The sequence below is a fragment of the Polynucleobacter sp. es-GGE-1 genome, assembly GCF_018882005.1.
In the GTDB taxonomy this organism is placed as follows: Bacteria; Pseudomonadota; Gammaproteobacteria; order Burkholderiales; family Burkholderiaceae; genus Polynucleobacter.
This window is the reverse complement of record NZ_JACVPE010000006.1, coordinates 171432-282447: the sequence shown is the minus strand read 5'-3', so window position 1 is coordinate 282447 and position 111016 is coordinate 171432. Positions and strand designations below refer to the sequence as shown.

Here is a 111016-nt window from a genome sequence, read left to right as displayed (position 1 = left end):
GACAAAGCAGTAAAGCCAATATCTGCCGCACCACTCACTACGTATGTTGTAGCCACGCCAATGTTATCGGCATAGACCAGTTTATTTTTCGCCAGATCCCATAAGCCCTCTGCATTGAGATATTCCATCGCCGCTTTTCCATAAGGCGCTAACTCAGGTTTTGCGATAGCAATCTTGTTTGCCTTCATGATGGCTCTACTGACCTCCGCCTTACTGTTAACCAGCTGAATGCCAGCAGAGGTTTTGGCGATCAAGGCAAGCTTGCCAATGGCGTAGACAACTCCTTCATTGATCGTCTTGCCATTTTTATAAAGCTCAAGAGGAAAATACTCATCAGCGGCGATCAAGAGATTGAATGGCGCACCATTCATAATTTGAGCTGTGAAATTACCAGAGGAGCCATACACTATTCTCAACTCTGATTTACCAGTAGCCTTGAACGCACCGGCAATCTCACTAAAGGCATCTTTCATATTGGCAGCAACAGCAACCGTTGCACCCTGAGCAAAAGCAAAGTTTGCAAACAGCAGGAGTGATGCGAATAAGAAGAGGGTGCGAAGGTGCATGATTAAGCCCATTCTAGCGGATGCGAAGCGATGCTTGTTCAAAATCGTATTACTAATTTATGCGATAGTATTAGCTCAAACAACAAAAAGTTATCCGATGAAAAAATTATTCTCACACATACTTTGCACTGCACTACTAGCAATATTGGGCTATAGCCCTCTGGCAAATTCCCAAGAAAAAAGTATTGTGGTTTCTTCCACTACTTCCACTGAACAATCTGGACTGTTTGGCTTCATCCTACCTATCTTCAAGATGAAAACAGGTATTGATGTCAAAGTGGTTGCGGTAGGTACTGGCCAAGCCTTGGATATCGGGCGTCGTGGCGATGCAGATGTTGTCTTCGTTCATGACAAACCAGCAGAAGAGCTATTTGTCCAAGAAGGCTATTCCACCAAACGCAATGAAGTGATGTACAACGACTTTGTATTGATTGGGCCAAAATCTGATCCCGCAAAAGTTGGCGGTGGCAAAGATATCCAAGCGGCATTCCAAAAAATTGCATCTGCCCAAGCACTCTTTGTTTCTCGTGGTGATAAGAGTGGCACACATGCTGCAGAGCTTCGCTACTGGAAAGGTGCTGGCATTCCCGTTTCACCAAGTCAGAGTTGGTATAAAGAAACTGGCTCCGGTATGGGCCCTGCCCTCAATACCGCCTCAGCAATGAATGGCTATATCTTGGCAGACCGCGCAACCTGGTTAAGCTTTAAGAATCGTGGTGACCTCACTATATTGGCTCAAGGCGACCCCAAGCTCTTTAATCAATATGGCGTGATGCTAGTCAATCCAGCCAAGTACCCGTCAGTGAAAAAGGCTGAGGGCCAAGCATTTATCGACTGGCTCATTTCCAAGAATGGTCAAGACGTGATTGCTAGCTATCAAATTGGTGGCGAACAACTCTTCTTTCCTAATGCTAAGAAATAGACTTATTGGGAAAAAATCTTAATGCCTCTATGCGCGCTTTGCCAACCATGTCTATCTGCATACTTCGGTTGAGAATGTATTCATTCAGCTACTTTTACAAGTTTTTGTAACACCTCGCGAACATCCTGTGGAATTGGTGTTGGTTTATTAGTCTTCCGATCAACATAAACATGGACAAAATATCCCATCGCTGAGGCAAGGTCATCCTCATTCTTAAAAATGGCGACTTCATATTTGACGCTACTATTTCCTAAATGTGCCACTTTCAATCCAACATGAATCATGTCGGGATAGGCAATTGGTGAAAAATATTGGCATTGGGTCTCAATCACCAAGCCGATAGCGCTGCTTTCAAGTACATCCAAAACATTTTGCTCAATGAGATAACGATTTACCGCTGTATCAAAAAAAGAGTAGTACACCACGTTATTAATGTGCCCATAAACATCATTATCCATCCATCTAGAATGAACCTCTTCAAATGCTACAAAATCAGCGCGAACTGGTGGACTAGCTTTTTTATCGCTCATAAAGCCTCTCTATATAGCACTGCAGCGTCATTCAAAGTAATTTCACGAGGACTATTTTGTAATAAGCGTGTTTGCAGCATTGCATCTGCAGCCAACTGATCAATATCCTCTGCGGTGATACCAACCTCAATTAATTGTTTTGGCAACCCCAACTCACCAGCAAGACCGCCAAGATAGTTGGCCAGTTGAGTAGCCTGTTCAATGGATGAGCCTTGTAAGCCAGGCTTGATAATTTGACCCAACTCGGCATACATACTGTGCGCAGCTTCTAAATTAAAGCGCATCACAGGCCCCAGCATTAATGCATTTGATAGACCATGCGGCACATGAAATCTTGCACCAATTGGATAAGCTAATGCGTGTACACCCGCTACAGGGGCATTCGTAAATGCCATTCCCGCGAGACAAGCACCTAACAACATGTTTTCACGTGCATCAATATCGCTACCGGTCCTAACCGCTTTATGAAGATTGTCAGCCAATAAACGCAAAGCCTCTTTGGCTAAACAATCAGAAACAGGATTTTTTAAGCGTTTGGTTGTAAAGGCTTCAATAGCATGAACTATGGCATCAATACCAGTTGCAGCGGTGACATGGGCTGGAAGTCCCAGCGTTAACTCGGCATCAAGCAATGCAAGGTCTGGAAGTAATTGAGGAGAAACGACACCCTTCTTTTCACTCTCGCTAACAGTAATAATAGAAATGGTGGTTACCTCAGAACCAGTTCCTGCTGTTGTAGGAACCAAGATCAGGGGTAAGCGCGGCCCTTTCGCCATGCCTACACCATAGACATCTGCTAACTTTTCTTTACCGGGGGTTAATAGGGCAACTAATTTGGCTACGTCCATTGAGCTTCCACCACCAAAACCAACGATGTAATCCGCTTTGGCATCTTGAACTGCTTTTACAGCAGCATCAATCACTGATACAGGCGGATCAGCCTGCACATCAGAAAATATTTGCACTGGCAAACCAATTTCTTTGAACTGAGGTAAGGCTTTCTCAAGCAAGCCAGCGGATAGAACTCCTGGATCAGTAATGATTAGTACAGATTTTCCACCCCGCTCGGCAATTCTCTTGGCAAGATGAATAGTGCCGCCTCTTTCTACCAGGATGGAGCGGGTTGAGTGAAAGTCAAATTGCATATTTGCCTCTTACTAATTTTCTAAATTACTTCTTTTAATTTAAAACGCTTTATTTTTCAGAGTCTGTTCTTGACATCTCTTTCGCCAAATGAACATCTGCATGAAGAAAGATAAGGATGGGCCCCAGGTCTTGAACCTGGGGCCAAAGGATTACTTCTTAGGCGTTACGAAACCAATCGCTGTATCGTCAATAAACTCAACGATCACATCATCACCAGCTTTAAATTTCTCAAGACCTAACACTGCTGGATCTACTTTCACTTTTTGCTTCTCGCCGCTAGGCATTGTGAAAGTGACGATACGGGTCTTTTGATCGATCGTTGAAATCTTCACAGTTGCATAAATAGTGTCTGTTGTTTCTTCGAATGGCTTAGCAGAACCTTTGCCAGCGATCGTTACAGAACGCACACCAGAAACGCCTGGCTTAGCATCTTTAGCAGCAGCAGTTAATCCAACCGCAACCGCTTGTGCATGCTCAACCAAGAATACGTCACCTTTTTTGACTTTATCCAAGTCATTGATTGCTTTAGATACATTCATCTGTGCCAAGTTACCATTTGCATCTTTCAAGATAACAATACGTTTTTTAACATCTACAGAATCCACGGTTGCGCTAAGCACAATCACTTCAGCAGCTAAGGGCAACATTTTTGCAGGCGTTTGCGCAAAAACAGAAGTTGCACAAGTAATACCAACGGTAGCGAATAAACCAGCAAGTAAAGATTTCTTCAAGATAACTCCTAATTGAGGGGGTTCGATGGAACTAGATTGGGCTTGATACGCCACTAGTGCATTGTAACCATGGCATGTTTAATTAAAGTTTCTTATTTGGTAAATTAAACCTATCTACACATTGCATTTCATACTGCCAAACCATTGAAAACTATAGAAATCTTCCTTTTGCCCTGGGAGCGCGCCTCAGAAGCCGCTTACGCCATCCGCAAGCAGGTGTTTATTGAAGAGCAAGGGGTTCCAGAAGAGCTTGAGCTTGATGAGTACGATCCCTCAGCAATGCATGCTCTGGCTCATCAAGACGGCCAATGTGTTGGCACCGCAAGACTAGTCGATTTGGGTAATGGGCAAGCCCAGATTGGGCGTATGGCTGTCTTGGCAAACTTTCGAGGCCAAAACATCGGCAGGCAAATACTAGAAAAGCTATTGCTGACCGCTAAATCAAAAGATTTCTCTTCTCTGATCTTGCACTCTCAATTAACAGCAATACCTTTCTATGAAAAACTGGGTTTTGTAGCTACCGGTCAAACCTACGATGAGGCGGGCATTCCCCATCGTAATATGATGCTTATATTATCTAAATAAATTAAAAACTAATCGCTAATAATGAGTTTGCCAAGCACTTTTATCTACACTCATCGGGTCTGCTATGCCGATACTGATGCTGCAGGATTTATCTATCATGCGCGCTACCTTGATATCTTCGAACGTAGTCGGGCTGAATGGTTAGCTCAAAAAAATCTCAGCCCGAGCAAGCTGATTACTGAATTCAAAATTTTGATGCCCGTTCGTGAGCTTCAGATGGAATTTCATAAACCAGGTCGCCTCGATGATATGTTGCATATCGATCAAGTCATTGAACGCCGAAGTAGAGCTCAGGTTAGCGTTCGACAAACCGCAAAACGAGCTACTTTAAAGACTGCTATGGAACTGGAATTCATTGCCAGCGCTTTAATTAATATCGTCTGCCTGGATGTTGATACCTTGAAACCAAAAGCCTTTCCTGATTTTCTATTTGCTGCTGAATAAAAGGTATCCCATGTCTGATGGAAAATTACTCACCTTCGTTAAAGAACTCAGCCTATTGCTTGAGCAAAAACCAAGTGAAGAAGTGATTTTCACTAAAGGCAAAAAGCTCTTAGAGAATCTCATTGCTGTCGACGATTGGCTACCAGCCGAATTTACTAAACCACATCCTCAGTATTACCAACAATATCTTCTCTATGCAGATCCATTGGATCGCTTTTCGGTTGTGAGTTTTGTCTGGGGCCCAGGTCAAAAAACACCCTTACATAACCATACCGTCTGGGGCATGGTCGGCCAATTACGCGGAGAAGAAAAAGGGACTCCTTACCATCGTCAAGCAGAGGGTGGCTTTAGAGCTGGCGAAGCTTGTATTTGCCCTCCGGGTTACGTGGATACCGTCTCACCGAATACGCATGACATCCATGTTGTTGAAAACAATCATCTCCATCAAACGTCCATCAGCATTCATGTGTACGGTGGCAATATCGGCAGAATTCAGCGCTCGGTATTTGACCCAGTGACTGGTGCAGAAAAATCGTTTGTCTCTGGTTATGCCAATACCGTTGTTCCTAACCTCTGGAATCCGGCTTAATTCAATAAAGTGAGTTCTTTGAGGTCAATGACTTAAAATAGAAGCTCTTACTGCAAACGCGCTTGCGTGGCAGCTCACCCCATTGACCGGGATAGTCGATTTTTAAATACGTTGAATACGGGTCAATACTTTATTGGCCCCTATGTTATTTACAGATCTTGGTTTATCAGAACCCATTCTTCGCGCTATTGCAGAAGAGGGCTATACCAGCCCTACCCCTATTCAAGCGAAATCCATCCCCGCAGTTCTGAAGGGTGGAGATCTTTTAGCAGCAGCGCAAACTGGCACTGGCAAAACTGCTGGCTTCACACTGCCTATCTTGCAACGCCTCAGCAGTACTCCCAAAGCGAGTGGTAAAAGGCTATTACGAGTATTGATCCTGACTCCCACTCGCGAATTAGCCGCGCAAGTTCAAGAGTCTGTTGTTACTTACGGCAAGTACACAGGCCTAAAGTCAACTGTCATCTTTGGCGGTGTTGGCGCCAATCCCCAAATTAAAGCGATTGCTGGTGGCCTTGATATTTTAGTTGCTACACCAGGTCGCTTGTTGGATTTGATGTCGCAAAAATGTGTCTCACTCAACGATATTGAAATTCTGGTGTTGGATGAAGCTGATCGCATGCTCGACATGGGCTTCTTACGCGATATCAAAAAGATCTTGGCTGCCTTACCCAAGAAACGCCAGAACCTACTCTTCTCGGCAACCTTCTCAACCGAGATTAAACAATTAGCCGATGGCTTACTCAACTCACCAGAGTTGATTGAAGTCGCCCGCAGCAATAGTGCGAATGAAGCGATTGCGCAGTTAATCCATCCCGTTGATAGAACCAAGAAGCATCCGCTCTTAGCGCACCTCATTAAGAGCAATGACTGGAAACAGGTTCTAGTATTTACACGTACCAAGCATGGCGCCAATAAGCTCGTTACCCAATTAGAAAAAGATGGCATCACCAGCATGGCCATTCATGGGAATAAGAGTCAAACTGCGCGTACCAAAGCGCTGGCTGATTTTAAGGCAGGTAAATTAACAGCATTAGTAGCCACTGATATTGCTGCGCGGGGTATTGATATTGATCAGTTACCGCATGTGGTGAACTATGATTTGCCAAACGTATCCGAAGATTACGTCCATCGTATTGGCCGTACTGGTCGTGCTGGCTCTAATGGGGTTGCCGTTTCTTTAGTTTGCGTTGATGAGCACCAGATGCTGCGGGATATTGAAAAACTCATCAAACAAAAACTTCCTCAAGAAGTGATTGCGGGATTTGAGCCAGATCCAAACGCAGTAGCCCAACCCATACAACTGCGTAGCCAACAACACCAACAATTCAGAAAGCCCCGTGGTGGTGGCTCAGGAAGCGCTCCAGCTCGTCAGGCGCCAGCTAAGCGTAGCAGCCCACCGAAAAGAAGCTTCAATCGCTAACATTCTTACGGATTAAAATGTTTGGATGACACAAACAACCATTGCCGAAACACTTGAACCACGCTTAACCTCCCTCTCTCATGGTGGTGGCTGTGGCTGCAAGATTGCACCGGGGGTGCTAGCAGAGATTTTGAAGAATGTTCCTCAGTTGCCCTTCCCTAAGGAATTACTGATCGGCATTGAAACCTCGGATGATGCTGCGGTTTATCAAATTAATGAGTCGCAAGCCATTGTTGCAACGACTGACTTCTTCATGCCCATCGTGGATGATCCATTTGATTTTGGCAAGATTGCAGCAACCAATGCAATTAGCGATATCTATGCAATGGGTGGCACTCCATTATTTGCACTTGCTTTAGTTGGCATGCCGATCAAAGTCTTATCCAATAAAACCATTGCGCGCATTTTGGAGGGTGGCGCTGAAGCGTGTCGTAGTGCCGGTATTCCGGTTGCTGGTGGCCATACGATTGATTCAGTGGAGCCAATTTATGGCTTGGTTGCAATTGGCATTGTTGATCCTCAGCGCGTAAAGAGTAATGCGAGCGCTAAGCCCGGTGATGTATTGATTTTAGGAAAACCCCTTGGCGTCGGTATTTTGTCGGCAGCCTTGAAAAAGGATTTGCTTGGCCCAGACGGCTATCGAGAAATGATTTCGAACACAACCAAACTCAATGCTGCAGGTCCTGATTTAGCAAAGCTTGCTGGGGTACATGCCCTGACCGATGTTACAGGCTTTGGCTTAGCAGGCCATATGCTGGAGTTAGCACGGGGCTCTGGTTGCACCGCTCATATTGACTGGAGTCAAGTGCCACTCCTCTCAAACGTACAACATCTTGCCGATGAGGGAATTATCACAGGCGCATCGGATCGCAATTGGCAAAGCTATGGTGACGAAGTGGGTATTCCAGCAGATTTCACCTTAGCACAGCGTGCCTTGTTAACCGATCCGCAAACTAGCGGTGGCTTACTCGTCTCTTGCAGCCCAGATTGCGTTAAAGCAGTATTGGATATCTTTAACCAACATCAATTCTTAGGCGCTAGAGTGATTGGCCAAATGAGCAAACGCCAAGGCAAGCCCTTAGTTGTTTCTTAGTTGACAGTTTGGCGAGACGCTAAATACTTTACGCCTTGTGGCCCATAGCGCTCTGCATGTTCTTGTTCAAAGGCTAGCTGAAAGACATCGCCTACTTCGTATTTTTTTGTCTCACCTGCGATATCAATCTCGATATACCCATCCAAGATTAATGCTTGCACCGCAAATGGATGGGTGTGATTGCCTAATTGACCATTGGGAGGTTGTTGCACTTCCACTGGCGTGGGATACCCCGCTTTTTTGAGTTGCTGTAAAAATTGGTCTTGGTTCATGCTTTTACTATAGCGTGGATATACACTGCTGACATCAGTCATTTAAAGCGAGAAAACGAGGGTATATGGCAGTCAAAGTCATCGGATTAATGGAGCTCAGTGATCAAACTGCCTTTGAGCAATACCGCAGTCAGGTAGGTAAAACCGTGGAGCAGTACAAAGGCAGTATTGAGCACCGTGGCGAGATCACTGAAGTGTTTTGGAATGAATTATCCATTCAAGCCTTTAGCGCATTTGTAGAGTTGCATTTCCCCAGCAAGGAAGATGCGCATACTTGGGCTAATAGCCCTGAATACCAATCTCTTGTCGCTATTCGCAAGCAAGCAATGCGACTCACCCTCTTTGGTGTGGGGATCTAAAAGAAAAAGCCTAGTGGATTAGACTAGGCTTTTAGATCAATTGGGGGTAAGAATTACTTCTTAGCTTCCATTGCTTCTTTTGTAGCGGTAATTTCTTTACGACGCTCCTTACAAGCACCAGCGATTTCTTGCAAGGCTTTACGAGCGCGAGCTGCAGATGCCTTAATACCTTTTTCAATAAATTTTTCGTTCTCAGCTTTGTATGTTTCGAAAGCAGCTAACAATGTATCGTGTTGTGACATCTTGTCTCCCATTCATCAAATAAATATTCATACCAACAACGATGTCAGTATATCCCCATAAAAAGCACTAAAAATGGCGATTTTTATCAGGGATAACTCTTAGAAGCAGTCATTCAGCCAAAATGCTTTAATCAGACAAAATATCCTGGAGACATCAAAATGCTCAGAAAAATCCTAGTTTTAGCAACTGCCAGCCTGCTCTCCCTTGTCACCTTGATGGCAAGTGCTCAAAACACCACCTGGCCCGCCCCGAACAAGCCCATCACCTTTATTAACCCCTTCCCCCCAGGCGGCGCTGTAGATGCCTTTGGGCGCCCTTTGGCCAAACAGCTTTCTACCCAGCTCAATGATTCCATCGTGGTAGATAACCGCGGCGGGGCAGGCGGCACCCTGGGTGCTGGCGTTGCAGCAAAAATGGCTCCTGATGGATATACCTGGCTTCTTGGTGCAGTGCATCACTCGATTGCACCCAGCATGTACCCCAACCTGCCTTATGACATTACCAAAGACTTTGAGCCCATTGCCATCATCGGCAGCGTTCCCCATGTGGTCGTCGTCAACCCTAGTAAGTTTCCAAAAAATGATTTGAAATCCATCATTGAAGAAATTCGTAAGCATCCTGGCAAATACAACTATGCATCGACAGGCAACGGCACATCACAACACTTAGCTGGTGAGCTGTTTAAGATGCAAAACAAATTATTCATCACCCACATTCCCTATCGTGGCACTGGTCCAGCATTACAAGATTTAGTTGCCGGTCAAGTCGATATGATGTTTGACACCCTAGCTGGTGCAGCACCGTTTATTAAAAGCGGTCAACTTATTGCTGTCGCGGTTGCAAGTAATCAACGCAACCCTGCTTTTCCAAATGTACCTACCGCACAAGAATTGGGTATCAGCAATTTTGTAGTCTCGAGCTGGTATGCCATGTGGGCAATTAAAGGTACGCCCAAAGAGATTGTCGATAAGATGAGCACAGAAGTACAAAGCGCGCTTGCCTCACCTGAGATTAAAGAACGCTGGGCTGGCATGGGCGCTACCGTACCAAAAATGAGCCGCCCTGAATTAGCCAATTACATCAACCAAGAGATTGTGCGTTGGAGCGAAGTAGTTAAAAAATCCGGCGCTAAATTAGATTAATCAAAACAGTAGAGACAATATGAGCATTCCAGTAAAACATTATTCCTTTGTACGCAATAAGCTTTTAAACAAAGAAGAAATTGCTTTTTTAGATGTCCGTGAAGAAGACCCACATGCACGCGAGCATCCTTTATTCGCTGCCAACTTACCACTCTCTCGTATTGAGATAGATGCTTACGGAAAACTACCAAACACACATATTCCGATTGTGACGCTCGATGATGGCGAGGGCTATGCAGAGTTGGCTGCACAACGCTTACTGTCTTTAGGTTTTAGCGATGTATCTATATTTGAGGGTGGTGTGCAAGCTTGGAAAGCTGCAGGTGGCCAAGTCTTTAAGGATGTAAACGTACCCAGTAAATCTTTTGGTGAGTTAGTGGAATCAAAGCGCCATACCCCATCCCTCTCTGCCCAAGAAGTAAAACAGCTAATCGACAATCAAGCAGATGTCGTCGTAGTAGACGTGCGTCGCTTTGATGAATACAACACCATGAGTATCCCTACTGGCATCAGCGTACCAGGCGCTGAGTTGGTTCTTCGTTTACCAGAGTTAGCACCCAATCCCAAAACCAAGATCATCGTCAACTGCGCCGGCAGAACTCGCAGCATCATCGGCACACAATCACTCATCAATGCGGGCATCCCCAATGAAGTCAATGCACTACGCAATGGTACGATTGGCTGGACTCTAGCGGGACAAGAACTGGACAAGGGTCAAACTCGCAAATTTAAAGATGTGAGCCAAGGCACTACCAGCGAAGCAGCGCAGCGGGCACGCAGGGTGGCTGATAGTGCTGGTGTGAAACGCGCCACTCTAGCTGATGTAGATCAGTGGAAATCTCAGAGTGAGCGGACAACTTATTTCTTTGATACTCGCACCCCAGAAGAATATGAATCCGGCCACCTTCCAGGATTTCGTTCGGTACCTGGTGGGCAACTTGTTCAAGAAACAGAAATGGTTGCTCCAGTGCGCGGCGCACGCATTGTCTTAGTGGATCCTAGCGGTGGCAGCGTTCGAGCCAATATGCCTGCTTCCTGGTTAGCACAAATGGCTTGGGAGGTTTATGTTCTCGATGATGTCAGCACTGCCGCCCTCACTGAGAAAGGTCCATGGCAGCCACCTTTACCAAACCTTCCTCAAGTGAAGATGGTTGATGCAATCACTTTAGCGAACTGGCTAAAAGCAGATAGCACTGCGATTGCGGTAGATTTCAGTACACACGCTAATTATGTCAAGGGTCACATCCCTGGTAGCTGGTATGCCCTGCGCTCTCAATTGGCGGATGCGATGCAAAAGATTCCCAAAGCCAATCGTTATGTTCTTACCAGCGTACCTGCAGAGTTAAGTCTATTTGTTGCACAAGAATTTCAGGTGCCAACTAACGCAGAAGTATTCGCTCTAGAAGGTGGCAATGCCGCATGGATTAGCGCTGGCTTAGAGCTAGAGAAAGGCCCCAGCCATCTGGCTTCCCCACCACTAGATCGCTACAAACGTCCGTATGAAGGAACGAGCGTAGATCCTGCAGCAATGCAGGCCTACCTCGATTGGGAGTTTGGTTTAGTGGAACAACTGGGCAAAGATGGAACCCATCACTTCTGGGTTCTTTAGCAATGGATCAAACTACCTTGATCACCAAATCGGGTAGTCGATCAATCGTGCAGCGGATCACATCCCCTTTGACTACTGGACCTACATTTTCTGGGGTTCCTGAATAAATAATATCCCCAGGAAAGATCTCATTCGCTTCAGATAACTTGGCGATCTGCTCTGCTACTGACCAAATCATTTGATTGAGGTCAGCACTTTGCTTGGTTACGCCGTTCACCGATAGGGTAATTTTTCCACTCTGAAAATGCCCCACTTGCGCCACAGGAAAGATCGGGCCAATAGGAGCAGAGTAATCAAAAGATTTACCAATTTCCCAAGGCTTTTTTTGATCTCCCATAAAACGCTGCAGATCCCTTCGAGTCATATCCAGACCCAAGGCATATCCATATACATGCTCTAGCGCTTTTTCTACTGGAATATTCTTGCCACCCTTGCTGATTGCAGCGACTAACTCAACTTCATAGTGATAGTTTTTAGTCAAGCTTGGGTAGGGATGATCGACGATTTTATTGGGAGCCACAAATTGAATGGCATCAGTTGGTTTTTGAAAAAAGAATGGTGGCTCTCGAGTCGGATCAGAACCCATTTCTCTAGCATGCGCGGCATAATTTCGACCAATGCAATAAATGCGTCTAACTGGAAACTCTTCTGCACTGCCAGCAATGGGAATATAAGTTTGCCCAACGATAAATGGAGTTTTGATCGAAGCCGCCTGGGTCTGACCTGAGACTGCCGCCGTTGTGAAGGCTGCAGCACCAAGGCTTATTTTGAGGGCACTCCGACGACTCATATTTTTATTGATACTCATGTTGTCTCCACTATCAAATAGATTGCACAATCTTAATACTAATTTAAAGAGTGAATGAAGTCATAAATCAGGGTAAGCTAGCGCCATGAAATTTGCTAAAAAAATACTCCATGCCCAGCTGCTCATTGTGATATTGGCTTTACTTAGTGGGTGCGATAGAGAAACCTATACGACTTGGACTTGTCATTTCGCCAGCGAAACCAAAATCCCCATGGTGCTTCGCAAAGCACAAATGGAGTTTAAAGGGGGTAAGCTCGATTACTGCGGTAGTCTAGGTAATCTCAGCTATTTTGCTCAACAATGTCCCGCTCAAATTGAGCAATCGGGAACATTATTTACACCCTCCACTGGCCTACTTATTATGAATGGGCAAGAGTATCAATGCTCAGCTCTCTAGGTAGCATTTCAGATGAATAAACTGAGTCCCAAGAAACTGCTACTCACTAAGTGGACTGCAGTAAAGCCGATTGCCAAACAAAAGCATTTTCTAGTGAGCAAGGTCATTCTTCCCGAGCCGCCTAACGAAAAAATAGAGTTCGTCGAGATTGAGGCCGTCTATAGCAAGAAGACGACACAGATTGCTTGGCGTGACCTCACTAATAGTGAGCTATGGGTACAAGGCTGGAAATAAAAAACCGCCTCAACAATTGAGGCGGCTCTTTGGCTAATACACGGAGAATTAGTCAGACTTTTTTTTCGATGATGGTGTTTTCTTAACCAATTCATCAATATTTTTTTCTGCAGCATCCGCAACTTCATTCACAATACGGCGCCCTTCTTTAAACATATTCTGACCAGTAGTAGACATTTCGTGAACCACTTTAGATAACTTGTCAGCATGTGCTGGCATTTTATTTTCAGCATCTTCAAGCCAAGTTACCAGAGATGCACGTACTTTTTCAAGATGCTTCTCTGTTTCATCAGCAGCACCCTCACTCAAGTCTTTCAAGACAGCTTTCACTTTCTTTTGGTAAGCGTTAGCCCGTTTAGCAGCTTCTTTTGTTGCTTCATCTTGCAAATCCTTCAACTTCGCCAAATCATTTTTAGCGGCAGATTTTGCACTATCTAAAGCATTCTTCATGCCCCACTCAATCTCAGCTAAGTGATGTTCACTCAATTTTTTTGCAGCCTCTAGCAAAGTATGTGAATAATCAAATAATTCTTTGGCTTTTTCACGTTGCCATTTTTGCAGTTCTTGTGCATCCATTTTTTAACTCCTATCAATATGGGGTTTATCAAATCTCTCATATCCACTCTATACCGAAATTGGCAGACTGCCAATTCCTTCTAATTTATGGCATTAAAATGACAATACCATGGAAAAACACAGTATTTATGAGGCCATTGGGGGCATCGATAAGGTAGATGAATTGGTCGATCGTTTCTATGATCTCATGGCACTAGAACCCCAGTTTGCCGAGCTTCAGGCTATCCACCCCCCAGACTCAACCAGCTCTCGAGAAAAGCTTAAGTTCTTCCTCACAGGCTGGATGGGCGGACCTGACATTTATTCACCCAAATATGGGCACCCTATGCTGCGTGCTCGTCATCTGCATTTTAAGATTGGCATCCTAGATCGCAACCAATGGCTAGCATGCATGTATCGTGCACTTGAAGAATGTGGCATTGACGGCAATATTGCTAAACAACTAGAAGAATCCCTCTTCAATACTGCCGATTGGATGAGAAATCAGCCCAACTAAATTTTGTAGTTTTATCCTGATGATTATTAGGGGTTTAGTTTAAGCAAGCACTTTTTTTTGACTTCGATACACTTTAGCTTGAATTCAATTTAGAGAAATAAGCAATGATCGAAAGCGCCCTGCAATTATTAAGTGACCCCAATGCTTGGATCGCTTTTTTAACACTCTCTGCCCTGGAAATTGTTCTGGGGATAGACAACATTATTTTTATTAGCGTCATTGCCAATAGACTGCCAGTAGAAATTCGGGAAAAAGTACGGCGCTTTGGCCTGTTCTTTGCTTTAGCCACCCGCATCTTGTTATTACTCAGCCTGACGTGGGTAATGAGTCTTACCACCCCACTCTTCACATTGTTAGATCATTCTATTAGCGGTCGTGATCTCATCCTATTGCTGGGTGGATTCTTTTTAATCTGGAAAGCATCGAAAGAAATCTACGTTGAAGTAGAAGTGGGCGAACACGATGTACAAATTGAAAATGTCGATAGCGATAGGGTCAAAAAGTCGATTCCCGCTCTATTTCTTAGCTCTGTATTACAAATCAGCTTACTCGATATTATCTTCTCGCTCGACAGCGTGATTACGGCAGTAGGTATGGTCGATGAAATCAGCGTCATGATTGCGGCTGTGATTGCTTCGATTCTCATTATGCTGATTGCTGCCAAGCCGATTGGCGACTTTGTGCAACGTCACCCTTCTATCAAGGTCTTAGCCCTCTCCTTCTTAACAGTAGTTGGCGTGGTACTGATTGCAGAAGGTATGGGTATGCATATTCCTAAGGGCTACGTATATGTTGCGATGGGATTCTCACTCACCGTAGAGTTACTGAATATTCGCTCGCGTGAGAAGAAAAAACTCAAGAAAAGTCATTAGTACTGGGGCTACCTAAAGAGCTTGAGCACAAGCATGGCCACTTGCCCAGGCCCACTGGAAATTGTGACCCCCTAAGTGCCCGGTGACATCAACACATTCGCCAATGAAATATAAACCTGGATGTTGGCGCGACATCATCGTTTGCCCATCTAAGTCTTTTGTATCTACACCGCCTAACATGACCTCAGCCTTTTTCCAACCCAAAGTTCCGGCCGGCTTCACAGCCCAATTGGTGATGAGCTCTTTGAGGGCCTGACGATCTTTCTTGGATACCTCGGCCCACTGACGCCCCAGCAGATTTCTTTGTTCTGCAAAAGCTTTAGCAAGCCTTTGGGGTAAAACTGAAGCCAATATGGTTTCTGTCAGCTTAAGACGATTGTCTTCATTGTTAAATAAGGTATCGCAGCTAAAGCCACCTGGTCGCTCAATGGCACCTAACCAATCAATATGGATAGGCTCACCCTCAAGCCAATAACTACTGGCTTGTAGTACCGCAGGTCCAGATAAACCTTTGTGGGTCAGCAACACATCTTCATTAAAGCGACACGCACCATAACGATAACCTTTAGAGCCAGATGCGATCCGGACTGGAACGCTCAGACCAGCAAGCTCATTCAGATTACCAAAGGTCTCTGCAGTAAATGAGAGCGGCACTAATGCCGGCCTAGGATCAACCACCTCAAGACCAAACTGTTTTGCAATATCAAGAGAGTAAGCAGTTGCGCCAATTGCGGGAACAGGCAAGCCGCCCGTCGCCATGACTACAGAATGGGTTTTCTCTACACCCTCGCTGGTATGAATGAGCCAATGCTCACCCTCTTTTGTAACAGCTGCTACTACTACGGGATTACGGATTACGACTTTTCCTGTGGCACATTCAGCGAACAACATCTCGATAATCTGCTTGGCAGAATCGTCGCAAAATAATTGCCCTTGATGTTTCTCATGGTAGTGAATGCCGTGAGCAGTCACAAGTTTGATGAATTCTTTTGAGGGATATTTTGCTAAGGCACTCTTCACAAAATGAGGATTGAGCGAGAGAAAATTAGCAGGGCTGCTATGGACATTAGTAAAGTTGCAACGCCCTCCACCGCTAATACGGATCTTTTCACCTAAAACTGTTGCATGATCTAAAACGAGCACTTTTTTGCCAAGCTGACCAGCTACACCAGCACAAAACAGACCAGCTGCACCGCCACCGATAACGATGGCATCCCAAGCCTTCGTCATGATTTATTCAAAGCGATCAATGATCTCAGAAGAGATATTGAGTTTTTTCATGTGTAGCTTGGTATAGGCCTGACGAAAATTCTTGGTCATTGAAATCATGACAGAGGCAGTCCATGCAAAAGAAAACATCCCCGAGAAGGCAATGATGACTGCCAGCATTTTCCAGCCATCTGGCAGAATATCTTCCATGAAACCCATCGCGGTATAGGTGCTGCCACTAAACAAAATGCTTTGCCCTAAAGTAGGCACTAATTTAAATACAAACAGTGCGATACCCCAAATGAAAATTTCTGTAATGTGGGTGAGGAATAAACAAAATACACTAATGTAAAAGCAGGCAGCAACCGTAGAATATTTTTTCTCAGCTAAATACAGAAAAGTTTTGACTTCATAGCGCTTAGCAATCTGTAGTAACAAAACACCATGAAATACCATCACCACCAATAGCATGAATCCACCTAAGAGGTAGCCAGGTAGGTCTAAATTGCTAGCAATGCTAGTTTGTGCAGGGTTCATAAATGAATTCAATTGTCTTTAAGCTATTTTACTTTGGCCGACAATGGCTTTAGGCCAATTGATACCAGTCTTGAATGATCTTCCAAGCTTCTTGGGCAGTCTCGACAAAATGAATTGCCTTCATATCCTCTTGATCAATCACCCCAAACTGTACCATTCCCTTAAAGTTCACCATCTCATTCCAAAAAGCTTTGCCGACTAATATGACTGGGATGCTAACTACCTTTTTAGTTTGTATCAAAGTTAACACCTCAAATAGCTCATCAAAAGACCCAAAGCCACCAGGATAAGCAACGATGGCCCTAGCTCGCAACATGAAGTGCATCTTACGTAATGCAAAGTAATGAAAACGGAAACTTAAGCCTGGACTGATATAAGGATTCGGGTGCTGCTCTCTTGGCAAACTAATATTAAAACCAATCGTTTGATCACCCGCTTCAAATGCACCACGATTAGCCGCCTCCATAATTCCCGGGCCGCCGCCAGTACAAATATGTAGCTTGTTAGAACTCTGTTGTTGAGTCGCGTTGTAATGCGCTACTAAAGCCCCGAAGTCTCTAGCAGACTCGTAATACTGACTATGGAGCAATGCTTTCTTGGCAGACTCCAACTCTGTAGGCGTCTTGGCATCCTTGATGAATACTTCTGCATGCTCTCGACTGACAAAACGGGTAGAACCAAATACTGTAATCGTATGGTCTATGCCATGTTCTTTTAGCAGCATCTCAGGCTTGAGTAATTCCAATTCAAAGCGAATACCGATCGTTTCCCTGCGAGACAAAAATGCTTCATCGTCAAAAGCAAACTTATAAGAATCAACGGAATCTTCTTCAGACGTCTGACTCTTGTGAAGATTTAAAAACTCAGTAATGGTTTGAGTATTATTAATGGGAAGCTTTGGACTCATATTGCTACCTTAAAACATCTATGTGAAATCATCTTATCCTTTGTGCTGCCCCACTCAATATTCTCAGTATTAATACCTAGTTTAACCAGGAGAATCAGCCACCAGGGCTTGCGAGGATTTACTGAGGCTCTAAGTAGAGTTAATATTGACAGAATTTAAACCAAACCGAGGGAAAATCCATGAGCAACCGTTCAATCATCATTATGGTACTTGTATTAGTTGGTGCCACAGCCTACTTACTCCTCAAGGGCGATGGCAATATTGATATGGGCGGCGAAAAGCATGGTGCTGAAGCAGTTCATATTGAAGATGCTAAAAAAGATGCTCCTGCAGCAGCTCCGGCTGCACCAGCAGCAGCCCCTGCAGCTGACGCGAAGAAGTAATTCTTCAATAGCAAATGAAACCGCGGTTCGCCGCGGTTTTTTTATACTTACTGAATGAACAAAGTTCTTTTCTTCCTCGCAATACTGTGGATTTCACAATCTAGCCATAGCCAACCCTCTGGCCAGTCCTATCGCCCCATGAAAACTATTGATCCCTCCATGATTTCCTCGTTTGCGCCTACAGGCACTCTACGTGTTGGCATTAACTTAGGTAACCCTATTTTGGCCAATGAAAATCCTGTGACCCATCAAGCCCAGGGAGTGACGGTTGATATCGCCCAAGAAATCGGGAAGCGTATTGGCCTACCAGTCAAACTCATTCCATTCAAAACAGCAGGCAATACAGTGGATGCCGTGAAGACTGGGGAGATTGATTTAGTGTTCGTAGCAATTGATCCCGTCAGAGGCGCTGATATTAGCTATACGCCAGCCTATATCCAGATAGAAGGTGCTTACATGGTCAAAGCTAATTCATCCATTAAGACAAATGAACAAGTTGACGTAGCTGGTAATGAAATCGTAGTTGGCAAAGGGAGCGCCTATGACCTCTACCTCACACGAGAAATCAAACATGCCACTCTTCTACGAGCTCCAAGCTCACAAGCAGTCGTGGATGACTTTATGTCAGGCAAAGGTAATGTGGCAGCAGGCGTAAAACAGCAGCTAGAGAGTGATGCCAAGCGCTATGAGGGATTGCGGATGTTGCCAGGTCGCTTTATGGCAATCAATCAAGCCATTGGTATTCCGAAGGCAAGATCCCAATACGAACTGACCACTGCATATTTAAGCGATGTGATTACTCAGCTCAAACAATCCGGCTTTGTGGCACAAGCATTGCAACGTCATCAGATTGAAGGCGCTAAGGTAGCGGACTAAGCTTACCCAATAAAGTAGCTCTATTAGCTAAATTCCAATCATTCAGAGCGATACTATTGGTATGACCTTAGCACCTAGCAAGCTCGATATCCTCCAAGCGCTGAGCCCACTCGGCCCACTCATGTGTCTCAAGCGTGAGCCTGCTGAGCACAAGGGTCATGCTGGTAAAGCCGTCTTGATCGGCGGTGCACCTGGAATGGCAGGCGCCCTCCTCCTTGCCGGAAATGCTTGCCTTCATCTTGGTGCTGGCTGGACCATATTAGAAATGCTTGATCCTGCGTCTGCACGCGCTGATAGCAATCAACCTGAACTCATGATTCGCCTGGCTAACAATGAACCTAGCGAGGTATTAAATCAAAACCAACCTGATGTCATTGCGATCGGACCTGGGCTTGGTAATTCTGCATTAGCGATTAAATGGCTCAAGGCTTGCCTGGCTTATCCCAAGGTTCCGTTGATTATTGATGCAGATGCACTCAATCTGATTGCAGACTCAACTGAGTTACTCAGTGCACTTCAACTACGCAATCAACAATTTCCAGGTCAAAGTATTCTGACTCCTCATCCAGGTGAAGCGGCCCAGTTATTAAAATCTTCATCCGCAGAAATTCAAGGCGATCGCTTCAGCTCGCTTCATCAATTAGTTCAGTTAACTCAGTCTATGGTTGTTCTCAAAGGTCAACACACCTTAATTGCGGGACCCCAACACTCTGCAGTTCAATGTGAAGCCGGTAATCCCGGTATGGGCACCGGTGGCATGGGTGATGTATTGACCGGCAGCATTACAGCAATCGCTGCTCAAGGGGTGCATCACCATCTGAATCTTTGGGACTCTAGCTGTATCGCTGTTCAGCTCCATGCTTGCGCTGCCGATAGCCTTGTACAAAAAGGGGTTGGCCCAATAGGATTAACTCCTTCTGAAGTAATTATAGAGATGAGAAGTCTCCTGAATAAACTGTTATAAAACCGTATGCAATCCACTAGCGCAGAACATCACCACCGACGTTACCTCTATGGCATTTTGATGGCCGGAGTGGGCTCCATGCTCTTTTCCGGTAAAGCTGTATTGGTAAAGCTGGCTTTTGGTTATGGGGCCAATGCAGAAACTTTATTAGCATTACGTATGCTGATGGCACTTCCAATGTTTTGGAGCGTCTACTGGTGGGAGTCTCGCAGAAAACCAATGAGCCCGATTACTTGGCAAGACCGTGGCAAATTATTTTTCCTCGGTTTCTTAGGATACTTTTTATCTAGCTATATTGATTTCTTGGGACTGCAATATATCTCCGTTGGATTAGAGCGCATTGTTCTCTACCTGACACCAACGATTGTTTTACTCATTTCCTACTTTGCTTTAAATAAGCACATTTCAAGAATGCAGTGGTATGCCCTTGTGGTGGGATACCTTGGGGTATTTGTCGTCTTTATTCAAGATGCGAGCTCGACAGGCATTCATGCATGGCTCGGAATGATATTGGTCTTTGGCAGCGCATGCAGTTATGCCATCTATATGATTGGCTCTGGCGAAATGGTCAAGCGCATTGGTAGTGTGCGCCTAGTAGTCTACGCAAGCACGGCGTCTGCAGTATTTAGCGTGATTCAATCCTCACTGTATAACCCTAGCGCTGTGTTTGAACAGGCTGCACAGATTTACTGGCTCAGCCTTCTCAATGCAGGATTATGTACAGTAATTCCCATGTTCCTCGTGATGATTGCGATCAATCGCATAGGCTCACCACTCGTTGCACAGGCCGGCATCCTCGGTCCTGTCTCCACTATTTTCTTGGGTTACTTTATTTTGTCTGAGCCAATTACTTTGATGCAGATTGGCGGAATGGTGCTGGTGATTGCTGCTATGTGGTTATTAGTACGTAACGATGCCCCAAGAAAAAAGTCATCTGACTCTAAAACATCCGATGACTTTAATGAAGTGGAGCCCCTCAACTAAGAGCTTAGAAACTACTAAGCTGCTGGTTCTGTAGCTTTAGCTCTTTTCTTAGACTTCTTCTTGGTTTTTTTCTCGGCTTTCTTTTCTTTTTTAGTCTTCTTTGCGACCGCTTTATCCGTTGGTGCTACATCTGGAGCAGCAGTAGGCGCTGAAGTAGGAGCAGCAGCCGTGGAAGAATCGGCAGCCATCGCGGAGATGGAAGATAACCCAATCGCTGCTGAAACAAGGGTGGCCAAACTAAAGCGAGCAATACGAGAAATCATGCGATTCTCCAAGAAGGTTATCAATCATTTAAAAAGGCCATCATCAGACGGCCTTTTTGTTTTACTAAATCGCCTTATGCAGGCTGCGCTTCTGCCTCAGTAATTTTTTCTAGGGCGGCAGCTAAGTGACCAACAGTACGGTCAACATGAGCCAGCTTTTCTAAACCAAATAAACCTAGACGGAATGTACGGAAATCTGATCTTTCATCACACTGAAGTGGCACACCTGCAGCAGTTTGCATGCCTAGCGCAATAAATTTCTTGCCAGACTGAATATCTGGATCCTTGGTGTAGCTCACGACTACGCAAGGGGCTTGGAAGCCTTTCGCAGAAACTGAGTGATAGCCTTTGGATACTAGCAATTCACGAACTTTGGTACCAAGCTCTACTTGTTTTGTTTTTAAAGCAGCAAAGCCAAGAGATTGTGTTTCTTTCATGACACCGCGCAAGATCTTGAGTGCATCGGTAGGCATAGTGGTGTGATACACATGGCCGCCCTTTTCATAGGCTTCCATGATTTGTAACCACTTTTTCAAGTCCATTGAAAAACTACTGCTTTGAGTAGTATCAATACGCTCACGAGCTCTTTCGCCTAAAGCGATTAAGGCGCAGCATGGCGAGCTGCTCCAACCTTTTTGTGGCGCTGTAATCAAGACGTCCACATTACAAGCTTTCATATCAACCCACATTGCACCAGAGGCAATGCAATCTAATACAAATAAACCATTTACAGAGCGCACTGCTTCACCAACTGCTTTGAGGTAATCATCTGGCAAGATGATGCCGGCAGAAGTTTCAACGTGAGGAGCAAAAACTACGGCTGGCTTTTCTTTCTTAATAAAAGCCACTACTTCCTCAATCGGTGCAGGGGCAAATACACCCTGTGCAGAATCTTCTAATTGACGACCTTTGATAACAGATACATTGTCAGCGATATGGTCCAAGTCAAAAATTTGGGTCCAACGATAGCTAAACCAGCCATTGCGCAACACTAAACACTTCTGTTTATTGGCAAATTGACGAGCAACTGCTTCCATGCCGAAAGTACCGCTACCAGGAACGATCACTGCGGAGCTGGCGTTATAAGCATCCTTGAGGACACTAGAAATATCGACCATTACACGTTTAAATTCTTCAGACATATGATTTAAAGAGCGATCGGTGTAAACAACCGAAAACTCTAACAATCCATCTGGATCAACATTGGGAAGTAAGCCTGGCATAGTAATTTCCTAGGGATTTCTGTGATTAGCCCTAAATGATACCGATTTAAGCATTTATTGCACTGCAATCTTGTTTTCTTTGATCAATTTGGCCCATTTTGACTGGTCTAGACGTAAAAACGCAGCAAATTCCTCGGCACTACCACTGGCAGGGTCACTTCCCCGCTCCAACATAGCCTTCCGAATTCTCTCCTGAGCTAAAACAAACATCACGGTTTGGTTGATCTTTTGCACCACCGATTTTGGTGTATTGGCAGGCGCGAACAATCCAAACCAACCTACTGCGCTATAGCCTGGTAGACCAGATTCGGCAACAGTAGGAATATTCGGCAAGGCTTCCGATCGCTTTGCACCCGTTTGCGCTAAAGCTAGTAACTTTCCAGATTCAATTTGTGGCATCACAGTTTGTGCAGGCGCAAACATTAAATCAATATGCCCTGCTAATAAATCCGTTAAAGCCTGCCCAGTTCCTTTGTATGGAACATGTAGTAATGTCACGCCAGCCATTGAAGCAAATAACTCACCTGCTAGGTGCGATGCCGAACCTGGTCCTGAAGAGCCATAACGAACTTTTCCAGGATTGGATTTTGCATATGCAATTAAAGCCTTGATTGAAGTCACATTCAATCCAGGGTTAGTAGTAACAACATAGGGCGAAGCCGATACAAGCGCTACTGGAGAAAACTGTGCAATATTTTTTTCTGTGACGGCAGCAGTTGAGCCCATCAATAAGGTGTAGCCATCTGCTGGAGACTGGGCAACCAGGTCAGCACCAATGAAGCCGCTTGCACCTGGACGATTTTCAATCACGATAGATTGCTTCCATAATTCTCCGACTGTGGGAGCAATCAAACGAATTAATGTATCTGCGCCGCCGCCAGGTGGAAACGGCACGATGACTTTAATTGACTTCGAGGGATAAACATCGGCTGCGCTAACAAATGATGACACAAGAGTAGTACAACACAAAAGTACCAACATCAGAGGCAATGCTCGCTTCATAATGCTCTATTCAATAATCGTTGTGCGTAACGTAGAAATACCATCGATGGCGCACTCTACTACGTCACCGGGCTTTAAATAGAGATCTTCTGCATTTTCTTTGCCAACAGCAACACCGCCAGGTGCGCCCGTAGAAAACATGTCCCCTGCTTCAATGGGAATAAAGCGCGAGAAGTGCTCCAAAATATCTGAGATCTTCCAAATCTGATCCACTGTATTGACGCGCATCCGCTCTTGTCCATTAACCGAACAGGTCATCCACAAGTTATAAACATCGGGAATCTCATCGATCGTGACAATTTCTGGCCCAAGAGGACCAAAGCCTGGAATATTCTTACCTGTCCAAAAACGCGAACCAGATGCTACTTCACGTAATTGCAAATCGCGGCAAGTCAAATCATTCAAGATGGTGACACCCGCTACGTAATCCATAGCCTCAGCTTTTTTTGCCCCTAGGGCTCTTTTGCCAATCACAAAGACTAACTCAGGCTCGTAATCCAAGCGAGTAATTCCCTTTGGGCGCACTACTTTGGCTTCGTGACCAGATAAACAGGAATTAAGCTTAATAAATGAAGTGGGCTCTTGAGGAATTTCTTTAATCAAGTTAGTGCGCTTGAGCTCTTCTAAGTGTGTGCGATAGTTTTTACCAACACAGAGAAACTTTTCTGCATCGGTAATCGGGGGTAGGTAAGTAATTGTTTTTGGATTAATGAATAGGGATGAGGAATCACTTGCAGCAACTACCCAAGACTTAGCCTGCTCCATCACCTTGCTACCAGCCTGCAAGAAGGCCTTCATATCGCCTGGGAAATCCGCAATTCCTAACTTTTTAGCAACATCGACAAATGGCAGAATTTGATCTCCAGAGGGATTTGGCAAGCGAGCACCGATTTCAGGATGATTTGAACCAGCGCGAGTAAAGGTAATGAGTCTCATGTTGTCTTTAAATGAAATTATTTAGATGGAGTATTAATGGTTAAAGTTGATACCATACTATAAAAATCATCGGAGACAAGCATGAAGATTCAGCAGTGTTTTTGTGGCGTCATTGCCTTTCTAGCGTTGCACTGTTCAATAGGTATGGCACAAGAATACCCAAATAAACCAATCAAGGTTGTGATTCCTTATGCTCCAGGCGGCCCGTCTGATATTTTCGGTAGGCTGCTCTTCCAAAAAATTACTGAAAATACTGGTTACACATTCTTTATCGAAAATAAGCCTGGAGCAAGTGCCAACATTGGCATTCAATATGTTGCCAAGTCCAATCCTGATGGCTACACACTTCTTCTTAGTAGTAGTGCATTTGTGATTAATCCTTCTCTTATTGCAAATTCTGGATATGATGCAAGTCGTGACTTTGCGGCAATTTCATTGCCAGCAAGCTCACCTAATATCATCGTTGTTAATCCCACATTCCCCGCCAAAAATTTCAAGGAATTTTTGGCCTTAATCAAACAAAACCCAGGCAAGTATGACTATTCATCGCCTGGAGCTGGCACAAGTCCACAACTGACAGCCGAGTTGCTAAAGCTAAAGGCCAATTTAGACATTAAACACATTGCTTATAACGGTGGTGGGCCAGCACTTCAAGCAGTCTTGAGTAATGATGCACCCATTGGTTTTGCAGTGTTACCGCCAACTGTCCAGCAAATTTCAGGAGGCAAGGTGCTTGGCTTAGCAGTAACCAGTTCAGCAAGATATCCTTCCCTACCAGATATCCCTACAGTTGCAGAATCTGGACTACCCGAATTTGAAGGGGAAACCATTCAGTTTTTGATGGCGCCTGCAGGAACCCCAAAATCAATCATTCAAAAACTTCATCAGGAAATTACCAAGGTCCTCGGTAATCAAGAGATGCGCAATAAACTATCCGGCATGGGCTTTATTGTCAGCCTCAGAACTCCAGAGCAATCAGAACAAAAGATTAAGCTCGAAGTTGAAAAATGGGCTCAGGTCATTAAGGCAAATAAAATTCAAGCAGACTAATGAAAGCATGATTAATTGGCTGTAATTCCTGCAGCCTTCACTACTAACTCATTCTTTTTTAACTCACTAGCCATAAAGTTTTTAAATTGCTCGGGGGTGCCCCCTATGATCACCGTACCCTCAGCGGAGAATATTTCGACAACTTCTTTATTGGCTAATCCGACATTCACCGCTTGATTTAATTGCTGAATAATTTTTTGCCCAGTACCAGCAGGGGCGAGGATTCCATACCAAGTACCAGCATCTACTCCACTTACCCCAGCCTGCACGAGGGTTGGAACTTCTGGCAATAGCGCAGATCTATTTTTAGAGCTTACCGCTAGTGCTCTTAGCTTGCCAGACTTAATAAATGGTGCAGATGTGCTCACCGTATCAAACAAGACATCAATCTCCCCGCCAAGCAAGGCAGTTAATGCAGGATTGGTTCCCTTAAATGGGATATGGGTCATATCTATTTTCGTCGCCATCTTAAAGGACTCGCCGGCAAGATGCGCTGCGCTGCCATTCCCAAAGGATCCATAATTCATTCTGCCCTTGGCATCCGATCCGGCTCTCAATAAATCAGCAACAGAATATATTTTTGAATCTGCATTAACTACCAACACTAAGGGTTGAGCAGATATCAGTATCACTGGCTCAAAACCTTTTACTGGGTCATACGGCAAATTAGGATAAGTAAATGGGCTAACCGTTAAGGGCCCAGCTGCACTAAACAATAAGGTGTAGCCATCTGGCGAAGCTTTGGAGACAAAGTCCTGACCAATCGTGCCACCAGCACCCGCTTTATTCTCAACAAGAACAGGTTGATTCAGGCTTGAGGAAAGTATCTTGGCAATCAGCCTCGCCGTAATATCAGTGCCACCGCCAGGCGCGTACGGAACCACTAGCTTAATTGGTCTATTTGGGTAGGGTTGAGCCCATGTTGAGACAATCCCAAGAACCATTAAGGTCAGTAGAAAAACAGAATGCAGGAATTTTTTCTTCATCACAGTTCTCGCCTTCTTTGTGGAGTTAGAAATGCATACTAGTCAGAGCCTAACTTCAATGTACTTGGCTGACGTTTCTCAACTGCATTTTTTAATAAGGCTGCCATACGATAAATGCCGTGTGCAAATTTTCCATAGGGCATAGTTAAAAATAAGCCCATCACAAATCCCAAATGAATGATCAGCAAATAAGACATCAAGGCACTTTCTCGGAGCACTAGTAAGAGTAGGCCAGATAAGCTAATCAAAAACAGCAGTAAAATAAAAGCTCTGTCCATCGGCTTTTGGCGTGCATCACCATGAAGGGGATTGCGACGTAGATTTAAAAAGAGTAGTCCAATTGGGCCAATCAAAAGACCCAGTCCGCCAACCGTACCAAGAATCACTGGCAGACTATTAAACGCATAAGGAGCGTCTAGTTTCAGAACATAGTGGTATAGCGTTGCAACACTAGTAGATGCAAAACAGAGCATGAAGCCATAAAAGGTAAAGTGGTGATAACGCTTTCGCCAAAGCGTGAAACCATCATCCTCATTATTACAACCCTCCCCGTGTCCGCCATCTAGGTATTTCATTATCAAGGCGTCATGAGCTGATTCACCAATAGCAGCAATTGAAGCACCAGTCTTAGAAATATTGCGCCAGAAGTTATAAAAACCAATCCCTAGCGCAAGTATAGAAAAGGAAAATACGGCACCAAAGATTAAAACCAATACATTGTGAGGAAAGACGGCATAAAAGTTTCCATCTAAGGTTACGTTTGAATTTTCTCTGAGCGCTGTTGATAGCCACAAAAAGAAAGCCAAAGCCAAGGAGCAGGCAAGCGCAACAATGACACCATTATTTTTATAAAGCCTACCGAATGATTTGGGCCAAGCATATTCAACATAGGTTTCTTGGCGAACAGCTGCCATAGCCTGCGGGACATTTACGGCAAATTCATTCGGAGGAGCATATTGGCATGAATGCAGGCAAGCACCACAGTTATGACAAAGATTTGCCAAATAATTAATATCTGCCTTATTAAATTGCAAACGCCTTGTCATAGCGGGAAACACTGCACAGAAACCCTCGCAATACCTACAAGCATTACAGATTGTCATGATGCGATCAACTTCACCCTCCTGATCGCTCATGCCAGTTCGCCTGGCCTCCTGAATTAAGTCATTTAACTGTTGCATCTTGATTCATTCCCTGCTGCAGAGGCGGCATTTCTACCAGCTATTCGACCAAAAGCAGTCCCTATGGCCATCCCAATACCAGCCGTGTAACCTTTGCCTAAAATATTTCCTGCCATCATTTCTCCAGCCACAAATAAATTGTTGCTGCGAGTGCCATTCAAAAATATCGCGGATGTCTCATCGGTTTTGAGACCAAGATAGGTAAACGTAACACCGGGTCGCAAAGGGTAACCATAAAATGGGGGCACTTCAATCGTGGTAGCCCAATGTGTTTTTTCAGGGGCTATACCTTCGGTATGGCAATTATCCAAAGTCGTATGGTCAAACTCGCCGGGTTTACAAGCCGCGTTAAATTCTTGTACCGTATTTTTTAACACCTCAGCGTCCAAACCAAGCTTAGAAGCTAACTCATCCAGACTATGAGATTCATTGCCGGAAAATACTGGGGGCATAAAGCGACCAATCGATTTCGAGTCAATAATCGAATAAGCAATTTGATCAGGCTGTTGGGCTACTAACCTACCCCAAATTGCATAACGCTTAGGCCAAAAATCTTCACCCTCGTCATAAAAACGCTTGGCATGCTTGTTTACAACGATACCGAGAGAAACACAATCAATGCGGGTGCAAATACCGCCATCATAAAGTGGCGACCGCGCATCAATTGCTGCCATATGTGCCTGAGTGGGATCTCCAACCTGATCCGCGCCAGCGGCAATCATGTGTTTTAGAAGAACCCCTTTATTGAAGGTGGTTCCGCGGATTAAAAAATTATCCGCCGGACTTGCGCCATGCTCGTCAATGCCCCATGCTTCTCGCTGCCATTCAATATTAGATTCAAAACCACCTGCAGCAAGTACGCAACTTTTTGCTGCAATTCTTCGACCGTCCTTAAGATGGGCTGCAACAAATTGTTTATCTGAAAGCTCAATTGAAGTAACCTCAGAGTCATATTGAATATCAATACCAGCCTTTTCAGCGCTTCGGTAGTAGGCGTTTACCAATGCCTTGCCACCACCCATAAAAAATGCGTTAGTTCTAGATAAGTGCAAAGTACCAGAAAGAGGAGCCTGAAAATGCACTCCATATTTTTGCATCCAAGTACGACAAGTTGCAGATTCACGAATGGCAATCCTCGCTAGAGGCTCATTGGTTAAGCCACCAGTTACTTTGAGCAAATCCTGCCAATATTCATCTTCAGGATAGGATTCCAATAAAACATCTTGAGGCTCTTCATGCATACAACGGATGTTTCGAGTGTGTGAAGAGTTGCCACCACGCCATTCCTTGGGGGCAGACTCAAGCAATGTCACAGACGCCCCAGACTCTCTTGCCATTAACGCTGCACATAAGGCAGCATTACCTCCGCCAATTACTAGTACGTCGGTCAAAATAAACCTTTTTATTTACTGTTGATGTACGAAAAGTAACTTTACTATAGAATTTGCTACAACATCATCGAGCCCTAAAAGCACTCTCCCATTTAAAACCTAAAGGTCTGCAATGCCTGAAAATCAAAAATCCCTTGTGCTTCGCGGCCTTTACCCTGCAACGATTACACCCTTCAAAGCCGACCTGAGCGTAGACTATGAAGCCTTAGCCCGCCACCTTAAAGAGACCGCTCATACACCTGGGGTCAAGGGGCTTGCAGTAAATGCTGGGCTCGCAGAAATCCTACAACTTTCAGATGATGAGAAAAGGAAAGTACTGCATTTAGCTCGAGAAATTTTGCTCCCCGGACAAATATTGATTAGCGGAATTGAAGGAAGAGGACCTGCAGCCGTTAAAGATGGTCTTCTAGCAAAAGAAGCTGGGGCAGATGCACTATTAGTACTCAATCCATTTGATGCGCGCCCATATCGTAGACTGGCTCAAAACCCTGCATCAGCTTATCAATTCTTCAAAATGTTGGATGAGCAGGTTGATTTGCCAATGATTGTTTTTCAATACCCCGATCCATCTGGCTGCGCTTACTCACTAGAATCTTTGGTCAAAATTTCTACCATTCGAAATGTGGTTGCTGTGAAAGCCGCCTGCGGAACAGTGACTCGTTATGTGCAAATTTGGGAAGCATTGCACGACAAACTCACTGTCTTAGCCGCACTTGATTCACCTCCACTGCTAGGAATGCTGCTGCATGGCGTTCATGGAGCGTTAATTGGTATCAGCGTTATAGACACGCCAAAGTGGGTTGAGTTAATTGATGCCGCAATGAATGGCGACGCCGTTAAAGCACAAAAAATTCACCGTGATTTTTGTATTCCAATCATGGATGGAGTCTTTGAAAACCAAGAGCCAAGCTCTCCCACCAGTGAAGTGGCTTGCGTTAAAGAAGCTTTAGTACAGCTTGGGCAAATTCCTAACTCTCTCGTGAGACCGCCAGCAGTAGATGTCACTGAGAGTCACCGCGCGCATGTTAAGCGCGGTTTAATTGCTTCCGGCTTATTAAAAGGCTAAGCAGCATTTCCTTTTGGGCTGGTGGTTTTAGAGGAAACCCAAATCCCAGCCACAATCAAGGCAAACGCCAAGCCATGAAATAACTGTGGGGGCTCACCTAACATGGCTGCAGATAAGATGGCAGTAAACAGCGGAATAAAGTTTGCAAAGAAAGCGGCTACGGTAGGACCCGCTCCACTGACACCCATACCCCAGCAACGGTAAGCAATGAGCGAGGGTCCAACAGCGACAAACAGAATCAAAGAGCCAGTCCATAGATTGAGATCAAGATAAGCATGCCCAGTGGCAATCTCAAAGCCATCAAACAGTCCGGTCCATAACAGGCCTACCAAAACTTGCGCCATCAAGAAATCTGCCCAAGGCCATTGACGTTCCGAGCTTGAACCAGGCTTACTAAGCATCCAGCTATAAGTAGCCCATAAGAAGGTAGCTAGCATAATGAAGAGATCGCCGATAACCAATTGCATCTCCAGCAAGGTGGATGGCTCACCCCTCGTTAATACAATCGCTACCCCAAGCAAAGAAACGATGGCACCAATCAATTGCAGTAGATTTGGCTTCACTTGGTAAAACACAGCACCAATAAACAGCATCCAAATTGGCATACTGGCACCAATTAAGGTGACATTGATTGCGGTAGAAGTTTGTAACGCTAGATATAAAAGAACGTTATAGCTACCTACCCCAAAGAGACCTAAGAGCACAAAACGCTTCTTGTTCTGCCATAAATCACTTCCCGGTTTAAAGACACGCCAACCCAAAGGTAGTAAGAGTAAAGCGGCTAGACCCCAACGCACCGTACTCAAGGTAATCGGCGAAACACTGCCCACCAATAAGCGCCCAGCTATCGCATTTCCAGCCCATAAGGCTGTCGCGATCAACAGATAAGTAGCAGTAGCAAAGGTCAGTTTAGGCATGCAATCGTGAGGGATGGATAGCCATTAAAGGCGCTCTGAATAGTTATACCCTAGCATTGTAGAAACAAATCCTCGGTATTGCTAAGATAGAGCTTAATTAGATAAATGCTAATCCAAAAGAGCAATCAATAAGGGTTCACAGTGCCAATCATTACCAATATCGAAGACTTACGGGTTCTTCACCAAAAACGTACCCCCAAGATGTTTTATGACTATGCAGATTCAGGGTCTTGGACAGAGTCTACCTATCGTGCGAACGAATCTGATTTTCAGAAAATCAGATTACGTCAACGTGTCGCAGTCAATATGACCAATCGCACCACCAAAACAACGATGGTGGGTGAAGAGGTAGCAATGCCAGTAGCACTGGCACCCACTGGTTTAACTGGTATGCAACATGCAGATGGCGAAATTCTGGCAGCAAGAGCTGCTGAAAAGTTTGGTGTGCCCTTCTGCTTGTCAACGATGAGTATCTGCTCGATCGAAGATGTGGCAGAACGTACTACCAAACCTTTTTGGTTTCAGCTTTACGTCATGAAAGATCGCGGCTTTATTGAGCGCCTCATTGAGCGTGCAAAAGCAGCGAAGTGCTCCGCCCTAGTCTTAACACTCGATTTGCAAATCTTAGGTCAACGTCATAAAGATTTAAAGAACGGTTTATCTGCTCCACCAAAGCTAACGATCGCCAATATGATGAATATGGCCACGAAGCCACGCTGGTGCTTAGGAATGGCGATGACTCCGCGCAGAACATTCCGCAACATCGTCGGTCACGCTACTGGTGTAGGCAATATGTCTTCACTCTCCTCTTGGACTGCGGAGCAATTCGATCCAGGTTTGAACTGGGGCGATGTTGAATGGATCAAAAAACTCTGGGGTGGCAAGCTCATCATCAAAGGCATCTTGGATGAAGAAGATGCGCGCCTCGCAGCAAACTCAGGCGCTGATGCATTAATCGTCTCAAACCATGGCGGTCGCCAACTCGATGGTGCGATTTCGAGTATCCAAGCGCTACCCGGGATTGTGAATGCCGTAGGCAAAGATATTGAAGTCTGGATGGATGGTGGCATTCGCTCTGGCCAAGATGTTTTAAAAGCATGGGCATTGGGTGCGCGCGGTACGATGATTGGGCGCCCCTTTCTCTATGGCCTAGGCGCCATGGGTGAGGCTGGCGTGACTAAATGCCTTGAACTCATCCACAATGAGTTAGATATCACTATGGCATTTACAGGTCATCGTGATATTCAGGATGTGACTAAAGACATTTTGTATCCAGGAACTTTCTAAATTTCTTATCTCCTTAACCACCCCGCTTTAGTCTTTGGGATTGCATTTCTGTGCTTCGCTTTATCTGTTCTTTTTGGTAACGCAGTACTGAGTCGCTTTCGCACGAAAGACACCGAAACCTCAGAAGACCTCGGCGTCATTCAAACGGCAACCCTGACCTTACTGGCACTCATTATTGGCTTTACTTTCTCAATGGCGATTGACCGGCATGACAATCGAGAGACTCTCGAAGAAGGTGAAGCCAATGCTATTGGTACTGAATATCTCAGGGCGGGTCTTCTACCGAGCAAGGCTTCCGCTAGAACCAAGGACCTCCTCAATCAATACCTTGATCAGCGCATTCTCTTCTACTCAAGACAAAGTAAAGATAAAGTTCAGGAGATACAGCAAAAGACCGATGCACTTCAGAATGCCCTCTGGGTTGAAGTGCTAGAGGTCGCTCGTTCACAGCCAAGCCCCACTATAGCCCTGGTCATTTCAGGCATGAATGATGTTTTAAATTCTCAAGGATATGTACAAGCTGCCTCGTGGAATCGAATCCCCTATCCTGCCTGGGCCCTCATGTCAGCAATTGCCATATGTGCAAACATGTTGGTTGGCTTTGGCGCCCGCAATTTTAGAAAAAATGTAGGGCTTTTCATGATCTTCCCTTTTGTGACATCGATATCTTTCTTTTTAATAGCAGATATTGATAGTCCGAGAGGTGGCGTGATCCGCATTGAACCACGCAATCTCATGACTCTGAAACAAAACTTAAATCCCAAGATGGTCATCACTAATCCATCTTCAACCAATCATTAAGCTACACCCTAAATAGGCGGTAATCATGAAACGTGTTGTTGATGTGTATAAGAACCGCGGCCGCGAGTTGGTATGGACTTACGTTATTCACCTGCAAAATGATGATGAGTTTCATCCTGGCCAACTCGATTTTGAGGTCGAAGCGCTACGCCTATCTCTGCTGGATAAAAGAGGTCTGCTGAGCGAGCTTAGCGCCAAAGTAAGGCTAAATTAACCCTGGGATACCCAGAAATAGGGGAAATTACCCATAGTCTTGTTATTGCTAATGAGAGTCATTATCATTTATGATGAATCATTACTTCAATAACGCCTTACTATGTCTAAATCACAATATCACCCTGCCTCTATCTTTCTTCACTGGTTTGTATTCCTTCTCGTCATCGCAGCATTTATTGCTATTGAATTAAAAGGTCAGTTTCCTAAAGGGAGTGAGCCCCGTGAGCTTTGTAAAACAGTTCACGGTGTGATTGGGCAGCTCATTTTTTTAGCCATGGCCCTTCGCCTCATGGTTCGCTTGGTTTATGGGGTACCTAAGCCCACCAACCCCAAACCGATATTGACTTCTTTTGCCCAAGCAATGCATTGGCTCATGTATGCCCTGCTGTTAATATCGCCTATCTTTGGCATGCTTTATTTCCAATACGGTGGCAAGGAAATCCATTTCTTTGGATTGGTATGGCCTCAGCTACTAACCCCTAATCCGGAGATGAAAAAACTCGTTGAAGGAATCCATGAGTTTTTAGGAAATTCACTTTACTTCCTGATTGGCATTCATGCTTTAGCTGGCTTGTGGCAACATTACATTATTAAGGACGACACCCTGCGTCGTATGCTCAATAAGATTAAAGCCCCCGCTTAAGGACTTTTAAAGATGAAACCGCTTTCTAAAAAAGCCAAGATGGCTGTTGGATGGACGATTTTGATGACCGTAGTAGGCACCGCTATGTTGCATCAATGGCAATTCTTTGCAATGGGTTGTGCCTCGCTTGCTTTATTACTAGTAGCTAATCACTACGACCTTCTCAAAGACCCCGAAGACAAAAAATAAACCCCACCGATAAGAGTGGGGTTTATTCAGTAGCTTCATGCGCTTACTGTCATTGCTCTAGAGCGTTGGGTAATCGGTATAACCCGCCTCTTGACCGCCATAGAAGGTAGCGCGGTTATAGGGATTCAGAGAAGCATTACTTTGGAAGCGCTCAACTAAATCTGGATTAGAGATGTAGAGACGACCGTAAGCTACTGCATCAGCCAAACCTGCTTCTAATACTTTTTCGCCCATTGCCTGATCGTAGCCACCAGCAGTGATAAATTGCCCCTGATAGGCTTTACGGAAAAGCTCTGAAGTCACTGGCGCATCCTCATTTACCTGATCTCCGCCACCAGCACTGGTAGCGCGTGGCTCAATCATATGGACATAAGCCAAGTTGTAAGTATTTAACTTCTGGATTGCTGCAGTAAATAGCGCCACTGGATCGCTATCAGCCATGTCATTAAAGGTGCCATAAGGTGAAAGACGAACGCCAACCTTATCACTGGGAAATACTTTACTGACTGCATCAATCACTTCGCCTAATAAACGCAAACGATTGTTGATTGAGCCGCCATATTGATCAGATCGTTGATTGGTTTTATCTTGCAAGAACTGATCCAATAAATAACCATTGGCAGAATGAATTTCAACCCCGTCAAAGCCTGCAAGCTTTGCATTCTGAGCGGCCGCTGTGTACTCTTTCAAAAGACGCGTAATATCATCTAAGCTCATTGCCTTGGGAGTTTCGTAGTCGTGCAACTTCCAATCAGCGCCATAAGTTTGGCCCGATGCAGCAATGGCCGAAGGAGCCTCCGGTACGCCCTGCTCTGGATGTAATGAAGAATGAGAAATGCGCCCCACATGCCACAACTGCGCGACGATAGTGCCACCTTTGGCATGCGCAGCGTCAACAATTTCTTTCCAGGCAGCCGTTTGCTCTGGCGAGTAAATACCCGGCGTTGCTGGATAACCCATTCCCAAAGGGGAGATTTGCGTTGCTTCTGTAATGATGAGGCCAGCACTCGCACGCTGCGCATAATAAATCTTTGCCAGTGGATTTGGTACATCACCTGCTACTGCGCGCATCCTTGTCAGCGGCGCCATGACCAGGCGATTCTTTAATTGAATAGAACCCAGCTTTACTGGGGTAAACATAATTTCTTTTCCGGACATTAAATACTTTCTTTATGAATAATGAAATAACAGGGGTGACTCTAACAATGTTTACTATTTCGTGCAGGACTTACTTTGACTTTTGAAGATTAATACCAAAGCGCTCCCGAATACAAGCCGATAGTGCAGCAAACTCTGCGAGGTGGGCAGTGGACGATCTTGCAACCAAAGCAATGATCCGTTTTGGCGCAGGTGCAGCCATGGCTTTGGCAACCAAATCGCTGTTATTGAGCAGACTACTTTTCACGGCCATCTCTGGTAGCAAAGCAATCCCAAAACCAGATTCAACCATTTGCAACAAGGTCAACAAGCTAGTCGCTTCCATGCCCTCATCCTTCCGAATGTCTGCTTTTTTGCATGCTTGCAAGCTATGTTCTCGCAAGCAATGCCCCTCTTCTAAGAGCAATAGTCGCTCCGCCATTTTGGCAGGCAAAGTGACCTCTTTGCCTTTGAGTGCTGGATCGCCCTCGCGAGCTACCAACCAAAAGTGATCATCGAATAATTCTTCTACTAGCAGACCGCTGACATCATAAGGCAAGGCAATTAGTGCGAAATCCAATTTATGCTCAGCCAACCTAGATAACAAGTTCGCTGTTAAATCTTCTCGCAAAGTAATTTTAAGGTCTGGAAATCGTTTACGAACTTCTGGTAAGACTGTGGGCAATAGGAATGGCGCAATCGTTGGAATCACCCCTAACCGAATGGTTGCTGTCATGGGCTTGCCCGAAGCACCCGCATACTCCACTAAATCTTCAGAGGCCGTCAAAATTAATTTAGCGCGCTCAAGCACCTCTACACCCGCAGGAGTAATAGAAACATTTTGGCGATCACGCTCAACTAGCTTTATCCCCAAACCATCTTCTAATTCTTTTAAGCCAGCACTGAGAGTAGATTGCCCGACAAAACAGGTCTCAGCGGCACGAGTGAAATTCAGCTCTTTAGCTAAAGCCACCAAATAATTCAGCTGTCTTAATGACGGTAAATACGCCATGACGCCTCCTTATCGATTAATTTGATTAATAATAGCATATTCATTCATTGGAATGATATCAAGATACCCTCTGCAATAGGCTGTTGAGGCTCAGCAAGAAATAAAGCGGAATTAAATTTAAACTCATCCTTCAACATTAAAGGAACCAACATGAATTCTTGGCAATGTATCGTATGTGGCTTTATCTATGATGAAGCAAAAGGCCTTCCAGAGGATGGGATTGCCCCCGGTACCGCTTGGGCGGATGTACCAGATAACTGGGAGTGTCCAGATTGTGGAGTATCAAAATCTGACTTTGAAATGGTGCAGATTTAATCATCGAATCTATTTCGATATCTACATTGCATCACCACAATTAACGCATTACTAGGGAGTCCAGCTTGGATCAAAATAATTCGAAATCCTCATCTGCTATTGTCATTGTTGGTAGCGGATTGGCTGGATATACCGTCATACGAGAAATCCGGAAACTCGATAAAGAGATTCCTATTACGCTTGTGACAAAAGAGCCGGGATACTTTTACTCCAAGCCAATGCTCTCAACTGCGCTAGCTGGAAAAAAAGAGGCAGCTCAATTAATTTCTACTCCAGCAGAGGCTATGGCAAGCCAATTAGGGCTCAACATCTTGTCTGAAACAGATGTGCATGCGATCGATAGCGCCAAGCAAATCATCAACACGAGTAAAGGTGAGATCACTTACCGTCAACTCGTCTTGGCTCTGGGCGCAGATCAGATTCGCCTCCCACTCCAAGGCAATGCCGCTCATGAAGTATTGACTGTCAATGATCTTGAAGATTATGCAAAGTTTCGCAATGCTATTTCAGGCAAAAAGAAAGTTGCCATTTTGGGTGCGGGACTGATTGGCTGCGAGTTTGCCAATGACTTAGTGCTAGGCAACTACGAAGTCGATGTTATTGACTTGGCACCTCAAGCTCTTGGACGCTTGATACCAGAGATGGCAGCAAACGATTTGCAAAGTAAACTAAGTGCTGCTGGAGTGCGTTGGCATTTCAACACCACTGTGCAATCCATCGATCGTAATAGCAATGAACTCAATATCACTTTAGCCAATGGCACTCTGATTGCTAGCGATGTAGTGCTGTCAGCTGTGGGACTAAAACCTCGCCTTGATCTTGCTAAAGCAGCTGGCATAGCTACCGGCATTGGCATTCAAGTCAACCGAGAATTAGAAACCAATGCACCCCATGTATATGCACTAGGTGATTGTGCTGAAGTAGAAGGTCTGGTACTGCCTTATGTGATGCCGATCATGCAAGCAGCTCGAGCATTGGCAGTGACGCTGACTGGTCAACGTACTGCCCTCACCTATCCTGCAATGCCCGTGATGGTGAAAACACCGGCATTGGCTACGATTGTTTCGCCCCCAGCCAAAGGTGTCGCAGGGCAGTGGAAAACCAATCCCGTTGAAGGCGGACTAGAAGCGCGCTTTGAGTCTGATGATGGCAAGCTTTTGGGATTTGTACTGATGGGCACAGCGACTGCACAGCGTGGTGCCCTCACTAAGGAGTTGCCCGCTATTCTGGCCTAGCGTTTTTACGCTCACCCTTTAGGGAATAAAAAAGGCCCGCGATGCGGGCCTTTTCATTAATGCGAACTCAGAGTGATTATGAAACGATCACGAACCAAGTAGTGTTATGTGATTGTGCAGACATCAAGAACAACATTGGCACTGAGAGTACTGTATTCAAGCGGGATGTCAACATCGCAACGCGTGCAGATTTTGCTTTGACATCAGCTTCAACAGTTACGATGCCAAGAGCACGTTTCTGATTAGGCCAAATGATGAACCATACGTTGAAAGCCATTATCAAGGCAATCCACATGCCCAAGCCAATTGCACGGAATGGTGCTTGTAATGTAAACGCTTGATGGAGATAGCCATTCAAAGCAGCAACAATCAAACCAGTCACTACTGTGAAGAGTGCTGCGTAACGGAACCAAAACAATGCTGTTGGAGCAATCACTTTACCAATCGCTGGCTTTTGCTCATCTGGGATTTTTGGCATAGATGGAATTTGCACAAAGTTGAAGTACCAGAGCAAACCAATCCACATCACACCAAACATCACGTGCAACCAACGGAATATGAATGGCAATTCAGCAGAGCTAAAGTTACCGCCCAAAGCGAGAATAATTAAAACGAGGAGCACAAAACCAGCTAATACTGTGCGTCCCAATGAGGTCAAAATTGAAGCCATGAAAGGATCTCCTAGATATAAGAATGCGCTGTAACTATAAACGATTCTGCTGATTTTGTTCGGGTAGCCAAAATTCCATCATTCTTACCCAAAATTGTCACTTCGATAGTGACTTCGCCCAGTTTGGGGCGCAAAATAAGCAAAAAACAGCAACCGAACGAGACAATATATGCCTGCCCCATCTTTTTTCAAAACACTGATTTACCTCACGCTCACAGCATTTACTTACATCTCTAGCGTCTACGCTCAGGAATTTCCACCTAAGAAGACCATCACGATTGTGGTTGGCTTTGCAGCCGGCGGATCTGCTGACAGTGCAGCTCGTGTGATTGCCAAAAAATTAAGTGAAGATCTTGGACAAAATGTGATTGTGGACAATAAGCCCGGTGCTGGTGGCAACATTGCGCATGCTTATACCGCTACTGCACCAACTGATGGATCGGTCATCCTCTTTGGCTCCATCGGACCACTGTCTATCGCACCGCATCTGATGAAATTGCCCTATGATCCCCAAAAAGATTTAGCCCCCTTAACGATGGGGGTTACCTTCCCGAATGTCTTGGTGGTAATTCCAGAGCTGGGTGTCAAGAACTTTAAAGAATATATAGCGCTAGCCAAAAAGAATCCTGGCAAGATTACTTTTGCCTCTACAGGTAGTGGCTCTGCATCTCACTTACAGGGTGAACTCTTAAACGTACGTGCTGATATTGATACCGTTCATGTCCCCTATAAAGGTGGCAGCCCAGCGATGGTCGATCTTCTAGGTGGCCGAGTCTCTTCTTATTACTCTGCTCTAGCGACTGCTGATCCCTATATCAAGAATGGCAAGCTCATTCCGATTGCGACCACTGGATTAAAACGCGCACCCACCCTTCCCAATGTTCCAACGATTGCAGAGTCAGGCTATCCAGGATTTGATGCCAGTAACTGGTATGCATTTGTAGCACCAGGAAAAACGCCTGACATCATTTTAGAGAAGTGGAATAAAGCGCTAGTAGCAGCGCTGAAAGACAAGGCCACTAGTACGCAATTAGCCGAGCATGGCTTAACGCCCAATCCAGGTAGCAGAGAAGACTTACAAAAATATATTGCGAGTCAATCTGCGATGTGGGGCAAGATCATCGCAGATAAAAAGATCACTGATGAGTAAGCTCTGCAGAGTTACTCAAAGCTAGCGCTATTGGTAACAAATATTTACTGAGCAGCCCAACCGCCATCCATATTCCAAGCTACGCCACGAACTTCAGAGGCGTCAGGACCACAGAGAAATACCGCAAGCGCGGCTAACTGCTCTGGAGTTACAAACTCTCCAGACGGTTGCTTCTCCGATACCAAGGCAGTCTTAGCGGCGTCATTAGAAATACCTTCACGCTCAGCGCGGGCATCTACCTGCTTTTGTACCAATGGTGTCAATACCCAACCTGGGCAAATCGCATTACAAGTAATGCCAGTGCGGGCATTTTCAAGTGCAGTGACTTTGGTTAAACCAATGATGCCATGCTTAGCAGCAACGTAAGCTGCCTTCTGCGTTGACGCAACCAAGCCATGAACAGATGCAATATTAATAATACGGCCCCAGTTACGCTGTTTCATTCCCGGCAGCGCATGATGTGTCGTATGGAATGCAGAACTTAAGTTAATGGCAATGATGGCATCCCATTTATCTGTTGGGAATTCTTCAATATTGGCGGTGTACTGAATGCCAGCGTTATTCACCAAAATATCCAATGAGCCAAAACGTTTTTCCGTTTGCGCAATGAGATCTTTAATCTCGGCAGGCTTACTCATATCTGCGCCGTGGTAATCCACTTCGACCCCACAGGCCTTGATCTTGGCAATCGCTTCCTCTTTTTCGCCAAAGCCATTGACCATGATGTTGGCACCTTGTTTTGCCAAAGCAATGGCCATACCCAAACCAATACCGCTAGTAGATCCTGTCACTAGGGCTGTTTTACCTTTTAATGAAGACATATCGATTTTTACCGTATCAAGTTAACCCAAAGACTAGCCCAATGAGGGCTTGCCTAAAAACTTGATGTTACAGGATGTGCAAACCCTAATTCGGGGTTATGCACCGAGGTCATGGGAAGCCTTGAAAAATTAGATTTTCTTGAGCGCCCGCAGGATCTTCTCACAGGTAATTGGCTGATCAAACACTGCAGTATTAAACGGCAGCAAAGCATCGTTGATAGCATTTTGGACTGCGCCAGGAGCACCAGCAGTTCCGGCTTCACCAGCCCCTTTGGCGCCCAGCTTAGAAGATTGGGTTGGGGTTTCTACGTGAGCCACCTCAATATCTGGCATCTCGTTTGCCATCGGCACAAGGTAGTCAGCCATACTGCCATTACGCAGCAAACCACTCTCATCGTAGAGACACTCTTCAAAGAGCACACCACCGATACCCTGAACAATCGCGCCGCGAACTTGCTCATCCACCAACATCGGATTAAGTACACGGCCACAGTCTTCTACCGCCCAATGTTTGAGGAGCTTCACAAAGCCGGTATCAGGATCTACTTCCACATAAGAGGCTTGCACACCGTTAGTAAAGATGAATGGGTAATCTTTTTGGGTGTAATGGCGAGTCACCATTAAGTCTGCAGAAAAGCCCACTGGCAGAGTATCAGTCCGGAAATAGCCAATGCGACCGATTTCACTAAAGGGCAATAACTGTTCACCAGTCGCTTTATCCAAAACATGACTGCGATGTACGCTTAACTCAGCAACCGGACGATTCAAAATCGCGCCCGCCAGTTTCAAAATATTTTCTTGCAATGCTTGGCAGGCCAGCAATACTGCTTCGCCACCAACGCCAGCCCCACGGGAAGCCCAAGTACCACCGCCGTAAGGAGTGACATCGGTATCGCCAGTAACAATACGTACTTGATTGATAGATACACCTACAGCATCCGCAGCAATCTGCGCATAGATACCTTCTGTACCTTGACCTTGTTCGCCAACGCCTACTAACACGGAAACTACACCACTAGGATCTAAACGCACTGAAGCGCCATCTTGAGACGCAATACGCGCACCACCTACTCCATAAAAAGCAGGACTTGGGTTAGTGAGCTCAATTAAGGTTGCAAAGCCAATGCCACGATAAATACCCTTCTTACGCAACTCTGCCTGCTCTTTGCGCAAAGCTGGGTAATTCATCATCTTTTCAATCGTATGCAAGCATTGTTCGTGTGAGAGCACTTCTAATTTGATGCCCGAGATTCCAGAACAGGGATAAGCATCATCAGGGATCACATTGCGCTTACGAAACTCTAGCGGATCCATCTGCAACTTTTGAGCAGCCAAATCGACCAAGCCCTCAGTCACCGCACACGCAATTGGGTGACCAACTCCACGGTATTGGCAAGTGGGGGTTTTGTTCTGAAATACCACATCTAAATGCGCACGATAGTGCTGATGCTTGTAAGGACCACCAACCAAGTTCACTACTTGGTTGCCCTCAATTGCACTGGTCCTGGGGAACATGGAATAAGGTCCAATACCCGTTAGGTCATGAATCTCAAAGGCTAAGATATCGCCTGCTTTATTAGCCGCAATCCGCCCTTTAATGCGGTGCTCACGAGCATGAATATCGCTTGTAAAGGATTCCAAGCGATCGGCCACAAACTTCACTGGGCGCTCTAGCATCATAGCCAAACCGACGGTCGCAAAATCATCAGGATAGGCGTGTACCTTAATACCAAAAGATCCGCCAACGTCTTTACAAATCACATGCACATCAGATTCAGATAAACCAAACTGACGGCAATACAAGTCTTGCATCATATGCGGCGCTTGTTGCGAGTGATACACCGTCAGACGACGCTCACCGGGGTTGTAATCTGCAATTTGGCAACGCGGCTCTAGGGTTACGCCAGTGTGGCGCCCAAAACCAAAAGTAGCTTCAGCGACAACATCTGCAGTCGCAAAGGCTTCATCAACATTACCAACATCTAAGCTGCGGGTGAAGCACAAGTTGTCACCCAATTCTGGATGAATCAATGGCGTCTTCGGATCCAACGCGGACTCCATAGAGATCACAGCAGGCAATTCTTCCCACTCCACATCAACGAGTTGCAGGGCATCTTCTGCCTGCGCCCTTGTCTCTGCGACCACGGCAACTACCGGCTCACCTTGCCAGCAAGCCCTATCAATTGCAAGAGCATGCTGAGGTGCGGATTTCATACCAGCTAAGTGACCTAGGGTAGCAACCCAAGGCTTACAAATTTTTGCCATCTGAACGCCATCAACGATCGCCAGAACACCTTGCATCTTGCTCGCATGCTCAGTATGAATTTTGCCGATCTTCATATGGGCTACTGGTGAACGCCAGAAGACCACGTGACCCATGCGTGGCAATTGAATGTCATCAATATATGTGCCTTGACCTTCCAGCAAGCGACGCGCGCTATGTCTTGGTTCGCTATTACCGATGTAGCGTTGATCGTTAGTAACGGGATCGAGAACGAGTCCCTTCAAATCGCTTGGCTTATTCATAATACGTTTCCTAAATCCCTTAGGCGTGAGCAACGACAGGTTTAATTTTTTGACCCTTAGCACGAGCCTCTAAAACATCGACAATCGCATCAACGATAGAGTGATAACCAGTGCAACGACAATAATTTCCAGAGATCCATTCGCGAACCTCCTCACGACTAGCCTTAGGCTGCTTTTCAATCAGCTCAGCAGCCGCCAGCAACATCCCCGAAGAGCAGAAGCCGCATTGCATAGCGTTATGGCGCATAAACGATTCTTGAAGATCAGCTAGAGCACCGCTTTTTGTTAGACCTTCAATCGTTTCAACTACACAGCCATCAGCTTGCACTGCCAAATATAAACAACCGCGGATGATTTGACCATCCACCTTGACGGTGCAAGCACCGCAAGCACCCTGCTCGCAACCGAGATGTGGGCCTTTAAGATGTAAATCCTCGCGGAGAAAATCAACCAAATGACGACGTGGCTCAATTTCTGCATTGACAGCAACACCATTCACCGTCATCGATACTTTTTTCTTCAAGCTCATTTTCAAATCTCCGAACAATCTGAGTAATTAGGCAAGCATGTGCTTGAGACCACGCTCAAGCAATATACCAATCAAATGGGTCTTCGCTTCTGCACTATTGGTAATATCTGCAATCGCATCTATTTCTTCGCGCGCACTTGCTACCGCCTGTGCAATCAACTGATCATTTAAAGACTGCCCATTGATCAAATCTTGCGCAGCACTTGCCATTACAGGTGTAGCACTTACTGAGAAGAAGGTAAATGCGCAGTGACTTAATACGCCCCCTTGTTTCTCAGCCACCGCTGCCAAACCAGCGACCGCGTAATCGCCATGACGCCTTGCTAGTTCGTGGAAGTAAAAAACTTGATTGCTAGTAGCCAGTGGAATTTCAGTAGCGACCAGAATTTCATCTGGCTCTAACGAAGTGGTGTACAGATCAATAAAGAAATCTTTGGCAGCAATTTTGCGCTCGCCACTAGGCCCATGAATCACCATAGTGGCTTGTAAAGTCAAACTGCAAGCAGGCCATTCCGCCGCAGGATCGCCATAAGCGAGTGAGCCGCCCCATGTTCCTAGGTTACGAATCGCTCGATGCGCAATATGAGGCGCCGCAGCTTTTAAAAGTGGCGCGTGTTTTGCAACTAAAGCAGAATCTTCGATTTCGGTATGAGTAACGAGCGCACCAATCCGCAGTTTGTCGCCTACAACAGAAATCCCCTTGAGCTCGGCAACATCGGTAATATCAATCAAGATGCTTGGCTCTGACAGTCGCATATTGAGCGTAGCCAGAAGTGTTTGTCCGCCAGCAATTAATCTCGCGTCATCACCGCCTTGCTCCAGCAAAGACAAAGCATCACTTAAAGCCTTTGGCTTTACATAGTCAAATGCTGCTGCTTTCATTCTGTCTCCTCCACTGCTAATTGAAGTAAGCCTTTGTGGCTCTTTTGATTTCTACTTTTAACTACTATTTTATTTTTTGAACTACTTTTTTATTCACTACCAGCGCCAGACTCCAGCGCCACTGTCTCCCCGCCTAATTCTTTTGCAAACTTTTGAAAAAAGTCATCTGCAATCTTTTTTGCGGAAGCACTAATTAAGCGCCCGCCAATCTGACCTAACTTTCCACCAATGGATGCTTCAGTTGTATAGGAAATTAAGGTGCCACCTTCAGCAGCTTTGAGCTCGACGCGTGAGCGTCCTTTTGCAAAACCGGCAGCGCCTCCTGAACCTTCGAATGCCATAGAACAGGATTGATCTGGAATCACATCACTGAGCAGTAACTTGCCCGAGAAGCGGGCTCTGACAGGCCCAATCTTGAACATCACCTTGGCATGGACTTCTTCTGGCGATATACGGCTAATCTCTTCGCAACCAGGAATGGATTTGGCAAGCACATCAACATCGTTCAATCCTCTCCAGACATCAGGGATCGATGCGGCTATGAGTTGTTCGCCATTGAGTTCCATTTAACTTCCTTGGGGTTTGTACGGATAGAGTGTTATCTACCAATTGTTCAACAATGTACCATTATTTAACTTTTGGTCAATAAGTCCAAATTCGGATAAACCCTGAGAATCCATGCGTTTTACTGAAGATAGCGTTTCCAGCCCAGAGCAAGCCGAAAATTCGGCTGAAATACTCATACCGGCACGTCGCAGAATGAATACCGCCGATCGGAAGCGCCAAATTTTGGATCGAGCGATTCAGTTTTTTGCTAAATACGGCATTGAAGCTCAACTGCGTAATCTCACCAAAGAATTGGGCGTTACCCATACCCTGCTCTATCACTACTTCCCCACTAAAGAAGCCTTAATTCAAGAAGTCTACAAAGAGGTTTTCGAATCCCGCTGGAAACCCGAATGGGAAGCATTGTTAGACGATCAAAATCTGACGCCAGAAGAAAAGTTCAATGCCTTTTATTTGGATTACACCAAGACAGTACTCACTTACGACTTTGTGCGGATCTTAATCTTTTCAGGATTAAGCGATCAGTCAATTAGTGACCGCTTCTTTGAGCTCTTGCGCTCACGCTTGTTGCCGCGACTGATTCGTGAAACACGCAAATACTGTAATCGACCAGTAGAGCCAAAACCAACCGAGCGCGAGCTTGAATTCTTGATGGGCCTGCATGGCGGTATTTTCTATATTGGCATGCGCCGCTGGATCTATGGCCAAGCCATCTATGCCCCGAGCATTCCAAATTCTGAACAGGAAATCATTCGCGACCGCGTTGAGTCCTACTTACATTCCGCTAAAACTTTATTTGCTTAATTAAAAAGGTCATTATGTCCAATCTAAGCCTCAATCACTTCTCGATCCGTAGTCTAGAGATTGAAAAAACAACAGAATTTTTCAGTAAGCTGCTGGGCTTAACCGTAGGCCCAAGACCAGAGTTTCCTTTTCCTGGTGTATGGCTCTATAACGGCGACGATAGCAGCTGGGCAAACGCAGTACTGCATTTGATTGCGATTGATAAAAATGATCCAGATGGTTTAAAAAAATATCTAGGTGATCGTGATACCAGCTCACTTCATGGGTCAGGCGCGGTTGATCACATCGCCTTTTTTGCAACCGGCCTAGAAGAAAAAATTGCCTTGTTGAAGCAACTCAAGGTTCCTTATCGTGAGCGCACGGTTCCCGTCTTAAAACTTCACCAAATCTTTTTGGATGATCCTAATGGTGTGGTGATTGAGCTCAATTACCCTGCCGAAGAAAAAACAGCCTTAGACGCGAAGGCTGCATAAGGAATTAGCCATGGCAAAAATACTAGTGGTTGGCGGATCCTTAGGCGGTTTATTTGTAGCAAACATCTTGCTACGCCAAGGTCATGACGTCACCCTTCTAGAAAAAGCGACTGGCTCCCTTGATGGTCGTGGCGCAGGCATTGTGACGCACGATGCCCTTGCTCAAGCTTTACGTGCCGCTGGTGTAAGCGTTGATCACACACTAGGGGTACCAGTGACTCAACGCGTTACCCTAGGTTCAGATGGTCAAAGTCTAGGTGAGATGGAGTTGCCACAAATACTCACATCCTGGAGTCGTCTGTATCACATGCTCAAAGAAGCATTTCCAGTAGAGCGCTACTTGCAAGGCAAGACTGTCAAAACCGTAATGCAAGATACCAATGCAGTAGAGGTGCATTGCGAAGATGGCAGTCAATACAAAGCAGAATTATTAATTGCGTCTGATGGCATTCGTTCAGGTGTTAGAGCACAAGTTGCCCCAGATATTCAACCTGAATATGCTGGCTATATTGCTTGGCGCGGTGTCTGTGATGAGGCCTGTCTCTCGCAATACACGCTTGAGACGCTATTTAATCGTTTTGGTTTTTGCCTTCCTAATGGAGAGCAGATGCTCGGTTATCCTGTAGCCGGATCTGGCAACGATACCCGCCCAGGCAAACGTCGTTATAACTTTGTTTGGTATCGACCTGCTTCTGAGCAGGAAGAGTTAGTTAGCTTACTCACCGATGATGATGGCCATTACTATCCTACTGGCATTCCCCCATTAAAAGTTTCCTGGAAACACATTGCCCATATGCGCAAAGTCGCTCGTGACATTTTGGCGCCACAGTATGCAGAAATTTTAGAAAAAACGGCGTCTCCTTTTTTGCAAGCCATTTACGACGTGCGCTCTGAGCAAATTGTATTCGGCAGAATTGCCTTGATGGGTGATGCGGCATTTGTAGGTAGACCCCACGTTGGTATGGGTGTTACCAAAGCGGGTGATGAGGCTATCGTGATTGCAAAACAGATTGAAACCCTGGGCGTCACCCCGGAAGCTTTGCAAGCCTATAGCGCTGAGCGCCTCAAATTAGGCCAACAAGTAGTAGCGCGAGCCCAGTATTTAGGGCGTTATATGCAGTCTCAGGGTAGCAAAGGAACAAGGGATGCCGATAATCTCAAACGGAATGCCGGTACGGTCATGGCAGAAACTGCCATCGACATTAGCGATTTATTAGCCCAAGGGAAAGCAGTACCTGAATCTGCCCATTAAAAGGCGCATTCAGTTAAGATTTGATAAACAAAAAGTATTCTTATTTAAACAAGTTTTATATGGAGGAGACAACCATGAAACAAAAAGTAACGAATCAAACTAGAAGAAAGATGTTGATTGGCGGCGCTGCTGCTGCAAGCACCCCACTTTGGCTCAACGTTGCCAATGCCCAAGCCGAAACTATCAAGATTGGTTTTCCAACTCCATTGACTGGGCCATTCTCTGCTGAAGCGCAAGACCAAGTCAAAGCTGCTGAACTGGCTATTAAAGAATTCAATGATGCTGGTGGATTTAATGGTCGTAAAGCAGAACTTCTAGTACGCGACGACAAACTTAATCCTGGTGAAGCCGCTACTCGCACTCTCGAATTGATTGAAAAAGATAAAGTGAATTACGTGGTTGGCTCACTTTCTGCTGCTACCCAACTCTCCATCAATGCCGTATGTAAAGAGCGCAAAGTACTCTTTAACTCCATCAGTCAATCTGATGCGATTAACGAAGTAAAAGATTGGAGTGTCTATACATTCCATGAAGCTTTGAACCCAACCATGACAGCGGGTGCAGTAGCGCGCTACTCCATTCCCCGTTTTGGTAAGAAGATTGTGTTCCTCACCGCTGACTATGCGTACGGACATGAGATGGTGCGTGCGTTTGAGCGTGCTGGTAAAGAAATGGGTGCCACTACCTTGGCTGATATTCGTCATCCATTGGGTGCATCGGATTACTCCGCATTCTTGCCACGCATTAAAGCCTTGAACCCTGATATTTTGGTACTCTGTAACTTCGGACGGGATTTGGTAAATGCTGCCAAACAATGTACTGACTTTGGTCTGAAATCGAGTATGAAGATCGTGACACCAGTCTTGTTGTATACCTCACGTCTAGCAGGTGGTCCAGAAGCGTTTGAAGGCATCATCGGCGGCACCTCTTACTACTGGGGTCTAGAAGATCGTATTCCAACAGCCAAAACATTTAACGATGCTTTCCGCAAGATGTATAACGGCTCTGTTCCATCCGATTACGGTGCATTAGGTTACGCTGGCGTGAAGAGCGTATTGGCATCGGTCAAGATTGCTAAGTCCACCGACACTATGAAAGTAGTGAGTGCGATGGAGAACCTCAAGTACGACTGGTACAAAGGTCCTGAGTACTATCGCAAGTGCGACCACCAAGCAGTTCAAACCGTCATCATCGTAGAGTCTAAATCTAAGAATATGAAAGACAAATATGATGTCTTCAATATTTTGACAATTGAGCCCACTACTGAGAAGAATATGCGCTCCTGCGCAGAGTTAGGTCACAAAGCCTAATAGCAAAATCAGGGAGGATCAGTTGATCTTCCCCGAACCACTCCCCTTGAACCTGATGGTCTTGGGGAGTTTTTCTGAGTACATTTATGACTGGTCTGACGTTTGAACTTTTATGCATGCAACTGCTTACGGGAATTGCCCTAGGCAGTATCTATGCGCTTTTAGCACTGGGTTTGTGCCTCATTTTTGGCATGCTCAACGTAGTGAACTTTGCCCATGGCGCTTTTTTTATGGTCGGCGCTTTCTTGGGCGTGTATTTCTTAGGTGTCACTGGCAACTTCTGGTTTAGCTTAATCCTCACACCTTTGCTCACTGGATGTCTTGGCTTGGTAACGGAACGCTTCTTAGTAAGACCGCTTTATGGTCGCGGACTGGACTACCCGCTGCTACTCACTTTTGGTCTGTCATATGTATTGATTGAAGTCATGCGCGTGACATTTGGTATCGAAGGTTTACCCTCGATCACACCTGATGGTTTAACTGGCACCATGAACGTTGGCATTGGTTACTTCCCTAAATACAGACTCTTTTTGATTGGCGCAACAGCACTCATTATTTTTGGCGTTTGGTTCTTGATTCAAAAGACACGCTATGGCCTCATTATTAAAGCAGGCGCGGCTGATCAAGAGATTGTTAAAGTACTCGGGGTCGATATCGCCAAAGTATGGCTCTTAGTCTTTGGTCTGGGCTGTGCTATTGCTGGCCTGTCAGGCATCCTGGCTTCACCAACCCGCTCCGTCAACCCAGAGATGGGTATTCCCATTTTGGCGGAGTCATTTGTGGTGACTGTAGTTGGCGGCATGGGCTCACCTGTTGGCGCTGTGGTTGCGGGCTTATTGGTTGGCGTGGTTTACAGCATGACCTCCCTCTTCTTTCCCGACCTGTCCGAATTATCTATTTTTGTATTGATGGCCGTTGTCTTGTTAATTCGACCACAAGGCCTCTTTGGTAAAGCGGGGGCGATGGGCTAAGGCTCCGTATTTTATGAATTCATTTTTCCAACTCATCGCTCGTCATCGCGTTTTAGCGAGCACCCTATTCTTAGCGATCTTCCCGTTCATCATGCCGTATGAGGCGCTGGCAATTAATATCCTCATCTTTGGTTTATTTGCCATGGGCTTTAACCTGCTGTTTGGCTACATGGGCTTGCTCTCATTTGGACACGGAGCCTTTTTGGGTATTGGCAGCTACCTTACTGGTATCAGCATCGTTCACTATGGCTTAGGATGGGCTACTGCCATCTTGGTAGGCGTGATTGGTGCTGCAATTGGCGGACTCATCATGGGCTTTTTAGCGATCCGCACTCGGGGAATTTATTTCTCGATGGTGACATTAGCGCTTGGCCAAATTGTCTATTACATCTTCTACAAAGCAGAAAGTCTGACTGGGGGTGAAAATGGTTTACGTGGTGTCCGCGTCGACTCATTCAACATCTTTGGCATCCCAGTTGACTTCCTCAACCCCATGGTGAAGTACTACATCATTCTCTTCTTCGTAGTCATTGCGATTTGGTTGATCTCCCGTATTTTGAACTCACCGCTAGGTGCAGTCATGGAAGCCATTCGTGAAAATGAAAAACGCGCAGCAGCCTGTGGCTTTGATGTCGCTAGAACTAAATTGCTCGTATTTGTATTGTCAGCTGCCATTTGTGGATTAGCTGGATCATTACGAGCCCTACACCTTTCCATTGTTCCGATTGATTCCTTGCATTATCTGCAATCTGGTCAAGCGGTGATGATGAGTATCTTGGGCGGTATGGGCACCTTCTTTGGTCCATTTGTAGGTGCCGCAGTGATGCTCTACCTTGAAGACGTTGTTACCACCTTTACAAAACATTGGATGGCGGTGGTTGGCCTAGTATTTATGTTCTTTGTGCTGTTCTTCCCTAAAGGTATCTGGGGAACCATTCTGAGCAAGCTACAAGTTAATCGGGATTTAAAATAATGAATAGCGTAAGCACTCCTATTCTTGAAGCGCGCAATGTCAGCAAGAGCTTTGGTAAATTCAAAGCCCTACAAAATGTTTCTACCAGCTTTATGCCTGGAACATTAACCGCGATCATTGGCCCTAACGGCGCAGGGAAAAGCACTTTCTTTAACGTCTTAAGTGGCGCATTCCCTCCGACTAGCGGAGAAATCCTCTTTAACGGCAAAGATATTACCGGCATGCAGCAACATGAGTTTGCACGTATTGGTATTTCTAAAAGCTTTCAGATCACGAATGTTTTTAAGCAACTGACCGTTCATGAAAATGTTCGCGTAGCTGCACAAATGGAAACGGCCCGCTATAACTTTCTGCGAAATGCCCAAAGCTATCCAGGTCCGATTGAACTCGCAGAGCAACTTCTACACCGCGTGAACTTAGAGCATCTGCGCAATAAGAAAACGGGTGATCTTGCTCATGGTCAACAACGGGCTCTAGAAATTGCGATGGCTTTAGCTTGCAACCCTAGTCTCCTTCTTTTGGATGAGCCTACTGCAGGCATGTCCCCTGAAGAGACCTTAGTCATGATGGAGCTCATTCGTACTTTAGCTAGCGAGCGCACCGTCATTTTGGTAGAGCATAAGATGAAACTGATTATGGGCTTATGCAAGCGCATCATCGTGCTACATCATGGTGAATTTTTAGCTGAGGGCACTCCCGAAGAAATCCAAAATAATGCTGAGGTGCGTCGTGTGTACCTCGGTCATGGTTAATTGAAGGTTCCTTATGTTGCGCATTGAAAACTTAAACGCTTGGTATGACCGCAGTCACGTCTTGCAAGGCATCTCACTTGAAGTAAATAAAGGAGAAATTGTGACCTTAATGGGTCGTAATGGTGCCGGTAAGACCACTACCCTGCGCTCACTCATGGGCTTGCTCTCTAAGCGTCAAGGCAAAGCCTCAATCGATGGCATATCCTTTTTAGATCTGCCTGCACATGAGCGCTTTCACTTAGGTCTGGCTTATGTACCAGAAGACCGCCGCATTGTTCCAGGTTTGACTGTTAAAGAAAATCTGGAGTTAGGTGTGATTGCCCAAAAGAGTCGTGGTGATATGAGCGCTTTAGTAGATGAAATTGCTGAGACCTTTCCTAGGTTGAAAGAGCGTCTTCAACAGGATGGCACTTCCATGTCGGGTGGAGAACAACAAATGCTCGCCATTGCTCGCGCCATGATTGCTAAACCAAAAGTCATTTTGCTCGATGAACCCTCTGAGGGCATCATGCCAGTCTTAGTAGAAGAAATGTTTGAGCTCTTTGCAAAACTGAAGCAGCAAGGCTTAACGATTCTATTGGTTGAGCAAAATGTCCAGCAAGCTTTGAGGATCTCTGACCGCGCTTATATCTTGGATCAGGGAGAAATTGTGTTTCAGGACACCGCTCAGAATCTTCTCAATAACGACGAGATCCAGCAGAAGTATTGCGCTGTTTAGTTCGCTGCTTAGTTAGCGTTTGAGTTAGCCACTTGGTTGATGATTAAATCAAGTGCAACCAATGGCCTAACTGGTGCCAAAAGCTCTCAGGTACCAAGGACAACAACCAAGTTAATATTAAGTAGCGCAGCATCTTGCCGAAAAACATATACATCAGGCACGATTTCCAAGGTAGCCTTAACCACCCTGCTGCAACACACAAGGGGTCACCAAAACCGGGTAACCAAGAAAGCAGCAGCATCTTTGGTCCCCACTCTCCAAGCCAAGCTTTTAGACGGCTATCTTTAGTTTCAGCAATGGATTTAATGCGACTGCGAGCGAGCAATCCCAGCCACCAATCCAGCATGCCTCCCAAGGTATTGCCAACCGTAGCCACCAGTATTGCCACCCAATACAAATGGGGATTGAGAGAGATGTAACCAAAGAGAATGGGCTCAGAGCCAACAGGAAGTAGGGTTGCTGAAACAAAGGCGCTAATAAACACTGCTGGAAGACCCACCGAGGGCATGCCAAACCATCCAAAAAAATGCGTGAGTGCGTGCTCCATGAAACGCATACCCCTTTGAGTAACTTTGTTGGGATTGATTTAATCCCATCTAGGCTATTTTGCCCTGTTTTGTGGATTCTCCATGATTTCCAAATCTTGCTTAAACTAATGCCTTTACAGCAAAAGCAGCACCCATCTTATAAAACGAGAGATTCATGAATCACCCCATTCCCAAGCCTGATCAATATCAAGATATGCGCGAAGCCTTACGCGACCTCTGTAATCGCTTTGATTCGGCTTACTGGCAAAAGATTGATCACGAACGTGGCTATCCAGAGGCATTTGTAACAGCGATGACTGAAGCGGGTTGGTTAGCCGCACTGATTCCAGAAGAATATGGTGGCTCCGGATTGGGCTTGGCAGAAGCTTCTGTCATCATGGAAGAAATTAATTTTTCTGGTGGTAATTCTGGTTCATGCCATGGTCAGATGTACAACATGGGTACGCTACTTCGCCATGGTAGTGAAGCTCAGAAAAAAATGTATCTACCGAAGATTGCCAGTGGTGAGTTGCGCTTACAAAGCATGGCAGTGACTGAACCAACAACAGGTACCGACACCACTAAGCTCAAAACAACTGCAGTCAAAAAAGGTGACAAGTATGTCGTGAATGGTCAGAAGGTTTGGATTTCTCGTATCCAACACTCAGACCTCATGATTCTCTTGGCGCGCACCACCCCTATTAATGAAGTACAACGTAAATCTGAAGGGATGTCGATTTTTATCGTTAATCTCAAAGACGCCATTGGTAAAGGTATGGAAGTCAGACCTATCGCCAATATGGTGAATCATGAAACCAACGAAGTCTTTTTCGATAACCTAGAAATTCCTGCAGAAAATCTCATCGGTACTGAAGGTCAAGGTTTTAAATACATATTAGATGGCCTCAATGCAGAACGTGTGCTGATTGCTGCTGAATGTATTGGTGATGCCTACTGGTTTATCGATCGTGCACGTCGCTATGCCAATGATCGCGTAGTATTCGATCGCCCGATCGGCAAAAACCAAGGTATTCAATTTCCGATTGCTGATAGCTATATCGAAACAGAGGCAGCCAACTTAATGCGCTTTAAGGCTTGCGAACTCTTTGATAGTCATCAGCCCTGTGGTCCTGAAGCTAATATGTCAAAGTACCTCGCTGCCAAAGCCTCTTGGGAAGCGGCAAACGTTTGCCTCCAAACCCATGGTGGCTTTGGTTTTGCAAATGAATACGATGTTGAGCGTAAATTTAGAGAAACGCGCCTCTATCAAGTAGCTCCGATTTCAACAAACTTGATCTACTCTTATATTGCTGAGCACGTTCTTGGCCTACCAAGATCTTTCTGATTCTGCTAATAGGCCTTTGAGATGAGCGTTCGCCCCTTAGACGGAATTACTGTTGTTGCGCTAGAGCATGTGATTGCGGCACCATTCTGCACGCGTCAGCTAGCCGATTTAGGAGCGCGCATCATTAAGATTGAACGCCCTGGTGATGGCGACTTTGCCAGAGGGTATGACACACAAGTCGAGGGACTGTCATCTCACTTTGTATGGGTCAATCGCTCAAAGGAGAGTTTGACGCTCGATCTCAAACAAGAATCAGCAATTGCCGTATTGAAGAATTTATTAAAGACTGCTGATGTCTTCATTCAAAATTTGGCACCTGGTGCAGCAGCCCGCATGGGACTGACTGCAGAAGCCTTGCAAAAAGATAACCCTGGTTTGATTTTGTGCGCCATCTCTGGCTACGGTAACGATGGTCCTTATCGCGATAAAAAAGCCTACGACCTCTTAATTCAGAGTGAGGCTGGCTTTCTATCGATTACTGGTACGCCTGAGACGCCGAGCAAAGCCGGTAACTCCATCGCAGATATTGCTGCCGGCATGTATGCCTACACTAATATTTTGGCCGCGCTATTGCAACGAGGCAAGACCGGCAAAGGTACTGTCATTGATATCTCGATGCTAGAAGCTCTAAGCGAATGGATGAGCTTCCCAATGTATTACGCCTACAAGGGGGCTAATCCACCTTCTAGAAATGGCGCATCGCATGCCACAATTTATCCATACGGCCCCTTTAAAGCGGGCGATGGCAAGACCGTCATGCTGGGTCTTCAAAATGAACGCGAGTGGGCGAAGTTCTGCGAGACCGTACTCGAAAATCCTGCACTTGCCAAAGATGAGCGCTTCGATAAAAACTTCAAGCGTAATGAAAAGCGTGCTGAATTACTAGAAATCATTAACGCCTGTTTTAGCAAACTCAGCTCTGAACAGTTAATTGCTCGCTTAGAGCAGGCGCAGATTGCTAATGCCCATCTAAATGACATGGAAGGCTTGTGGAAGCATGAGCAATTAAAGGCACGTCATCGCTGGACAGAAGTCAATACTCCCAATGGTCAAATCCCCGCACTGCTGCCACCGGGCTTAAATGACAGCTATGAATATCGAATGGACCCCGTGCCATCGGTGGGGCAACATACTGACGCCATCCTCAAAGAACTGGGTATAGCGGAATCTGAAATCGCTAATATGCGTGCAAGCGGAGCAATTTAAAGTAGCGGCGATGTAAGGTGGGCGGCATTCTCGAGATAGTGATGCCAACGTGGTCGCTTCGCCCAAGTCGTCATGTCTATGAAATCCGATTCGTTTAAATAAGACTGCACTAGTTGATTCAGCTTGGCACAGAAATCTTTGTCATAGGCAATCAAGCTAATCTCGAAGTTCAAACGCAAACTGCGTTGGTCAAAATTAACCGATCCAAAGACAGCAATTCTGCTATCCACTAATAAGCTCTTGGTATGTAGTAATCCCCCGCGAAACTCTGCAATCCGCACCCCCGATCGCAATAAATCAGCGTAGTAGCTTTTACTACTCCAGGCAACCAAGGTCGAGTCATTCAACTTGGGAACAATCAGGGTCACTTTCACACCTCGTCTTGCAGAGGCCATGAGGGCCTGCAAGAGACCATCGTCTGGACCAAAGTAAGGAGTCGTAATGGTTAATTCTTCACGGGCATCAATAATGGCCGAGAGCAACACTTGATACAAAATATCATCTCGATATACAGGGCCTGATGCAAGCTCTTGCGCAATGGCAGCCCCCTCAAACGGCGCTGCGGGAGGATTTCTATCATTGAAGTGCGTAATCTTAGGGTTATCAACGCTCCAGTCAAATGAGAAAGTCAGTTCAAACTGTGCTGCTACTGGACCTTCCACTCGAACCATGGCATCAACCCACTCACCCACCCCTGAGTCTTGCTTAAAAGTGCGTGGATCCACCATATTCATACTACCTGTCCACACGATCGAGCCATCAACGACAAATATTTTTCGGTGCAATCGCAGATCTGCCCGTCGAAACTGAAAGCGCCCCACCTGAATTGGTAATGCTTCGGTTACTTGAATACCAGCATTGCGAAAACGCGCTGGCCATTTAGATTTAAACCAAGCAGAGCTACCTAAAGAATCTAATAGCACTTTACATGACACGCCACGTTTGGCAGCAGCGATTAAAGCCTCTCCAACACGGTCTGCATCTCCACCTAAAGCCCAAATATAAAACTCGAGGTGAAGACTTTTCTTAGCTGCATTGATCTCGTCAATAAAGCATTGCAGAATTTCGAGAGAGTTTGTATGCAGCTCAAGCTTGTTCCCAGCCACAACTGGAGAGCCATTCTTGGCCTCTGCCAGTAGGCTTAAAGCTCTATCCTCTAAAGGCATCCCCAGCCTATCCTTAGCGTATTGCTGACGCATGTTCTCAGTGATCTTTTCATATTCACGATTCATGCGAGTAATTTTTCGCGTTAATTTTCGACCTACCGGGCGCTCACCAATCAGGACATATAAACCGATTCCTAACACTGGAAAGGTCATCACAATAAAGATCCAGGCAAAGGCAACGCCAACTGGCCTTCTCACCGCAATAATGACGCCAATAAAATAAGTGACCAAGAAAAAATGGGCGAAGAGTAGCCAATTTAAGTTCAGCTCAAATGTATGTTTTAAAAATAAGCTTAGTAGGTCATTCATATCAGTTCCAGTTCTGCTGCAATGCCCAAATGATCAGACAATTTCATCCATTCATGCAAAATTTCTGCTGAATGGATCTTGAGTCCACGAACATAAATGCGATCCATGGGTAATAAGGGCTTCACACTAGGAAAGGTCTTTGCTGGTGTGCCCGTTAAGACTTCAAACACCTCTTCAAACCCTGCAAGCCGCATAGGGGCACTCACACGGTTACGCCAGTCATTGAAGTCGCCAGCAACAATCGTTGGCGCGTCATTCGTCAATTCTCCAATATAACGAATAATCTCTTCTAATTGACGTTCCCTACCCCGTTCAAATAAAGCGAGGTGCACACAAAAACAATGGATCTCTGGGCTTCCATTACCCAACTGAATCACGCTATGCAATAGTCCACGCCTCTCAAAACGATAGGCAGAGATATCGTAATTTTTACCCTTATGCAAAGGGTGTTTTGACAATATCGCGTTACCGTGATGACCATCTGGATATTCCACATTTTTACCGTAGTGCCAGTCATGCCAAAAATCTTCAGAGAGAAAATGGGTTAACTCAGTTAGGGGCCATTGACCAAATCGCCGAATTCTACCGCGATGCTCTTGCTGCAGTTCTTGAAGAAACAATAAATCCGGATGATGACTTCGCATCTTTTGACGCAACTGATAAATAGTGGAATGGCGATGCAGAGGTGATAGACCTTTATGCACATTCATACTCATCACCGTAAAACGACTAACTTTGATTTGGGTCATTCACTCTGCCCTGCTGCGCGCTGGCGACGTACGCGAGCCAAATAGATCTCACCTTCCACCAGTTCTTGGCACTGCATACATTTATTGCAAATAGATGCCTGGTCCCTCAACTCATCAATCGAGTCGATAGGATGGGTGTCTAGGTATTCGCGCAGGTCAATATCCAAGACCTCGTTGCAGAGGCAGACTACTTCAGCCATAAGTCACAAATTAGGGGTATGAGTCTCATTAAACTCATTTTGCCATTGCCTTGATAGAATCGACCGAATGTTGAACGCTTTTTCAGATGCCTTTGCACTTCTTGCCCACCTAGACGGTGGAGTGCTAGGGATCGTCCTGGTCTCCCTACAGGTCAGTATGACTGCCCTCTTCTTTGGGGTTCTGTTTGGACTTCCAATCGGCGCCCTTTTAGCGACCGAAGAATTTACTGGCAAGAAAACCGTGATCGTGACCCTCAATACCCTCATGGGTGTACCCACGGTCATTATTGGGGTGATTGTTTACCTGCTTCTCTCTCGCACAGGGCCTTTAGGGACGTGGGGATGGCTTTTCACACCCAAGGGCATGATTGTGGCCCAAACACTGCTAACAACACCCTTAATTGCAGCCTTAAGCAGGCAAATTCTGGAAGATTCCTGGAAGATTCATCGGGATTCATTTATGAGCTTACGTCTGCCACTACTATCTCGCTATCAGTGGCTCATCTGGGACTGCCGCTTTTCGCTGACCATTGCCGTGCTAGCTGGTCTTGCCAGAGCAATTTCCGAGGTAGGGGCAGTCATGATTGTGGGCGGCAATATTCAAAACTCGACTCGAACCATGACTACTGCAATTGCACTAGAAACCAGTAAAGGCGACTTACCATTGGCACTTGCTTTAGGCATCGTGTTGCTGGGAATCGTATTGATTGCAAACCTATTTACTTTTATTGTTCGTCAAATGGTGGAGCGTCGCTATGGCTGATTTGACAGAGCAATTTGAAAAGTACATTGAACTGAAAGACATTACTGTCCTTAGTAATGGTCGAACCATTCTCAACATACCTCATGCCATCATTCCGGCCGATCGGATTACAGCATGCATAGGGCCAAACGGGGCTGGTAAAACTACGCTCTTAAAACTACTCGATGGCCTAATCAAGCCTGATACCGGAACGATGAACTATTCCTTTAGAAATAAGACCGCATTGGTTTTACATCACACACCCATGATTAAAGCCTCAGCTAGAACCAATATCAGCCTGGTGAGAGATGCAGATTCTGCAATCACTTTGAGTGAGATTGATCAAGTGATTGAGCGGGTGGGGCTCAAGAATTTAAGTGCTAGCCCAGCACACAAGTTATCGGCTGGCGAAAGACAGAAACTGTGCCTTGGTAGAGCTATTTTGCAAAAACCGAATTTGGTGTTGCTAGATGAACCCACTGCAAACCTCGATCCTAGCGCCACCGAGCAAGTTGAAGACATCATTCGAGAATTTAATCAACAAGGATCTGATGTGATTTTTTCCTCGCACCAACTCGCACAAGTACAAAGGCTTGCGCAGTACATCCTCTTTATTGATCAAGGCGAGATAAAAGAAAAGGGACCCGTAGGCCCCTTCTTTTCAAATCCTCAAACATCAGCAGCGAAGCGTTACTTACATCAAGAATTGCTAGCTGATTAGAGGCCAATCAATTACTTTGCTGCAGGTGCGGCGGGCGCAGGTGCAGCCGCTGCAGCAACTGGTGCCACAAACGGTGGCGGCGCTACACAAGCTGCAGGTGCAGCAGTTCCAGATACTTTATAGCGTTCAGCCACTCGATTTTGAGCTTGGCAGAGTTGAAATGCACCCACTCTGTCACCGTAAGCAGTTTTAGCTTTCGCCAAAGTAGCAGCTTCTTGTGCCTCAGGAGTTAATGGTGGCAATGTTGCCATCACCGATGCACTAGTTAGCGCGCAGAATGTAAAAGCAATGATCTTTTTCATGGCTTTGTCCTTATTTATTAACCTTGTTGTACCAAAGCTCATGATGCTCCTTAGCCCAAGTAGCATCAACGTAGCCAGACATCATGCCGTCTGAGGAGCCTTGCATACCAATTGAACCAATATAAATATGACCCATGGCCATAGTAGTCATCAGAACTGCCGCACCGCCGTGAATAATGTTGGCAATCTGCATCGTGCCGCGAATGTATTCAACTTGCATAAATGGCACGATCATGTCTAGCACAAGACCAGATGCAGAGATCACTAAGCCCAAGAAAGTCATACCAAACCAGAACCAAATTTTCTCGCCAAAGTTAAAGAAACCTGCGGGGGGATGCTTTCCACCAAGCATTCCGCCAAATGACATGAGCCAGTTAAGATCACCTTCGCCAGGAATATTTCTGGTAGCAAACAACAGGAAGAAAATAATGATGCTCAGCGTAAATAGCGGGCCAGAATAATTATGGATATTCTTGCAAACCATCAAGAATGACCCAAATGCAGCGCCACCCATTAAAGGCATTGCGAAATACTTTCCGTACAAAATCAACATGCCAGTGAAAGCAAGTCCAACAAAGCTAATCGCCATCACCCAGTGAGTAAAGCGCTCGAAGCCATTAAAACGCTTGATTTTTTGCCCTGATAACGGCGCATGCAATTTGATTGGGCCTTTGATAATAAAGACAGCTGCAATGCCAAAGAAAGCAATCGCCAATAGCCAGCCACCGAAGACGGTAATCACTCCATTGCGAATCACGCGCCACTGCTCACCAGAGCGCTGAATTAGGACACTAGCTTCTTTGTCTGGAATGCTGACATAGTTATATGGGTCGCTATTCGCAGAAGTAAAAATGGATGGGTTAGCTGGCTGAGCTTGCGCTTGCGTACCATTAGCCAAGCTATTCGGGTTTGCTGGCACAGACGCAGGTGGAATATCCACTCCGCTAGGCGAAGGCAAGGGTGGCATCGGCCCACGCTCAGCAAAGCTCATGCCGCTCGCCAGAGTGAGTGACAAACCTGCAGCCACCACCAAAGTGCGTAGAACTTTAGAAAATGATCGTTTCATACACATATCCTTAAACGTTTTCGTTTTATTTATTGTTGTTTAGTTGATCACTTAACGCGACTGTATTCGTTTTGACCTTGAGTACGCTTATCAACCGACTCAGTCCAACTGGCTTGATTTTTTGGGGTCCAGTTTTTGGTCATGAAGCCATTGTCCGCACCCATGTATGGTGCAACATCAGGTCGCTTAGCAGCTTTTGCTGCAATTTCTGGGGGCTCAGAACAAGCAGCCAACAGCGCTGCTGCTGCAAAACACAAACCGAGAGTTTTGAAATTGAATTTCATTATTTCGCTCCTGGAATTTTTGCAGCAGGCGTTGGAGTTGGCGCTGGAGTGTCTGGTCCACCATAAGCAGTAGTCCAACCAAAAGCCTTAGAGCCGGCATACTTGCCATTCTTCTCACGAGTGGCAACACGATTATTGAAGATGCCAGAAATAATATCGCTATCGCCACCAATCAAAGCCTTGGTAGAGCACATTTCAGCGCAAAGAGGTAATTTACCTTCTGCCAAGCGATTACGGCCATATTTCTCAAATTCAGCAACGCTACCGTTTTCTTCAGGACCACCGCTACAGAATGTGCACTTGTCCATCTTGCTACGAGAGCCAAAGGCACCCTTACTCAAAAACTGTGGGGCGCCAAATGGGCATGCAAAGGAGCAATAACCGCAACCAATGCAAATGTCTTTGTCATGAAGCACGACACCTTCATCGGTACGGTAGAAGCAATCGACTGGGCACACAGCCATACAAGGAGCATCAGTACAGTGCATACAGGCCACTGAAATTGATTTCTCTTGACCGACAATGCCATCGTTCACCGTAACAACACGGCGACGATTTACGCCCCAAGGTACTTCGTTATCGTTTTTACAAGCAGTGACACAACCGTTGCATTCGATGCATCGTTCTGTGTCGCAGATAAATTTCATTCTTGCCATTGTGTTCTCCTGACTTTATTTTTTAACTTAGGCAAATTTTTCGATTTGACACATGGTGGTTTTGGTTTCTTGCATCATAGTCACCTGGTCATAACCATATGTAGTCGCAGTATTGACCGCTTCACCTTGAACTACTGGTGCTGCGCCCTCTGGATAGTACTTACGAATGTCTTCGCCCTGCCACCAGCCAGCAAAGTGGAATGGCACGAAAGCAGTTCCCTGATCAACACGCTCGGTAACCATTGCACGTACTTTGATCTTGGCGCCGGTTGGCGACTTTACCCAAACGTAATCCCAGTTCTTAATGCCACGATCTGCTGCAGCCTTAGAATTAATTTCCACAAAGTTTTCTTGCTGGAGCTCTGCTAACCATGGGTTAGAACGGGTCTCATCACCACCACCTTCGTACTCAACCAAGCGACCAGAAGTCAAAATGATTGGGAATTTCTCATATAACTTCTCATTCAAGTTTTGATCTTGAACGGTCTTATAGAGTGTTGGTAAGCGCCAGAAATTCTTCTTGTCTGCAGAAGTTGGATACTTGCGCATCATCGGTGCATTAGTACTGTAAAGCGCTTCACGGTGAATTGGAACTGGGTCTGGGAAGTTCCAGACAACCGCCCGTGCTTTGGCATTTCCAAATGGATGGCAACCGTTCTTCATCACAACGCGTTGGATACCGCCAGACAAATCGGTCTTCCAGTTTTTACCTTCAGCAAGTTTTTTCTCGTCTTCGGTTAACTGATCCCACCAACCTAATTTCTTCACAAAGACGTGGTCAAACTCTGGGTAGCCAGTAGTAATGGCAGCACCCTTGGAATGAGATCCATCTCCGGCCAACAAACTCACTCCCTCACGCTCAACACCGAAGTTCGCGCGGAAGTTACCACCACCCTCCATCACGGTCTTGCTGGTGTCATAGAGGTTTGGTGAACCTGGATGTTTGATTGCGGCTGTGCCGTAGCAAGGCCAAGGCAAGCCATAGTAGTCACCTGTTGTGTCGTACCCAGTCACAGGATCAACTCCACCACGAGACTTCAAGGTCTTCGGATCGAATGTTGCAACCATTCTCATATGCGCTTTGAGACGCTCAGGCGTTTGACCGGTGTAACCAATCGTCCAGACGGAACGATTAATTTCACGCAAGATATCCTCAATTTGTGGCTCTTTCCATTGCTTACCAGCAAATTTAGAGTTGAGCATCTTGTAGTTCTTGGATAGCTCTTGACCAAAACCTAAACGATCAGCAAAAGCCTGCATGATCACATGGTCAGGAACAGATTCAAACAATGGATCGATCACTTTCTCGCGCCACTGCAATGAGCGGTTTGATGCAGTAGCAGTGCCACAAGTCTCAAACTGGGTTGCTGCTGGCAACAAATAGACATTGCGATTCTTGTTGATTGTCTGTCCTTCTGCTGGTGGCATTGCAGCCATCGCAGCGGTTGCACTTGGATAAGGATCCACTACCACCAAGAGATCCAACTTATCCATCGCACGCTTCATATCTAAGCCGCGAGTTTGTGAGTTTGGAGCATGACCCCAGAAGAACAAACCTTTCACGTTAGTCTGCTGATCAATCATGTCGTTCTTTTCAAGAACAGCATCCACCCAACGAGAAACAGTAGTACCTGACTTCTCCATCATGTCTGGTGCATAGCGACCTTTAATCCATTCGTAATCAACGCCCCACACTGCTGCGAAGTGCTTCCATGAACCCGCTGCCAAGCCATAGTAACCAGGCAATGAATCTGGGTTTGGACCTACGTCTGTAGCGCCTTGAACGTTATCGTGACCGCGGAAAATATTAGTACCGCCACCAGACTTACCAACGTTACCGAGAGCCAACTGCAAGATGCAGGATGCACGCACCATCGCATTACCAATGGTGTGCTGGGTTTGACCCATACACCAAACAACTGTACTCGGACGATTTGTTGCCATAGTCTTGGCTACTTGATAAACCTGTGCCTCTGGAACACCGCAAGCCTCTTCAACTGCAGCAGGCGTCCACTTTTCCATCACTTCTTTGCGGATCTCATCCATACCGTATACGCGGTCGTTGATGTACTTCTTATCTTCCCAGCCGTTTTTGAAGATGTGATACAGAACGCCGAACAAGAAAGGAATGTCGCTACCTGAACGAATACGAACGAACTGATCTGACTTAGCAGCGGTACGGGTGTAACGTGGATCAACCACAATCACTTTGCAGCCGTTTTCCTTAGCGTGCAACAACATCAACATTGAAACTGGGTGAGCTTCAGCAGCGTTGGAGCCAATATACATGGCTGCCTTGGCATTCATCATGTCGTTATAGCTATTGGTCATCGCGCCATAACCCCAGGTATTGGCTACCCCGGCAACTGTGGTCGAGTGACAGATACGCGCCTGATGGTCTGTATTGTTGGTACCAAAGAAAGAGACCCACTTACGCAGTAAGTAGGCCTGTTCATTGTTGTGCTTTGATGATCCAATAAAGAACATCGCATCTGGAGAATACTTCTCACGAATACTCTTCATCTGAGCAGTAATTTCAGTAAGTGCCTGATCCCAAGAAATACGCTGATACTTACCATCCACCAGCTTCATTGGGTAGCGCAAGCGATAGTCACCGTGACCATGCTCACGCAAAGCAGCACCTTTGGCACAGTGCGCGCCCATATTGATTGGGGAGTCAAACACTGCGTCTTGACGAACCCAAACACCATTCTCAACTGTGGCATCTACCGCACAGCCTACTGAACAGTGAGTACAAATCGATCTCTTGACTTCAATCTTGCCCTTGCCGTCCAGCATGGCTTTACTTGGCTCAGCTACAGCTTTTTGCACCAAGCTTAATTGGCTAGCAGCAATACCAGCACCGACACCGACGCCTGAACGCTTTAGGAATGTTCGACGATCCATCGTCGGCACCGCTGCTTTTAAGCCACGCGATAAGCTGCCGATGAGGCGTGATGAAGTACGACTGCTTTGTGGGGTATTTGATTTACGAGTCAGACTCATATGATGTCCCTGGGAAAGTTTTTTTATTTATTAATGATTAAATCAATTCAACTGAAACCAACTCTTTAGAGCATGGTGCTTTCGTAATACTTACGCATGTGCGCAGTAATCGTTTGGCCTTTGCTCTGATCTTTTACGGTGCTACCAATTTCTTGAATAACAGCCTTACCAATAGAGGTTTGGGAGGCTACGGCAACCGCACCTACTGCAGCGCCTGCACCAATAAAGAAGTTGCGGCGAGATGGCTTATTTTCTTCGCTAGATACAACTTTGGATTTCGTGCTCATGGCATGCTCCTATTTGGTTATTCTTAATATCCGTCAAGTGTAATTCGTATTTGCATTTTTGACACTTATATGACTTGTAGGGCTAACTAGGACTTTCCCTTTGTTGCAATGCAACATTAAATCATGTCAAAACTTTGTCCCTCAATCGCTAGGAATTCTCGGGTTAGCGTGGCGATTGGACGATACAAATGCATCTCGGGAATGTCTTCAATCGCATCACATAAGTCCTCAAACCAAGGACGAATATGCGCATTGAAAAAAACCCTTTGATTTGTAAGGTTTGATACCTCTACATCGTCACCCGCAATCAGATATCGCATCACCTCGCAAAGTGCAGAGATATGGTCTTCGGTTTCAGTAACTTCTTCAGCCGATTCAAGACCAAATTCCTCTAATGCCTTGCGAATATTGACTAAGGGTCTTTCATTTAAATGACCCGCCATATAGAAAGAGCCATTAAGAACCACATTAGGCTTGCCCACACTAATAAAGTTCAGATCAAACTCATCATGCCAAGCTTTGGCTGGATTGTTCTTGGCTACCTCAACAACATCCATCCAGGCTTTGGCCAAAGGCGCCTCATCGCTTACATCCTGCTGATCTGCAGTAGCCGCAATTTGATCAAGCAACTCTTGATCTGGTGGCAAATGAAAAAATCTGGCGATCAGACCATAAAGATCCGCTCTCGCCAAATCCTCTGGCAGGCCTACATCACCTACTTCAGTTGATGCATTCTCTTTTTCGCTCATGTTTCTTTTTTCACCATATCCACTACTCGACAATCACCACACATCTTTAATCTATCCATTGCCGCTCCAGCAAAGGCGCCATGAGCACCAAGCTTAGTCAGCATCAGATCAACCATCTTCGCAGTACCGAAGGGCTTTCCACAACTGATGCAGTGAAACGCTTGCGTTTCATTCAGCACCACCTTCTGTTTCCGTTGCTCAACTGTTTGTAGGCGTGGCATTAAGGTGAGAGCATGCTCGGGACAAGTTTGGGCACAAATGCCACATTGCACACAATGCTTCTCAATAAACGACAGTATGGGTTCATCAGGATTATCGAGCAGCGCGCCCTCCGGACAACTGCTGACACAAGACATACATAAGGTGCAAGCGTCTTTGTTAATTGCCAGACCACCTAATAAAGAATTGTTTGGCAAAAACACGCCCAACTCAGGCAATGGTGTCTTTGCTTGCTTTTGTAAATGCTCTAGCGCAGCTTCCAAGGTTTCACGCTTTTGATTGGAGAGGCCATAACTGGCGGGCGTGCAAATGACATCCAGAGCGCCCCGTTGACGCAGCGTGCCCATGGCTTTTGATAGACCTTGAAGATCGTCTACAGAATCAGCCATTACCAATTGAATGCGCGCTTCAAAGCCATAGGCTTGCAAAATAGCACTCGCTAATTGAGCCTGCTCTTCAAGAGCGGCACGATAAGCCGGATCTTCATCACCACCCAATAGCATGATGACTTCAGCAAAGCCGTAGGTTAAAGCCCCCAACCAGAGATCTAAGCCAGTAGAGGCAATATGTTCTATGCCATAAGGAATAACAAATGATGGCAGTCCTTCATATTGTTTTGGCATCACATGCGCGGAGCGGCCCAAGCCATCAATCATGCGAGTGCCAGCCTTCAAGGTATGTAAGAGCAAGCTTGGGGCGACTGATTGATTGAGCTTTTTGGCTTCAGCATGAAAAACGCTAGCCAAGGTTTTTAATTCTTTACCTTGATGCGGCACGCTTGGATAGTTATAGCGCATCGCCCCCGATGGGCATACAGTCGAGCAAGCACCACAACCCATGCAAAGATTAGGATTGACTTCAACGCTACCTTGCCCATTTTTAAAGATAGAACGGATTGCACCGGTAGAGCAGACATCAATACAGGCACTACAGCCTACTTTACCGTTGCGTCCATGGGCACAAACTTTTTCGTTGTAGGCAAAATATTTAGGCTTCTCAAACTCACCCACCATCTCTAATAATTGATTTACAACTAATGCTTGATCAAGAGGATCTCTACCAGGAGCAAAGTAGCCCTGAGGAGTTTGGCTCATCGGCATTTTTGGATCTGCGCGTAAATCCAAGATCAAATCAAATTCGGCGCTGCGTTTACGTTCCACACGATCAAATGCAATGGCGCCAATACTGGCACAGGCGGTCACACAGTCTCGATGGGATTTACATTTGTCTAAATCAATTTGAAATGAGAGATCAATGGCATTTTCAGGGCAGACTTCAACGCAAGCCCCGCAACGAGTACACATCTCCGGATCAATTGGGTTTTGTAAATCCCAATCTGCTGAGAAATTACCCAGATAACCCTCAAGCTCAGTCACTACGCCGGTATAAATGGGATAGTTGCGCACTAAAGGCAAATCACCTGACTCGGTACACAACACAGAGATATCCAAAGAAGCGCCAAGCTTTTCTGCCCAAGGTAAGACCTGAGATCCAGGGCCTACTAATAACAATCTTCCCTGACTTTCATAATTCACCACAGGCACAGGCTCAGCTTCGGGCATATCAGCCAAAGCCAAAAGTGCCGCAATCTTAGGTCCTGATAATTTTGCTTCTTGCGTCCAACCGGCAACTTCGCGAATATTGACAAAGCGCAATGGCGCCACCAAAGGCTTTTCAGATTGCTCTGCTAATTCAGCAAAGAGTGCTCCCTCTTGCGTGCAAGCTACGATTAGAGAGTCAGAACCATCCAGGGCTTTTAAAAAAGATCCAACTTCCTGTCGACATAAGGAACGATGTACTGAAACACCCAAAGCCTTCGCATCCAAAGGCATCGTGCCATTACAGTTACAGACTAATTTTTGACTCATTGACAACCTTCTTAGGTTTTTTTCTGATCTGACGCAAGCGGCATTTCATCCAGACTGGCAGATTTTTCCTGTGCTTGGATTTGAGTGGATGTTAAATCACTTTGTGTGGGAGCCTCTATAGTGGCTTGCTCAGGCTCTGCTGCTTTAGTAATCCCAGCAGGCCCTTCCTTTTGATCAGCTTCATCACTACTCTTCTTGAAGAGATTAAGCATATCGCTTTGGACCATTCTTTCTAGCATACCAGGTGGTAAAGGATCCGGCTTGGAATAGTCATCAATATAGATATCTAGACCATCCATCACATTGAAATGGGGATCAGTAAACATCTTCTTAAGAGCGGCCTGCTGAACAGCAGGATCAACATCCGGTTTCATAAATGCAGAAAAGTCCGGCGCAAAGCGATCGATCTTTTCGACATCATCTAAAGTCGGTGGCGGTGGCACCTCAGGATCTGGTGCCTTCATTTCTGCATTTGTCTGAGCTAGTGGCTGAGTAGCTTCTTTTTGTTGCTCCGCTACTTCATCCTCTTTGCCTGCCTTACGGCGTGACCAGCGACTTAGAAAACCATCCGCCATCATTCCTCCGCTGAGCGCTCGGCGCCTTTAAATGATGCTGGCTTGTGCCGTTTTTTGGGCTCAGGTCGATAATTTTCATTGACATACTCTTGCAGCCAAGAGGCATGCTCATCATTCATGGGAACAGTGTCCACTGACTCTCCTCCATCAAGCAATCGCGCTGCTTCGTTATAGCTCACACAGATACGATGAGGAACGGCAATACTGACTTCCGCTTTAGCCATCTCAAGTGATTGCGCATCAATATAGCGATCAATCTCTTCTTCCAAGCGCCACATCACAAACCATGCGGGCGTTGTTGCAGAAACATTCAGGTAATAGCCTTCAGCCTCATCAGGAAAAAGATTTAATTCAAAGCCGGTGAATAACCAAGATTCACCCTCAGCATCACGACCCAAAAACTGCCCTGAGATAGCGCTATTTTGATTGGCATTGAATTGTCCAAAATCAGGGAGCACTTCCTGAGGAACCCATCGGTATGACACCCATGGGTTATCCATATTTTGTTTACGCATTAGCACTGCAAAGCGCATAAGTACCCAGCGCCTTAGGTGTTCTGAACCACAATGTTCGGAAATTTGCTGCTCATATCTTTTGACAGAGTAGCAACACGAATAGCGACTTGTCTTGCGATGTTCTTATAGATGGCACTAATGGCTCCATCCGGGTCAGCAACCACAGTTGGACGGCCAGCATCTGCCTGTTCACGAATCGATAAATTCAGTGGCAATGAACCCAAGAAATCAACGCCATACTCTTTGCACATTTTTTTACCGCCACCACTACCAAAAACATGCTCTTCATGACCGCACTGAGTGCAAACATAAGTACTCATATTTTCAATAATGCCGATGATCGGCACACCGACTTTCTCAAACATCTTCAAACCTTTGCGAGCATCCAACAGTGCGATGTCCTGCGGCGTAGTCACAATGACCGAGCCGGTAACAGGCACTTTCTGCGACAAGGTCAACTGGATATCACCAGTGCCTGGTGGCATATCAACAATCAAGTAATCTAGATCACGCCAGCGGGTTTGACGCAGCAGTTGCTCCAAAGCAGAAGTCACCATAGGACCACGCCATACCATTGGTGCATCCTCTTCAATTAAGAAACCAATAGAGCTAGCTTGCAAGCCATGACCTTCCATTGGCTCAATCGTATTCTCTTCAACAGATTCTGGTCTACCGGTAATACCTAACATCATGGGCTGACTTGGCCCATAGATATCGGCATCTAATATTCCGACTTGCGCACCTTCAGCTGCTAACGCTAATGCCAAGTTCACAGCAGTGGTTGATTTACCAACTCCACCCTTACCGCTCGCAACAGCAATAATATTTTTCACGCCCGGCAATAATTTAACGCCCCGTTGCACAGCATGCGCGACAACCTGACTGCTCACATTCACGCTGACGTTTTTAACCCCAGGCAATGCGCGCACAGCATTGATAACGGATTTACGAATCAAATCAAATTGACTTTTAGCGGGATACCCCAAAACAATATCGAACGAAACATCGCCATCTTCAATACGCAAATTTTTGAGGTTTTTAGCTGTTACAAAGTCGATCTTTGTATTGGGATCAAGCAAGCCCTTGAGGGCTACTTGTACAGCTTCTACAGTAACTGACACTACTTTCTCCTATGCTCAGTAGCTCTGAATACATTTTCAGAACTGCTTTAATTAATTTTTGGAACATCAAGTAGATTAACCGCACCAGCAAAACTTTGCTGAGCAGGTGCTTATGGATCTCTTGGTAATTATTGAATAACCGGAAAACCTGCTTCCGTAATAATCTGACTGACCTGCGCAGCCGATAAGGAAGTTTCTAGATTGACCATCTGAGATGGCAAATCAGCCTGTACTGTAGCTTGCGGATCTTGAGCTTGAATTGCCCTCGTTACGGCATTAATACAGCCCCCACAGGTCATTCCGGATACTTTAAGACTCAACATATCAACCTTTTTGCATTGAATTTAATTGGCATGAAGTAGATTATCTTCCATATGAACACCCTAAAAGAGATGAGTTCTGAGCTTTTTACCTTAGATATTGGTGGAATGACCTGTGCCTCTTGCGTTGGGCGGGTTGAAAAGGCGCTTCATCAGATCCCTGGAGTAGAAGCTGCCAGCGTCAATTTAGCAACTGAGCAAGCCAGAATTCGCCTCAATACATCATCCCCTAGCAACATTGCTGAGGTTATTGCGGCAGTGAATAAAACCGGTTATGAAGCGCGCTTGAGCAATCCCCACTCAAGTGCAGAGATAAAACCCTCGCATTCATTTTGGGGGTCAGATGGTCTGGGTAGAGTGTTACTGAGTTTTGCTTTATCAGCGCCACTCATCTTGCCAATGCTGTTGATGCCCTTTGGGATTCATTGGGCGCTATCTCCCAAATGGCAACTGCTCTTAGCAAGTCCAGTGCAATTTTGGCTTGGGTGGCGATTTTATAAGTCTGGTTTTAAAGCACTCCTGTCAGGCGTTGGCAATATGGATTTACTAGTTGCCATTGGGACAAGTGCTGCTTATGGTTTGAGCGTATCTCAAATGCTGACTTCACCGCATGCAGTTCATGAGCTCTATTTGGAGGGGTCTGCTGTCATTATTTGTATGGTGCTTCTAGGAAAATGGTTAGAGGCTCGTGCAAAGCAACAAACTAGTGAAGCGATACGAGCACTACAAAAACTTTGGCCAGAGCATGCAAAAGTCCTTGACCCTAGCATTGATATCGCAGAGGGTGTTCCACTCGACCAATATCGCGATCTCCCTCTAGAGCAGGTTTTCCCTAAAGACCGTGTATTGGTTTTACCTGGGGAGCGCATTCCTGTAGATGGCTTCATCTTGCTTGGATCTAGCCATGTAGATGAATCGCTCCTGACCGGAGAAAGTGAGCCAGTTAAAAAAATACTGGGTGCAAAAATCATTGGTGGATCACTGAATGGCGAAGGCTTACTGGTGGTTGAGGCGCAAGCTGTTGGCGTAGAAAGTGTTCTTTCCCAAATCATTTCATTAGTAGAAGATGCGCAAACCCAAAAAGCGCCCATTCAAAAATTAGTAGATCAAGTCAGTGCAATCTTTGTACCGAGCGTGATTGTGATTGCCATCATCACTGGATTGGTAAATTGGTTTTACCTGGACTCTGCATCGACTGCCATACTGAGAGCAGTCTCTGTCCTAGTGATTGCTTGCCCTTGCGCTCTTGGCTTAGCAACACCTGCAGCCATCATGGCAGGAACTGGTATTGCAGCGCGCTTTGGTATTTTAATTAAAGACCCTCAAGTACTTGAGTTAGTACACCGCTTAAGTATTGTTGCGTTTGATAAAACAGGTACTCTCACGATTGGTAAACCCAGGCTTCTCAATATCATTTCATTTACTGATTCTGTAGATGAAGATGCCATCTTAGCGAGTGCTGCAGGCTTGCAATTGGGCAGCGAGCATCCCTTGGCTAAAGCCTTGCTAGATGCAGCTAAACAAAAAGGGGTCAGCCCAATACCACCCTTGAAAAGTAAGGCGCTAGCAGGTATTGGCATTAGCGGTAAACCGAGTGCTGGTAGTTGGATGGGGCAAAGCCTCTGCTTACAAAGTGTTGCCTCACTAGATGCAAATCCACATCAAGCAGACATTATTCAAAAAGCACAAGTGTGTTTCGATGCAGGGCAGACTGTTTCTGTGCTCATGAATGAAGCTACTTCGTCTCCGATTGCGATCGTTGCCTTTGATGATGAACTCAAACCGAATGCCAAAGAGGCGATCGCTTCTTTACAGCAACTGCACATTCGTACCGTGATGCTCTCGGGTGATAACACTGCGGCAGCAAATCGCGTGGGTCAGTCCATCGGGATCGATGAAGTCTTTGCGCAGGTGATGCCAAGCAACAAAGCAGATATTATTCAGAAACTGCAATCCTCTCAAAAAGATGGTGATCGTCATTGGGTGGCGATGGTAGGTGATGGCATCAATGATGCTCCCGCTCTCGCAACAGCAGATGTTGGTATGGCCATGTCTACCGGTACTGATGTTGCAATGCAGGCTGCAGGCATTACTTTGATGCGTGGAGATCCCACTTTGGTGGCGGATGCTATTGATATCTCCAAGAGAACCTGGAGAAAGATTCAGCAAAACTTATTCTGGGCTTTTATCTTCAACTCCACCGGAATTCCGTTGGCAGCACTAGGCTATCTCTCACCAATGCTCGCCGGCAGTGCCATGGCACTCTCGAGCTTTTGCGTTCTGAGTAACGCCTTGCTCCTAAAACGCTGGCGTCCCTCTCACGCGTAAGCAATCCTTATTTGGGGATTTTACGAATGAGCTCAATATCGCCATAAATAGCGCGTGTTTCTGACTTTGTATTATCAGTATCGGTTAATAAGGCAATCCCAATGACTTCACCAGGAGCCTCACCATAAGCATGTCTGTAATCAGCAGCAAGATCACGTTGATGTTTGTGCCAATTTCCTAAATTTTCCCAACCAGAATCCACCACAATCATTTTGATACGCGAGGTATGCGCATTGGTAATGACCGTGTCGATTGGAGATTTACCTGACCAGATATACATCAAAGTAGCGTATGGCATTTCTTGACCGCTAATGAGACTGGCCATCTCAAAAGTCATTTTTTCTTTTAAAGAAAGTTTTGATTTATTGCCATCAAAGGCGACCAAAATTCTTAAGGGCGCATCATCTTGATAACTCTCAGCATTGTCAGCATCAGGCAAAGCGCCTAAAGCCTTCCATTCCCACTGTAACCATAAATTATTTGCTTGACGTGGGCGCAGTTTCACCGCCAACCCTGAAGCAGAGGTTTTGGAGTTGGCACTCAAAACAGTTTTGCCTTGGTAAGTTTCTAGGCGATAAACCGTATTCTTTTTATAAGGAGCAATCCGATAGAAATTCCAGCCATTAGGCATCCCATCGCGCGGAGTCTCAGCCGAAAATTTTGGCAACTCATCTTGTGCAGGAATTTGAGCAACATTAAAAGCCTGCCCTGACTCATTTTGCACTGATCCGCCACCCAGCCCTGCGCAAGCCGTTAGAGCCAGCGCAATGCAGACAATGAAGAAAAGGGAAAGGAGCTTGGGCATGGGCTAATTGTCCCAATTATTGACCTAAGTAAGTCTAAAATCAAAGTATGCGCCGACAATCTCCCTCTAGCTGGGCTGCAATCTGCATCTGTATTGCAGCAGTGGTGCACTTTGCTCTAGGCTTTGCGATTGAATTCTCGGTTGATGAAGCGCATTACGCACTGTATGCACAGCATCTAGCGTGGAGCTATTTTGATCATCCGCCACTCGTTGGCTGGATTCAGTGGCCACTAGTAGCACTCACCTCCTCCGAAGGCATTATTCGATTGATCCCAGAGTTGCTCTGGGTACTTTCCTGTTTCTTGGTTTATCAAGTGACTTTGGAGGTGCATCACTTTATCCAAGGACGTAACGCTGGATATCTGACAAGTGCACTGCCATCGTCTAACACTTGCGGACTCATGGCAGTACTAGCCATCATTGCGGCACCAATGCCACATGTATTAGCAATTGGCTTGTTACCCGACAGCTTACTTATTCCGCTGAGTCTAGTTCTGCTGTTGATGGCACTACGCTGGTTAATGAAAGATCACTTCAGCATTGCTGATTGGCTTATCACTGGAGCATTACTTGGTTTAGCGGGACTCAGTAAATATACTGCCGTCTTTACTGCAATGGCATTGCTGCTGATTTTTTTAAGTAGCCCTAGAAAACCTTGGATTAACAAAATCGGTTTTTGGCTTGCTGCAATTGTTGCTCTTCTACTCATTAGTCCTGTTCTATATTGGAATTGGACTCATGACTGGATCTCATTTAAATATCAAGTAGCTCATGGAGCTGGCAGTGTTTGGCTCTGGCGCAGATTTGGTGGCTACCTGGCTATCCAAGTGGTGGTCTATGGACCCCTACTCATTTTAGGTGCCTACCTTTTTATTAAACATTGTATTCACGGCACCAGACTAGCTTTATTAGCCTTACTAGGATTCTTTGTGATTCCTTTTGTAATCTTTACAAGTCTCTCTGCTGGTGGCGGATTACCACACTGGACATCACCTGCATGGTTTTGTCTGGCGCCATTTGCAGGCATTGGCTTAGCAAAAGCATGGTCCACTCAACGCCATCAGCTCATTCGAATTTTATTCATCGTACAAGTTGTACTCTGTTGTATTGGATTTGCCTATGTTCTCTCTGGTGGCATGAATTCAGCAGCTATCAAATCCAACCCGATTGCAGATCTCTATGGCTGGAAACTAGCAGGTCAAAAGGCTGTTGAATTAACGCAAGCAACAAAAGCGAGTGGGATCGCCGTACAAAATTGGACTTTAGGTAGTCGCACCGCTTGGTATGCCCAACCGCTTCCAGTGTTTGTTTTAGATGAACGTCAAGACCAGTTTGATCTCTGGTTTGGACAATTGCCCCGTGGGGCAAACATCATCCTCGTGAATTGGTCGGGAATGTCTTTTGCACCCCCGCTTGGTAAGCAGTCTGCCTTTGAACGCTGCGAAGCTTTGGATACCCTAGAAATTATGCGATTTGGACAAATCTTGTCTAAATTTGACTTTAGCCTTTGCAGCAACTGGCAAGGCACTGGTTTAGCGAAGTAATTCACCCAAATTCAAGACCTTAGGCGCCCAAAGCATTATCCTTACGCCTATGAGTTCACTGCCCCAGTCCACCCCAAAAGCCCAATCTGGGTGGAAATCAATGCTAAAGCGCGCCTGGCCGACCATTCGCATTTTGCTATCCATCGCCCTACTTTGGAAAGCCACCAGCGGAATCGACTGGCATACCCTCCTTGATTCTGAAATCAAGATGCAACCAGCTTGGCTAATAGCTGCAGGAGTAGCGATTTGTTGCGCGTTTATTTGTGGCGGTCTGCGTTGGGGATTTTTAATGCGGAGTGTGGGTTTTCAAGGTAGCTTCAAAACTTATGTCGCTCTATATTTTGCTGGCGGACTCATTAACCAAGGACTACCAAGTACGCTAGGAGGAGATAGTTATCGCGCCATCACCGCAACGCATCTCAACAGCACCGGAAATCTCACTGAAACACAAGAGCTTGATGAAGAGCTTCATCACTCTGTTGATTTAGAGCATGCCCCTGCAAAACTGCGCCTCAGCTTTGCGATGGTTTTAGTGGATCGCTTTTTAGGTTTAGCGGGCAATAATTTACTCGGTGGCTTAGGCTTAATTCTCGGTGGCGCTACGCTTGCTGCCTGGGGACAAGATTTAGGTTACGCCGTTGTTGCCGTCATGGTGTTAGCAGGGTTAATCATCGCCTTGGTATTGGCTTGGGCGCCAACCCGTCAACTACTGCAAAACTTACTTGACCGCCTGCGTATGAACAACGCCATGCCTGGTATTCGTTTGGCCTTTTCCTGGCCGATGAATATCGCACAAGCACTTTTCGCAATCGCCATTCATGGCTTCATTATTTTGGCTTTTGGTTGTTGCCTGAGAGCCTATGGTGCAGAAGCGCCAATCTCTAGCCTGATGATTGGCCTGCCCGCATTAAGTCTTTTGTTAATGCTCCCGATTAGTATTTCTGGCTGGGGCTTGCGTGAAGCAACTCTATCGTCTGTGCTAGCACTATGGGGCGTTAACCCTTCACTTACCGTATTAGCCTCCATAAGCTATGGTGCAATTACTGTGATCTCAGTCCTGCCGGGTGCTTACTTTTTACTAAAACGAAAATAATTCTTTCAGAGCAAAATTATGACTATTAGCGTCAATACCATGCGTGCCATTGATCATTGGGTTGGAGTGCCCCTTTGCGCAATTGCCAGCCCATTAGTGGTGTTGATAGATGGTGTAAAAAGAATTTTTAGCCGTGGTTCAAAAACTCCCAAGAAATTATTGTTTATTGAACTCTCTGAAATGGGGAGTGCCATCTTGGTTGACCCTGCGATGCGTAATGCACAGGCGCGTGGCGCTGAATTATTTTTCTTAATCTTCAAGAGCAATCGCGCTAGTCTCACCCTTTTAAATACGGTTAAGCCAGAAAACATCTTCACGATTGACTCTTCAAGCTTGGGTGGATTAATTAAAGACACCTTGCGCTTTTTGCTCGTCGCCCGTGCACATCGCATCGATACCGTGATCGATCTTGAGCTCTTCTCACGCTTTACTGCCCTTCTCACTGGACTATGTGGTGCTCGTCATCGCGTGGGTTATCACATTTTTCACGGGGAAGGTTTATGGCGTGGCTTCATGCTTACCCGCAAGGTGCATTACAACCCGCACATTCACATTACTAAAAACTTTCTCTCTTTAATTCATGCAGCTTTTGCAAAAGAGATTGAAGTGCCTTTTAGCAAAATTCAGATTCCGGATTCTGAAGTCAAACTTGAGCAAGCCATCATCCATCCAGATGTTATGAAAAAAGTGCTTGCTCGGATTGAAAAGAAAGCTGCTGAAGCCGGCATTCCCTATACCTATGGAAAAAATCGCCTCATTTTGATTAATCCGAATGCTAGCAATCTCTTGCCACAACGTCGCTGGGCGCAACAGCGCTTCTCGGAGCTCATTCAAGCTGTAAACCAGCGCTATCCAAACGATTTAATTCTGATTACGGGCTCCCCTACTGAATTTGTCTATGTCGATAAAGTGCGCTCTGTTGCCAATGTTAAAAATGCTCTGAACTTTGCAGGCCAAGTTACCTTTACTGAATTGCCACCGCTGTACACGCTATCTGATGTGATGGTGACCAATGATTCTGGCCCAGGTCATTTCTCTGCAGTGACACCACTCAGAACAGTGGTTCTGTTTGGACCAGAGACGCCTACCCTCTACGGCTCTATTGGTAACTCTATTGCAATCACCGCCAATCTTGCTTGCTCACCTTGCGTGAGTGCAGCTAATCATCGCAAAACACCTTGTCAAGATAATGTCTGCATGCAAGCCATTTCGGTTGCGCAAGTATTGGATAAAGTGACTGTTCAATTGCAAGAAGCGGATAGAGCAAAAGGTCGTTCAGCTGGATGAGCAAGACAGCAATCCCCAAACTAGCTTGGTTTGTCCCGCTTGCTCCTATCGCTCTTGCTGCAGCGATTTACTTTGGGGAATTTCAAAGTAGTAGCTTTTTATTCATTAATCGTCTTACCCAGTTATTGCCTGACACAGTTTGGGCCTGGCTCACTTTTCTAGGGAATGGCTGGGGCATATTTGCATTGGCATTTCCACTACTCCTTTTAGCGCCCCGCTTACTCACTGCCGGTTTATTTGCAGGTACCCTCTCCGCAATTGCCAGCACAATTCTCAAAAACGGGTTTGATCTTCCAAGACCAGCTGGTCTTTTAGAGAATGGTAGTTTTTATCGCATTGGCGAGCCCCTGCTGCATAAAGCATTGCCATCAGGTCACACCCTTACGGCTTTCGCGATTGCCAGTGCACTGTATTTTGTCTCCAGCAGAGCGAAGCGTGGCCATCTATTGCCGCTGTTCTTGGTTGCGGCATTAGTAGGCTTATCGCGCATCGCAGTTGGCGCACATTGGCTCACAGACGTATTGGCCGGAGCAGGCGTTGGCATTTGGTGTGGGATGTTGGGTGCCCTACTTGCACAATACGTTCCAGAGAATCAACTATCCCTCAAGAATCTTTGGCCTCGCTTGATTGCTCTTGGCGGTGTTGTAGCGATCTATGCGCATTACACCCAAATTATGGATCTTGAATTAAATCTGCCATTGCAATATGCCTCCATAGCCATCGTAGCCATCACCTTAATATTTTTTGTTAAAGCGCAATTTAACAACTCACGTGGCAGCCTAGAATAGTTTTGTATGTTTAGCTATCGACATGCTTTTCATGCTGGCAGCCATGCTGACATTCTCAAGCACCTTACCCTTATTCATCTTGTAGAGTATTTACAAGAAAAACCAGTAGCCTTGACGATGGTCGACACCCATGCTGGAGCTGGTATCTATGGCCTAGGGGATGGCTTTGCTGCTGTGAGCAAAGAAGCAGAAGGTGGAATATATCGTTTATTGAAGTTCAAAGAAGCGGGCAATCCCATTCCAGAAAGCGTTCAAACATATTTGGATTGTATTGAGGCGGAAAATGTTGGGGGAGAGCTCAAGACTTATCCTGGGTCCCCATTTATTCTGGCTCGACTGTTGAGACCGCAAGATCGCCTGAAGTTATTTGAACTTCATCCCAAAGAAATTGATATTCTTCGCCATAACATTGGAGAACTGAAGCAATCAAAGCAGATTGATATTTATGCTGAAGATAGTTTCAGCAGACTGAAGGGCTTACTACCGCCTCCTAGTAGGCGCGGTTTAGTACTCATTGATCCTTCTTATGAAGACAAGCAGGATTATCGGTATTTAGAGCTTGCAATCGAAGAAGCATTACAGCGTTTTGCTACTGGCTGCTACGCAGTCTGGTATCCGATTCTTTCCAGAAGAGAATCTATCGCCCTACCTGATCGCATGAAAAAGATTTGCGCCGCTCATCAGCGCTCTTGGCTTCATACTGAGTTGCGTGTTGAAAATGCACCTGGTGAACGGCGCCTTCAAGCGAGTGGCATGTTCATTATTAATCCACCGTGGACACTAGAAAAGCATCTCGCTGATGCGCTACCCACTTTAACCAAGGCTCTAGGTATTGATGGTGGAGCGCAATTCTTACTCAAGAGTTTTGAGGCATAAAACGAATCTTAGATTTACTCAGTCGCGCACATCAATCATGATCTCGTTGCGACGCATGAACGGGAGTGTCCAAGGCGGGTTATAGCGGGCGAATTTTGGTGAGCCATTCGCTGATAGATTGTGTGTCTTCATCCACTCTTCTAACTCCAAGACTCTCTCGGCGACTTTTTGACTGTTATAAAAACCTGAGAAGGTAATCACCGCTCTTTTGACTGCAGGAATTTGCCTGATCTGCACCTTTGAATTTAGGGGCTTCGGTAGCGTTTCCATAGTGTATTCAGAGGGCATGACAAATGAAACCACCCATTGCCCAGCCTTACTCTCAATATTGACTGGGGTGGTCATGGCTATCTTGGCACTTTTAGCAGGCTGCTCCTCTACCGCAACTGGAGTAGTCATCGCAATTTTTTCACTAACTTGGTTTTGGCCAAAGATATAAGCAGCAATGAGCCGAAAGCCTTGACCTGATGCTTCATCGAGATCGCCCTCAACCTGAACCTCAGCCAAAATCATCGGCGCATAAGATCGAAGTTCAAATGGGGGCGCCTTTTCAAGCACGGAATATTTTGGCTCTTCAATTGCCATGACTGCCCCCGTGAAAGTCAGCGCTAAAAAAAGAATACTTTGCGTGATAAATCTTTTAAAAGACATCTTCACCAGCTTGTCTTAAGATTAAAGCCTGCAGCACTGTACTCAAGAGTAGCACTTGCTCCAACGGGTAGAGTAAGTTTATTGGCTTGATGGCCAAATGGTAGATCAGTCAAAATAGGAATGGATTTTGCTAGGCGATGACGAATAGCCTCAACCGCACGCTCAAGGGTGTAGCCTTTATCGTTGTCGAATAAACGATATGCCGAGAAACCCCCTAGTAATACTGCTGCCTGATTACCCAGTTCACCAGCATCCAATAACTGCATCAAGGTTCTTTCCAGCCGATAGGGATGCTCATTCACATCCTCTAAAAATAAAATACCGCCCTTGGTTTGGGTGCTTGATGGCAGGTAAGATGTTCCGATAAGACTGGCTAGCACCGTGAGATTTCCACCCCAAAGCATTCCAGTAATTGAACCTGAATCTACTTGCCCCAAGAATGCTTGAGATGCATTAATAGTGCAATCGAGTTTTCTTTCTTGTATGGCAGATAAGAAATGCTTCCACATGAATTCATCTGGAGGAATTGGCTTGCCATTCTCATCGATTCTGCCAAAGTCATAATTGAGCATAGGGCCAGATAAAGTAATCGCGCCCGTCTTAGCCAAGAGACCCAGCTCAAAACTGGTGAAGTCGCTATGCCCACAAATCTGGAGCCCACCCTTCACTGCTTGAGCAATTGCATTCCATTGAATATCAGACAGCAGACGATGAATACCATAACCACCACGCATTGCCATCACAATTTGCTTCGTATCTAATGTGGCTAAGTGATTGAGCTCATTTAATCGCTCGGCATCACTTCCAGCAAAACGCTCGTGTACACGATGAACACAATCAGGATTATGAATCGCCATACCCTGGCTTTTTAACCAAGCAATCCCCGCTAAGGGGCTCTTCTCATCCAGACTAGCGCCTGATGGAGCAACCAGATGGATGGAGTTCAACGTCGCTCCCTAAAGAAGCTGCGCAGTAATTGACCACACTCTTCACTCATGACGCCACCCTCAACGCTGGTTTGATGATTAATTTCTTTTGAAGAGAATACATCCAAAACACTTCCAGCGGCACCTGTTTTAGGATCTGGTGCGCCAAAGACAAGCCGCTCCACCCTGGCATGCAGGATGGCGCCTGAGCACATTGCACAAGGCTCTAGGGTTACATATAGGGTGGTGCCTGGAAGGCGATAATTTGCTTCTACCCTTGCCGCTTCTCTCAGAGCCAGCATCTCGGCATGCGCACTAGGATCATGATGCGAGATAGGTTGATTAAATCCCCTAGAAATGACCTTACCGTCGCGTACTAAAACTGCACCAACCGGTACCTCATTTGCAGCAGCAGCTAATTGAGCTTGCTCAATCGCTTGCTCCATAAACTGATGATCAAGTTCAGCTTGATTCATTTAAGTAGGGTGAACGTCAGCCCAACAATTTGGAGTTTCATATAGACGAATTGCTGAGAGCTCAAGACGACCACCAAATGCTTTAGCAAAGACAGGCTGCAAAATAGCGAATGCAGCATTTGCCAGATTCTCGACAGTGGGAACATGCTCCATGATGACGGTTTTATGATTTGGCAATGTGGCCAAGAATGCCACCAAACCTTGATCTTCTTTAGCCACTAAAAATGCATGATCCCATGGTTCAACAACATGTTCATTGGTGAGCTTTTTGATATCACCAAAATCTAAGACCATGCCATCATCGGCTTTGCCAGGATGATCTGCCACCTCACCAGTCAAGGTCACCTCGATTGCATAGCGATGCCCATGCAAATGCTTGCATTGCCCATCATGATTTGGAATGCGATGACCTGAGTCAAACTCAAGACGGCGGGTAATGGAGATAGCAGCTTGTTTACTAGTCATTTGGTACTTTAAAGAATTGGGCGCAGCCCTTTTATCGGATTCCAATCAGTTTATGCGATTGAATACTCAGTCTCCACAAGGGACGTTTTTGGCACAACCCCACTGCCAGCTCTGTATTGCTTTTAAGATTTGGTCCATCCATGGGTTGTAAGAAGCGATTGCGGTAGTCCATCTTCTCAAAACGGGCCATTAGATTTTCTACAGAATCGTGTCCAGCTTGCGGAACCACCAACTTGAGTTCGTTTGCCTGCAACACAATCAGATCAGACCCTGCCTTTGGACTGACGCAAACCCAGTCAACACCTTTCGGAACCTTGATGGTGCCGTTGGTTTCAATCGCTATCTCAAAACCTTTTTGATGAAGCACGGTGATGAGCTCTTGATCTAACTGCAAGAGTGGTTCACCACCAGTAAACACTACATAACGTTGCTGCGGGCCTGCCGAAGTACTTCTCCAAGCAGTCTCTATAGCCTTTGCTAAATTATTGGCAGTCTCAAATTTTCCACCACCAGCACCATCACTACCGACAAAATCGGTATCGCAAAATTGACAGACTGCTGAAGCACGATCCTCTTCGCGACCACTCCATAGATTGCACCCGGCAAAACGGCAAAAAACAGCAGCACGTCCAGCGTGAGCGCCCTCACCTTGTAAGGTTGGAAATAGTTCTTTAACTGTATACATAGCAATTGGCTATTTTAAGCGCTTTGCTTACTTCCAGGAGACCAACTCCCATTGCCAATAGTCTTCCCAGTAGGCGTTTGACCAGAACACTCCGGGCGTAATATAGCGCCCACTGCCCCTGCGGATCACCCAGCGCCCGATTTCTGGAGAGAACCAGACGTCTTCCTCGCGGATGTTTTGAACTCTAAAGAGGTCATTACTCTCAAAATAAGGTATCTCATTGTGGAGGTGAAGAGTTAGAAACTTTCCTGCTGGAGACTGGATTTGCTCCCAGGCAAGTGCCGACATATTGAGTCCCCAGTAATAACTTCCATCTGGATAAGCGGGAACTTGGTAGTGGGTTTTATAAAACCGATGCCAGCCCACCTGAAGTTGTTCAGGCCAAAGAGGAATTGCCTGCTGAAATTTTTGTGGAGGACTCCAATGCGGATCCTGCAAGACAAAGCCCCAGGGCGCTTGGATTTCATCGGGCAATGGACCCGACTTAACTCCCGAGCGTGTAATACGAATTTCACTACCTACCGAGACAACTCTTTCGGTGACGGTATCAATGATTTCTTGGTTAAATACATTACGGACTTGGTAAACCCATTCTTGCCCTACCTTGGGCGCCCGAACGATTGGCGTTGGTATGGGTTGACCTACATTGACACCTTGAGGAAATGGCTGCGAAGAAATGCACCCTAGCAAAAAAATTGGCAGGGCTACTAAAAAGAATCTGCGCCAGTGTTTTACTTGTATGAAGTGAGTTGCCATTGAAGACTATCTTCCAAATTAGGCATGCCTAACTGACCCTGAATCATATAAGAGCCAGAGGATTCGCGGGCAACCCAACGACCAATACTGGGAGCAAACCAGACAGTTTCTTTACGGATGCAATTGACTTTGTTGTCATCATCGCTCACATAATTAATCAGATTTTGGTAACGCAAAGTCAGAAAACTGCCTGCAGGTACAGTCATTTGTTCCCAACCGTGGGCGCTCATATATTCTTGCCAGCCATAAGCATTATCGGGGTAGCCTGCCAAGCTATATTTGGTAATCAATTGCTTACTCCAGCTTGAAGCTAACTCTTGAGGCCATAAAGGGATGGCTGGGTTGAAGCTAATGACCCTAGACCAATGCGGATCTCGAATCACTGTACCCCAAGGTCCTTGAATTTCATTGGGTAGTTTTTCGCCGCTTTCGTTCGAACGATCAACCACAATCGTTGAACCAATGCTGGCTACACGCTCAGTAATCAGCCCTAAATTTTTACCGTCAAATACATTGCGTTTAACGTAGGTCCATTCCTGGCCAACTTGGGGCGCACGAATAGCGGGTGCCGGGTTAGGTTGCGCAACTGGAATGCCACGCTCATATGAAAGCGGCACGCCACAAGCTACCGGCGCTAACGCAGCCGATGTGATGAATGTGCGACGAGATAAATTCATATACTCTCCTAATCAATATTTATTGTGACTATACCCCAAGCAAACTGAGCTCTTCAGCAGTAAATCCTGCTTGCTTACGAGCCTCGAAATTAAATGGCCCCCGTAATTTGGGTGCGGAATATTTTTTTGCTAGATCTCTATAGGCGATAATCGGCGAGAGATTATCTTTCTCGCATAAGAAATTGAACCAATGATTACCAATGGCAACATGCCCGATTTCATCTCGGAGAATGGTCTCTAGAATATCGACTGCGCCGAGCTCTTTAATTTGCTTGAAACGATCTCGAATCATGGGTACGGCATCTAGGCCCCTAGCTTCCATGGTGCGCGGAACAAGCGCCATCCGAGCAATGACTGAGTCTTGTGTTCTCTCTACCATTTCCCACAAACTATTGTGTGCAGAAAAATCACCATAAGAAAAGCCAAAAGATTGGATGTATTCGTTCACTAGTGTGAAGTGGTAAGCCTCTTCTTTGGCAACTCTGAGCCAATCTTCATAGTATTGCTGAGGCATGTTAGGAAAACGCCAAATCGCGTCTAAGGCAAGATTAATCGCATTAAATTCGATATGGGCTAGTGAATGCAATAAAGCCACCCTTCCCTCGACGCTATCCATTTTTCTTTTGGGAACCTGAAGAGGTGGAATCAATTCAGGCCGTTGTGGGCGCCCAGGCAAAGCCAGATCTTGACTATTCAATAGTGCAGCAGGATTCATTTCGACGAGTTGCTTGTGATATTCGTCAAATAATTGAAAAACTCGGCTTACCTTTATTTGCGCATCGGTAATGGCCAGTATTTCAAGAGTGGCTTGGCGTAACTCAGTCATTTATCAACAATATATAGGGTTCTCAAAGCCTACAAGAAAGATTGCATCGTCATATTTTCCACGATGAAAACTCATTGCCATTATAGGAACAGGTCTTGTATGATCAACAGGGTCTAGAACGAACGCAATTGCTTAGGGAGCGATGAAATGTCCAGAGATAAATTGGGATTATTTGCATTTGGCTTAGTACTAATAGGCTTTGTGGTGTTTGTAAAAACCGGCTCTTTTTTTCTCTTTTCCATAGGCATCGTATCTGTCGCCCTGTTAGTGTTTTCAAAAAGCAAATTCATTAAATAGATGACTGGTGAAAAGCTAGAGCTAATCTTTGAGTTTGGTGTGATATTGATCTCACCCATCATCTATCATCTCTATCTTTTGAAATACAAAAAAATTGCGCGAGAAATTGTTTTTAAGGATATCAAGATTTACTTGTTCCTTTACATTCTGATTGCCATCACCGGCTTATTCGCTCTATTGAGATAGCCCAATCATGAAGGCTGAGTTGGCTTAAATCCTAACGGTCGTATTCGCTAGCAAACTCATGATTCACGTCGCGATGCTTTGCCTCATCCTCTCGGACTGCAATCACCACATCACGCAATGTAGCGTCTGCAGATAAGTTCCAATAGTCAATGGCAATTTTTGGCGCAGGGATATTGGGTAAGCTTCCATTATCAATTTCACGTAAATATTCTGTATAGGAATAAACCGCTTCTTCTTCAAAATATCCAACAATACGATGAGCTGTTCTTGGAAAAAAAACGTAGATAACAAAAAACATATTCCAAAATACTGCTTGCGCAGTCAGGACTAAAAAGCGCTCAAAGGCATTTGGCTTAGCAATCTCAATAAAAGTCATTAAGTGCATTCTTTCATTTTCCGCCTCATCCAACAAAGTACGAATCTTCGGACCATATCCCGTTTTCATCTTGCGCAAACTGATCAGATGCGTCCACATCCCAGAAACCATGCCTGGAACACCTGCAACGGTCTCAAGAACGACTGCGCGGTGACCATATCTTTTTTGGAAAAAAGTATCTGCAAAAAAACGCATACTTTTTGTAAAGAAAAAGGCCACCCGGTCGGAGAAATTAATAGGTTTGTAGTGACTCATTTGATACTCTTAAGCTTGTTATTTGTATAAATATTACTCGCTTAAGTAAATATCTGCTTGGCTCAGTGAAGCTTGACGATAGAATGCGTTCTACGGTGGATTAAACGGCTGATGGTGTCTAAAGCCACCTTAACCCAGCCATGCAGGGCCAGTTGATGAAGTTTGTATAAGCTGATGTACATCAGCTTTGCAAACAAACCTTCCACCATCAGACTGCCGCCAATCAAACCTCCCATCATGCTGCCCACACTACTGTATTCACCCAAGGATACGAGCGAGCCAAAATCGCGATATTGATAAGGTCGCAGCGGCTTGCCATCCATGATTTGATTGATCTGAGAAAAGAGATGTGAGGCTTGTTGATGGGCTGCCTGAGCTCTAGGAGGAACAATGCCGCCCTTGCCATTATTCGCCCCTGGCCATGGGCATGCAGCACAGTCTCCCATTGCAAAAATATGAGGGTCAAGGGTAGTTTGTAGGGTTGGTAATACCAACAGTTGATTAGCGAGATTACTTTCTAAGCCGCCAATCCCATTCAAAAAGTCTGGCGCCTTAACCCCAGCCGCCCACACAATTAATTCAGCTGGAATTTCTACGCCACTAGATAAACATACTCGATCAGACTGTATTTCTTTCACCTTGGCATTAGTCATGACTTCAACGCCAAGATCTGTGAGTAACTTTTCAGCCGCGCTGGAGATTCTTGCAGAGAGTGCAGGCAATATTTTAGGAGCAGCCTCAATCAAAATGACTTTGAGATCTTTCTCGGGATCCACGCGATCCATGCCAAAAGAAATAATCGCACGCGTAGTGCGATGCAATTCTGCGGCTAACTCTACTCCAGTAGCACCAGCCCCAATAATGACAACCTGTAATTGATGGGCTTCCAAAGGCTTGGTTTGAGCTTGCGCCCTAAGACAAGCATTGATCAAGCGTAAGTGAAAGCGCTTTGCATCTACAAGAGACTCAAGCCTTTGAGCATATTGTTCAACGCCCGGGGTTCCAAAATCATTCGTTAAGCTGCCAATAGAAATGATTAGGGTGTCGTATTGAATCGTTTGCTGAGGCGTAATCAATACACCCGCGTCATCATAAAAAGGGGCCACCTGAATTTGTCGGTTGATTCTATCAATACCGGTTAACTCACCCAGACGAAAACTAAAATGATGCCAGTGTGCTTGCGCAATGTAATCTAGCTCTTGATCGGCAAGATCCATAGAGCCTGCAGCAACCTCATGCAGTTTTGGCTTCCATAGATGGGTACGATTCTTATCCACCAAAATAACGGATACTTTTTTAGAGCCACTGTTGCGGGAGCGAAAACGATCGCCGAGTTTGGTTGCAAGCTCTAGACCGCCAGCGCCGCCTCCCACAATCACGATTCGATGTTCTTTAGTCATGGACTTCTCTTGATTTGTTTTACCTGCATCCCAGTCGCACTTTTAGGGGAAGGGGCCATTCAGTCGAACTGTATCCCAATTTAAAACAATCGCAATACTGACCCATACCAAATACGGCAAGATATATAAGCTATATTTAGTAGAAATTTTTCTGATTGTCAGAAAAATAGCTAGCACTGAAAGCCATAAAAACACGGCTTCATATAAAGACCAATCAGGTCTTTGAAAACGAAAATACAAAATGCTCCACAGTAAATTCAGAAGTGCATTGAGCCAAAAGAAAATATTCAGGCGACTGAGAATCAAAGTATCCGAGGTCAAGTGTTTTACCCCTACCCAAGCGATACCTGAAAGAATAAAAATAGTAGACCAAATGGGACCAAATAAAAAATCGGGGGGTTTCCAAAAAGGCTCTTTTAAAGCGTGGTACCAAGGCCCCAAATCCGTTGCTAAGCCGCCCAGAATGGCTATGGATAGGCCCCACACAAATGGCACGACCATTTTCTTATTCAACATGGGTTAATCAGCCTTTGGTTCAGTATTTAAGCGTAATAGTTGATTAAGAAAAAAATCAAAATGAAAAGATTCAGAGTGCCAAAGATGATGGCAACAGGTTTACCAATGTATTGCCACTTTTGTTCTTTTGATAAACCTTGAGTCTCTTTTTTTTCTTTCTTAAACATGAAATAGATCGTTAGATTTGAAAATGCTCACGCACCTTAGTCAGAATTTTTTTCGAGGATAGACCGTAAAAATCTAGCAGCACATTAATATCACCATGCTCGACATACTCATCGGGTAGGCCAATTTGTAAAGTCGGTATTTGAATCTTGTGTGCTGATAAGGCTTCTAAACAGGCGCTACCAGCCCCTCCTTGGATAGCGCTATCTTCAACAAAGACCAAAGCATCATGATTTTTTGCCAGATCTAATAATAATTTTTCATCTAGAGGTTTCACAAAGCGCATATCGGCAACCGTAGCATCAAGCTCCTCTGCAGCCTCTGGCGCACTGTAAAGCAAAGGACCAAAACAAACGAAAGCAATCTTTTTACCGACGGCTACAGTATTTTTGATTTTGCGAACGATCAATCCTTCGCCAACAGTAATAACCTCAAGTTTCTGAGAGGCTTCAGGACCCAATCCAGAACCCCGTGGATAACGCACCACTGAGGGACCATTTAAGCTAAAAGCTGTGGTCAACATATTTCTGCAATCTGCTTGATTAGATGGCGTCATGAGCACCATATTCGGCAAGCATCTTAAAAAGGCCACATCAAATGCACCTGCATGTGTTGCACCATCTGCACCAACCATGCCGGCTCGGTCTACGGCAAAGACAATCGGTAAATTTTGCAAGGTCACATCGTGGATCAGTTGATCGTAGCCCCTTTGTAAAAAGGTGGAATAGATAGCGACTACTGGCTTGAGACCTTCACAAGCAATACCTGCCGCAAAAGTCACCGCATGTTGTTCTGCAATGCCTACGTCAAAGTAACGCTCAGGAAACTGTTTTTCAAACTGAACTAGACCAGAACCCTCGCGCATCGCTGGCGTAATACCAATCAGACGCTGATCTTGCTTTGCCATGTCGCAAAGCCATTCACCAAACACTTCGGTATAGGTTTTTTTACCTGGCGCGGAAGGCTTTAGACCTTCGCTAGGATTAAATTTTCCCGGCCCATGATAAGCAATCGGATTTAACTCTGCCCTCTCGTATCCTTTGCCTTTTTTGGTAACGATATGCAGAAATTGTGGACCATCAGTTTGGGCAATCTTTTTTAAATTACTCAATGTGACAATCAAATCTTCCAAGTTATGACCATCGATTGGGCCATAGTAATCAAAACCAAATTCTTCAAAAATGGTAGCTGGACCAATCATCCCCTTAGCATGACCTTCCAGTCTTTTTGCAAACTCTCGCAAGGGAGGGCTATAGGAAAGCACCTTATCTAAGCCTTTTTTAGTGGCCCCATAAATTGAACCGCTAATGAGTTTTGCTAAATATCGATTGAGAGCTCCGACGGCTGGCGAAATCGACATTTCGTTATCGTTCAAAATCACGATCAAAGGAATGGATTTATCAACCCCGGCATTATTTAAGCCTTCGTAGGCCATGCCCGCGCTCATAGAGCCATCTCCAATTACAGCAACCACATTGCGCTTTTCGCCCTTCACCTTACTGGCGACCGCCATTCCTAAAGCAGCTGAAATACTGGTGGAAGAATGTGCTGTGCCAAAAGCATCGTATTCGCTTTCCGAACGCTTAGGGAATCCAGACAAGCCTCCAAACTGACGCAACTGAGGCATTCCCTCTCTGCGCCCAGTCAAAATTTTATGAGCATAGCTTTGATGGCCTACGTCCCAAACGATTCTGTCATCAGGCGTATTGAAAACGTAGTGCAAGGCGACTGCTAACTCTACTGTTCCAAGATTAGAAGATAGATGCCCACCCGTACTAGCAACAGATTGAAGGATAAATTCACGCAATTCATCAGCCAATTGTGGAAGCTCAGACTGTTCGAGTTGCTTTAAGTCCTGCGAAGAATTAATCGTATGGAGTAGTTTGGTGACCTGGAGCATATTCAACGCCGTCATTATTTTGGAGGATAAATACTAGTGAGAATTCGCTTGAAATCTTCGATCTCATTATTGGGTGAATTTTGTAATGCATTGATAGGGGCATGCATAAATTTATTCGCTAGGGCATCTGCCATGATCGATAAAACCTCAACCGGATCTTCGCCCCTTTTAATACGCCGCACTGCTTTTTCCAATTCAATTTCTTTGAGTCGGTCTGCAGTATTTTGCAAGGACTGAATGATTGGCACTAGTGTTCTTTTTTGTAGTGTCTGGAAAAATTCACTCACACCATTGTCAATAATAATTTCAGCATCAGCCATTGAGAGCTCGCGGATATTACGACCTTCATTAACCAGGCTGCCCAAATCATCAACCGAATACAGGTAGGCATCCTTGAGAGAGCGAATCTCTGGCTCTATATCACGTGGCACAGCTAAGTCGATTAATACAATCGGCCTACTACTTCTAGTCTTCAAAGCTGTTTTAACAAGCCCCATACCTATGATGGGCAAGGAACTAGCCGTGCATGAAACAACGACATCAAACTCATGCAAACGGGTTGGTAGCGATTGCAAAGGAAAGGAGTCGGTTTTTAAACCCTTCTCGGCAAAAACTTTGGCCATTTCGTCGCCACGGTCAACGGTACGATTCGTGATCGCAATCTGCTTTGGTTTTTTACCCGCAAAGTGTGAGGCGCATAACTGAATCATTTCGCCTGCACCAATAAATAAGACTTTTGAGTTATTTAAATCACCAAAGATTCTTTCAGCTAAGCGAACTGATGCGCTAGCCATAGAAACTGAATGTTTACCAATATCCGTTGTTGCGCGTACTGCCTTAGCAACTGAAAAAGTTTTATTAAATAGTGGCTTTAAATATGATCCCAATGTGCCTGCTTGATCAGCGAATTCAACCGCTTTCTTCATTTGACCCAGAATCTGAGTCTCACCCAAAACCATTGAGTCCATTCCGCAGCTCACTCTAAATACATGCTTTACAGCATCAGTCTCTTTTGCAGAATAAATATATGGCTTTAATGCATCACTGTGCAAACGCTTTTGTGCAGTCAGCCAATTAAAAGCACGCTCTTCTAAATGATGACTCGGTTGAATCACGTCATTAGCGGCACAGTAAATCTCCATGCGATTGCAGGTCGATAAAATAGCGACTTCGGGCATTAACTCGCGATGGGTGCCTCGCAAATAATCACGAAGATCTAATAATGAGTCTTGCAAATCCTCTGGAGAAATAGCGACACTCTCTCGAATATCAATTGGAGCTGTGTGATGATTCACACCAAGATTGAGTAATTGCATACGAGAGGATATCTAAAAATAGCTTGAAGTGGGCATAGAAAAATCATGAAAATGATTCTTCCCCGTGATTCACAAGATGTCAATCAAGATTGACACCTATTTCGGTTTCCCACCTAGGGAAAACCCACATATGAACCCATTATTGCTGGCTCTTAGCAGCAGCCTCGTAAGTTTTGAATTTTTTGTATGAATTCACTGTGGAATACAAGGCCAAGGCCGTGATCAGCACAAAAAGTAAATTGGTAAATGAATACTCCTGATAGAGAATCCAGATCTGCCCGAGCAAGGCGATGGGGAAGACAACGATGGCAAATTTGAGCCAAAGCATGGTTCTTTTAAACTTCGCATCAATTGGGCTCGATGTAGATTGCTTATTCATAACCTATCCTTATCAAACAAGAGGCTGGACCTCACATTAATCTCAACGCAGTATACGAAAAATGAAGCTTGTGAGGCCCTGCGCAAGAATGAAGGTGAAAATTGCCCCCATGAGGCCCATAAAAACACCAGGGACGTCTCCTAAATCGAGCTGCTTGGCAAATAGGAGGGACATGGCAAACCCGCCTGCAGCACAAGCGATCTCAAAAATGATTTTGATAGTGCTAAAACGCTCACTAGATTGACTCATATGACACCTCAATTAGACCGTGTTCGGAGCCCATTTTATCCCCCAAAAGCCCTAAAACAGCTCAAAAATAGCTGTTTTGCCATGTATTCTGCAGTGCAACACGTTGACTTATAAGGGAAATTCCTTAGAAAAGTGTCTAGATTTTTTTACACATTAGGACTAAATTCACCTTGTGGCAAAGAAGGTTAATTAGTACCCTCGTGTGGGTTTGCACGACGCAGTTAGATTTGAGAGGAAAACACTATGACAAATAACACTCTTACAGGTCTGAGTGTTGAGGAGGCGGAAGAGCTACATCGCAACCTCATTCAAGGTACGCAATTTTTTGGGATGATCGCAGCACTTGCCCATTTACTTGCTTACATCTATTCACCTTGGTTGAAGTAATTTAAGGAGCTTAAGATGATCTACGGAAAAATGTGGACAGTAGTAAGACCAACAGTTGGCATCCCATTGTTTTTGGGTGCAGTAGCAGTTGGTTCCTTTTCAGTTCATTTGGCATTACTTAATAACACAACTTGGGTGAAGGCTTTTTTAGAAGGCGGTAAGTCTGCTAAGGCTGGCGCTACTTCTGGAGCGCCCGCGGCACCAGCAGCACAAAAATAAGTTTTATTTTGTCTCATAAGACCTAGATCGTTAGATCTGGGTCTTATTTTTTTGTTTTGCATACTCGTCAGTTAAACTCAGTTTTAGATGAATCGCTTTAGTCAAAAATTAATCAGTACCTGGGCTAATTTAGGTCCCCGTTTTTTGCCCTTCGCAGACGCCGCTTCTGCTGAACTACCACTAGGTAGATTACTCAGACTATCCCTCTTCCAAGTATCAGTTGGCATGGCCTTAGTGCTCTTAGTGGGCACACTGAATCGAGTAATGATTGTGGAGTTACATGTACCAGCATCATTGGTATCGATCATGGTTTCCTTGCCCATTATTTTTGCTCCTATTAGAGCGCTGATTGGTTTTCGCTCTGACACTCATAAATCTGCTCTCGGTTGGCGTCGCGTTCCTTATATTTGGATGGGAACCATGGTGCAATTCGGCGGACTAGCCATCATGCCTTTTGCTTTGCTAGTATTAGCTGGTGCAGGCAATGCGAGCGAAGCGCCAGCATGGATTGGACTAGCAGCTGCTGGACTGTCATTTTTATTTGTTGGCGCCGGCATTCACACAACGCAAACCGTTGGTCTTGCCTTGGCTTGTGATCTTGCACCACCTAAGGCGCAGCCTAATATTGTTGGCCTGATGTTTGTGATGTTACTCATTGGTATGATTGGCAGCGCTTTGATTTTTGGTCAGCTATTAGAAGAGTACAGCCCTGGACGCTTAATCCAAGTCATTCAAGGAAGTGCTGTCGTCACGATTTTGTTGAATGCTATTGCACTTTGGAAACAAGAAAGCCGCGAAGAAGCGCGTGCTAGAGCGCAAGTCGCTAGAGAACAAAACTTTAAAGAGTCTTGGGAAACCTTCAAGGAGGGTGGTCAAGCAATTCGTCGCTTAATTGCAGTAGGTTTTGGCACCATGGCATTTAGCATGAATGATGTTTTACTAGAGCCTTATGGTGGTGAATTATTAAACATGAGTGTGAGTGCTACCACTGTGTTAACTGCTACTTTGGCCGTTGGCTGTTTGTTTGGCTTTAGCATTGCATCCAAGGTATTAAGTGCTGGTTACGATCCTTTTAAGATGGCTAGTAATGGCGCCAAAATTGGTATTCCTGCATTCATGTTGGTCATCATCGCTGCGCCATTTAATAGCACTCTCATTTTTATTCTCGGGGTGGTATTAATTGGCTTTGGTAACGGGCTATTTAGTCATGGAACCTTAACTGCCACCATGAGATATGCTCCAGAAAATCAAAGTGGCTTGGCATTGGGTGCATGGGGAGCAGTGCAAGCAACTGCTGCAGGGATTGCAGTTGGCTTTGGAGGCATTTTTCGGGATATTTTGGCTGGCATGGCTTCCAGAAATTATTTTGGCGAAGAGCTCAATAGCCCAGCTACCGGTTACTGCGGTGTCTATCTAATAGAAATCATCTTGCTGCTCATCACTATCGCAGCAATGACCAATTTCATATGGCCAGCTAAGCCAGTAGAGTCGGTTGCTTAATTGAATCTGCCTGCTAGGCTCCTAAGCTACTAGTCGTCATCAACCCAATGACCAACTTACCGCAATTAGCTGAAAAGACCTTCATCCTTTCGGGCTTCTTCATTAGCTCGGTTAGCTTTATCTTGATTAGCTTGAGTCTGTGGGACTTCATTTCTGCCGATATGTTTTCTTTTGGTCTTTCTTCAGGCATTCGTGTATTGGGTGGCTGCGCTATCATTGGATGCCTTCTGAGCGCAATTGGCTACGGAATTGGGGATTATTTTAATAACGAAGTGAAGGAGTGAATATGTTTAAAAAATCAGATTACTTCATTCTCATGGCGGTGGTGATTTCATTCTTTACCTCAGCCTATTTATGGTTTGTAGTCCAAGATCGTGAGCAGTCGATCTTTACAGCGCTTTGGGTGCCCTCAATATTTTGCTTTGGGATTTATTTCAAATTATCTGCATTATTGAATCGTAAAAAATGAGTAACACTACCCTACTCCTTCTATCGATCTTTGTTTTTTGTCTCTTAATTGCTGGCCTGTATTACATGGTTCGTGAATTTATGGGTGAAGTTCAAGATGCCTTCCCAGATGTCAACGAATGGTTAGACTCCGATAAGAAGAAAAAGAAGTAACTACTTCTCTAGGCAGCATCTCATTTAGAGTAGTTTTTGAAGCGCTTCTTCCATCTTACTAGCGCCATCGGCCGATGCAAGTCGTGTGATGGATTGACCATCTTTGCTCACAATAAACTTAGTGAAGTTCCACTTAATCCCAGTGGTTCCCAATATGCCAGGAGCCCGATCCTTTAAATAAGCATACAAGGGATGAGTGTTATCCCCATTCACATCAATTTTCTCAAACATCGGAAAAGTCACACCATAGTTAGTGCTGCAAAAGCTTTGAATCTGCTCTGCAGAGCCCGGCTCTTGAGCGCCGAATTGATTGCATGGAAATCCTAAAATTTCTAACCCTTTGGCTTTGTTTGCCTCATACAGTTTTTGTAAATCACGGTATTGAGAAGTAAAGCCGCAGTTACTGGCGACATTCACGATCAAGAGCACCTTACCAGCATAATCCTGTAAATTTTCTGCACTTCCATCAAGTCTTTTGAGGGGGATATTCGGTAGCATATTTCATTCTCCAAGATGATTAAATTGATCTACAAATCTTCTATACTCGGGTGATAATAAATGGATTATTAGGCTTTCGCTCTATGGCTTTGCCTCCCCTAAACTATCAAGATTATTAAAGGCTTGCGTGACAATAGATACAGCACCTTATCGAAGCCTCTGCACTGACTGTGGCATTTCTCGCACTGATAATCCAAAACGTTGCGGCGAAGCTTGTCAATTTATCAAGCCCAATTACCCAGAATTAGAAACTCAGGTTCATGGCAGGGCAAGAGATTTGGGTCGCCCTGATGAACTGCATTTTGGTCCCTTCATCAAAATGCTGAGGGCTGCACTCAATCATCCTAGTGCAGGCGCGCAATGGACTGGAATTACCACTCGGATCGGGGAGCGCCTACTTGAAACAGGCGCAGTCGATGCCATTCTGACGATGACCGAGGATCCCCAGGATCGCTGGAAACCATTGCCGATCATTATTGATAAAGCATCAGATATGGCCAAGTGTCGTGGCATGAGAATGGGCTATGCGCCACTTCTCTCGCTATTAGAGCCGGCGATTGCTAAAGGCTATAAAAAGATGGCTGTGATTGGCATCCCTTGTCAGGTATACGCTTTAAGGGCTCTAGAAAAAGAATTAGGCCTCGAAAAACTTTACGTGATTGGAACGCCGTGTTCTGACAATACCACCACTGAGAACTTTCATCACTTTCTGTCCTTAGTTAGCCCAGAGCCAGATGAGATTAACTATCTTGAATTTAGAGCGGATTATCACGTTGAAGTGCGCTTTAAAAATGGCAAAAAGAAAGAGATTCCGTTTCTGCAATTGCCGCTCTCTACTTTGCCAAATGACTTTTTTCCCTTAACCTGTCGCACCTGTGTTGATTACACCAATGTGCTGTCTGACATCACAGTTGGCTATATGGGCGGTCAGGGTGAGCAATGGCTGATCGTTCGTAATCAACGTGGCGAAGAATTACTAGCGCTCTTGGGTGATGAAGTGCACACCTCTGTACCAGGAAGTGCTGGCAAACGTCACTCAGCCGTGGTGGGCTTTATGAAAAATGTTGAGCGCGCTGCTGGTGGCCTTCCTTTAAGAAAAATGCCGAACTGGTTAAGACCGATTGTGGGTTGGTTAATGCCTAAGGTTGGACCTCGTGGTCTTGAATTTGCTCGCACTCGCGTAGAAATGAAAGCCATTGAAACTGTGATTCATCTAAGAAGAGAGCAGCCTGCAAAAATGGCCTCGATGATTCCTAAACACATCTGGCCTCTAGTAGAACCCTATGGCATTAAGCCCAGCGAATCAGAAATTCACAAACCTTAAAACCTATTTTCCCTTTGGAGTATTCCATGGCTTTATTTCTATTCGGTCTCTTTATTTTTCTCGCCAGTCACTCTTGTCGCATCTTTGCTGAGTCATGGCGCAACCAAATCATTGATCAAATCGGTGAAGTGAAATGGAAAGGCCTCTACACCATCATTTCCTTAATTGGATTCATCATCATGGTAGTTGGCTATGGGCAAGCAAGACAAGATACCTTGGTTTTATGGCAGCCTAATGCATTTCTCATTTATATCGCCTTCGTATTAAACCTCATCGCCTTTATCTTCTTAGCCGGAAGCTCGCCTTCGAATAATGCGATCCGCCTCAAGCTAAAACATCCAATGATTCTCGGCGTCAAAGTATGGGCCCTAGCGCATTTACTATCTAACGGCACCCTAGTAGATCTCATCCTATTTGGCAGCTTTCTCATCTGGGCTGTTTTGGATTTTCGTTCTGCCAGAAAACGACCAGTTCATATGCCTGAGCAAGCTCAAATCAGCACTAAGGCTACTGTGATTACTATCGCTTCTGGCGTGATTCTCTGGGTGGTTTTCATATTCGGATTGCACCAATACTTGATTGGGGTTTCTCCTCTCGCTCAACTCTCTTAAGCGCTAGTTTTGGCGTCTGCCCCGATGAGTCTAAAGAACGCTTTAGCGTCTCTATTATTGACTTTGGCTTTATGGGGTTGCGACTCTCATGCACCCAAAATAGACGCGATTGATCGTAAAGCAAAGACACTGGCATGCGTTCTCAATGGTAGTCCTATGCAGATAGTCATTCATAAAGACTCGCTGGTTGCAAGCTTGCTCTATGAAGGCAAAGAGATTAGGATTGACCTATTAGAGGTGAAAGATTTCTACCAAATATTAATGCGCTTTGACCCACAAATTGGGCAACTTAAAATCAATAAGATTGGCAATGAATTGATTCAACTCAAAAGCGGTAATGAACAAATCACTACTTGCAGCATTCAACTCAACTGAAAAAAACTGAGGCAAATATCATGAGAAAACATCACTACATTTTTGGCTTACTTTTTTTCTTGTGCGCACAAACTGGGGTGATGGCCCAAGCTGAACCAAAGCCAAATGCTCCTGTTAAAACAATCCCTTCACTAGACGTTGCCCGCTACCAAGGGACTTGGTACGAGATTGCTAAGTTTCCAAATTGGTTTCAAAGAAAGTGTATTGCTGATACCAATGCCACCTACAAGATCAAAGATGATGGCAATGTGAGCGTGACGAATCGCTGCACATTTGAAAATAATGAAAAAGGTGAGGCCTTAGGCACCGCAAGGCAAATTGGTGACTCCACCTCACCCAAACTAGAGGTCCGTTTTGCACCAGCTTGGTTAGGGTTCCTGCCCTTAGTCTGGGGTGACTACTGGGTCATTGATATTGACCCAGAGTACCAGTTGGCCGCCGTCAGCGATCCTAGAAGAGAGTATCTCTGGATACTCTCACGTACTAAAACAGTGGATTCCAATCGCTACCAAGCGCTATTAAGCCGCCTGGTGAACGACAATGGCTTCAGTCTCGAAAAACTGAGCCTGACCCCACAAAATTAAACTGAGAACAAGAACTTAATAAAGACAATTCCAGTAATCAAACCGGAAAAGGCAATAATCCCAATCAGATACATTTTGCCGGACTTCATTTTTAAGGTTGCTGCGCTGTTATCTTTCATGATGCCACTTCCTTTCAGTAGTCAAAACTGATTAAAAACTGCTGTCAAACAAACACCCTACTCTTTAAACTTTTGCAAAACCCAATAAATGGGCGGTATCTTTTAAGAAAATCTTGAAGTGCGCCAAAGGATCACGGCGAACAAGTTTCTTATTCATATACGATTCAAATGTTAAACGCTGAACGTCTTTATCTTCACACATCTTGACAAAGCGTTCGCGGCGTTTATCGTTGTTGTACCAAAAACGCTGCATGATTCCGAGTACCAAAAATACAGTACCGTGTTCTTTCATGAAACGCTTGCGAGCTTTTGCTAACACCTTGCCATTGCCAGTTACCAGTAGCTCTTCAACAGCCTCAGCAGCGACTCTGCCGCCATACATTCCGTAATAGATGCCTTCGCCTGAGGCTGGCGCAACTACGCCAGCGGCATCTCCTGCCAAGACAACATCTCTGCCGTTATCCCATTTTTTTAATGGCTTCATTGGTAGCGGTGCGCCTTCATGCCTGAGCATTTCAGCACCCTCAAGACCAGTTTGTTTCTTGAGTGCGCCTACTGCACTTCTCAAAGAGAAGCCTTTATCAGCAGTTCCAGTTCCAATACTCATGGTTTTGCCATGAGGAAAGATCCAGCCATAAAAGTCTGGGGATAAAGCACCTTGATAAAAAACATCGCAGCGAGAACCATCAAAATCAGCTGGTGGATTATCAGGAACCTTCACTATCTCATGATAGGCAAAGACATATTCCACATCCTTAGCGCCTGGAATCGCTTGGCGTCCAACTCCAGATTTAGCTCCATCTGCACCAATCACTGCTTTAGCACGAACAGCTATAGTTTCATCAGGCGCACCATGCTTGCCGCGCACAACATAGTGAATGACTGAGACTCCATCTTGATCTCGAGTGATTTTCTCAAAGATGCCCGTTCTTCTCTCGGCACCATCATTGGCAGCACGCACGCGCAAAAATTCATCAAACTTATCGCGATCGACCATCCCGACAAAGCCGCCCTCAATATGCATATCTACTGCCTTATCTGACGGCGCAATCATTCTGGCGCAATTGGCCTTAGCTACTAGGAGCTCATCAGGGATTTCAAAATCCTTAATTAGGCGTGGAGGTATGGCGCCGCCGCAAGGCTTGATTCGGCCCATGCGATCCAAGAGGAGCACTTTGCGACCTTTCTTGGCCAGATCACTTGCAGCTGTAGCTCCAGTAGGGCCACCACCAACTACTACGACATCAAAAGTTTCTAAAGTACCCATTCTGATCTCCATATATTGAGCACATCATTTAATCTTGAAAAACTTACGCACCTACCAAATGCTTTGACAACTCGTTTGTTTGCTTGTGCGGACGTGTCTGAAATGATAAGTACGCAGCCACAACAAATAAAACAGCTTCTAATAAAAAGACAAATGCATAGGCAGTCGCTGGGTTTCCTAAAACAATCCGAGCTATATCGCTCAGACCAGTCCCGACGATGCCACCTAAACCAAAAGCAAGGGCCTGCGAAGCGCCCCAAATACCCATGCGAACCCCTTCACGCTTTTCACTGCCTAAGCTGGCAAATTGCATCATTGAGCCAATGGCTGCAATTGAAAAAGCGCCATTAAAGATACCTAAGAAAAAGACAGCGGTCTTGAAAAAGAGACTGCTGGCAACCGGTCCGGATAAGACCAAGCCCATCATGGCAATCGCTGAAGCAAGACACCCACCAATAGTCCAATTGCGCAGAGAAGTTAAATTCTTGGACTTTGCTCTGCTGGTAATGAACGCTAACGTGAGCATCCCTACCAAGACACCACCATTTTGAAGACCTGATAAAGCCGTGGTTTCAGCAGGAGTGTAGCCAAATGCTACTGCAGCAAATGGCTCCAAGATTAAATCTTGTGAACTATAGGCCAACATGGAAATAAAGACAAACCAGGTAAATGAGCGTACGGCTCCCTCTTGCCAAACTTCAGCAAGTGCCTCACGGAAATTAACCTTGGTATTCTGTTTTTGTAAATCCTCGTGGGCTAGATTGATCGCTTGTTTTTCAACTGACTCTGCTGGTGTCTCCATACCCCAAATAGCCAAAAAGGTAACGATAACTGCTATTACAGAAACGGTAGAAGAGATCATCAATAAACGCTCAAAAGAAAATGGCGTCAAAAATTTTCCGCTGATGCTGGCAGTCATTGCAAAGCCAAAAATCATCATGAGCCAAACACAGGTTGCTGCAGCTGCTTTGCGTTTGGGGTCAACGCGTTTAGCAAGTAAAACCAATAAGGCAGTACCGCTAGCACTCACACCAATACCAATCATGGCAAAGGCAACTATCGCTAGCGCAATACCCAAAATAATAGATTGCTCCAAGAGAATGATTGAAGTTGCAGCCAATATGCCGCCACTTGCTAAAACCAATATGCCGCCTCGTATCCAAGGTGAAGCACTTCGAGTCTGATCTGAGCCAAAACCCATGCGGGGACGAACCAATTGAACCAAGTAATGCAGAGCAACTAGTGCTCCAGGCAAAATAGCTGGAAGTGCAAGTTCAATTACCATCACTCGGTTTAAGAGAGAGGTGGTTAAGACCACGATGGAACCTAAAGAGGCTTGCACCAATCCTAGCCTAGCAATTTGCAGCCAACTGAGATAAGAAATGTTTGCGGTGCTCATAGGTTCAATGAATTAACTGATAGCGAATCGCCCTGCTACTGCAAATGCACTGACCATCATTCCTGCAACAAATAATGGCACCCCAAAACCACTCAAAAATAATGCGCGCTTAACTGGATCCTGCAAGAAATAATGCATCATCTTGATTTGACCGGCGATGAGCAGCAAGATCACGAATGCTTGCCAAAAGGCACCCCAAATCAAAAGTAGCCCAAGCACGCCGAACTGTGGAACCAGCATCATCAAACAGGCATTTTCAGCGGCGCCTGCGATACCTAGTTGCACTGGCAGAGATAGAACGCCCATTCGACGATCGCCCTCTACTGCCTTGAAATCATTCAAAGTCATGATGCCATGAGCGCCAATGCTATATAGAATGGCAAGCAAAATCGAAGGGGTCGATGGAAATACATCACCCATCATGACAGCCGAACCAGTAAACCAAGCTAAGCCTTCATAAGATATTCCGCAAGCGGCATTGCCCAACCAACCGTTTTGTTTAAAACGTAATGGCGGCATGCTGTAGAGCCACGCCAGTAAAAGACCGAGCAGTGTCGCAACAAATGCCCAAGGACTAATAAACCAGCCCAATGCCAGTGATAGTAATGTCCAAATGAAAGCGACATAAAGCCCCCAAGTTCCGGGCATGCGACCTGAAGGAATGGGACGCTGAGGCTCATTGATGGCATCTACTTCACGGTCAAACCAATCATTCACTGCTTGGCTAGCCGCACATACCATAGGGCCTGCCAAGATCACGCCAGCGATTAATAAATGCCAGCGACCCTGAAAAGAAACACCAGTCGCTATCACCCCGCAGGCAAAAGCCCACATTGGCGGAAACCAAGTAATCGGCTTCAGTAATTCGAGAATGGCCGAGGGCGCAGGATACCTCTGCACCGGAAGAGTATTTATGATCGCATTCCCCATTTCCACAAGCCTTCACTAGAAAAAGGAACAACCATCAAAATATGCTCCAACACAGCCAAAGATAAAATCGCGCCGGTGAGAGACATGGAAGCTACTTCAAAATCAGTACTGCTGGGATGAATTGCAACCTCCCAGAGTGGAATAGCGCACAGCACACCACCAATTACTGAGAGGGGCAGCAAGGGATTCATCGGCTTGCAGGTGAAGTAAGTAAAGATGTATTTCAGGTGATTCGGTAAAAACCGTTCGTTCAGGTTCAGTACACCCAAGAAGATATTGAGCTTCGCACTCTGTCTCATGAGCCAAAGAATCATGAAGGTCCAAAAGCCTGTCTGGTTGGCACCACCCCAAGTCATGATGGTTACTAACACTGCTAGAACTACCAAAGCAATTTCATGGTGCTGAATAGTCTGAAAGGCATAGTGCATCTTTTTTAAGCCACGACAATCTTCAGGACAAGGCTCTCTACGAGGGCCAGTGACATAACCGAATAAGAAACCGATTTCTTGCCAACCCCAAACTAAAATTGCGCAGGTAAAACCACAATAAGCTCCCGCTACCGTACCTAAGTTGGCACTTGTTTTCAGCCCTACCAATGCCATAGCTAGCACCATACCGCTTACCCAAAAAGCATTTCTATAGGTGGAGGGATGGCGCTGATTTAAGAGCAGGATGATCCCGGTGCTAAACCACCATATAAAAATCGAGTAGAGGATAGGCCAAACGATGCTCATAAAATTACCAGGTAGGGACCATCCGAACGTTGGCAGGTAAGGTGTTATCTTGGACTGGAATGAAGTAAAGCTTCGCAAACACTAAACCAGCGCGAGCACCCAGAATGGCTGTCTTCACCTTATTCATGAAGCCACCCTCTTTCTTGTATGCGTCCATCTTCTCAAACAAGGCTCGCATCTCCTCAAGATAGTGATAGAAACGCGGATCATCTAAATTCACAGAAATTGGGAAGACCTGCTTAATAATTTCGTTTGTGATGAAAAGTACTTTCTTGTCGTAATCCGTTGGAGAAATTTTCATCGCTTTATATAGCTCAATGCGGGTATGGTCGCGCACATACATCGTTGCATAGACTGCCAAGATGAAAAAGCGAATCCATAATTTATTTACACCTTGCAGCAACTTAGGATTAGCACGCATGATCAACGCAAAGGATTCGCCATGACGGAACTCGTCATTACACCAACGTTCAAACCATAAAAAGATTGGATGAAAACGAACCTCAGGGCGACTCTCAATTTCCCTAAAGATCGTGATGTAACGGGCATAACCAATCTTTTCTGAGAGATAGGTCGCGTAGAAAATAAACTTCGGCTTGAAGTAAGTATATTTCTTAGCTTTTGCCAAAAAGCCTAAGTCAATACCAATATTAAAGTCCTTCAGCCACTGATTAATAAAGCCAGCGTGGCGGCTTTCATCCCTGGCCATATAACCGAACAAGTTACGCATATCTGGGTTGCTGACCTTACGCTTGATCTCAGCGTACAAAATACATCCAGAGAACTCAGAGGTAATCGAGCTGATTAAGAAATCAACAAACTCATCATATAAGGCGGGATGCAGATTGGAATAATTCTTATCCATATCTGCAGGACGCTGGAAGTGATCCGCATTATTGTCGCCCTCATACTCTGCCATCAATGCATCCCACTCTGGACGCAAGGAGTCAATACTAATGCGATCCATCTCTTTAAAGTCAGTCGTATAAAAGCGCGGGCTTAATACCGCATCTTCTAATGCCATCTTGGTGGAGTCATTGATTGATCCCTTTGCAGGGATCTGACTTTGCAACATACTTTCTGCGCTATCTAAATTCATTTCCAACTCCAATAAATATTTATGACTTACTTACTGCTACTACATTTGATGCATTAAATAACCTAAAAAATGTTCCAGCATTGGTAGGGCCAAAAGACTCTAGGTCTACCATACGACCAGTTGCGGTATCAGCTAGAGTTAAACGACCATCTGTACGATAAATTAATTCAAATGGAGGTCCACTATCCAAGCCTCTGCGTTTTCTTTCTTGTGCAAGACCGCGCAATGTACCCCTGACAAAACCGGCTTCACCTTGCACAGCCTCAATTTGCTTACCAGTTTTGTAATCGATGACAGCGATAGAGCCATCAGGACGATCCTCAAAACGCAGTTGCAAAACTTTTAGAGGCGATGCATCAGGTTCACGCACCTGACTCAAGTCGCGACTATTAATAAATACCAACAATAAAACAATGATGATCACATCAGCGATCAGCATTTTCGCAACGGGTGATAAAAAATCTTTTCCTTGGGTAACACTCATGCTGTTTGTGCTCTCGCTTGTTCAACTGCAATATCTTGAGGCTCTATCTTGCTAAGACCAGTGGATGCCTTCCAGGCTTCAGTAAGTAATTCTGCAACCTGCTGTGCCTCGGGAATACAACGCATCATCGGTTCTGGTTTTGCTAAACGCCAAGGCCGCACGTGAGGCCATAGGTGGAAGAAGGCAATCTTATCTTCGGTAGCAATTTGCATTGGGATATCACCAGTACCATCTGCATATAACTTTAAATCAGCACTTCTCAGCGTTTTATAAGGGAGGTTAAAGGTCACCGTCAACACAATACCCACTCGCATCACAATTCGACGATTGGTTAAGGTATACATCGTGGTAGTTGCTGACCAGTAAGCCAAAAGACCTATTAGCAGCAGACCAATCAGCGCTAAAAATACTGCGAGCGCAACACTACTCCAACCTTCTGACAAACCACCTTCACTACCTGCTACTGAGAAAACCTGCAAAACCACGATGACTGCAAAATAAACTGCGAGCCATGGCAGACGAAATACATGTTTAGCCATAGCAGTCCAACTAGGAGCGCCTTGCCAAAGAATCGTTTCGCCAGCAGGTAATGGTTCGGGCAACCCTAAGGCTGCCTCGAACTCATGCTCTGCTGATTCATATGGTTTTTGATTCACAAAATACTTTCAATTGAATGGGATTTAAATAAGGGGTTCTTGGCGCTCTGGGGTCGCATACAGAGTACCGCCGCCAAAGTAAGCCATGATCTTTTCTTCTTCTAAGAGCGTAATCTGATCTTGACTCTTTAAGCCTGGCACTAAAGCAAACTGATTGCCCAAGATCGATTCCACCTTGATAGCGTCTTTACCAATACGAGAAAAATTCATTGGCAGTAATACTCGTCTGCCTCCAAACTCTGGCAAGGTTTCAATTTCAAAATAGCGAATCACGACTTCAGCCTGATCAATCCAGAGCTCTTTCACGGTGCCAGCTACCACACCATCATCACCCTTAACTTGCATACCAATCGGATTTCTATCCTGCTTGGCTACGTTAAATTGACCGAGTAAGCGCCCCGGCAAAATACGTTTTTGACCTTCTGATGTCATGTCAGGAATATCCGCACGCTTCGTAAAGGCGCCCGGCCCTACACCGTCTAACATCGGGTTACCAGTTGGCACTAAAGGCGCACCATTTAAATAGCTTGAAGGTCTAGCGGCCACTTTTTCCAGAGGCTCATCTTTGGGAACAGTGACATCGCCCCAGTACTCTGTATGAAAAGTCTTCGGTGCCGGCATACCAGCTATTCCAGCCGCTCGTCGGATCTCGCCACGAACGTCATACTCTAGCGGAAAACCTTCACGCTTACTTTCTATAGTCAGGTAATAAACGAGGCCTGCAAAAAATATCCAAAATGCATATAGAACCAATTGTGCAACATCTACATATTCTGTAATTGCTCCGGTTGCCATCTTGCTCTCCCTTTTAACAATAATGCTTATCGTGAAAAAACATACTGTGCCACTATTTAACTTGGTAATTCATCTAAACCGAACTTCTGAGAAACATTCATCACAGGTTCCTTGTTCATAATGACTAAAGGTCCAATTGCAATCAATGTAGCAAACAACAAATAAAACTCAATGTGATATACAAAACTATAGCCTGTAGCGGTAGAAATCAAACCCTCACCTAGGAAGCCATTTGTCGCCAGGCTAGAAATCACATCCCGTATGACGCCGCCAGCTACAATAGCAATACCAGATGCGCTAGCGTGTACCGCGCCCCAAGCACCTAAAACCAAACCATTCATCCCGCCTGATTCAAAACTCATGGCGGCAGTCAAAGTGCTGACAGCAAATAAGCCGCCTCCAAAGCCAATTAAAAATGCACCGCAACGAAATAAGGTGGGCGAAAGCAATGGTTCGGAAAAAATGACACAACTAAATGCCGCAATACCAAACAAAGCGCCAATAGAAGCCAGGCGATAGGGATCAATTGAGCGATTTAGATAACGCGCAGCCACACCAAAAGCAACGAGAGCGCCTAAAGAAGTCAGACTGGTTAATACAGTGGTAGCACTAACCGATAAACCTAATACTTCAGCACCATAGGGTTCTAAAATAATGTCTTGCATACTAAATGCGGCTGTACCTAAACCTAAAGCTACCAAGAAACGCATCACTTTGCCCTGCTGTGAAAAAGTGGCCCAAGTTTCTTTAAAGCTTGGAGTTTCGATAGAGTGCGCTGTTAAATGGGGCTGACGAGGCTCTTGCTTCCAGGCTGCGATCAAGTTGAGCACCAAGGTAGTTGCTGCAACACCCTGTACCACCCGAATCAACAGAATCGGGGTGATATCAATCAGCAAATAGCCAAAGATGGCACTACTGACTGCCATACCAACCAACAGCATCATATACATTAGCGCGACCACTCTAGGTCTAGCTTGAGGCTCAGCTAGATCAGATGCTAAAGCGAGACCAGCGGTTTGAGTGGTCTGCATACCAGCGCCTACCAATAGAAAAGCAAGCCCGGTAGCGCCTTGCGCAAACCAAGCAGGCCAAGTGGTATCGCCAGACAAGAGAATGAGTGCGAAAGGCATGATTGCAAAGCCGCCAAATTGCAACCAGGAACCAATCCAAATATAAGGCACTCTGCGCCAACCCAGAAAAGACTTATGGCTGTCACTCTTAAAGCCAACTAGTGCTCTGAATGGAGCAAATAGCAGAGGCAAGGCAACCATAATCGAAACTAAAGCCGCACTCACTTTCAACTCAATAATCATGACTCGATTCAGAGTGCCAATCAACATGACCATTGCCATGCCTACAGAAACCTGAAACAGAGCCAGCCTCAAGAGACGACTGATTGGCAACTCTTTGGTGGCGATATCAGCAAAAGGTAAGAACTTTGGACTCACTCTCTTCCAAGTTTCAAATAACTCTTTGCCACGCCAGGTCAGAGTAAACATTTTCATTGTTATCGCGCTTTATTCTGATCAGTTGGCTTTTTGCTTAAGCGCATCGCCTGTGAAAAATAAAAAGCGCGTTGCACTTTTTGCGTACTGACTGGCGCCCAATCTGCTAAACCATCATGCTGACTGAAGGTTCTGATGAGAGAGTCAATCGAAATGGGCTGAATAAAAGGTGATCGATCACTTCTCGGAAATACACTACCAATCGTTAACAAGGTACTCAGAGCGGCATTATTGGGGGCAAATGTAAAAGCAATATTGGCTCGCGTACGCTCGGCAAGCTTCGCCATCGCATCAGCAATATCCAAGTGGTGATAGTGAATCATGGAATCCATACAAACCACATGATCAAACTCACCCAAGGCGGGATCTAACATATCTCCAGAACGGAACTCAATAGATCCAGAGCCAACATCACGACCAATTCTCTCGCGCGCTAAATCAACTAAGGTAGGCGATAAATCAATAGCGACTACATGCGCACCCCGCTTTGCTAAATCAGCTGCTAAGACTCCAGTACCGCAGCCAGCATCCAAAACACGCTGTCCAGACAAATCAGCCGGTAAATAGCTTAGCAAGACATGACGCATCTCTTCACGACCAGCTCGTACCTTAGCGCGTATACCGCTGACTTTGGCTGTCGACGTTAGCTTTGCCCAAGCATCTACCGCAGTGCGGTCGAAATACTCCTGAAGCTGAGTACGTTTTTGAGTATAAGAATTTTCAAGCATTGCTAACAATCGCCTTTAATTATTTCAACCATGGGGAATAGATATAAGCTAAGAGATGCGCTATTACCGCCATGAATCCAAAAAATTGTGTTCCTTGCACAAGGTTGCGATGCAATTCTTCTGCCTCTGCAATGCTTAAGCCAGTTAACGTTGTCTGAGCACTACTAAGACTTGCTGCTTGTGCAGCTTGTAATTGAATAGTCTGCGCGCCAAGCATAGACTCGCGCGTCTTCTTTTCTTGATCTAGGCGAGCCATCCGTAGCTTCCAGATAAATTGACCTGCATTGATCACATAGGTTGCATAGGCTGCCAAAGCCAATAGCATCAGTTGAATTGGGTCCAGATAACCAGTACCCAGCGCTACAAGATATAAGGTATGAAGCAACAACACCAACATACTAAATACATCTTCCCAGAAAAATGCTGGGGCAAACAAGTAGCAGTTAAAAACAACCTTTTCCCAAATACAACCAGTGATCATGATGGTGTAGAGCGTTAATGTTTTAACCACTACTGAAATATTGGCGGCATGTTCTCCCTCGCCGGTAAATAAAAAACGCAGGACGAGGTAAAGACTAACCAAGAAAACAACAAACTGAATAGGCGCCAAAATACCTTGGACAAGTGTCCACTTGGTTTCGTCTCTTCTTACCCTCTCTTCCGGGGTATAAAGTGGCTTATATGTTTTTTCCATGCACAGTCTGATATATTTTCTGCAACAACCTTAAGGCAATTATTAATACACTTTTAAAGCACAAAAGTGTCAATTAAAGTTTACGGTATCTGGAAAAAGAAAGTCCTCGGGATAACCCTATTGGGGGTACTTACCCTATAGCAACTTACTCAAAAAAAGCGCTAAATAGGATCATTACTAAATGATCAGTTTTGAGAGAAATAGCGCCCTTCTTTTTTGCAGTGCAGCATATTTTTCGGGGAGCACTTACAGCCTTTCATTTTGTATTCATTACTAGGCTATTAGGAGATGGGCTTTGTCAGATTCACTGAAAAAAACGTTCCAATCTAATGTAAGTGAATTGGATAACGCAGAAATGAAGCTATGGCTAAATAAAACCATAGAATCAGAGATCATCCCGCGCTTGCTGATGGGGCATAAATTAGAACCAGCAAACGATCAATTTATTCGCCAGATTAATGAAATCAATATTACGCAAGTTGAAATTGTCGACTTTTGCCAGATATTGTTGGATGACCCCATAGAGGATTCCTTTTCCTTTATAGATAAGATGCAAAAATCGGGGCATACCCTTGTATCGCTCTATATGAATCTGATTCCAGCGTCTTGTAGACGCTTGCAGCATCTTTGGGAAAATGATGAAAACAGCTTTACAGAGGTGACGGTCGCGCTAGGGCGTGCTCAGAACCTCATTCATCAACTTAGCCCTCTCTTTATGAGTCAAGGCAATCTCGCCCATTACCAGGGTAACGCCCTTCTGATTAATGCACCGGGGTCGCAACATACCCTGGGGATCTTAATATTAGGTGAATTTTTCAAGCTGAATGGCTGGAATACGACAGTCGAAATTGAAACTTCTACTGCAGAATTAAAGGATCGAATCAACTTGCAAGCCTATGATTTATTGGCAATTTCTATCTCATGTGAAGATCAGTGGGATACTATGGAGGCATTGCTAAACGAAGTAAAGAAGGTATCAAAAAATAAGGGGATACTGACCATGGTGGGCGGTCCATTATTTGATTACAAACCAGAATTAGTAAAAGCTTGCTCTGCAGATGCCTGCGCCCTAACAGCCGAAGAGGCTATTAAAACAGTGTCGGATCTTTTAGCCCAAAGAACTAGCCTAAATTAATATGCCTGCCTCACATCATCCAGAGCAACTCTTTTCAGGCCTAAGCAGTAAGGAGCTTAGCCTGATTGCTCAAGCCTCGGCAGATATTTCGCTTCTGTTGGATGATTATGGAACCATAGTCAACATCTATTCTGAAAATCAGAGTCTAGCCAAACAGATCCCAGATGGCCTCATAGGAAAAAAATGGTTAGACATTGTTGTACCAGACAGCGTCAAAAAAATGCACTACTTGATAGAAGACGCTAGCTCAGACAAGATCACTAAGTTTCGACAAATCAATATGGTCGGTAACCATCAAAATTTGGTACTGCCAATGATGTGCACTTCCATCAAAACATCATCCAATAAAAAAATTATCGTTATTGGCAGGGATCTTTCGGAAGCATCCAAGCTGCAACAAGATTTAGTTGCTGCCCAAAAAGAAATTAGTAAAAATTATCTGCAAATAAGTCAACTAGAAGAACGCTTTCGGTCGATCTTTGAAATCGGTACTGAATCGGTCATCATCGTTAAGGGAGATGATGCTTATCAGATAGTTGAGATGAATGGCAACGCAATTAGGCAAATGCTACTAGCTAAAAATAATTGCATTGGCAGGTCATTTCTTTCGCTCTTACCTGCAGCAGAATTAAACAAAGCCAAAGCCTTTCTTCAGACCGTACAAAATACTGGCGAACCCAATACTCTAGAAACTGTCATTAACGGCGGGCAAGTCATTCGGATCAAAGCAACTTCTTTTATAAATAGCGGAAAACCCTACTTATTATTTAACCTTACGCAACCCGACTTAGCTATGACATCCAACTTATTAGATGCTGACTCCTTAACTGTTAAGGCCATTGAAAATAATGCGTATGGTTTTATTGTGTGCACTCCGGAAGGTCAGATCCTCAAAGCAAACAAGGCCTTTATTAAATTAAGTAATGCTAAGACCGAACAAGACTTGATTGGCACTACTATCCAAAATTATCTAGGGCACGACACAACAGATTTTGATCGCATGATGCAGTCCTTAGAAGGAAAAGCAAGTACTCAATCTTGTGTCTCTTCGATTAACAACAATAGTGGTGGTTTTAAATTAGTAGATATTTCAGCGGTATCCGTAGTCCAGCCACGCGCTTGTATTGGCATGATTTTCCGACAAGTAGATTCGAGACAAAATAAATATAAGCGTATCGACAAGAAACTAGTACGAAATTCTGATGAATTGTCGATGCTGGTTGGAAAAGTCCCCTTGAAGGACATCCTAGCCGAAACCACTGACTTAATTGAGCAACTCTGCATCAAAGCTGCCTTAGATCTGACAAAAGACAATCGTGTTTCTGCTTCTGAGATCCTAGGCTTATCTCGACAAAGTCTTTATATCAAACTCAGAAAGTATGGTCTAGTAGACTCCAATAAGGATATTGATTAGAAAGTCAGTAATGGGCAACCAAGTTGCATTGATGGTCCTTATAGACATTCAATCATCAGCAAAATTCAGCGGAATCTTAAGACTCATGTTTGCAAGACTATGGCTTTGGTCAACGCCAGGACTAGAGTTCTACAAACACATGGGCTCAGGAAGAAACGGGGGCTTCTCATTTCATCCAAGCGCTACCCATCAAGCACTGTTTTGCATTTTCAAAGATATCGCTAGCGCCGAAAGATTTTATAAAACCTCTCGGCTGATTCAATGGTATCGGGCGCACGCTAAAGAATTTTTTTCAGTAAAACTCAAAACCTATTCAATTAAAGGTCAGTGGTCAGGCTTTGTACCTCAAATTACTGTCGACGCACCTACATCAGGGCCAATCGTATCGATTACCAGAGCCTCTATTAAGCCGCTCAATTGTTTACAATTCTGGAGTAAAGAACCAGCGGCTGAAAGCTCACTTGAGCAAACTTCTGGCTGCATTATTGCCGCCGGCATTGGTGAAGCTCCCTTTTTTCGCCAGGCTACTTTTACGATCTGGGAATCGCAAGCAGCGATGGATCAATATGCCAGACAAGGCGCTCATCAAGCTGCCATCCGCGCATCCATGAGCGGTAACTACTTTTCAGAATCGATGT

Annotated in this window: 130 protein-coding genes (2 of these 130 only partly in view); 58 read left to right on the top strand and 72 right to left on the bottom strand. The window is 45.3% G+C overall.

The features are described from left to right. Nucleotides 1–566: the 5' portion of a molybdate ABC transporter substrate-binding protein gene (gene modA / locus ICN35_RS06410; protein ID WP_216125357.1), read on the bottom strand. The gene continues 202 nt to the left of window position 1, outside the view; the window shows 566 of its 768 coding nt (coding positions 1–566); its start codon is at nucleotides 564–566; the stop codon falls past the left edge of the window. A 97-nt stretch (nucleotides 567–663) separates the two neighbouring features. Between modA and ICN35_RS06405 the strand changes: the two genes are divergently transcribed. Beyond that, nucleotides 664–1488, top strand: a complete 825-nt coding sequence (locus ICN35_RS06405) for a substrate-binding domain-containing protein (RefSeq protein ID WP_216125355.1) — start codon at nucleotides 664–666, stop codon at nucleotides 1486–1488. A gap of 80 nt (nucleotides 1489–1568) precedes the next feature. Here ICN35_RS06405 and ICN35_RS06400 read toward each other — a convergent pair whose 3' ends face one another. From ICN35_RS06400 to ICN35_RS06390, 3 genes are all read right to left on the bottom strand, one after another. Further along, entirely contained in the window at nucleotides 1569–2018 is a 450-nt protein-coding gene (locus tag ICN35_RS06400; RefSeq protein ID WP_216125346.1) for a thioesterase family protein, read from the bottom strand. Beyond that, the gene (locus ICN35_RS06395; protein ID WP_216125344.1) at nucleotides 2015–3163 is read right to left on the bottom strand and encodes an iron-containing alcohol dehydrogenase; all 1149 of its coding nucleotides are present in this window, start codon (nucleotides 3161–3163) and stop codon (nucleotides 2015–2017) included. Before ICN35_RS06395 ends, ICN35_RS06400 begins: the two co-directional genes overlap by 4 nt. 150 nt (nucleotides 3164–3313) lie before the next feature. Then, on the bottom strand, nucleotides 3314–3895 hold the full coding sequence (locus ICN35_RS06390; RefSeq protein WP_255535735.1) for a hypothetical protein: 582 nt from the start codon (nucleotides 3893–3895) through the stop codon (nucleotides 3314–3316). Between the two features lie 144 nt (nucleotides 3896–4039). On the opposite strand from ICN35_RS06390, the gene ICN35_RS06385 reads away from it, so the two are divergent. The 5 genes from ICN35_RS06385 to selD all read left to right on the top strand — a co-directional run bounded on the left by ICN35_RS06385 (nucleotide 4040) and on the right by selD (nucleotide 8029). After that, on the top strand, nucleotides 4040–4480 hold the full coding sequence (locus ICN35_RS06385) for a GNAT family N-acetyltransferase (RefSeq protein ID WP_216125342.1): 441 nt from the start codon (nucleotides 4040–4042) through the stop codon (nucleotides 4478–4480). 21 nt (nucleotides 4481–4501) lie between these two features. Further along, nucleotides 4502–4924, top strand: a complete 423-nt coding sequence (locus tag ICN35_RS06380; RefSeq protein WP_216125328.1) for a YbgC/FadM family acyl-CoA thioesterase — start codon at nucleotides 4502–4504, stop codon at nucleotides 4922–4924. A gap of 10 nt (nucleotides 4925–4934) precedes the next feature. Continuing rightward, entirely contained in the window at nucleotides 4935–5513 is a 579-nt protein-coding gene (locus ICN35_RS06375) for a hypothetical protein (RefSeq protein WP_216125326.1), read from the top strand. Between the two features lie 142 nt (nucleotides 5514–5655). Beyond that, nucleotides 5656–6936: a DEAD/DEAH box helicase gene (locus ICN35_RS06370; protein WP_216125324.1), complete on the top strand. Its 1281-nt coding sequence runs from the start codon at nucleotides 5656–5658 to the stop codon at nucleotides 6934–6936. 25 nt (nucleotides 6937–6961) lie between these two features. Further along, nucleotides 6962–8029, top strand: a complete 1068-nt coding sequence (gene selD / locus ICN35_RS06365) for a selenide, water dikinase SelD (protein WP_215295103.1) — start codon at nucleotides 6962–6964, stop codon at nucleotides 8027–8029. Here selD and ICN35_RS06360 read toward each other — a convergent pair. Continuing rightward, complete coding sequence (locus tag ICN35_RS06360) at nucleotides 8026–8301, bottom strand: cupin (RefSeq protein ID WP_216125321.1); 276 nt, start codon at nucleotides 8299–8301, stop codon at nucleotides 8026–8028. The genes selD and ICN35_RS06360 overlap by 4 nt on opposite strands. Nucleotides 8302–8366: 65 nt before the next feature. Between ICN35_RS06360 and ICN35_RS06355 the strand changes: the two genes are divergently transcribed. Continuing rightward, nucleotides 8367–8660, top strand: a complete 294-nt coding sequence (locus ICN35_RS06355) for a DUF1330 domain-containing protein (RefSeq protein ID WP_216125319.1) — start codon at nucleotides 8367–8369, stop codon at nucleotides 8658–8660. A 53-nt stretch (nucleotides 8661–8713) separates the two neighbouring features. Here the strand turns inward: ICN35_RS06355 and ICN35_RS06350 are convergent, their stop codons facing one another. Continuing rightward, nucleotides 8714–8902: a hypothetical protein gene (locus tag ICN35_RS06350; protein ID WP_087909716.1), complete on the bottom strand. Its 189-nt coding sequence runs from the start codon at nucleotides 8900–8902 to the stop codon at nucleotides 8714–8716. A 159-nt stretch (nucleotides 8903–9061) separates the two neighbouring features. Here ICN35_RS06350 and ICN35_RS06345 point away from each other — a divergent pair, with 159 nt between their 5' ends. Beyond that, entirely contained in the window at nucleotides 9062–10045 is a 984-nt protein-coding gene (locus ICN35_RS06345; protein WP_216125318.1) for a tripartite tricarboxylate transporter substrate binding protein, read from the top strand. Between the two features lie 19 nt (nucleotides 10046–10064). Then, nucleotides 10065–11654 (top strand): rhodanese homology domain-containing protein, encoded by a 1590-nt coding sequence (locus tag ICN35_RS06340; RefSeq protein ID WP_216125316.1) that lies wholly within the window; start codon nucleotides 10065–10067, stop codon nucleotides 11652–11654. 7 nt (nucleotides 11655–11661) lie between these two features. Here the strand turns inward: ICN35_RS06340 and ICN35_RS06335 are convergent, their stop codons facing one another. Beyond that, a complete protein-coding gene (locus ICN35_RS06335; RefSeq protein WP_255535734.1) occupies nucleotides 11662–12462 on the bottom strand; it encodes a fumarylacetoacetate hydrolase family protein in 801 nt (266 codons plus the stop codon). Nucleotides 12463–12547: 85 nt separating this feature from the next. Between ICN35_RS06335 and ICN35_RS06330 the strand changes: the two genes are divergently transcribed. After that, nucleotides 12548–12859 (top strand): hypothetical protein, encoded by a 312-nt coding sequence (locus ICN35_RS06330; RefSeq protein ID WP_216125314.1) that lies wholly within the window; start codon nucleotides 12548–12550, stop codon nucleotides 12857–12859. A gap of 12 nt (nucleotides 12860–12871) precedes the next feature. Beyond that, nucleotides 12872–13093, top strand: coding sequence for a TIGR02450 family Trp-rich protein (locus tag ICN35_RS06325; protein WP_215295114.1), 222 nt, complete (start codon nucleotides 12872–12874; stop codon nucleotides 13091–13093). 48 nt (nucleotides 13094–13141) lie between these two features. Here the strand turns inward: ICN35_RS06325 and ICN35_RS06320 are convergent, their stop codons facing one another. Further along, nucleotides 13142–13669, bottom strand: a complete 528-nt coding sequence (locus ICN35_RS06320) for a hypothetical protein (RefSeq protein ID WP_215295116.1) — start codon at nucleotides 13667–13669, stop codon at nucleotides 13142–13144. 109 nt (nucleotides 13670–13778) lie between these two features. Between ICN35_RS06320 and ICN35_RS06315 the strand changes: the two genes are divergently transcribed. Further along, on the top strand, nucleotides 13779–14165 hold the full coding sequence (locus ICN35_RS06315; RefSeq protein WP_216125312.1) for a group II truncated hemoglobin: 387 nt from the start codon (nucleotides 13779–13781) through the stop codon (nucleotides 14163–14165). Between the two features lie 104 nt (nucleotides 14166–14269). Beyond that, on the top strand, nucleotides 14270–15037 hold the full coding sequence (locus tag ICN35_RS06310) for a TerC family protein (protein ID WP_216125303.1): 768 nt from the start codon (nucleotides 14270–14272) through the stop codon (nucleotides 15035–15037). Between the two features lie 12 nt (nucleotides 15038–15049). Here ICN35_RS06310 and ICN35_RS06305 read toward each other — a convergent pair whose 3' ends face one another. From ICN35_RS06305 to ICN35_RS06295, 3 genes are read right to left on the bottom strand one after another with little or no spacing between them, the layout of a single operon-like run. After that, on the bottom strand, nucleotides 15050–16267 hold the full coding sequence (locus ICN35_RS06305; protein ID WP_216125301.1) for an NAD(P)/FAD-dependent oxidoreductase: 1218 nt from the start codon (nucleotides 16265–16267) through the stop codon (nucleotides 15050–15052). Between the two features lie 3 nt (nucleotides 16268–16270). Next, nucleotides 16271–16783: a hypothetical protein gene (locus ICN35_RS06300; protein ID WP_216125299.1), complete on the bottom strand. Its 513-nt coding sequence runs from the start codon at nucleotides 16781–16783 to the stop codon at nucleotides 16271–16273. 49 nt (nucleotides 16784–16832) lie between these two features. Further along, a complete protein-coding gene (locus ICN35_RS06295) occupies nucleotides 16833–17690 on the bottom strand; it encodes a TIGR00730 family Rossman fold protein (protein ID WP_216125297.1) in 858 nt (285 codons plus the stop codon). A 179-nt stretch (nucleotides 17691–17869) separates the two neighbouring features. Here ICN35_RS06295 and ICN35_RS06290 point away from each other — a divergent pair, with 179 nt between their 5' ends. The 4 genes from ICN35_RS06290 to ICN35_RS06275 all read left to right on the top strand — a co-directional run bounded on the left by ICN35_RS06290 (nucleotide 17870) and on the right by ICN35_RS06275 (nucleotide 20897). Further along, nucleotides 17870–18073, top strand: a complete 204-nt coding sequence (locus ICN35_RS06290) for a hypothetical protein (RefSeq protein ID WP_216125295.1) — start codon at nucleotides 17870–17872, stop codon at nucleotides 18071–18073. A 54-nt stretch (nucleotides 18074–18127) separates the two neighbouring features. Beyond that, nucleotides 18128–18949 carry an ABC transporter substrate-binding protein gene (locus tag ICN35_RS06285; RefSeq protein ID WP_255535733.1) on the top strand — a complete coding sequence of 274 codons (822 nt, stop codon included), beginning with the start codon at nucleotides 18128–18130 and terminating at the stop codon, nucleotides 18947–18949. Between the two features lie 61 nt (nucleotides 18950–19010). Further along, a complete protein-coding gene (locus ICN35_RS06280; protein WP_216125293.1) occupies nucleotides 19011–19913 on the top strand; it encodes an NAD(P)H-hydrate dehydratase in 903 nt (300 codons plus the stop codon). A gap of 6 nt (nucleotides 19914–19919) precedes the next feature. Further along, nucleotides 19920–20897 carry a DMT family transporter gene (locus ICN35_RS06275; protein WP_215295132.1) on the top strand — a complete coding sequence of 326 codons (978 nt, stop codon included), beginning with the start codon at nucleotides 19920–19922 and terminating at the stop codon, nucleotides 20895–20897. A gap of 14 nt (nucleotides 20898–20911) precedes the next feature. On the opposite strand, the gene ICN35_RS06270 is transcribed toward ICN35_RS06275, so the two are convergent. The 4 genes from ICN35_RS06270 to ICN35_RS06255 all read right to left on the bottom strand — a co-directional run bounded on the left by ICN35_RS06270 (nucleotide 20912) and on the right by ICN35_RS06255 (nucleotide 24321). After that, entirely contained in the window at nucleotides 20912–21160 is a 249-nt protein-coding gene (locus ICN35_RS06270; RefSeq protein WP_215295134.1) for a protein tyrosine phosphatase, read from the bottom strand. Nucleotides 21161–21234: 74 nt separating this feature from the next. After that, entirely contained in the window at nucleotides 21235–22383 is a 1149-nt protein-coding gene (locus ICN35_RS06265; protein WP_216125291.1) for an aminotransferase class V-fold PLP-dependent enzyme, read from the bottom strand. A gap of 54 nt (nucleotides 22384–22437) precedes the next feature. Beyond that, nucleotides 22438–23385 (bottom strand): tripartite tricarboxylate transporter substrate binding protein, encoded by a 948-nt coding sequence (locus ICN35_RS06260; RefSeq protein ID WP_216125289.1) that lies wholly within the window; start codon nucleotides 23383–23385, stop codon nucleotides 22438–22440. 6 nt (nucleotides 23386–23391) lie between these two features. Continuing rightward, nucleotides 23392–24321, bottom strand: coding sequence for a fumarylacetoacetate hydrolase family protein (locus ICN35_RS06255; protein WP_216125287.1), 930 nt, complete (start codon nucleotides 24319–24321; stop codon nucleotides 23392–23394). Nucleotides 24322–24402: 81 nt separating this feature from the next. On the opposite strand from ICN35_RS06255, the gene ICN35_RS06250 reads away from it, so the two are divergent. Next, a complete protein-coding gene (locus ICN35_RS06250; protein ID WP_216125279.1) occupies nucleotides 24403–25371 on the top strand; it encodes a tripartite tricarboxylate transporter substrate binding protein in 969 nt (322 codons plus the stop codon). Between the two features lie 11 nt (nucleotides 25372–25382). Here ICN35_RS06250 and ICN35_RS06245 read toward each other — a convergent pair whose 3' ends face one another. From ICN35_RS06245 to tcuA, 3 genes are read right to left on the bottom strand one after another with little or no spacing between them, the layout of a single operon-like run. Continuing rightward, nucleotides 25383–26357 (bottom strand): tripartite tricarboxylate transporter substrate binding protein, encoded by a 975-nt coding sequence (locus tag ICN35_RS06245; RefSeq protein ID WP_216125277.1) that lies wholly within the window; start codon nucleotides 26355–26357, stop codon nucleotides 25383–25385. Nucleotides 26358–26395: 38 nt separating this feature from the next. Further along, nucleotides 26396–27538, bottom strand: coding sequence for a tricarballylate utilization 4Fe-4S protein TcuB (gene tcuB / locus ICN35_RS06240; RefSeq protein ID WP_216125269.1), 1143 nt, complete (start codon nucleotides 27536–27538; stop codon nucleotides 26396–26398). Further along, complete coding sequence (gene tcuA / locus ICN35_RS06235; protein WP_216125267.1) at nucleotides 27526–28929, bottom strand: FAD-dependent tricarballylate dehydrogenase TcuA; 1404 nt, start codon at nucleotides 28927–28929, stop codon at nucleotides 27526–27528. Before tcuA ends, tcuB begins: the two co-directional genes overlap by 13 nt. A 112-nt stretch (nucleotides 28930–29041) precedes the next feature. Here tcuA and ICN35_RS06230 point away from each other — a divergent pair, with 112 nt between their 5' ends. After that, nucleotides 29042–29995, top strand: a complete 954-nt coding sequence (locus tag ICN35_RS06230; RefSeq protein WP_215318326.1) for a dihydrodipicolinate synthase family protein — start codon at nucleotides 29042–29044, stop codon at nucleotides 29993–29995. Here the strand turns inward: ICN35_RS06230 and ICN35_RS06225 are convergent. Further along, nucleotides 29992–30912 carry a DMT family transporter gene (locus ICN35_RS06225; protein ID WP_215318327.1) on the bottom strand — a complete coding sequence of 307 codons (921 nt, stop codon included), beginning with the start codon at nucleotides 30910–30912 and terminating at the stop codon, nucleotides 29992–29994. The genes ICN35_RS06230 and ICN35_RS06225 overlap by 4 nt on opposite strands. A gap of 141 nt (nucleotides 30913–31053) precedes the next feature. On the opposite strand from ICN35_RS06225, the gene ICN35_RS06220 reads away from it, so the two are divergent. The 5 genes from ICN35_RS06220 (at nucleotide 31054) to ICN35_RS06200 (ending at nucleotide 34048) form a co-directional block, all read left to right on the top strand. Continuing rightward, a complete protein-coding gene (locus tag ICN35_RS06220; protein ID WP_216125265.1) occupies nucleotides 31054–32199 on the top strand; it encodes an L-lactate dehydrogenase in 1146 nt (381 codons plus the stop codon). A 192-nt stretch (nucleotides 32200–32391) separates the two neighbouring features. Continuing rightward, a complete protein-coding gene (locus ICN35_RS06215) occupies nucleotides 32392–33000 on the top strand; it encodes a hypothetical protein (protein ID WP_255535732.1) in 609 nt (202 codons plus the stop codon). A gap of 25 nt (nucleotides 33001–33025) precedes the next feature. After that, nucleotides 33026–33214, top strand: coding sequence for a hypothetical protein (locus ICN35_RS06210; RefSeq protein WP_215295156.1), 189 nt, complete (start codon nucleotides 33026–33028; stop codon nucleotides 33212–33214). 102 nt (nucleotides 33215–33316) lie between these two features. Further along, nucleotides 33317–33859: a cytochrome b gene (locus tag ICN35_RS06205; RefSeq protein WP_215295158.1), complete on the top strand. Its 543-nt coding sequence runs from the start codon at nucleotides 33317–33319 to the stop codon at nucleotides 33857–33859. A 12-nt stretch (nucleotides 33860–33871) separates the two neighbouring features. Further along, nucleotides 33872–34048: a hypothetical protein gene (locus ICN35_RS06200; RefSeq protein ID WP_215295160.1), complete on the top strand. Its 177-nt coding sequence runs from the start codon at nucleotides 33872–33874 to the stop codon at nucleotides 34046–34048. A gap of 57 nt (nucleotides 34049–34105) precedes the next feature. Here ICN35_RS06200 and ICN35_RS06195 read toward each other — a convergent pair whose 3' ends face one another. Together ICN35_RS06195 and ICN35_RS06190 are read right to left on the bottom strand one after the other, a co-directional pair. Beyond that, the gene (locus ICN35_RS06195) at nucleotides 34106–35206 is read right to left on the bottom strand and encodes an alkene reductase (protein ID WP_216125263.1); all 1101 of its coding nucleotides are present in this window, start codon (nucleotides 35204–35206) and stop codon (nucleotides 34106–34108) included. A gap of 70 nt (nucleotides 35207–35276) precedes the next feature. Continuing rightward, nucleotides 35277–36197 (bottom strand): hydrogen peroxide-inducible genes activator, encoded by a 921-nt coding sequence (locus tag ICN35_RS06190; protein WP_216125261.1) that lies wholly within the window; start codon nucleotides 36195–36197, stop codon nucleotides 35277–35279. Nucleotides 36198–36347: 150 nt separating this feature from the next. On the opposite strand from ICN35_RS06190, the gene ICN35_RS06185 reads away from it, so the two are divergent. Continuing rightward, nucleotides 36348–36512 carry a rubredoxin gene (locus ICN35_RS06185; protein ID WP_215295166.1) on the top strand — a complete coding sequence of 55 codons (165 nt, stop codon included), beginning with the start codon at nucleotides 36348–36350 and terminating at the stop codon, nucleotides 36510–36512. Between the two features lie 65 nt (nucleotides 36513–36577). Then, nucleotides 36578–37747, top strand: a complete 1170-nt coding sequence (locus tag ICN35_RS06180; RefSeq protein WP_216125259.1) for an NAD(P)/FAD-dependent oxidoreductase — start codon at nucleotides 36578–36580, stop codon at nucleotides 37745–37747. Nucleotides 37748–37823: 76 nt separating this feature from the next. Here ICN35_RS06180 and ICN35_RS06175 read toward each other — a convergent pair whose 3' ends face one another. After that, nucleotides 37824–38417: a urate hydroxylase PuuD gene (locus tag ICN35_RS06175; protein WP_215295169.1), complete on the bottom strand. Its 594-nt coding sequence runs from the start codon at nucleotides 38415–38417 to the stop codon at nucleotides 37824–37826. Nucleotides 38418–38586: 169 nt separating this feature from the next. Here ICN35_RS06175 and ICN35_RS06170 point away from each other — a divergent pair, with 169 nt between their 5' ends. Continuing rightward, nucleotides 38587–39567 (top strand): tripartite tricarboxylate transporter substrate binding protein, encoded by a 981-nt coding sequence (locus tag ICN35_RS06170; RefSeq protein ID WP_215318333.1) that lies wholly within the window; start codon nucleotides 38587–38589, stop codon nucleotides 39565–39567. Between the two features lie 44 nt (nucleotides 39568–39611). Here the strand turns inward: ICN35_RS06170 and ICN35_RS06165 are convergent, their stop codons facing one another. The 5 genes from ICN35_RS06165 to ICN35_RS06145 all read right to left on the bottom strand — a co-directional run bounded on the left by ICN35_RS06165 (nucleotide 39612) and on the right by ICN35_RS06145 (nucleotide 44891). Continuing rightward, nucleotides 39612–40388, bottom strand: coding sequence for a 3-hydroxybutyrate dehydrogenase (locus tag ICN35_RS06165; protein ID WP_215295173.1), 777 nt, complete (start codon nucleotides 40386–40388; stop codon nucleotides 39612–39614). A 129-nt stretch (nucleotides 40389–40517) separates the two neighbouring features. Then, entirely contained in the window at nucleotides 40518–42914 is a 2397-nt protein-coding gene (locus tag ICN35_RS06160; protein ID WP_216125251.1) for a xanthine dehydrogenase family protein molybdopterin-binding subunit, read from the bottom strand. Between the two features lie 19 nt (nucleotides 42915–42933). Then, nucleotides 42934–43443, bottom strand: coding sequence for a (2Fe-2S)-binding protein (locus ICN35_RS06155; protein WP_215318336.1), 510 nt, complete (start codon nucleotides 43441–43443; stop codon nucleotides 42934–42936). Nucleotides 43444–43470: 27 nt separating this feature from the next. Next, nucleotides 43471–44325 (bottom strand): xanthine dehydrogenase family protein subunit M, encoded by an 855-nt coding sequence (locus ICN35_RS06150; protein ID WP_215318337.1) that lies wholly within the window; start codon nucleotides 44323–44325, stop codon nucleotides 43471–43473. An 89-nt stretch (nucleotides 44326–44414) separates the two neighbouring features. Beyond that, nucleotides 44415–44891, bottom strand: a complete 477-nt coding sequence (locus ICN35_RS06145; protein ID WP_215295181.1) for a CoxG family protein — start codon at nucleotides 44889–44891, stop codon at nucleotides 44415–44417. A 112-nt stretch (nucleotides 44892–45003) separates the two neighbouring features. Between ICN35_RS06145 and ICN35_RS06140 the strand changes: the two genes are divergently transcribed. The 8 genes from ICN35_RS06140 to ICN35_RS06105 all read left to right on the top strand — a co-directional run bounded on the left by ICN35_RS06140 (nucleotide 45004) and on the right by ICN35_RS06105 (nucleotide 52145). Beyond that, on the top strand, nucleotides 45004–45696 hold the full coding sequence (locus ICN35_RS06140) for a TetR/AcrR family transcriptional regulator (protein WP_216125249.1): 693 nt from the start codon (nucleotides 45004–45006) through the stop codon (nucleotides 45694–45696). A gap of 14 nt (nucleotides 45697–45710) precedes the next feature. Next, nucleotides 45711–46169, top strand: a complete 459-nt coding sequence (locus tag ICN35_RS06135; RefSeq protein ID WP_216125241.1) for a glyoxalase — start codon at nucleotides 45711–45713, stop codon at nucleotides 46167–46169. Between the two features lie 10 nt (nucleotides 46170–46179). Then, a complete protein-coding gene (locus ICN35_RS06130) occupies nucleotides 46180–47421 on the top strand; it encodes an FAD binding domain-containing protein (RefSeq protein WP_216125239.1) in 1242 nt (413 codons plus the stop codon). Nucleotides 47422–47495: 74 nt separating this feature from the next. Beyond that, nucleotides 47496–48731, top strand: coding sequence for an ABC transporter substrate-binding protein (locus tag ICN35_RS06125; protein ID WP_251369956.1), 1236 nt, complete (start codon nucleotides 47496–47498; stop codon nucleotides 48729–48731). An 86-nt stretch (nucleotides 48732–48817) separates the two neighbouring features. Further along, nucleotides 48818–49702: a branched-chain amino acid ABC transporter permease gene (locus ICN35_RS06120; RefSeq protein WP_255535731.1), complete on the top strand. Its 885-nt coding sequence runs from the start codon at nucleotides 48818–48820 to the stop codon at nucleotides 49700–49702. Nucleotides 49703–49715: 13 nt separating this feature from the next. After that, complete coding sequence (locus ICN35_RS06115; protein WP_215295189.1) at nucleotides 49716–50675, top strand: branched-chain amino acid ABC transporter permease; 960 nt, start codon at nucleotides 49716–49718, stop codon at nucleotides 50673–50675. Further along, nucleotides 50675–51427, top strand: a complete 753-nt coding sequence (locus ICN35_RS06110; protein WP_215295190.1) for an ABC transporter ATP-binding protein — start codon at nucleotides 50675–50677, stop codon at nucleotides 51425–51427. Before ICN35_RS06115 ends, ICN35_RS06110 begins: the two co-directional genes overlap by 1 nt. Before the next feature lie 13 nt (nucleotides 51428–51440). Next, nucleotides 51441–52145: an ABC transporter ATP-binding protein gene (locus tag ICN35_RS06105; protein WP_216125238.1), complete on the top strand. Its 705-nt coding sequence runs from the start codon at nucleotides 51441–51443 to the stop codon at nucleotides 52143–52145. Between the two features lie 43 nt (nucleotides 52146–52188). On the opposite strand, the gene ICN35_RS06100 is transcribed toward ICN35_RS06105, so the two are convergent. Next, on the bottom strand, nucleotides 52189–52692 hold the full coding sequence (locus ICN35_RS06100; RefSeq protein ID WP_216125236.1) for a YqaA family protein: 504 nt from the start codon (nucleotides 52690–52692) through the stop codon (nucleotides 52189–52191). A gap of 155 nt (nucleotides 52693–52847) precedes the next feature. On the opposite strand from ICN35_RS06100, the gene ICN35_RS06095 reads away from it, so the two are divergent. Both ICN35_RS06095 and ICN35_RS06090 read left to right on the top strand, forming a co-directional pair. After that, nucleotides 52848–54017 (top strand): acyl-CoA dehydrogenase family protein, encoded by a 1170-nt coding sequence (locus ICN35_RS06095; protein ID WP_215295195.1) that lies wholly within the window; start codon nucleotides 52848–52850, stop codon nucleotides 54015–54017. Nucleotides 54018–54038: 21 nt separating this feature from the next. Next, nucleotides 54039–55223: a CaiB/BaiF CoA-transferase family protein gene (locus ICN35_RS06090; protein ID WP_216125234.1), complete on the top strand. Its 1185-nt coding sequence runs from the start codon at nucleotides 54039–54041 to the stop codon at nucleotides 55221–55223. Here ICN35_RS06090 and cls read toward each other — a convergent pair. After that, a complete protein-coding gene (gene cls / locus ICN35_RS06085; protein WP_216125232.1) occupies nucleotides 55220–56698 on the bottom strand; it encodes a cardiolipin synthase in 1479 nt (492 codons plus the stop codon). The two genes, ICN35_RS06090 and cls, sit on opposite strands and share 4 nt — an antisense overlap. Further along, nucleotides 56695–57447 carry an endonuclease/exonuclease/phosphatase family protein gene (locus ICN35_RS06080; protein WP_215295201.1) on the bottom strand — a complete coding sequence of 251 codons (753 nt, stop codon included), beginning with the start codon at nucleotides 57445–57447 and terminating at the stop codon, nucleotides 56695–56697. The genes cls and ICN35_RS06080 overlap by 4 nt, the downstream gene beginning before the upstream one ends. A gap of 267 nt (nucleotides 57448–57714) precedes the next feature. On the opposite strand from ICN35_RS06080, the gene ICN35_RS06075 reads away from it, so the two are divergent. Together ICN35_RS06075 and ICN35_RS06070 are read left to right on the top strand one after the other, a co-directional pair. Continuing rightward, nucleotides 57715–58410, top strand: a complete 696-nt coding sequence (locus ICN35_RS06075) for an ABC transporter permease (RefSeq protein WP_216125230.1) — start codon at nucleotides 57715–57717, stop codon at nucleotides 58408–58410. Then, entirely contained in the window at nucleotides 58403–59110 is a 708-nt protein-coding gene (locus tag ICN35_RS06070) for an ATP-binding cassette domain-containing protein (protein ID WP_216125228.1), read from the top strand. Before ICN35_RS06075 ends, ICN35_RS06070 begins: the two co-directional genes overlap by 8 nt. 11 nt (nucleotides 59111–59121) lie before the next feature. Here ICN35_RS06070 and ICN35_RS06065 read toward each other — a convergent pair whose 3' ends face one another. From ICN35_RS06065 to ICN35_RS06010, 12 genes are all read right to left on the bottom strand, one after another. Next, a complete protein-coding gene (locus ICN35_RS06065) occupies nucleotides 59122–59412 on the bottom strand; it encodes a hypothetical protein (protein WP_215295209.1) in 291 nt (96 codons plus the stop codon). Nucleotides 59413–59422: 10 nt separating this feature from the next. Beyond that, nucleotides 59423–60478, bottom strand: coding sequence for a formate dehydrogenase subunit gamma (locus ICN35_RS06060; RefSeq protein WP_216125220.1), 1056 nt, complete (start codon nucleotides 60476–60478; stop codon nucleotides 59423–59425). 47 nt (nucleotides 60479–60525) lie between these two features. After that, nucleotides 60526–60762, bottom strand: coding sequence for a hypothetical protein (locus ICN35_RS06055; RefSeq protein WP_215295213.1), 237 nt, complete (start codon nucleotides 60760–60762; stop codon nucleotides 60526–60528). Next, nucleotides 60762–61418 (bottom strand): formate dehydrogenase FDH3 subunit beta, encoded by a 657-nt coding sequence (fdh3B, locus tag ICN35_RS06050; RefSeq protein WP_215295215.1) that lies wholly within the window; start codon nucleotides 61416–61418, stop codon nucleotides 60762–60764. The genes ICN35_RS06055 and fdh3B overlap by 1 nt, the downstream gene beginning before the upstream one ends. A 27-nt stretch (nucleotides 61419–61445) precedes the next feature. Continuing rightward, nucleotides 61446–64424 carry a formate dehydrogenase subunit alpha gene (locus ICN35_RS06045; RefSeq protein ID WP_216125219.1) on the bottom strand — a complete coding sequence of 993 codons (2979 nt, stop codon included), beginning with the start codon at nucleotides 64422–64424 and terminating at the stop codon, nucleotides 61446–61448. A gap of 65 nt (nucleotides 64425–64489) precedes the next feature. Continuing rightward, nucleotides 64490–64711 (bottom strand): hypothetical protein, encoded by a 222-nt coding sequence (locus tag ICN35_RS06040; RefSeq protein WP_215295218.1) that lies wholly within the window; start codon nucleotides 64709–64711, stop codon nucleotides 64490–64492. A 116-nt stretch (nucleotides 64712–64827) separates the two neighbouring features. Continuing rightward, nucleotides 64828–65460 (bottom strand): molecular chaperone, encoded by a 633-nt coding sequence (locus ICN35_RS06035; protein ID WP_216125217.1) that lies wholly within the window; start codon nucleotides 65458–65460, stop codon nucleotides 64828–64830. Next, nucleotides 65457–67547: a 4Fe-4S binding protein gene (locus tag ICN35_RS06030; protein ID WP_216125215.1), complete on the bottom strand. Its 2091-nt coding sequence runs from the start codon at nucleotides 67545–67547 to the stop codon at nucleotides 65457–65459. The genes ICN35_RS06035 and ICN35_RS06030 overlap by 4 nt, the downstream gene beginning before the upstream one ends. Nucleotides 67548–67558: 11 nt before the next feature. Next, nucleotides 67559–68122 carry a DUF3306 domain-containing protein gene (locus ICN35_RS06025; RefSeq protein ID WP_255535729.1) on the bottom strand — a complete coding sequence of 188 codons (564 nt, stop codon included), beginning with the start codon at nucleotides 68120–68122 and terminating at the stop codon, nucleotides 67559–67561. Next, nucleotides 68122–68637, bottom strand: a complete 516-nt coding sequence (locus ICN35_RS06020; RefSeq protein WP_323481872.1) for a DUF3305 domain-containing protein — start codon at nucleotides 68635–68637, stop codon at nucleotides 68122–68124. Before ICN35_RS06020 ends, ICN35_RS06025 begins: the two co-directional genes overlap by 1 nt. Before the next feature lie 32 nt (nucleotides 68638–68669). Further along, nucleotides 68670–69758 (bottom strand): iron-sulfur cluster carrier protein ApbC, encoded by a 1089-nt coding sequence (apbC, locus tag ICN35_RS06015; protein WP_216125203.1) that lies wholly within the window; start codon nucleotides 69756–69758, stop codon nucleotides 68670–68672. Nucleotides 69759–69886: 128 nt separating this feature from the next. Next, nucleotides 69887–70081 (bottom strand): heavy-metal-associated domain-containing protein, encoded by a 195-nt coding sequence (locus ICN35_RS06010; RefSeq protein WP_216125195.1) that lies wholly within the window; start codon nucleotides 70079–70081, stop codon nucleotides 69887–69889. Between the two features lie 51 nt (nucleotides 70082–70132). Between ICN35_RS06010 and ICN35_RS06005 the strand changes: the two genes are divergently transcribed. Then, nucleotides 70133–72406 (top strand): cation-translocating P-type ATPase, encoded by a 2274-nt coding sequence (locus tag ICN35_RS06005; protein ID WP_216125193.1) that lies wholly within the window; start codon nucleotides 70133–70135, stop codon nucleotides 72404–72406. Between the two features lie 7 nt (nucleotides 72407–72413). On the opposite strand, the gene ICN35_RS06000 is transcribed toward ICN35_RS06005, so the two are convergent. Beyond that, nucleotides 72414–73211 (bottom strand): DUF3047 domain-containing protein, encoded by a 798-nt coding sequence (locus ICN35_RS06000; RefSeq protein ID WP_216125191.1) that lies wholly within the window; start codon nucleotides 73209–73211, stop codon nucleotides 72414–72416. Between the two features lie 47 nt (nucleotides 73212–73258). Here ICN35_RS06000 and ICN35_RS05995 point away from each other — a divergent pair, with 47 nt between their 5' ends. The 5 genes from ICN35_RS05995 to ICN35_RS05975 are packed head-to-tail and all read left to right on the top strand — an operon-like array spanning nucleotide 73259 to nucleotide 78799. Further along, nucleotides 73259–74755 carry a glycosyltransferase family 39 protein gene (locus tag ICN35_RS05995; protein ID WP_216125189.1) on the top strand — a complete coding sequence of 499 codons (1497 nt, stop codon included), beginning with the start codon at nucleotides 73259–73261 and terminating at the stop codon, nucleotides 74753–74755. 49 nt (nucleotides 74756–74804) lie between these two features. Continuing rightward, nucleotides 74805–75848, top strand: coding sequence for a lysylphosphatidylglycerol synthase transmembrane domain-containing protein (locus ICN35_RS05990; protein ID WP_216125187.1), 1044 nt, complete (start codon nucleotides 74805–74807; stop codon nucleotides 75846–75848). Between the two features lie 18 nt (nucleotides 75849–75866). Beyond that, entirely contained in the window at nucleotides 75867–77135 is a 1269-nt protein-coding gene (locus tag ICN35_RS05985; RefSeq protein WP_216125185.1) for a glycosyltransferase family 9 protein, read from the top strand. Continuing rightward, nucleotides 77132–77923 carry a phosphatase PAP2 family protein gene (locus ICN35_RS05980; RefSeq protein ID WP_216125183.1) on the top strand — a complete coding sequence of 264 codons (792 nt, stop codon included), beginning with the start codon at nucleotides 77132–77134 and terminating at the stop codon, nucleotides 77921–77923. Before ICN35_RS05985 ends, ICN35_RS05980 begins: the two co-directional genes overlap by 4 nt. 6 nt (nucleotides 77924–77929) lie before the next feature. After that, a complete protein-coding gene (locus ICN35_RS05975; protein WP_216125181.1) occupies nucleotides 77930–78799 on the top strand; it encodes a 23S rRNA (adenine(2030)-N(6))-methyltransferase RlmJ in 870 nt (289 codons plus the stop codon). Nucleotides 78800–78817: 18 nt separating this feature from the next. On the opposite strand, the gene ICN35_RS05970 is transcribed toward ICN35_RS05975, so the two are convergent. The 16 genes from ICN35_RS05970 to ICN35_RS05895 all read right to left on the bottom strand — a co-directional run bounded on the left by ICN35_RS05970 (nucleotide 78818) and on the right by ICN35_RS05895 (nucleotide 91300). Further along, on the bottom strand, nucleotides 78818–79450 hold the full coding sequence (locus tag ICN35_RS05970) for a heme-binding protein (RefSeq protein WP_255535728.1): 633 nt from the start codon (nucleotides 79448–79450) through the stop codon (nucleotides 78818–78820). A 2-nt stretch (nucleotides 79451–79452) separates the two neighbouring features. Further along, a complete protein-coding gene (locus ICN35_RS05965) occupies nucleotides 79453–80397 on the bottom strand; it encodes an LD-carboxypeptidase (RefSeq protein WP_216125173.1) in 945 nt (314 codons plus the stop codon). Next, nucleotides 80394–80852 carry a tRNA adenosine(34) deaminase TadA gene (gene tadA / locus ICN35_RS05960; RefSeq protein ID WP_216125166.1) on the bottom strand — a complete coding sequence of 153 codons (459 nt, stop codon included), beginning with the start codon at nucleotides 80850–80852 and terminating at the stop codon, nucleotides 80394–80396. Before tadA ends, ICN35_RS05965 begins: the two co-directional genes overlap by 4 nt. Next, nucleotides 80853–81317, bottom strand: coding sequence for a 6-carboxytetrahydropterin synthase QueD (gene queD, locus ICN35_RS05955; RefSeq protein ID WP_216125159.1), 465 nt, complete (start codon nucleotides 81315–81317; stop codon nucleotides 80853–80855). It lies immediately after the preceding gene. Nucleotides 81318–81348: 31 nt separating this feature from the next. Beyond that, entirely contained in the window at nucleotides 81349–82002 is a 654-nt protein-coding gene (gene queE / locus ICN35_RS05950; RefSeq protein ID WP_216125157.1) for a 7-carboxy-7-deazaguanine synthase, read from the bottom strand. A 27-nt stretch (nucleotides 82003–82029) separates the two neighbouring features. Beyond that, nucleotides 82030–82758 (bottom strand): hypothetical protein, encoded by a 729-nt coding sequence (locus tag ICN35_RS05945; RefSeq protein ID WP_216125155.1) that lies wholly within the window; start codon nucleotides 82756–82758, stop codon nucleotides 82030–82032. Then, the gene (locus ICN35_RS05940) at nucleotides 82734–83435 is read right to left on the bottom strand and encodes a hypothetical protein (protein WP_216125153.1); all 702 of its coding nucleotides are present in this window, start codon (nucleotides 83433–83435) and stop codon (nucleotides 82734–82736) included. The genes ICN35_RS05945 and ICN35_RS05940 overlap by 25 nt, the downstream gene beginning before the upstream one ends. A 28-nt stretch (nucleotides 83436–83463) precedes the next feature. After that, nucleotides 83464–84261, bottom strand: coding sequence for a ferritin-like domain-containing protein (locus ICN35_RS05935; protein ID WP_216125152.1), 798 nt, complete (start codon nucleotides 84259–84261; stop codon nucleotides 83464–83466). A gap of 514 nt (nucleotides 84262–84775) precedes the next feature. After that, complete coding sequence (locus tag ICN35_RS05930) at nucleotides 84776–85375, bottom strand: alternative oxidase (RefSeq protein ID WP_216125150.1); 600 nt, start codon at nucleotides 85373–85375, stop codon at nucleotides 84776–84778. A 62-nt stretch (nucleotides 85376–85437) separates the two neighbouring features. After that, on the bottom strand, nucleotides 85438–86775 hold the full coding sequence (locus ICN35_RS05925; RefSeq protein WP_216125148.1) for an NAD(P)/FAD-dependent oxidoreductase: 1338 nt from the start codon (nucleotides 86773–86775) through the stop codon (nucleotides 85438–85440). 42 nt (nucleotides 86776–86817) lie between these two features. Then, nucleotides 86818–87291: a TspO/MBR family protein gene (locus ICN35_RS05920; protein ID WP_216125146.1), complete on the bottom strand. Its 474-nt coding sequence runs from the start codon at nucleotides 87289–87291 to the stop codon at nucleotides 86818–86820. A 26-nt stretch (nucleotides 87292–87317) separates the two neighbouring features. Next, entirely contained in the window at nucleotides 87318–87458 is a 141-nt protein-coding gene (locus ICN35_RS05915; RefSeq protein WP_216125144.1) for a hypothetical protein, read from the bottom strand. A gap of 11 nt (nucleotides 87459–87469) precedes the next feature. After that, nucleotides 87470–89356, bottom strand: coding sequence for a 1-deoxy-D-xylulose-5-phosphate synthase (gene dxs / locus ICN35_RS05910; RefSeq protein ID WP_216125143.1), 1887 nt, complete (start codon nucleotides 89354–89356; stop codon nucleotides 87470–87472). A 14-nt stretch (nucleotides 89357–89370) separates the two neighbouring features. Then, entirely contained in the window at nucleotides 89371–90672 is a 1302-nt protein-coding gene (hemA, locus tag ICN35_RS05905; RefSeq protein ID WP_216125129.1) for a glutamyl-tRNA reductase, read from the bottom strand. A 139-nt stretch (nucleotides 90673–90811) separates the two neighbouring features. Next, nucleotides 90812–91051 carry a hypothetical protein gene (locus tag ICN35_RS05900; RefSeq protein WP_215295274.1) on the bottom strand — a complete coding sequence of 80 codons (240 nt, stop codon included), beginning with the start codon at nucleotides 91049–91051 and terminating at the stop codon, nucleotides 90812–90814. Between the two features lie 42 nt (nucleotides 91052–91093). After that, nucleotides 91094–91300 carry a hypothetical protein gene (locus ICN35_RS05895; protein WP_215318422.1) on the bottom strand — a complete coding sequence of 69 codons (207 nt, stop codon included), beginning with the start codon at nucleotides 91298–91300 and terminating at the stop codon, nucleotides 91094–91096. Nucleotides 91301–91543: 243 nt separating this feature from the next. Between ICN35_RS05895 and pufB the strand changes: the two genes are divergently transcribed. The 6 genes from pufB to ICN35_RS05865 all read left to right on the top strand — a co-directional run bounded on the left by pufB (nucleotide 91544) and on the right by ICN35_RS05865 (nucleotide 94027). Then, entirely contained in the window at nucleotides 91544–91687 is a 144-nt protein-coding gene (gene pufB, locus ICN35_RS05890; RefSeq protein ID WP_112294365.1) for a light-harvesting antenna LH1, beta subunit, read from the top strand. A 15-nt stretch (nucleotides 91688–91702) separates the two neighbouring features. Then, nucleotides 91703–91906, top strand: a complete 204-nt coding sequence (locus tag ICN35_RS05885; protein WP_216125127.1) for a light-harvesting protein — start codon at nucleotides 91703–91705, stop codon at nucleotides 91904–91906. Between the two features lie 87 nt (nucleotides 91907–91993). Continuing rightward, the gene (locus tag ICN35_RS05880) at nucleotides 91994–93406 is read left to right on the top strand and encodes a PucC family protein (RefSeq protein ID WP_215318423.1); all 1413 of its coding nucleotides are present in this window, start codon (nucleotides 91994–91996) and stop codon (nucleotides 93404–93406) included. A gap of 47 nt (nucleotides 93407–93453) precedes the next feature. Beyond that, on the top strand, nucleotides 93454–93690 hold the full coding sequence (locus ICN35_RS05875; protein WP_215295281.1) for a hypothetical protein: 237 nt from the start codon (nucleotides 93454–93456) through the stop codon (nucleotides 93688–93690). Nucleotides 93691–93692: 2 nt separating this feature from the next. Further along, nucleotides 93693–93875: a hypothetical protein gene (locus ICN35_RS05870; protein WP_215295283.1), complete on the top strand. Its 183-nt coding sequence runs from the start codon at nucleotides 93693–93695 to the stop codon at nucleotides 93873–93875. Continuing rightward, on the top strand, nucleotides 93872–94027 hold the full coding sequence (locus ICN35_RS05865) for a hypothetical protein (protein ID WP_215295285.1): 156 nt from the start codon (nucleotides 93872–93874) through the stop codon (nucleotides 94025–94027). The genes ICN35_RS05870 and ICN35_RS05865 overlap by 4 nt, the downstream gene beginning before the upstream one ends. Before the next feature lie 24 nt (nucleotides 94028–94051). Here the strand turns inward: ICN35_RS05865 and ICN35_RS05860 are convergent, their stop codons facing one another. Next, complete coding sequence (locus ICN35_RS05860; RefSeq protein WP_215318424.1) at nucleotides 94052–94525, bottom strand: glutathione peroxidase; 474 nt, start codon at nucleotides 94523–94525, stop codon at nucleotides 94052–94054. A 127-nt stretch (nucleotides 94526–94652) separates the two neighbouring features. Between ICN35_RS05860 and ICN35_RS05855 the strand changes: the two genes are divergently transcribed. The 4 genes from ICN35_RS05855 to ICN35_RS05840 are packed head-to-tail and all read left to right on the top strand — an operon-like array spanning nucleotide 94653 to nucleotide 97419. Then, the gene (locus tag ICN35_RS05855; protein WP_216125125.1) at nucleotides 94653–95849 is read left to right on the top strand and encodes a Coenzyme F420 hydrogenase/dehydrogenase, beta subunit C-terminal domain; all 1197 of its coding nucleotides are present in this window, start codon (nucleotides 94653–94655) and stop codon (nucleotides 95847–95849) included. A gap of 26 nt (nucleotides 95850–95875) precedes the next feature. Next, entirely contained in the window at nucleotides 95876–96460 is a 585-nt protein-coding gene (locus tag ICN35_RS05850) for an NnrU family protein (protein WP_216125117.1), read from the top strand. Between the two features lie 24 nt (nucleotides 96461–96484). Then, on the top strand, nucleotides 96485–96835 hold the full coding sequence (locus ICN35_RS05845) for a hypothetical protein (RefSeq protein WP_216125115.1): 351 nt from the start codon (nucleotides 96485–96487) through the stop codon (nucleotides 96833–96835). 20 nt (nucleotides 96836–96855) lie between these two features. Beyond that, nucleotides 96856–97419 carry a lipocalin family protein gene (locus tag ICN35_RS05840; RefSeq protein ID WP_215295294.1) on the top strand — a complete coding sequence of 188 codons (564 nt, stop codon included), beginning with the start codon at nucleotides 96856–96858 and terminating at the stop codon, nucleotides 97417–97419. On the opposite strand, the gene ICN35_RS11375 is transcribed toward ICN35_RS05840, so the two are convergent. From ICN35_RS11375 to bchF, 12 genes are all read right to left on the bottom strand, one after another. Next, complete coding sequence (locus ICN35_RS11375) at nucleotides 97416–97538, bottom strand: hypothetical protein (RefSeq protein ID WP_255534195.1); 123 nt, start codon at nucleotides 97536–97538, stop codon at nucleotides 97416–97418. The genes ICN35_RS05840 and ICN35_RS11375 overlap by 4 nt on opposite strands. 64 nt (nucleotides 97539–97602) lie before the next feature. Continuing rightward, nucleotides 97603–98805 carry a geranylgeranyl diphosphate reductase gene (locus tag ICN35_RS05835; RefSeq protein WP_215318434.1) on the bottom strand — a complete coding sequence of 401 codons (1203 nt, stop codon included), beginning with the start codon at nucleotides 98803–98805 and terminating at the stop codon, nucleotides 97603–97605. Nucleotides 98806–98848: 43 nt separating this feature from the next. After that, complete coding sequence (locus ICN35_RS05830) at nucleotides 98849–100204, bottom strand: BCD family MFS transporter (RefSeq protein WP_216125113.1); 1356 nt, start codon at nucleotides 100202–100204, stop codon at nucleotides 98849–98851. A 12-nt stretch (nucleotides 100205–100216) separates the two neighbouring features. Further along, nucleotides 100217–101104 carry a chlorophyll synthase ChlG gene (chlG, locus tag ICN35_RS05825; RefSeq protein WP_251372021.1) on the bottom strand — a complete coding sequence of 296 codons (888 nt, stop codon included), beginning with the start codon at nucleotides 101102–101104 and terminating at the stop codon, nucleotides 100217–100219. An 11-nt stretch (nucleotides 101105–101115) separates the two neighbouring features. After that, entirely contained in the window at nucleotides 101116–101868 is a 753-nt protein-coding gene (puhE, locus tag ICN35_RS05820; protein ID WP_215295302.1) for a putative photosynthetic complex assembly protein PuhE, read from the bottom strand. A 4-nt stretch (nucleotides 101869–101872) separates the two neighbouring features. Continuing rightward, the gene (gene acsF / locus ICN35_RS05815; protein ID WP_255534196.1) at nucleotides 101873–102967 is read right to left on the bottom strand and encodes a magnesium-protoporphyrin IX monomethyl ester (oxidative) cyclase; all 1095 of its coding nucleotides are present in this window, start codon (nucleotides 102965–102967) and stop codon (nucleotides 101873–101875) included. 19 nt (nucleotides 102968–102986) lie between these two features. Further along, nucleotides 102987–103451 (bottom strand): photosynthetic complex assembly protein PuhC, encoded by a 465-nt coding sequence (gene puhC / locus ICN35_RS05810; RefSeq protein WP_215295303.1) that lies wholly within the window; start codon nucleotides 103449–103451, stop codon nucleotides 102987–102989. Continuing rightward, the gene (puhB, locus tag ICN35_RS05805; RefSeq protein WP_216125111.1) at nucleotides 103448–104107 is read right to left on the bottom strand and encodes a photosynthetic complex putative assembly protein PuhB; all 660 of its coding nucleotides are present in this window, start codon (nucleotides 104105–104107) and stop codon (nucleotides 103448–103450) included. Before puhB ends, puhC begins: the two co-directional genes overlap by 4 nt. 24 nt (nucleotides 104108–104131) lie before the next feature. Beyond that, nucleotides 104132–104902, bottom strand: a complete 771-nt coding sequence (puhA, locus tag ICN35_RS05800; RefSeq protein ID WP_216125109.1) for a photosynthetic reaction center subunit H — start codon at nucleotides 104900–104902, stop codon at nucleotides 104132–104134. A gap of 56 nt (nucleotides 104903–104958) precedes the next feature. Then, the gene (locus ICN35_RS05795; RefSeq protein ID WP_216125107.1) at nucleotides 104959–106401 is read right to left on the bottom strand and encodes a BCD family MFS transporter; all 1443 of its coding nucleotides are present in this window, start codon (nucleotides 106399–106401) and stop codon (nucleotides 104959–104961) included. An 8-nt stretch (nucleotides 106402–106409) separates the two neighbouring features. Continuing rightward, a complete protein-coding gene (gene bchM / locus ICN35_RS05790; protein ID WP_216125105.1) occupies nucleotides 106410–107135 on the bottom strand; it encodes a magnesium protoporphyrin IX methyltransferase in 726 nt (241 codons plus the stop codon). A 19-nt stretch (nucleotides 107136–107154) separates the two neighbouring features. Continuing rightward, on the bottom strand, nucleotides 107155–107829 hold the full coding sequence (gene bchF / locus ICN35_RS05780) for a 2-vinyl bacteriochlorophyllide hydratase (RefSeq protein WP_251369961.1): 675 nt from the start codon (nucleotides 107827–107829) through the stop codon (nucleotides 107155–107157). Between the two features lie 295 nt (nucleotides 107830–108124). Between bchF and ICN35_RS05775 the strand changes: the two genes are divergently transcribed. The 3 genes in view from ICN35_RS05775 to ICN35_RS05765 are tightly spaced (at most 10 nt apart) and all read left to right on the top strand, a layout consistent with a single transcriptional unit that may run on beyond the window. After that, on the top strand, nucleotides 108125–108964 hold the full coding sequence (locus ICN35_RS05775) for a B12-binding domain-containing protein (RefSeq protein WP_216125097.1): 840 nt from the start codon (nucleotides 108125–108127) through the stop codon (nucleotides 108962–108964). Between the two features lies 1 nt (nucleotide 108965). Beyond that, on the top strand, nucleotides 108966–110378 hold the full coding sequence (ppsR, locus tag ICN35_RS05770; protein WP_216125096.1) for a transcriptional regulator PpsR: 1413 nt from the start codon (nucleotides 108966–108968) through the stop codon (nucleotides 110376–110378). A gap of 10 nt (nucleotides 110379–110388) precedes the next feature. Next, nucleotides 110389–111016: the 5' portion of a spheroidene monooxygenase gene (locus ICN35_RS05765; protein ID WP_215295314.1), read on the top strand. It continues 59 nt past the right edge of the window; 628 of the gene's 687 nt are visible here — the first part of the coding sequence; its start codon is at nucleotides 110389–110391; its stop codon lies beyond the right edge, outside the window.

Excerpts from the sequence above, each read along its gene's own strand:
- ICN35_RS06405 (WP_216125355.1), top strand. The coding sequence starts at position 664 with ATGAAAAAATTATTCTCACACATACTTTGCACTGCACTACTAGCAATA.
- ICN35_RS06400 (WP_216125346.1), bottom strand. The coding sequence starts at position 2,018 with ATGAGCGATAAAAAAGCTAGTCCACCAGTTCGCGCTGATTTTGTAGCA.
- ICN35_RS06395 (WP_216125344.1), bottom strand. The coding sequence starts at position 3,163 with ATGCAATTTGACTTTCACTCAACCCGCTCCATCCTGGTAGAAAGAGGC.
- ICN35_RS06380 (WP_216125328.1), top strand. The coding sequence starts at position 4,502 with ATGAGTTTGCCAAGCACTTTTATCTACACTCATCGGGTCTGCTATGCC.
- ICN35_RS06375 (WP_216125326.1), top strand. The coding sequence starts at position 4,935 with ATGTCTGATGGAAAATTACTCACCTTCGTTAAAGAACTCAGCCTATTG.
- ICN35_RS06370 (WP_216125324.1), top strand. The coding sequence starts at position 5,656 with ATGTTATTTACAGATCTTGGTTTATCAGAACCCATTCTTCGCGCTATT.
- selD (WP_215295103.1), top strand. The coding sequence starts at position 6,962 with ATGACACAAACAACCATTGCCGAAACACTTGAACCACGCTTAACCTCC.
- ICN35_RS06360 (WP_216125321.1), bottom strand. The coding sequence starts at position 8,301 with ATGAACCAAGACCAATTTTTACAGCAACTCAAAAAAGCGGGGTATCCC.
- ICN35_RS06355 (WP_216125319.1), top strand. The coding sequence starts at position 8,367 with ATGGCAGTCAAAGTCATCGGATTAATGGAGCTCAGTGATCAAACTGCC.
- ICN35_RS06350 (WP_087909716.1), bottom strand. The coding sequence starts at position 8,902 with ATGTCACAACACGATACATTGTTAGCTGCTTTCGAAACATACAAAGCT.
- ICN35_RS06345 (WP_216125318.1), top strand. The coding sequence starts at position 9,062 with ATGCTCAGAAAAATCCTAGTTTTAGCAACTGCCAGCCTGCTCTCCCTT.
- ICN35_RS06340 (WP_216125316.1), top strand. The coding sequence starts at position 10,065 with ATGAGCATTCCAGTAAAACATTATTCCTTTGTACGCAATAAGCTTTTA.
- ICN35_RS06335 (WP_255535734.1), bottom strand. The coding sequence starts at position 12,462 with ATGAGTATCAATAAAAATATGAGTCGTCGGAGTGCCCTCAAAATAAGC.
- ICN35_RS06330 (WP_216125314.1), top strand. The coding sequence starts at position 12,548 with ATGAAATTTGCTAAAAAAATACTCCATGCCCAGCTGCTCATTGTGATA.
- ICN35_RS06325 (WP_215295114.1), top strand. The coding sequence starts at position 12,872 with ATGAATAAACTGAGTCCCAAGAAACTGCTACTCACTAAGTGGACTGCA.
- ICN35_RS06320 (WP_215295116.1), bottom strand. The coding sequence starts at position 13,669 with ATGGATGCACAAGAACTGCAAAAATGGCAACGTGAAAAAGCCAAAGAA.
- ICN35_RS06315 (WP_216125312.1), top strand. The coding sequence starts at position 13,779 with ATGGAAAAACACAGTATTTATGAGGCCATTGGGGGCATCGATAAGGTA.
- ICN35_RS06310 (WP_216125303.1), top strand. The coding sequence starts at position 14,270 with ATGATCGAAAGCGCCCTGCAATTATTAAGTGACCCCAATGCTTGGATC.
- ICN35_RS06305 (WP_216125301.1), bottom strand. The coding sequence starts at position 16,267 with ATGACGAAGGCTTGGGATGCCATCGTTATCGGTGGCGGTGCAGCTGGT.
- ICN35_RS06300 (WP_216125299.1), bottom strand. The coding sequence starts at position 16,783 with ATGAACCCTGCACAAACTAGCATTGCTAGCAATTTAGACCTACCTGGC.
- ICN35_RS06295 (WP_216125297.1), bottom strand. The coding sequence starts at position 17,690 with ATGAGTCCAAAGCTTCCCATTAATAATACTCAAACCATTACTGAGTTT.
- ICN35_RS06290 (WP_216125295.1), top strand. The coding sequence starts at position 17,870 with ATGAGCAACCGTTCAATCATCATTATGGTACTTGTATTAGTTGGTGCC.
- ICN35_RS06285 (WP_255535733.1), top strand. The coding sequence starts at position 18,128 with ATGAACAAAGTTCTTTTCTTCCTCGCAATACTGTGGATTTCACAATCT.
- ICN35_RS06280 (WP_216125293.1), top strand. The coding sequence starts at position 19,011 with ATGACCTTAGCACCTAGCAAGCTCGATATCCTCCAAGCGCTGAGCCCA.
- ICN35_RS06275 (WP_215295132.1), top strand. The coding sequence starts at position 19,920 with ATGCAATCCACTAGCGCAGAACATCACCACCGACGTTACCTCTATGGC.
- ICN35_RS06270 (WP_215295134.1), bottom strand. The coding sequence starts at position 21,160 with ATGATTTCTCGTATTGCTCGCTTTAGTTTGGCCACCCTTGTTTCAGCA.
- ICN35_RS06265 (WP_216125291.1), bottom strand. The coding sequence starts at position 22,383 with ATGCCAGGCTTACTTCCCAATGTTGATCCAGATGGATTGTTAGAGTTT.
- ICN35_RS06260 (WP_216125289.1), bottom strand. The coding sequence starts at position 23,385 with ATGAAGCGAGCATTGCCTCTGATGTTGGTACTTTTGTGTTGTACTACT.
- ICN35_RS06255 (WP_216125287.1), bottom strand. The coding sequence starts at position 24,321 with ATGAGACTCATTACCTTTACTCGCGCTGGTTCAAATCATCCTGAAATC.
- ICN35_RS06250 (WP_216125279.1), top strand. The coding sequence starts at position 24,403 with ATGAAGATTCAGCAGTGTTTTTGTGGCGTCATTGCCTTTCTAGCGTTG.
- ICN35_RS06245 (WP_216125277.1), bottom strand. The coding sequence starts at position 26,357 with ATGAAGAAAAAATTCCTGCATTCTGTTTTTCTACTGACCTTAATGGTT.
- tcuB (WP_216125269.1), bottom strand. The coding sequence starts at position 27,538 with ATGCAACAGTTAAATGACTTAATTCAGGAGGCCAGGCGAACTGGCATG.
- ICN35_RS06230 (WP_215318326.1), top strand. The coding sequence starts at position 29,042 with ATGCCTGAAAATCAAAAATCCCTTGTGCTTCGCGGCCTTTACCCTGCA.
- ICN35_RS06225 (WP_215318327.1), bottom strand. The coding sequence starts at position 30,912 with ATGCCTAAACTGACCTTTGCTACTGCTACTTATCTGTTGATCGCGACA.
- ICN35_RS06215 (WP_255535732.1), top strand. The coding sequence starts at position 32,392 with ATGGCGATTGACCGGCATGACAATCGAGAGACTCTCGAAGAAGGTGAA.
- ICN35_RS06210 (WP_215295156.1), top strand. The coding sequence starts at position 33,026 with ATGAAACGTGTTGTTGATGTGTATAAGAACCGCGGCCGCGAGTTGGTA.
- ICN35_RS06205 (WP_215295158.1), top strand. The coding sequence starts at position 33,317 with ATGTCTAAATCACAATATCACCCTGCCTCTATCTTTCTTCACTGGTTT.
- ICN35_RS06200 (WP_215295160.1), top strand. The coding sequence starts at position 33,872 with ATGAAACCGCTTTCTAAAAAAGCCAAGATGGCTGTTGGATGGACGATT.
- ICN35_RS06195 (WP_216125263.1), bottom strand. The coding sequence starts at position 35,206 with ATGTCCGGAAAAGAAATTATGTTTACCCCAGTAAAGCTGGGTTCTATT.
- ICN35_RS06190 (WP_216125261.1), bottom strand. The coding sequence starts at position 36,197 with ATGGCGTATTTACCGTCATTAAGACAGCTGAATTATTTGGTGGCTTTA.
- ICN35_RS06185 (WP_215295166.1), top strand. The coding sequence starts at position 36,348 with ATGAATTCTTGGCAATGTATCGTATGTGGCTTTATCTATGATGAAGCA.
- ICN35_RS06175 (WP_215295169.1), bottom strand. The coding sequence starts at position 38,417 with ATGGCTTCAATTTTGACCTCATTGGGACGCACAGTATTAGCTGGTTTT.
- ICN35_RS06170 (WP_215318333.1), top strand. The coding sequence starts at position 38,587 with ATGCCTGCCCCATCTTTTTTCAAAACACTGATTTACCTCACGCTCACA.
- ICN35_RS06165 (WP_215295173.1), bottom strand. The coding sequence starts at position 40,388 with ATGTCTTCATTAAAAGGTAAAACAGCCCTAGTGACAGGATCTACTAGC.
- ICN35_RS06160 (WP_216125251.1), bottom strand. The coding sequence starts at position 42,914 with ATGAATAAGCCAAGCGATTTGAAGGGACTCGTTCTCGATCCCGTTACT.
- ICN35_RS06155 (WP_215318336.1), bottom strand. The coding sequence starts at position 43,443 with ATGAGCTTGAAGAAAAAAGTATCGATGACGGTGAATGGTGTTGCTGTC.
- ICN35_RS06150 (WP_215318337.1), bottom strand. The coding sequence starts at position 44,325 with ATGAAAGCAGCAGCATTTGACTATGTAAAGCCAAAGGCTTTAAGTGAT.
- ICN35_RS06145 (WP_215295181.1), bottom strand. The coding sequence starts at position 44,891 with ATGGAACTCAATGGCGAACAACTCATAGCCGCATCGATCCCTGATGTC.
- ICN35_RS06140 (WP_216125249.1), top strand. The coding sequence starts at position 45,004 with ATGCGTTTTACTGAAGATAGCGTTTCCAGCCCAGAGCAAGCCGAAAAT.
- ICN35_RS06135 (WP_216125241.1), top strand. The coding sequence starts at position 45,711 with ATGTCCAATCTAAGCCTCAATCACTTCTCGATCCGTAGTCTAGAGATT.
- ICN35_RS06130 (WP_216125239.1), top strand. The coding sequence starts at position 46,180 with ATGGCAAAAATACTAGTGGTTGGCGGATCCTTAGGCGGTTTATTTGTA.
- ICN35_RS06125 (WP_251369956.1), top strand. The coding sequence starts at position 47,496 with ATGAAACAAAAAGTAACGAATCAAACTAGAAGAAAGATGTTGATTGGC.
- ICN35_RS06120 (WP_255535731.1), top strand. The coding sequence starts at position 48,818 with ATGACTGGTCTGACGTTTGAACTTTTATGCATGCAACTGCTTACGGGA.
- ICN35_RS06115 (WP_215295189.1), top strand. The coding sequence starts at position 49,716 with ATGAATTCATTTTTCCAACTCATCGCTCGTCATCGCGTTTTAGCGAGC.
- ICN35_RS06110 (WP_215295190.1), top strand. The coding sequence starts at position 50,675 with ATGAATAGCGTAAGCACTCCTATTCTTGAAGCGCGCAATGTCAGCAAG.
- ICN35_RS06105 (WP_216125238.1), top strand. The coding sequence starts at position 51,441 with ATGTTGCGCATTGAAAACTTAAACGCTTGGTATGACCGCAGTCACGTC.
- ICN35_RS06100 (WP_216125236.1), bottom strand. The coding sequence starts at position 52,692 with ATGGAGCACGCACTCACGCATTTTTTTGGATGGTTTGGCATGCCCTCG.
- ICN35_RS06095 (WP_215295195.1), top strand. The coding sequence starts at position 52,848 with ATGAATCACCCCATTCCCAAGCCTGATCAATATCAAGATATGCGCGAA.
- ICN35_RS06090 (WP_216125234.1), top strand. The coding sequence starts at position 54,039 with ATGAGCGTTCGCCCCTTAGACGGAATTACTGTTGTTGCGCTAGAGCAT.
- cls (WP_216125232.1), bottom strand. The coding sequence starts at position 56,698 with ATGAATGACCTACTAAGCTTATTTTTAAAACATACATTTGAGCTGAAC.
- ICN35_RS06080 (WP_215295201.1), bottom strand. The coding sequence starts at position 57,447 with ATGACCCAAATCAAAGTTAGTCGTTTTACGGTGATGAGTATGAATGTG.
- ICN35_RS06075 (WP_216125230.1), top strand. The coding sequence starts at position 57,715 with ATGTTGAACGCTTTTTCAGATGCCTTTGCACTTCTTGCCCACCTAGAC.
- ICN35_RS06070 (WP_216125228.1), top strand. The coding sequence starts at position 58,403 with ATGGCTGATTTGACAGAGCAATTTGAAAAGTACATTGAACTGAAAGAC.
- ICN35_RS06065 (WP_215295209.1), bottom strand. The coding sequence starts at position 59,412 with ATGAAAAAGATCATTGCTTTTACATTCTGCGCGCTAACTAGTGCATCG.
- ICN35_RS06060 (WP_216125220.1), bottom strand. The coding sequence starts at position 60,478 with ATGAAACGATCATTTTCTAAAGTTCTACGCACTTTGGTGGTGGCTGCA.
- ICN35_RS06055 (WP_215295213.1), bottom strand. The coding sequence starts at position 60,762 with ATGAAATTCAATTTCAAAACTCTCGGTTTGTGTTTTGCAGCAGCAGCG.
- fdh3B (WP_215295215.1), bottom strand. The coding sequence starts at position 61,418 with ATGGCAAGAATGAAATTTATCTGCGACACAGAACGATGCATCGAATGC.
- ICN35_RS06045 (WP_216125219.1), bottom strand. The coding sequence starts at position 64,424 with ATGAGTCTGACTCGTAAATCAAATACCCCACAAAGCAGTCGTACTTCA.
- ICN35_RS06040 (WP_215295218.1), bottom strand. The coding sequence starts at position 64,711 with ATGAGCACGAAATCCAAAGTTGTATCTAGCGAAGAAAATAAGCCATCT.
- ICN35_RS06035 (WP_216125217.1), bottom strand. The coding sequence starts at position 65,460 with ATGAGCGAAAAAGAGAATGCATCAACTGAAGTAGGTGATGTAGGCCTG.
- ICN35_RS06030 (WP_216125215.1), bottom strand. The coding sequence starts at position 67,547 with ATGAGTCAAAAATTAGTCTGTAACTGTAATGGCACGATGCCTTTGGAT.
- ICN35_RS06025 (WP_255535729.1), bottom strand. The coding sequence starts at position 68,122 with ATGGCGGATGGTTTTCTAAGTCGCTGGTCACGCCGTAAGGCAGGCAAA.
- ICN35_RS06020 (WP_323481872.1), bottom strand. The coding sequence starts at position 68,637 with ATGCGTAAACAAAATATGGATAACCCATGGGTGTCATACCGATGGGTT.
- ICN35_RS06010 (WP_216125195.1), bottom strand. The coding sequence starts at position 70,081 with ATGTTGAGTCTTAAAGTATCCGGAATGACCTGTGGGGGCTGTATTAAT.
- ICN35_RS06005 (WP_216125193.1), top strand. The coding sequence starts at position 70,133 with ATGAACACCCTAAAAGAGATGAGTTCTGAGCTTTTTACCTTAGATATT.
- ICN35_RS06000 (WP_216125191.1), bottom strand. The coding sequence starts at position 73,211 with ATGCCCAAGCTCCTTTCCCTTTTCTTCATTGTCTGCATTGCGCTGGCT.
- ICN35_RS05995 (WP_216125189.1), top strand. The coding sequence starts at position 73,259 with ATGCGCCGACAATCTCCCTCTAGCTGGGCTGCAATCTGCATCTGTATT.
- ICN35_RS05990 (WP_216125187.1), top strand. The coding sequence starts at position 74,805 with ATGAGTTCACTGCCCCAGTCCACCCCAAAAGCCCAATCTGGGTGGAAA.
- ICN35_RS05985 (WP_216125185.1), top strand. The coding sequence starts at position 75,867 with ATGACTATTAGCGTCAATACCATGCGTGCCATTGATCATTGGGTTGGA.
- ICN35_RS05980 (WP_216125183.1), top strand. The coding sequence starts at position 77,132 with ATGAGCAAGACAGCAATCCCCAAACTAGCTTGGTTTGTCCCGCTTGCT.
- ICN35_RS05975 (WP_216125181.1), top strand. The coding sequence starts at position 77,930 with ATGTTTAGCTATCGACATGCTTTTCATGCTGGCAGCCATGCTGACATT.
- ICN35_RS05970 (WP_255535728.1), bottom strand. The coding sequence starts at position 79,450 with ATGTCTTTTAAAAGATTTATCACGCAAAGTATTCTTTTTTTAGCGCTG.
- tadA (WP_216125166.1), bottom strand. The coding sequence starts at position 80,852 with ATGAATCAAGCTGAACTTGATCATCAGTTTATGGAGCAAGCGATTGAG.
- queD (WP_216125159.1), bottom strand. The coding sequence starts at position 81,317 with ATGACTAGTAAACAAGCTGCTATCTCCATTACCCGCCGTCTTGAGTTT.
- queE (WP_216125157.1), bottom strand. The coding sequence starts at position 82,002 with ATGTATACAGTTAAAGAACTATTTCCAACCTTACAAGGTGAGGGCGCT.
- ICN35_RS05945 (WP_216125155.1), bottom strand. The coding sequence starts at position 82,758 with ATGGCAACTCACTTCATACAAGTAAAACACTGGCGCAGATTCTTTTTA.
- ICN35_RS05940 (WP_216125153.1), bottom strand. The coding sequence starts at position 83,435 with ATGAATTTATCTCGTCGCACATTCATCACATCGGCTGCGTTAGCGCCG.
- ICN35_RS05935 (WP_216125152.1), bottom strand. The coding sequence starts at position 84,261 with ATGACTGAGTTACGCCAAGCCACTCTTGAAATACTGGCCATTACCGAT.
- ICN35_RS05930 (WP_216125150.1), bottom strand. The coding sequence starts at position 85,375 with ATGAGTCACTACAAACCTATTAATTTCTCCGACCGGGTGGCCTTTTTC.
- ICN35_RS05925 (WP_216125148.1), bottom strand. The coding sequence starts at position 86,775 with ATGACTAAAGAACATCGAATCGTGATTGTGGGAGGCGGCGCTGGCGGT.
- ICN35_RS05920 (WP_216125146.1), bottom strand. The coding sequence starts at position 87,291 with ATGTTGAATAAGAAAATGGTCGTGCCATTTGTGTGGGGCCTATCCATA.
- ICN35_RS05915 (WP_216125144.1), bottom strand. The coding sequence starts at position 87,458 with ATGTTTAAGAAAGAAAAAAAAGAGACTCAAGGTTTATCAAAAGAACAA.
- dxs (WP_216125143.1), bottom strand. The coding sequence starts at position 89,356 with ATGCTCCAGGTCACCAAACTACTCCATACGATTAATTCTTCGCAGGAC.
- hemA (WP_216125129.1), bottom strand. The coding sequence starts at position 90,672 with ATGCAATTACTCAATCTTGGTGTGAATCATCACACAGCTCCAATTGAT.
- ICN35_RS05900 (WP_215295274.1), bottom strand. The coding sequence starts at position 91,051 with ATGAATAAGCAATCTACATCGAGCCCAATTGATGCGAAGTTTAAAAGA.
- ICN35_RS05895 (WP_215318422.1), bottom strand. The coding sequence starts at position 91,300 with ATGAGTCAATCTAGTGAGCGTTTTAGCACTATCAAAATCATTTTTGAG.
- pufB (WP_112294365.1), top strand. The coding sequence starts at position 91,544 with ATGACAAATAACACTCTTACAGGTCTGAGTGTTGAGGAGGCGGAAGAG.
- ICN35_RS05885 (WP_216125127.1), top strand. The coding sequence starts at position 91,703 with ATGATCTACGGAAAAATGTGGACAGTAGTAAGACCAACAGTTGGCATC.
- ICN35_RS05880 (WP_215318423.1), top strand. The coding sequence starts at position 91,994 with ATGAATCGCTTTAGTCAAAAATTAATCAGTACCTGGGCTAATTTAGGT.
- ICN35_RS05875 (WP_215295281.1), top strand. The coding sequence starts at position 93,454 with ATGACCAACTTACCGCAATTAGCTGAAAAGACCTTCATCCTTTCGGGC.
- ICN35_RS05870 (WP_215295283.1), top strand. The coding sequence starts at position 93,693 with ATGTTTAAAAAATCAGATTACTTCATTCTCATGGCGGTGGTGATTTCA.
- ICN35_RS05865 (WP_215295285.1), top strand. The coding sequence starts at position 93,872 with ATGAGTAACACTACCCTACTCCTTCTATCGATCTTTGTTTTTTGTCTC.
- ICN35_RS05860 (WP_215318424.1), bottom strand. The coding sequence starts at position 94,525 with ATGCTACCGAATATCCCCCTCAAAAGACTTGATGGAAGTGCAGAAAAT.
- ICN35_RS05850 (WP_216125117.1), top strand. The coding sequence starts at position 95,876 with ATGGCTTTATTTCTATTCGGTCTCTTTATTTTTCTCGCCAGTCACTCT.
- ICN35_RS05845 (WP_216125115.1), top strand. The coding sequence starts at position 96,485 with ATGAGTCTAAAGAACGCTTTAGCGTCTCTATTATTGACTTTGGCTTTA.
- ICN35_RS05840 (WP_215295294.1), top strand. The coding sequence starts at position 96,856 with ATGAGAAAACATCACTACATTTTTGGCTTACTTTTTTTCTTGTGCGCA.
- ICN35_RS11375 (WP_255534195.1), bottom strand. The coding sequence starts at position 97,538 with ATGAAAGATAACAGCGCAGCAACCTTAAAAATGAAGTCCGGCAAAATG.
- ICN35_RS05835 (WP_215318434.1), bottom strand. The coding sequence starts at position 98,805 with ATGGGTACTTTAGAAACTTTTGATGTCGTAGTAGTTGGTGGTGGCCCT.
- ICN35_RS05830 (WP_216125113.1), bottom strand. The coding sequence starts at position 100,204 with ATGAGCACCGCAAACATTTCTTATCTCAGTTGGCTGCAAATTGCTAGG.
- puhE (WP_215295302.1), bottom strand. The coding sequence starts at position 101,868 with ATGAGCATCGTTTGGCCTATCCTCTACTCGATTTTTATATGGTGGTTT.
- acsF (WP_255534196.1), bottom strand. The coding sequence starts at position 102,967 with ATGAATTTAGATAGCGCAGAAAGTATGTTGCAAAGTCAGATCCCTGCA.
- puhC (WP_215295303.1), bottom strand. The coding sequence starts at position 103,451 with ATGAGTGTTACCCAAGGAAAAGATTTTTTATCACCCGTTGCGAAAATG.
- puhA (WP_216125109.1), bottom strand. The coding sequence starts at position 104,902 with ATGGCAACCGGAGCAATTACAGAATATGTAGATGTTGCACAATTGGTT.
- ICN35_RS05795 (WP_216125107.1), bottom strand. The coding sequence starts at position 106,401 with ATGTTTACTCTGACCTGGCGTGGCAAAGAGTTATTTGAAACTTGGAAG.
- bchM (WP_216125105.1), bottom strand. The coding sequence starts at position 107,135 with ATGCTTGAAAATTCTTATACTCAAAAACGTACTCAGCTTCAGGAGTAT.
- bchF (WP_251369961.1), bottom strand. The coding sequence starts at position 107,829 with ATGGAAAAAACATATAAGCCACTTTATACCCCGGAAGAGAGGGTAAGA.
- ppsR (WP_216125096.1), top strand. The coding sequence starts at position 108,966 with ATGCCTGCCTCACATCATCCAGAGCAACTCTTTTCAGGCCTAAGCAGT.